The organism is Ruminococcus sp. FC2018, assembly GCF_000621805.1.
Classification (GTDB): Bacteria; Bacillota; Clostridia; order Oscillospirales; family Ruminococcaceae; genus Hominimerdicola.
On record NZ_JHXH01000011.1, the window covers coordinates 1 to 107,364 of the forward strand.

The 107,364-nt window shown below is 39.6% G+C and carries 94 protein-coding genes, 1 pseudogene and 1 riboswitch; of the genes and pseudogenes, 5 read left to right on the forward strand and 90 right to left on the reverse strand.

Annotation, left to right across the window (positions count from 1 at the left end):
- Positions 1-350: 350 nt before the first annotated feature.
- From istB to T494_RS0108495, 29 genes and pseudogenes are all read right to left on the reverse strand, one after another.
- Positions 351-1,100 carry an IS21-like element helper ATPase IstB gene (gene istB, locus T494_RS0108350; RefSeq protein ID WP_028504741.1) on the reverse strand — a complete coding sequence of 250 codons (750 nt, stop codon included), beginning with the start codon at positions 1,098-1,100 and terminating at the stop codon, positions 351-353.
- A pseudogene (gene istA / locus T494_RS12730) lies at positions 1,100-2,557 on the reverse strand (IS21 family transposase); the annotation flags it as partial. The gene istB and the pseudogene istA, both read right to left, overlap by 1 nt.
- Before the next feature lie 535 nt (positions 2,558-3,092).
- Positions 3,093-4,232 (reverse strand): nucleotidyltransferase family protein, encoded by a 1,140-nt coding sequence (locus tag T494_RS0108365; RefSeq protein ID WP_028505908.1) that lies wholly within the window; start codon positions 4,230-4,232, stop codon positions 3,093-3,095.
- Between the two features lies 1 nt (position 4,233).
- Complete coding sequence (locus T494_RS0108370) at positions 4,234-5,430, reverse strand: capsular polysaccharide biosynthesis protein CapF (RefSeq protein WP_028505909.1); 1,197 nt, start codon at positions 5,428-5,430, stop codon at positions 4,234-4,236.
- Between the two features lie 13 nt (positions 5,431-5,443).
- Positions 5,444-5,917, reverse strand: a complete 474-nt coding sequence (locus T494_RS0108375) for a hypothetical protein (protein ID WP_028505910.1) — start codon at positions 5,915-5,917, stop codon at positions 5,444-5,446.
- Positions 5,917-7,077: a UDP-N-acetylglucosamine 2-epimerase (non-hydrolyzing) gene (wecB, locus tag T494_RS0108380; RefSeq protein WP_037344400.1), complete on the reverse strand. Its 1,161-nt coding sequence runs from the start codon at positions 7,075-7,077 to the stop codon at positions 5,917-5,919. The genes T494_RS0108375 and wecB (T494_RS0108380) overlap by 1 nt, the downstream gene beginning before the upstream one ends.
- A 27-nt stretch (positions 7,078-7,104) precedes the next feature.
- A complete protein-coding gene (locus T494_RS0108385) occupies positions 7,105-7,305 on the reverse strand; it encodes a hypothetical protein (protein ID WP_028505912.1) in 201 nt (66 codons plus the stop codon).
- Positions 7,305-8,348 carry a polysaccharide biosynthesis protein gene (locus T494_RS0108390; protein WP_028505913.1) on the reverse strand — a complete coding sequence of 348 codons (1,044 nt, stop codon included), beginning with the start codon at positions 8,346-8,348 and terminating at the stop codon, positions 7,305-7,307. The genes T494_RS0108385 and T494_RS0108390 overlap by 1 nt, the downstream gene beginning before the upstream one ends.
- 18 nt (positions 8,349-8,366) lie before the next feature.
- Positions 8,367-8,975 carry a dTDP-4-dehydrorhamnose 3,5-epimerase gene (rfbC, locus tag T494_RS0108395; protein WP_028505914.1) on the reverse strand — a complete coding sequence of 203 codons (609 nt, stop codon included), beginning with the start codon at positions 8,973-8,975 and terminating at the stop codon, positions 8,367-8,369.
- Complete coding sequence (rfbD, locus tag T494_RS0108400; protein ID WP_028505915.1) at positions 8,975-9,859, reverse strand: dTDP-4-dehydrorhamnose reductase; 885 nt, start codon at positions 9,857-9,859, stop codon at positions 8,975-8,977. Before rfbD ends, rfbC begins: the two co-directional genes overlap by 1 nt.
- Before the next feature lie 2 nt (positions 9,860-9,861).
- Positions 9,862-10,884, reverse strand: a complete 1,023-nt coding sequence (rfbB, locus tag T494_RS0108405; protein WP_028505916.1) for a dTDP-glucose 4,6-dehydratase — start codon at positions 10,882-10,884, stop codon at positions 9,862-9,864.
- 1 nt (position 10,885) lies between these two features.
- The gene (rfbA, locus tag T494_RS0108410; protein WP_028505917.1) at positions 10,886-11,773 is read right to left on the reverse strand and encodes a glucose-1-phosphate thymidylyltransferase RfbA; all 888 of its coding nucleotides are present in this window, start codon (positions 11,771-11,773) and stop codon (positions 10,886-10,888) included.
- 13 nt (positions 11,774-11,786) lie between these two features.
- Positions 11,787-12,812, reverse strand: coding sequence for a sugar kinase (locus T494_RS0108415; protein ID WP_028505918.1), 1,026 nt, complete (start codon positions 12,810-12,812; stop codon positions 11,787-11,789).
- An 11-nt stretch (positions 12,813-12,823) separates the two neighbouring features.
- The gene (locus tag T494_RS0108420; protein WP_028505919.1) at positions 12,824-14,401 is read right to left on the reverse strand and encodes an aldolase catalytic domain-containing protein; all 1,578 of its coding nucleotides are present in this window, start codon (positions 14,399-14,401) and stop codon (positions 12,824-12,826) included.
- Complete coding sequence (kdsB, locus tag T494_RS0108425; protein ID WP_028505920.1) at positions 14,401-15,186, reverse strand: 3-deoxy-manno-octulosonate cytidylyltransferase; 786 nt, start codon at positions 15,184-15,186, stop codon at positions 14,401-14,403. Before kdsB ends, T494_RS0108420 begins: the two co-directional genes overlap by 1 nt.
- 88 nt (positions 15,187-15,274) lie before the next feature.
- The gene (gene aepY, locus T494_RS0108430; RefSeq protein ID WP_028505921.1) at positions 15,275-16,390 is read right to left on the reverse strand and encodes a phosphonopyruvate decarboxylase; all 1,116 of its coding nucleotides are present in this window, start codon (positions 16,388-16,390) and stop codon (positions 15,275-15,277) included.
- 23 nt (positions 16,391-16,413) lie between these two features.
- Positions 16,414-17,565 carry an RES domain-containing protein gene (locus T494_RS0108435; RefSeq protein ID WP_028505922.1) on the reverse strand — a complete coding sequence of 384 codons (1,152 nt, stop codon included), beginning with the start codon at positions 17,563-17,565 and terminating at the stop codon, positions 16,414-16,416.
- A 1-nt stretch (position 17,566) separates the two neighbouring features.
- Positions 17,567-18,679, reverse strand: coding sequence for a phosphonoacetaldehyde reductase (locus tag T494_RS0108440; RefSeq protein ID WP_037344403.1), 1,113 nt, complete (start codon positions 18,677-18,679; stop codon positions 17,567-17,569).
- Complete coding sequence (gene aepX, locus T494_RS0108445) at positions 18,679-20,697, reverse strand: phosphoenolpyruvate mutase (protein ID WP_028505924.1); 2,019 nt, start codon at positions 20,695-20,697, stop codon at positions 18,679-18,681. Before aepX ends, T494_RS0108440 begins: the two co-directional genes overlap by 1 nt.
- Before the next feature lie 14 nt (positions 20,698-20,711).
- The gene (locus T494_RS0108450; protein ID WP_242836416.1) at positions 20,712-21,923 is read right to left on the reverse strand and encodes a CDP-glycerol glycerophosphotransferase family protein; all 1,212 of its coding nucleotides are present in this window, start codon (positions 21,921-21,923) and stop codon (positions 20,712-20,714) included.
- Between the two features lie 49 nt (positions 21,924-21,972).
- Positions 21,973-23,439, reverse strand: a complete 1,467-nt coding sequence (locus T494_RS0108455; RefSeq protein ID WP_028505926.1) for an oligosaccharide flippase family protein — start codon at positions 23,437-23,439, stop codon at positions 21,973-21,975.
- A 236-nt stretch (positions 23,440-23,675) separates the two neighbouring features.
- Positions 23,676-24,401, reverse strand: coding sequence for a CatB-related O-acetyltransferase (locus T494_RS12735; protein WP_051540250.1), 726 nt, complete (start codon positions 24,399-24,401; stop codon positions 23,676-23,678).
- Between the two features lie 42 nt (positions 24,402-24,443).
- Entirely contained in the window at positions 24,444-25,925 is a 1,482-nt protein-coding gene (gene wzy / locus T494_RS0108465; protein WP_028505927.1) for an O-antigen polysaccharide polymerase Wzy, read from the reverse strand.
- Positions 25,922-27,007: a glycoside hydrolase family 99-like domain-containing protein gene (locus tag T494_RS0108470; protein ID WP_028505928.1), complete on the reverse strand. Its 1,086-nt coding sequence runs from the start codon at positions 27,005-27,007 to the stop codon at positions 25,922-25,924. The genes wzy and T494_RS0108470 overlap by 4 nt, the downstream gene beginning before the upstream one ends.
- A 334-nt stretch (positions 27,008-27,341) precedes the next feature.
- Positions 27,342-28,733, reverse strand: coding sequence for a hypothetical protein (locus T494_RS0108475; protein WP_028505929.1), 1,392 nt, complete (start codon positions 28,731-28,733; stop codon positions 27,342-27,344).
- Between the two features lie 129 nt (positions 28,734-28,862).
- Positions 28,863-30,080 carry a glycosyltransferase family 4 protein gene (locus T494_RS0108480; RefSeq protein WP_051540252.1) on the reverse strand — a complete coding sequence of 406 codons (1,218 nt, stop codon included), beginning with the start codon at positions 30,078-30,080 and terminating at the stop codon, positions 28,863-28,865.
- A 14-nt stretch (positions 30,081-30,094) separates the two neighbouring features.
- Positions 30,095-30,922 (reverse strand): NAD-dependent epimerase/dehydratase family protein, encoded by an 828-nt coding sequence (locus T494_RS0108485; RefSeq protein WP_028505931.1) that lies wholly within the window; start codon positions 30,920-30,922, stop codon positions 30,095-30,097.
- Complete coding sequence (locus T494_RS0108490; protein WP_081777271.1) at positions 30,919-31,806, reverse strand: sugar transferase; 888 nt, start codon at positions 31,804-31,806, stop codon at positions 30,919-30,921. Before T494_RS0108490 ends, T494_RS0108485 begins: the two co-directional genes overlap by 4 nt.
- Positions 31,807-31,829: 23 nt before the next feature.
- Entirely contained in the window at positions 31,830-32,327 is a 498-nt protein-coding gene (locus tag T494_RS0108495; RefSeq protein ID WP_028505933.1) for a hypothetical protein, read from the reverse strand.
- Between the two features lie 526 nt (positions 32,328-32,853).
- Between T494_RS0108495 and T494_RS0108500 the strand changes: the two genes are divergently transcribed.
- A complete protein-coding gene (locus T494_RS0108500) occupies positions 32,854-33,828 on the forward strand; it encodes an aldolase catalytic domain-containing protein (protein ID WP_028505934.1) in 975 nt (324 codons plus the stop codon).
- A gap of 196 nt (positions 33,829-34,024) precedes the next feature.
- Here T494_RS0108500 and T494_RS12740 read toward each other — a convergent pair whose 3' ends face one another.
- The 18 genes from T494_RS12740 to T494_RS0108590 all read right to left on the reverse strand — a co-directional run bounded on the left by T494_RS12740 (position 34,025) and on the right by T494_RS0108590 (position 57,680).
- Positions 34,025-34,813: a tyrosine-type recombinase/integrase gene (locus T494_RS12740; protein WP_037344425.1), complete on the reverse strand. Its 789-nt coding sequence runs from the start codon at positions 34,811-34,813 to the stop codon at positions 34,025-34,027.
- A 364-nt stretch (positions 34,814-35,177) separates the two neighbouring features.
- Positions 35,178-36,374, reverse strand: coding sequence for an ATP-binding protein (locus tag T494_RS0108510; protein ID WP_028505935.1), 1,197 nt, complete (start codon positions 36,372-36,374; stop codon positions 35,178-35,180).
- 319 nt (positions 36,375-36,693) lie between these two features.
- Positions 36,694-38,778 (reverse strand): alpha-amylase family glycosyl hydrolase, encoded by a 2,085-nt coding sequence (locus T494_RS0108515; protein WP_028505936.1) that lies wholly within the window; start codon positions 38,776-38,778, stop codon positions 36,694-36,696.
- 4 nt (positions 38,779-38,782) lie between these two features.
- The gene (locus T494_RS13460) at positions 38,783-40,396 is read right to left on the reverse strand and encodes a CAP domain-containing protein (RefSeq protein WP_197021143.1); all 1,614 of its coding nucleotides are present in this window, start codon (positions 40,394-40,396) and stop codon (positions 38,783-38,785) included.
- A gap of 256 nt (positions 40,397-40,652) precedes the next feature.
- Complete coding sequence (locus T494_RS0108525) at positions 40,653-41,762, reverse strand: glycosyltransferase (protein ID WP_028505938.1); 1,110 nt, start codon at positions 41,760-41,762, stop codon at positions 40,653-40,655.
- Positions 41,762-42,859 (reverse strand): glycosyltransferase, encoded by a 1,098-nt coding sequence (locus tag T494_RS0108530; protein WP_242836417.1) that lies wholly within the window; start codon positions 42,857-42,859, stop codon positions 41,762-41,764. Before T494_RS0108530 ends, T494_RS0108525 begins: the two co-directional genes overlap by 1 nt.
- A gap of 18 nt (positions 42,860-42,877) precedes the next feature.
- Positions 42,878-44,143, reverse strand: coding sequence for an oligosaccharide flippase family protein (locus T494_RS0108535; RefSeq protein WP_028505940.1), 1,266 nt, complete (start codon positions 44,141-44,143; stop codon positions 42,878-42,880).
- Positions 44,144-44,164: 21 nt separating this feature from the next.
- Entirely contained in the window at positions 44,165-45,559 is a 1,395-nt protein-coding gene (locus T494_RS0108540; RefSeq protein ID WP_028505941.1) for an O-antigen polymerase, read from the reverse strand.
- A gap of 93 nt (positions 45,560-45,652) precedes the next feature.
- The gene (locus T494_RS0108545) at positions 45,653-46,981 is read right to left on the reverse strand and encodes a nucleotide sugar dehydrogenase (RefSeq protein ID WP_028505942.1); all 1,329 of its coding nucleotides are present in this window, start codon (positions 46,979-46,981) and stop codon (positions 45,653-45,655) included.
- Between the two features lie 22 nt (positions 46,982-47,003).
- A complete protein-coding gene (locus T494_RS0108550) occupies positions 47,004-48,134 on the reverse strand; it encodes a DegT/DnrJ/EryC1/StrS family aminotransferase (protein ID WP_028505943.1) in 1,131 nt (376 codons plus the stop codon).
- Positions 48,135-48,701 carry an acyltransferase gene (locus T494_RS0108555; RefSeq protein WP_028505944.1) on the reverse strand — a complete coding sequence of 189 codons (567 nt, stop codon included), beginning with the start codon at positions 48,699-48,701 and terminating at the stop codon, positions 48,135-48,137.
- The gene (locus tag T494_RS0108560) at positions 48,694-49,779 is read right to left on the reverse strand and encodes a Gfo/Idh/MocA family oxidoreductase (protein WP_028505945.1); all 1,086 of its coding nucleotides are present in this window, start codon (positions 49,777-49,779) and stop codon (positions 48,694-48,696) included. The genes T494_RS0108555 and T494_RS0108560 overlap by 8 nt, the downstream gene beginning before the upstream one ends.
- 1 nt (position 49,780) lies before the next feature.
- Positions 49,781-50,866 (reverse strand): UDP-N-acetylglucosamine 2-epimerase (non-hydrolyzing), encoded by a 1,086-nt coding sequence (gene wecB, locus T494_RS0108565; protein WP_028505946.1) that lies wholly within the window; start codon positions 50,864-50,866, stop codon positions 49,781-49,783.
- A gap of 2 nt (positions 50,867-50,868) precedes the next feature.
- A complete protein-coding gene (locus tag T494_RS0108570; RefSeq protein ID WP_028505947.1) occupies positions 50,869-52,104 on the reverse strand; it encodes a glycosyltransferase family 4 protein in 1,236 nt (411 codons plus the stop codon).
- Entirely contained in the window at positions 52,101-52,799 is a 699-nt protein-coding gene (locus T494_RS0108575; RefSeq protein ID WP_028505948.1) for a sugar transferase, read from the reverse strand. The genes T494_RS0108570 and T494_RS0108575 overlap by 4 nt, the downstream gene beginning before the upstream one ends.
- A gap of 15 nt (positions 52,800-52,814) precedes the next feature.
- Positions 52,815-54,134 carry a DegT/DnrJ/EryC1/StrS family aminotransferase gene (locus T494_RS0108580; RefSeq protein WP_028505949.1) on the reverse strand — a complete coding sequence of 440 codons (1,320 nt, stop codon included), beginning with the start codon at positions 54,132-54,134 and terminating at the stop codon, positions 52,815-52,817.
- Between the two features lie 26 nt (positions 54,135-54,160).
- On the reverse strand, positions 54,161-56,191 hold the full coding sequence (locus tag T494_RS0108585) for a nucleoside-diphosphate sugar epimerase/dehydratase (RefSeq protein WP_028505950.1): 2,031 nt from the start codon (positions 56,189-56,191) through the stop codon (positions 54,161-54,163).
- A gap of 301 nt (positions 56,192-56,492) precedes the next feature.
- The gene (locus T494_RS0108590; protein WP_028505951.1) at positions 56,493-57,680 is read right to left on the reverse strand and encodes a hypothetical protein; all 1,188 of its coding nucleotides are present in this window, start codon (positions 57,678-57,680) and stop codon (positions 56,493-56,495) included.
- 239 nt (positions 57,681-57,919) lie between these two features.
- Between T494_RS0108590 and T494_RS12750 the strand changes: the two genes are divergently transcribed.
- Together T494_RS12750 and T494_RS0108600 are read left to right on the forward strand one after the other, a co-directional pair.
- Positions 57,920-59,818: a glycoside hydrolase family 3 protein gene (locus T494_RS12750; RefSeq protein WP_051540253.1), complete on the forward strand. Its 1,899-nt coding sequence runs from the start codon at positions 57,920-57,922 to the stop codon at positions 59,816-59,818.
- A 17-nt stretch (positions 59,819-59,835) separates the two neighbouring features.
- The gene (locus T494_RS0108600) at positions 59,836-60,033 is read left to right on the forward strand and encodes a hypothetical protein (protein ID WP_028505952.1); all 198 of its coding nucleotides are present in this window, start codon (positions 59,836-59,838) and stop codon (positions 60,031-60,033) included.
- A gap of 50 nt (positions 60,034-60,083) precedes the next feature.
- Here the strand turns inward: T494_RS0108600 and T494_RS0108605 are convergent, their stop codons facing one another.
- The 35 genes from T494_RS0108605 to T494_RS0108775 form a co-directional block, all read right to left on the reverse strand.
- Positions 60,084-60,692 carry an ECF transporter S component gene (locus tag T494_RS0108605; protein WP_051540255.1) on the reverse strand — a complete coding sequence of 203 codons (609 nt, stop codon included), beginning with the start codon at positions 60,690-60,692 and terminating at the stop codon, positions 60,084-60,086.
- A 93-nt stretch (positions 60,693-60,785) separates the two neighbouring features.
- A riboswitch (FMN riboswitch) is annotated at positions 60,786-60,916 on the reverse strand.
- A gap of 31 nt (positions 60,917-60,947) precedes the next feature.
- Positions 60,948-61,361 carry a CD1247 N-terminal domain-containing protein gene (locus T494_RS0108610; protein WP_028505954.1) on the reverse strand — a complete coding sequence of 138 codons (414 nt, stop codon included), beginning with the start codon at positions 61,359-61,361 and terminating at the stop codon, positions 60,948-60,950.
- Between the two features lie 34 nt (positions 61,362-61,395).
- Positions 61,396-61,953, reverse strand: coding sequence for an elongation factor P (efp, locus tag T494_RS0108615; protein WP_028505955.1), 558 nt, complete (start codon positions 61,951-61,953; stop codon positions 61,396-61,398).
- A gap of 149 nt (positions 61,954-62,102) precedes the next feature.
- The gene (locus T494_RS0108620; RefSeq protein WP_347490884.1) at positions 62,103-62,771 is read right to left on the reverse strand and encodes a suppressor of fused domain protein; all 669 of its coding nucleotides are present in this window, start codon (positions 62,769-62,771) and stop codon (positions 62,103-62,105) included.
- 22 nt (positions 62,772-62,793) lie between these two features.
- Positions 62,794-63,858, reverse strand: a complete 1,065-nt coding sequence (locus T494_RS0108625; RefSeq protein WP_028505957.1) for an aminopeptidase P family protein — start codon at positions 63,856-63,858, stop codon at positions 62,794-62,796.
- A complete protein-coding gene (gene aroQ, locus T494_RS0108630; protein ID WP_028505958.1) occupies positions 63,858-64,313 on the reverse strand; it encodes a type II 3-dehydroquinate dehydratase in 456 nt (151 codons plus the stop codon). The genes T494_RS0108625 and aroQ overlap by 1 nt, the downstream gene beginning before the upstream one ends.
- Before the next feature lie 12 nt (positions 64,314-64,325).
- Positions 64,326-65,180, reverse strand: a complete 855-nt coding sequence (locus T494_RS0108635; protein ID WP_028505959.1) for a TIM barrel protein — start codon at positions 65,178-65,180, stop codon at positions 64,326-64,328.
- A 4-nt stretch (positions 65,181-65,184) separates the two neighbouring features.
- Positions 65,185-65,685 (reverse strand): YqeG family HAD IIIA-type phosphatase, encoded by a 501-nt coding sequence (locus tag T494_RS12755; RefSeq protein ID WP_037344408.1) that lies wholly within the window; start codon positions 65,683-65,685, stop codon positions 65,185-65,187.
- Between the two features lie 211 nt (positions 65,686-65,896).
- The gene (locus T494_RS0108645) at positions 65,897-66,349 is read right to left on the reverse strand and encodes a DIP1984 family protein (RefSeq protein ID WP_028505960.1); all 453 of its coding nucleotides are present in this window, start codon (positions 66,347-66,349) and stop codon (positions 65,897-65,899) included.
- 64 nt (positions 66,350-66,413) lie between these two features.
- The gene (rpsU, locus tag T494_RS0108650; RefSeq protein WP_002847085.1) at positions 66,414-66,587 is read right to left on the reverse strand and encodes a 30S ribosomal protein S21; all 174 of its coding nucleotides are present in this window, start codon (positions 66,585-66,587) and stop codon (positions 66,414-66,416) included.
- A 283-nt stretch (positions 66,588-66,870) separates the two neighbouring features.
- On the reverse strand, positions 66,871-67,329 hold the full coding sequence (locus tag T494_RS0108655; RefSeq protein ID WP_028505961.1) for a GNAT family N-acetyltransferase: 459 nt from the start codon (positions 67,327-67,329) through the stop codon (positions 66,871-66,873).
- A 44-nt stretch (positions 67,330-67,373) separates the two neighbouring features.
- Positions 67,374-68,072, reverse strand: coding sequence for a hypothetical protein (locus tag T494_RS0108660; protein ID WP_028505962.1), 699 nt, complete (start codon positions 68,070-68,072; stop codon positions 67,374-67,376).
- Between the two features lie 23 nt (positions 68,073-68,095).
- Positions 68,096-68,662, reverse strand: a complete 567-nt coding sequence (locus tag T494_RS0108665) for an NAD(P)H-dependent oxidoreductase (protein WP_028505963.1) — start codon at positions 68,660-68,662, stop codon at positions 68,096-68,098.
- Positions 68,662-70,014, reverse strand: coding sequence for an MATE family efflux transporter (locus T494_RS0108670; protein WP_028505964.1), 1,353 nt, complete (start codon positions 70,012-70,014; stop codon positions 68,662-68,664). Before T494_RS0108670 ends, T494_RS0108665 begins: the two co-directional genes overlap by 1 nt.
- A gap of 61 nt (positions 70,015-70,075) precedes the next feature.
- Positions 70,076-72,514, reverse strand: coding sequence for a leucine--tRNA ligase (gene leuS, locus T494_RS0108675; protein ID WP_028505965.1), 2,439 nt, complete (start codon positions 72,512-72,514; stop codon positions 70,076-70,078).
- Positions 72,515-72,548: 34 nt separating this feature from the next.
- Entirely contained in the window at positions 72,549-72,917 is a 369-nt protein-coding gene (gene rsfS, locus T494_RS0108680; protein ID WP_028505966.1) for a ribosome silencing factor, read from the reverse strand.
- A 20-nt stretch (positions 72,918-72,937) separates the two neighbouring features.
- Complete coding sequence (yqeK, locus tag T494_RS0108685; RefSeq protein ID WP_028505967.1) at positions 72,938-73,522, reverse strand: bis(5'-nucleosyl)-tetraphosphatase (symmetrical) YqeK; 585 nt, start codon at positions 73,520-73,522, stop codon at positions 72,938-72,940.
- Positions 73,523-73,537: 15 nt separating this feature from the next.
- The gene (gene nadD, locus T494_RS0108690) at positions 73,538-74,152 is read right to left on the reverse strand and encodes a nicotinate (nicotinamide) nucleotide adenylyltransferase (RefSeq protein WP_028505968.1); all 615 of its coding nucleotides are present in this window, start codon (positions 74,150-74,152) and stop codon (positions 73,538-73,540) included.
- Positions 74,149-74,445: a YhbY family RNA-binding protein gene (locus T494_RS0108695; protein ID WP_028505969.1), complete on the reverse strand. Its 297-nt coding sequence runs from the start codon at positions 74,443-74,445 to the stop codon at positions 74,149-74,151. The genes nadD and T494_RS0108695 overlap by 4 nt, the downstream gene beginning before the upstream one ends.
- 3 nt (positions 74,446-74,448) lie before the next feature.
- Entirely contained in the window at positions 74,449-75,036 is a 588-nt protein-coding gene (rdgB, locus tag T494_RS0108700; protein ID WP_051540257.1) for an RdgB/HAM1 family non-canonical purine NTP pyrophosphatase, read from the reverse strand.
- Between the two features lie 9 nt (positions 75,037-75,045).
- Positions 75,046-75,954 (reverse strand): signal recognition particle-docking protein FtsY, encoded by a 909-nt coding sequence (gene ftsY, locus T494_RS0108705; RefSeq protein ID WP_028505971.1) that lies wholly within the window; start codon positions 75,952-75,954, stop codon positions 75,046-75,048.
- A 14-nt stretch (positions 75,955-75,968) separates the two neighbouring features.
- A complete protein-coding gene (gene smc, locus T494_RS0108710) occupies positions 75,969-79,535 on the reverse strand; it encodes a chromosome segregation protein SMC (protein ID WP_028505972.1) in 3,567 nt (1,188 codons plus the stop codon).
- Complete coding sequence (locus T494_RS0108715) at positions 79,526-80,563, reverse strand: radical SAM protein (RefSeq protein WP_028505973.1); 1,038 nt, start codon at positions 80,561-80,563, stop codon at positions 79,526-79,528. Before T494_RS0108715 ends, smc begins: the two co-directional genes overlap by 10 nt.
- Positions 80,553-81,251: a ribonuclease III gene (gene rnc, locus T494_RS0108720; RefSeq protein ID WP_081777273.1), complete on the reverse strand. Its 699-nt coding sequence runs from the start codon at positions 81,249-81,251 to the stop codon at positions 80,553-80,555. The genes T494_RS0108715 and rnc overlap by 11 nt, the downstream gene beginning before the upstream one ends.
- Before the next feature lie 44 nt (positions 81,252-81,295).
- A complete protein-coding gene (gene plsX / locus T494_RS0108725; protein WP_028505975.1) occupies positions 81,296-82,306 on the reverse strand; it encodes a phosphate acyltransferase PlsX in 1,011 nt (336 codons plus the stop codon).
- A 15-nt stretch (positions 82,307-82,321) separates the two neighbouring features.
- On the reverse strand, positions 82,322-83,644 hold the full coding sequence (gene trmFO, locus T494_RS0108730) for a methylenetetrahydrofolate--tRNA-(uracil(54)-C(5))-methyltransferase (FADH(2)-oxidizing) TrmFO (RefSeq protein ID WP_028505976.1): 1,323 nt from the start codon (positions 83,642-83,644) through the stop codon (positions 82,322-82,324).
- 40 nt (positions 83,645-83,684) lie between these two features.
- On the reverse strand, positions 83,685-85,784 hold the full coding sequence (gene topA / locus T494_RS0108735) for a type I DNA topoisomerase (RefSeq protein ID WP_028505977.1): 2,100 nt from the start codon (positions 85,782-85,784) through the stop codon (positions 83,685-83,687).
- Between the two features lie 22 nt (positions 85,785-85,806).
- A complete protein-coding gene (locus T494_RS0108740; RefSeq protein ID WP_028505978.1) occupies positions 85,807-87,039 on the reverse strand; it encodes a DNA processing protein DprA in 1,233 nt (410 codons plus the stop codon).
- Positions 87,032-87,847 carry an RNA methyltransferase gene (locus T494_RS0108745; RefSeq protein WP_028505979.1) on the reverse strand — a complete coding sequence of 272 codons (816 nt, stop codon included), beginning with the start codon at positions 87,845-87,847 and terminating at the stop codon, positions 87,032-87,034. Before T494_RS0108745 ends, T494_RS0108740 begins: the two co-directional genes overlap by 8 nt.
- Positions 87,848-87,932: 85 nt before the next feature.
- Entirely contained in the window at positions 87,933-88,286 is a 354-nt protein-coding gene (gene rplT, locus T494_RS0108750) for a 50S ribosomal protein L20 (protein ID WP_028505980.1), read from the reverse strand.
- Positions 88,287-88,334: 48 nt separating this feature from the next.
- A complete protein-coding gene (gene rpmI, locus T494_RS0108755; RefSeq protein WP_028505981.1) occupies positions 88,335-88,532 on the reverse strand; it encodes a 50S ribosomal protein L35 in 198 nt (65 codons plus the stop codon).
- Between the two features lie 23 nt (positions 88,533-88,555).
- The gene (gene infC, locus T494_RS0108760) at positions 88,556-89,119 is read right to left on the reverse strand and encodes a translation initiation factor IF-3 (protein ID WP_051540259.1); all 564 of its coding nucleotides are present in this window, start codon (positions 89,117-89,119) and stop codon (positions 88,556-88,558) included.
- 158 nt (positions 89,120-89,277) lie between these two features.
- Positions 89,278-93,186, reverse strand: a complete 3,909-nt coding sequence (locus T494_RS0108765) for a UvrD-helicase domain-containing protein (protein ID WP_028505983.1) — start codon at positions 93,184-93,186, stop codon at positions 89,278-89,280.
- Positions 93,186-96,620 (reverse strand): PD-(D/E)XK nuclease family protein, encoded by a 3,435-nt coding sequence (locus T494_RS0108770; protein ID WP_028505984.1) that lies wholly within the window; start codon positions 96,618-96,620, stop codon positions 93,186-93,188. The genes T494_RS0108765 and T494_RS0108770 overlap by 1 nt, the downstream gene beginning before the upstream one ends.
- Before the next feature lie 109 nt (positions 96,621-96,729).
- On the reverse strand, positions 96,730-96,957 hold the full coding sequence (locus tag T494_RS0108775) for a hypothetical protein (RefSeq protein ID WP_028505985.1): 228 nt from the start codon (positions 96,955-96,957) through the stop codon (positions 96,730-96,732).
- A 141-nt stretch (positions 96,958-97,098) separates the two neighbouring features.
- Between T494_RS0108775 and T494_RS12760 the strand changes: the two genes are divergently transcribed.
- A complete protein-coding gene (locus T494_RS12760) occupies positions 97,099-98,463 on the forward strand; it encodes a hypothetical protein (protein ID WP_051540261.1) in 1,365 nt (454 codons plus the stop codon).
- A 49-nt stretch (positions 98,464-98,512) separates the two neighbouring features.
- Here T494_RS12760 and T494_RS13465 read toward each other — a convergent pair whose 3' ends face one another.
- The 8 genes from T494_RS13465 to T494_RS12775 all read right to left on the reverse strand — a co-directional run bounded on the left by T494_RS13465 (position 98,513) and on the right by T494_RS12775 (position 106,934).
- Positions 98,513-100,666, reverse strand: a complete 2,154-nt coding sequence (locus tag T494_RS13465; protein ID WP_051540263.1) for a SpoIIE family protein phosphatase — start codon at positions 100,664-100,666, stop codon at positions 98,513-98,515.
- Positions 100,667-100,778: 112 nt separating this feature from the next.
- On the reverse strand, positions 100,779-102,152 hold the full coding sequence (gene scfB, locus T494_RS0108790; RefSeq protein WP_028505986.1) for a thioether cross-link-forming SCIFF peptide maturase: 1,374 nt from the start codon (positions 102,150-102,152) through the stop codon (positions 100,779-100,781).
- 84 nt (positions 102,153-102,236) lie between these two features.
- The gene (gene scfA / locus T494_RS13660) at positions 102,237-102,380 is read right to left on the reverse strand and encodes a six-cysteine ranthipeptide SCIFF (protein ID WP_081777275.1); all 144 of its coding nucleotides are present in this window, start codon (positions 102,378-102,380) and stop codon (positions 102,237-102,239) included.
- Positions 102,381-102,479: 99 nt separating this feature from the next.
- Positions 102,480-102,881, reverse strand: coding sequence for a TIGR04086 family membrane protein (locus tag T494_RS12770; protein ID WP_051540265.1), 402 nt, complete (start codon positions 102,879-102,881; stop codon positions 102,480-102,482).
- Between the two features lie 87 nt (positions 102,882-102,968).
- Positions 102,969-103,277 (reverse strand): preprotein translocase subunit YajC, encoded by a 309-nt coding sequence (yajC, locus tag T494_RS0108805; RefSeq protein WP_028505987.1) that lies wholly within the window; start codon positions 103,275-103,277, stop codon positions 102,969-102,971.
- An 83-nt stretch (positions 103,278-103,360) separates the two neighbouring features.
- Complete coding sequence (gene gltA, locus T494_RS0108810; RefSeq protein WP_028505988.1) at positions 103,361-104,752, reverse strand: NADPH-dependent glutamate synthase; 1,392 nt, start codon at positions 104,750-104,752, stop codon at positions 103,361-103,363.
- Entirely contained in the window at positions 104,745-105,584 is an 840-nt protein-coding gene (locus tag T494_RS0108815; protein WP_028505989.1) for a sulfide/dihydroorotate dehydrogenase-like FAD/NAD-binding protein, read from the reverse strand. Before T494_RS0108815 ends, gltA begins: the two co-directional genes overlap by 8 nt.
- A 102-nt stretch (positions 105,585-105,686) precedes the next feature.
- Positions 105,687-106,934 carry a family 10 glycosylhydrolase gene (locus T494_RS12775; protein WP_051540266.1) on the reverse strand — a complete coding sequence of 416 codons (1,248 nt, stop codon included), beginning with the start codon at positions 106,932-106,934 and terminating at the stop codon, positions 105,687-105,689.
- 156 nt (positions 106,935-107,090) lie between these two features.
- Between T494_RS12775 and T494_RS12780 the strand changes: the two genes are divergently transcribed.
- A partial coding sequence (locus T494_RS12780) for a transposase (RefSeq protein ID WP_037344418.1) occupies positions 107,091-107,364 on the forward strand: 274 nt, incomplete at its 3' end.

A 107,364-nucleotide genomic window follows, 5' to 3' on the forward strand; every position in this document is an offset into this window, starting at 1 on the left:
AAACTGCATATTCCGCTCCGTGAGTGCACATAAACCGTTCGTTTTGTGCATGGTTTCCGCTGAAACCGTGCACGGAGAACGCTTGAATTGTGCATGGATTCCGCGCGGTTGAGTATTGACAATATACATTGTGCCATGGTATCATTAGTATGCTTTTAGCCGTACAGGAGGATAAGGCAACGCAGGAGTGCGACCTGAGCGCCTGATACGGGGTTTAGCAAGGAGAGTGATGCCGGGTGCGTCACTCTTTTTTTATGCTTAAGCATAGACCCACTCTCCTTGGAAAACCTTAATGCGTTAAACTCATGACCGACGCAAGTCGGTCTGTTTGATGCAACGCAGGTGCCATATCAACCCTCTTCGTTCACACCTTTTCTCTTTCTCATCGATTCCTTGCAGTCGATAACTATCGTGTAAGAGTCGTGAACAATGCGGTCACATATCGCATCAGCCATTATTGGATCACCGATCTTTTCTCTCCAGCCCGGGATATCAAATTGAGAACAGAATATCGTAGATGCTTTCTTGTATCTGGTCTCAACTATCTCAAGGATATCTCTCGCCTCTGTTTCCCGAAGCGGATACAGTAGCCACTCGTCTATTATCAGAAGCGCCGGCTTTTTGAATTGCTGCATCGTTCTTGGAAAGGTTCCGTTGTTTCTTGCGATCGATAATTCCACGAGCAAGTCAGGCAGACGAATGTATCTCACACTCATAAAATTCCTTGCTGCCGCCATTCCCAATGCACATGCAAGATAAGTCTTGCCCGAACCTGTGGCGCCAAGGAGAATAACATTGTGATGCTGTGTAATGTAATTGCAGGCAGCCAGCCTTGTTATCTGGGCTTTATCGAGATTTCTGTCACTGTGATATTCAACATTCTCTATGCAAGCCTCTGTGTCAGAGAATCCGGCATTTTTGATCAGACGCTTCAAGTGATTGCTTTTCCTTGAAGTCCATTCACGGTCGACGATAAGTCCTATCCTGTCCTCAAAACTCAACGAGTTCATCTCTGGATCAGTTAGCTGCTCCCTTAGCGCCTTTGCCATCATTGTCATATGCATTTCCTGCAGCTTTGTGATCGTATTTCCTGTAAGCATCACTTTTTACCTCCATAATACTCGTTTCCTCTTGTAAATCCGTATTTTGAAGAGTTAGTGACCGCCTGTGGCTTGTCTTGCTTGTCCTGCCCGGAGGCCAGAATAGCCTGAACATTTTTAAGCGATGGCCTCGGCGTAAAAGTTAATGCCTTTCTGCAGGCATTTTCAAGCCTTTGAGGAGTATACTTGTCAGATAGCTTCAATAGTCCCATACAAGCCTTGTAGCCTTGCTGTTCGACCTTGTACCCGGATAAGATGGCACAAACAACAGTTCTGGTGTTCTGACCGATCTTGCCTGCCCAGCTGATAAATCTTTCTGAGTTCCACTGCAGATACTGCTGATGCTTTTCAGGCATATGACTCTCGGTAGTACTGTACTGATTCTTCCTGCCATACAAACGTATGTGTGAGCATATCCTGCTGCCATTGAAAAACACTTCAACAGCGCTGCGTGTGAGTCTGACATCGACCTTTTGCTTGATGTATTCATACGGGACAGAATAATTCATACCGTCAACTGAGATATGATAATTCGGACCAACTGTTGCGACCTTCCACACCGACAATTCATAGGGATGTGCAGGCAGCGGCAGTAAAAACGGCTTTTCCTGTTCATATTCGCTTGCTCTGCTGCCGTCTCTCTTCTGGAAAGGCTTATGATTGAACTCATAAAGCCTTTCATGGACAGCCTCATTCAATTCTGACAACGAAAGGAACTTTCGGTTTCTTAGTGCAGCCAATATGAATGTTGAAATGACGCCTACCGTGCCCTCTACCATAGCTTTATCCTTTGGAGCACGGACACGGGCCGGAAGAACAGCTGTACCATAATGCTCAGCCAGCTCCTGATAAGACTTGTTAAGTTCTATTTCATTTCGCCCATGATGCAGCACACCGGTTTTCAGGTTATCACACTGAATTATCCTTGCAACACCGCCGAAATACTTGTATGCATTCACATGTGCTGCTGTCCAGCTCTGCTGATCCATAGATAAAAAGCCTTCGACATAAGCATAACCGCTATATGGGAGTACAGCAACGAAAACGTACACCGGGATCAGTTCGCCTGTATCGGTATCAACAATAGATGCTGTATCTCCCGCCCAGTCTACCTGCATCATCTCACCGGGCTTATGGTTCAGATGCATAGACGGATTTGACTTTGCCAGATATTCTCTGTAATACTTGTTGAACTGTGTAGACTGATAAGGAACTTCACCTGATGACAGGCATTTTTCGCAGTATTCCAGCCACAGCAGGTTGAGTGTTACGCCGTCTTTCATCATTTCTTTTGCTACATACGCATAATCCGGCATTTTGTACACAGTCTTCATAGCTGCTGACGGGTACAAGGTTTGAGCAAGCATAACATCTGTCATTCCGGGTGGAAGCGGATATCTGAGCCCTTTTTCCTTTGCTCTGCGCAGCACTTCTGCAACTGTGTTCCTGGAACAGCCTACGCTTGCGGCTGTTTCCTATTTGTTCATCCCGAGTGATTGAAGCCTCAGGATCTCACGATAATTGGTCATTTCTATGACCTCCTTTTGTTGAATTCACGCAATTTGCGTGTATCAACATTTTACCGCAGGATCTTTTGCCGTTCAACTATATGCACAATGGTGCGGCGAGCATGCACGGTTTAAGCGTTTTGTATGCACAATTCGTGCGGTTTTAACGCTCGTTTTTATGCGGAATATTCAGCAAACGAACAAAACGATATAATAATTAAACAACTATATAAACAAAAACTACAAAACGAAGAAATAATACAACATCTAAGAACCATTACAAATAACAAAACAGAACAGCCTACCGAACTGCAAAACAATAATATATATGACTTTAGAAATGAAATAAACGGATTTCAAAACTACTATAATGACAACACACTATACAACGATCATATGCAACAATAGCCCTGTGAGATAGTCAGCTGGCTACCCTTCACAGGGCTATTGTTTTATAAGGGTTTGCACGATATGATTTGAATTATTATATCTTTCTTAATGCGCTAATCTCAGCTTTTGCACGGCTACGTTTGCTTGTAAATATAGATCCGATCCTGTAAAAGAACAGTAGCGGTAAGCGTGCTTTGCTCTTGTAAAACCACGGATAATAGCTTGCAAAGATTCTGTATTTTTCGTTCTTCTCTGAAACCGGCACCATTAAACGTTGGCAGATATACTTTATTTTCTCAAAGTGACCATTATTATTTTTTTTGATCGTATTGCTGACTATGTTATCGATTGTACCGTAAGTCCCTGAAAAAATGATGTAATCAAACATTTTGCACTCCCCTGCTGTGAGTTTCTTCCCACCGAGAAGATGTAAAGAAAGATCACGGGTTTGCTTTTCGTACTCTGCGATACCGAGTTTTTCACATTCATTTTCAATGTATTTCATATCAAGCTTACCAGCATAGTGATTCAAGTATACATATGTGTCAACAAGTGAACGAAGTCCTGTGCCGCCACTTGAATAATGCTTATAGTTATGGGCAGTTATGTAAATATAGAAATCCTCAACAGAAAGATGATATCCGTAGCCGTTTTCGCTGTCCTTTATTACCTTTTGAAATATATTGGAGAAATACGTATAAAACTCTTCCTGGTGCCAATCACCAAACAATTCTGTATGTATCTCAAAATTACATACGGGCGATTTATAATATATATCATGATTTCCAGAATCGAAATTCTTGGTTTTAAACCCGAAGGACTGCATGATCGTGCGCACATCTTCAGCGCGAATCTTATCAAAAAGTATATCATTATCTGCCATTTGACGCATACCAATTTGTGGATACAGATCTTTGATAAGTATGCCTTTAAGTGGCATATACCAGATGCAAGCCTTTTCAAGCTCTGCAAGGACGTTTTCACGCTCTGCATCAAGGATGATCGTTTTCCTAATCGCTTTGTTCTTCTCCTCTTCAAAGTCCTTGTCATAGATACCAGCGGACTCCAAAGCATACGCTGCAATAGCGGTCAGCGAATGCCCCTTTGCAACCACAAACAAGCCCGATAAGTCCATCTTATCGAGCTTTTCTTTTGCGGGTGTTTTTTTATTCAGTATACATCTGATAAGGTACATAAGATAGTATGCGTTTTGCTTGTAGTCGTGCTTGGTCATATTACACTATCTCCCCAAACGTATCCGGCCTCTGCGGATCAAACAATTCATTCGCCCACATCACCGTGACCAGATTCTCCGTCTCGGAAAGATTTATTATGTTGTGCGTATACCCTGGCAGCATATGTACCGTCTCAATCTTATCACCTGAAACCTCGAACTCAATGACCTCATCGGAGCCGATCTTCCTCTCCTGGATAAGCCCGTGACCGGCAACAACTATGAAGAATTCCCACTTTGAGTTATGCCAATGCTGGCCTTTGGTGATTCCCGGTTTCGAGATATTTACGCTGAACTGACCGCAGTTTGCGGTCTTAAGCATTTCAGTGAAGCTTCCTCTTTCATCGCAATTCATCTTCAGCGGGAAGCTGACCTTTTCCTTCGGAAGATAACTCAGATATGTTGAGTAAAGCTTTTTGGCAAAGCTGTTATTTGGTATCTGCGGCATTACGAGAGTATCAGGCTGTGCTTTGAAACTCTCAAGTAAATCAACGATCTCACCGAGTGTGACCTTGTGTGTTGTAGGTACAAAGCAGAACTTGCCGTCAGCATCTGCAGCGGGAACAAGTTCCTCATAATTGCAGCGGTTCGGCTTGCCCTCAAGGCAGTTGTACATCTCTTCAACGAGGTCATCTATGTACAGCAGCTCAAGCTGAGTGCTTCTGTCGTTGACTTGGATAGGCAGATCGTTTGCAATATTGTTGCAGAATGTCGCAACAGCACTGTTATAGTTAGGTCTGCACCACTTGCCGAACAGATTCGGGAAACGGTACACATACACCTTCGCACCCGTCTCTTTAGCGTAGTCGAAGAACAGGTTCTCCCCTGCCAGCTTGCTTCTGCCGTACTCACCGTCATACCTGCCAATAAGCGTCGCCTGCAAGGAACTTGACAGCATTATCGGGCACTTATTGTTGTGCTTTTTGAGTGTGTCGAGCAGCGTGCTTGCAAAGCCGAAATTGCCCTGCATAAACTCCGCTGTGTCCTTTGGACGATTGACCCCTGCAAGGTTAAACACAAAGTCAGCTCTCTCGCAGTATGTGTCAAGCAGCACAGGCTCGGTGTCGATATCGTACTCGTAGATCTCATCGATCTTGATGTTCGGACGAGTGCGATTCTTGTTTTCTTTTATGTTTTTGAGATTGGCAACAAGGTTCTTACCGACAAAACCTTTTGCACCTGTAACGAGTATGTTCATAACTAATAAACCCTTATTCTTCATTAATAACTAAACTACAGTTTTCAAATATCTCACATTTTACATTTTCATATATAATACTTTCATCAATAATCTTTGATATACAATCATCAATATGAAACACTATATTAGGAATTAATAAAGTAGCAACATAGATCAATTCATTCTTTGAAACTGTTGTTTGTAGTTCACAATTAAAGTTCGTATGGTGAATTGGCTTAGCACTTAAGCTCATTCCATTACTCGTCTTAATTAATGAAGTTTGACCAGCTGAAAACTCATCATTATCGACTTTGTTGATAGATAACTCATCAATATATAATGTTTGATTAGTACCTCTCATTCCATTTTTCAAAAGATCCCCTAATGTTTCCATTGATGCAGAATTAAAAATAAGATATTCAATTTCTATTTCTTTTCCACTGGTTTTTTTTATTGCCTTACCGTCAAACTGATTATTATCTAAATATGCATAATTATAATTCATCAATTCTTTCTCCAAACCATCTTATTGACAACGCCTGTGTACGACTGGATTATCTTAACGACCTTATCGGATACGTTCTCGTCAACATAATCGGGAACCGGGATTCCGAGGTCGCCGTTCTTGTTCATCTCAACAGCTGTGTCAACAGCCTGCAGCAGTGACTTTTCATCGATGCCTGCGAGCACAAAACAAGCCTTGTCAAGAGCCTCGGGGCGCTCGGTGCTTGTCCTGATGCAAATTGCAGGGAACGGATGACCAACGCTTGTGAAGAAACTGCTTTCCTCAGGCAGCGTACCGCTGTCGGAAACTACCGCAAACGCATTCATCTGCAGGCAGTTATAATCGTGGAAACCGAGAGGCTCGTGCTGGATAACTCTCTTATCCAGCTTGAAGCCGCTTGCTTCAAGACGTTTTTTAGAGCGGGGGTGACAGCTGTAAAGTATCGGCATATCGTATTTTTCAGCCATCTTATTTATCGCATTGAAAAGACTCATAAAGTTCTTCTCAGTGTCGATGTTCTCCTCACGGTGAGCAGAAAGCAGAATGTACTTTCCTTTCTCCAGACCGAGCTTTTTATGAACTTCGCTTGCTTCAATCTTAGCAAGATTACTGTGCAGAACTTCCGCCATTGGCGAGCCTGTAACGTATGTGCGCTCCTTTGGCAGACCACAGTCGGCAAGGTATCTTCTTGCGTGCTCGGAGTATGCCATATTCACATCGCTGATGATGTCAACGATTCGGCGGTTAGTTTCCTCAGGCAGGCACTCATCCTTGCATCTGTTGCCCGCTTCCATATGGAAAATGGGTATATGCAGACGCTTTGCACCGATGACCGACAGACAGCTGTTTGTGTCGCCGAGAACGAGCACAGCGTCAGGTTTTATCTCAGCCATAAGCTGATAACTCTTTGCTATGATGTTGCCCATTGTCTCGCCGAGGTTGTTGCCCACAGCGTTCATATAAACCTCAGGATCATCAAGCTCAAGGTCATGGAAGAACACGCCGTTAAGGTTGTAATCGTAATTCTGACCTGTGTGAGCAAGTATGGTATCAAAGTATTTGCGGCACTTCTTGATAACAGCCGCAAGACGGATTATTTCAGGTCGGGTGCCGACTATTATCATTAGTTTGAGTTTGCCGTTATCTTTCCAAATTGTCATAGAGCGTTTCACCTTTCAAAAGCAGCATTAATCAAATCCAAGAGACACATAATTTCCGCATTCATCGCATAGAATCTTTATTTCTTTTATTTTTGATTCTTTATCATATTCATCATCTGAAAAGCGGAATCGCTTTGTATCAAGATAATCCCTAAATTGTATATATTTCTTTTTGGGGGCGGACATTGTAACTTCATTTCCGCATTCGCATTTTATAGTTAGTGTCATTATTCTCCCCCCATCTTGGCAAGCTCGTCCTGTATGTATGGGAGTGAAGCTATTTTCGCCTTCGTTTCTTCTACATTCAAAATACGGGTATTATTGGAATTAAACTCCGAAAGCGTAACACGCTTTTCGTCTCCCTCCTTGAAATACTTATCGTAATTCAGTCCACGATTATCGGCAGGCACACGATAAAAATCACCCATATCGATTGCTTTTGCACATTCCTCGTTGGTAAGAAGTGTTTCATACATCTTTTCACCGTGACGGATGCCTATAACCTTGATATCCTCTTTCTTTCCGCCAAACAGCTCGCAGACTGCTTCTGCCTGTGTCTGAATCGTGCAGGCAGGTGCTTTCTGGATAAGCAGATCGCCGTTTTCTCCGTGTTCAAAAGCAAACAGAACAAGATCAACGGCCTCATCAAGAGACATTATGAAACGTGTCATTTTAGGCTCTGTAAGTGTAATAGGATTGCCGTTTCTTATCTGGTCGATCCAAAGCGGGATAACAGAACCACGGCTGCACATAACGTTGCCGTAACGGGTGCAACATATCTTTGTATTACCTGAGTATCTCGATTTTGCAACAGCAATTTTTTCCTCGATAGCTTTGGTGATTCCCATAGCATTTATCGGGTATGCTGCCTTGTCAGTCGAGAGACAAATGACGCTCTTTACGCCCGCCTCGATAGCGGCATTCAGCACGTTTTCTGTGCCAATGACATTGGTGCGAACAGCCTCCATCGGGAAAAACTCGCACGAAGGCACTTGCTTGAGCGCAGCTGCGTGGAATATGTAATCAACGCCGTGCATAGCAGTACGGCAGCTCTCCAGCGAACGAACATCGCCAATGTAGAACTTGATCTTATCAGCTACTTCGGGATACTTAGCCTGATACTCGTGGCGCATATCGTCCTGCTTTTTCTCATCACGGCTGAATATCCTTATTTCACCGATATCGGTCTTCAAAAAACGGTTAAGAACAGCATTACCAAAACTGCCTGTTCCACCGGTTATCATTAGGGTTGAATCTTTAAATAGACTCATTATTATTCCTCCAAGAAACTAAAATGAAAATGTATCTTTAATTCCCGACCACTTCTGATCCTTATCACTCAGATTGAGCTTTGTCCCATCAGTCAGCGTATACCCTTCAGCACTTGCTGTGCCGTTATATTCACCTTTTACTTCGGGCCATTCAATAGCTATTTGTGGATCATTCCAAGCCATTCCACCCTCATCGTTGGGATGATAGAAGTCGTCACATTTGTAGCAGAACTCAGCCACATCAGATAGTACAAGGAAACCGTGTGCAAAGCCCTTGGGTATAAGGAATTGCTTTTTGTTTTCCTCTGTCAGTTCAACTCCGTACCACTTGCCGTATGTATCACTGCCGCTTCGTAAGTCTACAGCTACATCAAATACCCTGCCCTTTATGACTCTTACAAGCTTTGTTTGCGGATACTGCTTCTGAAAATGCAGACCTCTGAGAACTCCCTTCGTTGAACAGCTCTGATTGTCTTGAACAAAGATAATGTCAATACCTGCCTCCTGCATATCTCGCTGGCTGTAGGTTTCCATAAAGTATCCCCTGTTATCACCATGAACAGCGGGAGTTATTACGCAGAGTCCTTCAATTCCTCCAACATTCTTTTCTACTTTTATCTGTCCCATCAGTACTCTATCTCCTTTAGATATCTTGAAAGTGCATCCTGCCAGGTAGGCAGGGTTTTAAAACCGTTATTTGTTAATTTTGACTTATCAAGTCTGCTGTTAAAAGGCCTTTTGGCTTTACTCAATCCATATTCAGCTGTTGTAACAGGAGTTACTTTTGTGGTATAGCCTGCTTGCCTGTAGATCTCGCAAGTGAAATCGTACCAGCTTATATATCCACCTTCGTTTGTAGCATGATAATAACCGTACTTATCCGTTTCTGCCATATCAACAAGCAGCCTTGCAAGGTCAAATGTATATGTTGGCGTGCCAATCTGGTCGTTTACTACACGAACCTCCGGGTGTTTCTTACCCACATTCAGCATAGTTTTGATAAAGTTCTTCCCGTTCTTGCCAAAGACCCAGGCAATACGAACAATGTAGTACTTGTCCAGTGTTTGTGAAACTGCAAGTTCACCGTCAAGTTTAGACTGACCGTAAACGCAAAGCGGTGCGTAGTCCTTGCAATCAGGCTGCCAGGGCTCTGTGCCTTCGCCGTTGAAAACATAGTCGGTAGAAATGTATATCATCTTGCAGTCTGCTGCTTTGCAAGCTTCTGCTATAAACTTTGTGCCATTTGCATTTATTGCAAAGACCTTGTCTTTGTTTTCAGCGTCCTCAGCTGCATCTACAGCTGTCCACGCAGCACAGTGGATGACTGCATCAGGCTTTGTTTCGGATATTACCTTTTCTACAGCCTGTTTATCTGTAATGTCAAGCTTTATGTAGTTGTCGTCATCTTTATCAATGATATCGCTGCCAATTGCCTGATGTCCACGATTTTTAAGCTCGTTTATCACATCAAAGCCAAGCTGACCTCCAACACCTGTTACTAATACTTTCATATCTATTTTCTGTCTCCATACATCTTCTCATAGTAATTCCGGTACTCGCCGCTGATGATAGTTTCCCACCAATCACGGTTGTCAAGGTACCATTTGATTGTTTTCTTTATGCCGTCTTCAAACTTTGTTTCAGGCAGCCAGCCAAGTTCGTTATGTATCTTGGTCGGGTCGATAGCATATCGCATATCGTGTCCTTTTCTGTCCGTAACGTGGGTGATAAGGCTCTCGGGCTTGCCAAGCTCCTTACAGATCAGCTTGACGATGTCGATATTGCGCATCTCGTTATGGCCGCCAATATTATAGACCTCGCCTACTCTGCCCTTATGGATAACAAGGTCTATCGCTTTGCAATGATCCTCAACGTACAGCCAATCCCTTACATTAAGTCCCTCGCCGTATACCGGAAGAGGTTTATCGTTAAGACAGTTTGCTATCATCAGTGGTATCAGTTTCTCGGGGAAATGATACGGACCGTAGTTGTTTGAACAGCGGCTGATCGTTACAGGCAGACCGTATGTCCTGTGATACGCAAGCACCAGAAGGTCTGCACCTGCTTTTGAACTGCTGTAAGGAGAACTTGTATGTATCGGAGTTTCCTCTGTAAAGAACAGATCCGGTCTGTCAATGGGCAGATCGCCGTACACCTCATCTGTCGATACCTGGTGATAACGCTGTATGCCATACTTTCGACAAGCGTCCATAAGCGTTTGCGTTCCGATGATATTAGTCTGCAAAAAGATACCCGGATCTTCGATCGACCTGTCAACATGGCTCTCCGCAGCGAAGTTCACCACGATATCTGGGTGCTCCTCCTCAAACAGCTTGTTGACCGCTTCCATGTCGCATATATCAGCCTTTACAAACCTGAAATTCGGATTATCCATTACAGGCGCAAGTGTACTCAGGTTCCCTGCGTATGTAAGCTTGTCCAGGCATATGATCCTGTAATCAGGATATTTTTTCAGCATATGAAATACAAAATTGCTTCCGATAAATCCGGCTCCGCCGGTAACTATTATTGTCATATCAATACCTCACCTTTCCCTCTGCAACAGCTTTAAGATGCGCACCGTACGGAGACTTGCCGTATCTCTGTGCAGACTCCATAAGCTTATCCTTATCGATCCACTTGTTTATGTAAGCAATCTCTTCGGGTGCAGAGATCGTGATGCCCTGTCTCTTGGATATCATCTGAACAAAGTCTGCAGCTTCAACAAGACTGTCCATCGTGCCGGTATCAAGCCATGCAAAACCACGACCAAGCAGCTGAACATCAAGCAGTTCATCGCCAAGGTACATATCATTGAGCGTCGTTATCTCAAGCTCACCTCGATCAGACGGCTTAACAGCGTTTGCTCTTGCAGATACTCCCTTGGGATAAAAATACAATCCCGTAACAGCATAATTAGACTTCGGCTGTGCAGGCTTTTCTTCAATGCTCAGAGCCTTGCCGTTCTCATCGAACTCAACAACACCGAAACGCTCGGGGTCGTTTACATAGTAGCCGAAGACAGTAGCACGATCATTCTCTTCCGCATTTTTCTTTGCAGCACGAAGTATCGTTCCAAAGCCGTTACCATAAAATATATTATCTCCAAGAACCATTGCACAAGCATCATCGCCGATGAATTCTTCACCAAGGATGAATGCCTGAGCAAGTCCGTCAGGAGACGGCTGGACCTTGTACTGCAAGCTGATACCAAACTGAGAACCGTCACCGAGAAGGTTCTCAAATCGTGGAGTATCCTCGCGTGTAGATATTATGAGAATGTCTTTGATCCCGGCAAGCATAAGCGTGCTCAAAGGGTAATATATCATTGGTTTGTCGTATACCGGCAACAACTGCTTGCTTGTTACCATTGTCAACGGATAAAGCCGTGTGCCGGCACCGCCGGCGAGAATTATGCCTTTCATAAATTTCCCCATTTCATCTTTGAACTCGTCCGTTTCCGCCACTCTCAAGCAATTTATTTACATCTTCTATAGTTGTTCTGTTGTAATCGCCCTCAATAGTTTGCTTCAAACAACTAGCTGCAGTGGCAAACTCTATAGTTTCTTGGCAATTAAACCCTGATACTAATGCATATATGAGACCAGCTGCAAAACTGTCTCCTCCTCCAACCCTGTCAACTATCTGTATGTCATATTCTTTTGAAAAATAACTTTGTGATGTATTTGAATCATATAGCATAGCTCTCCATCCGTTCAAGCTAGCCGAATAACTCTTCCTTAATGTGGTAGCTACATATTTACAACCGTAAATGGAATGAATCATTTTTGCATTATTAATATAATCTGTTTCGCTCAAACATCCACAATCGACATTTGATTGATATGATTCTATTCCTAACGCTTTTTCAGAATCTTCTTCATTACATATGCACACATCAACATATTTCATTAATGGTTTCATATACCTTTGAGCTTTTTCAGGCGTCCACAGCTTTGACCTATAATTCAGATCGCATGAAACAATCAAACCTTTTTCCTTTGCCTTTTTGCATGCATCTAAACAAACATCTGCGAGATTGTCTGACAATGCAGGATTAATGCCAGTCCAGTGAAACCAATTCGAAGATTCAAAGATTCCATCCCAATCGAACTCCTCTTTACTTGCTAATGAAATCGCAGAACCGACGCGATCATATATTACCCTTGATGGACGTTGTGCTGCACCTTTTTCCAAATAGTACAACCCCATCCGTCCTTCTCCATAACTAATCTCTGAAGTGTCTACTTTGAAATAGTCAAGAGAATGTGCGGCCGCATGTCCTATGTCAGAATTTGGAAGTTTAGTAACAAACATCGAGTCAATTCCAAAGATAGATAGTGAAACAGCAACATTAGCCTCTCCTCCACAAAATGTCGCTTCCAAACTATCCTTCTGAAAGAGCTTTGTATATCCTGGTGCTGCCAAACGAAGAAGGAGCTCACCAAATGTTACAACTTTCATATTATCGTCTCCTATATCACAACGTATTTTGGCGTAGTAATTAATTCTATATCAATCTCTTTGCCCAACTCTTTCAATACAGACACTATGCCGTTATTCTTTTTTTCAGCAAGTTCTTTTTCTGTATAATAATTCATTCTCTGATCCGCATAGTTTTCTTCTTGATTAACTGAATATCCATCCATACCAGCAATCAGGATTTTCTTCACTCCTAGTGTTAATAGCAGTTTTGCGAGCATGAGCCCAGCATTATCTTTTACTGCCTCAACAGTATTCAACAAATCCTTATATCTAACCTGCAAAAAAACATCTACAGTTGGTATATTAGATGTAACAATACTCTTAAACCTCTTCCCAGCTGGAAGATCACGAAAACGTCTCAAATTACTAACGAACAAATAATCCGTTATGTTTTCGTCATAATCATAATTTATGCTTATCACCACAACGTCGTCTTGATATGCATAACTAATAATCTTTTCTTTCTCAAATATTGAACTTTTTCCTGGCGCAATCATTAATACTCGTTTTCCTGCTAAGCGTTCCCTTAGTTCAGACAAATGCTCAACTTGAATGTGTTCTTTTGCTTGATATTTTAAATATAAATCTTCTATATATGACTTATCAAACGATGTTTTCTTTTCAACATCCATCATACCAAATATATCATTCATCTCTTCAAAAGTAAGTGTTTTTTTCGAATCAAGATACGCTGCATAATTTGGATGTGCATTGTATGATGCGGAAATATAATTGGGAAGAGAATATCCCCAATAATGCCTTTCATAGAATGGAGTTAGTATCTTATCAACAATAGACAACAAAGGATTAATAAAGTAGTCCTTTTCGGCATTTTCATTAAGATAACCTACAAATAATTCTGTATTTAGATTACCTGCACCGCGTCCCATACCCATTATTGAAGAATCAATTATGAGTCTACGATTGGTTTGTACCATAGTCAAGCTTTGAGCATTAGAAAATGCAAGTTGCATATTATTGTGGCAATGAAATCCAATACATATTTTATCATTCAAGTTATGTTCAACCATATAGAATAATCTTATCAAATCCTTTTTCTTCATCATTCCAAAACTATCTACAATATAAAATGCATAGGGGTCAAATTCATTTACACAACGAATAAGCGATAAAAACTCTTCATCAGAGTAGCTAAGCGAGACCATGGCCTGAACAAAAACAAGATAACCTTTTTCTTTAATCCGTTTGCACACTTCTAATGCATCACGTAAATCTTTTTTGTGAAATGCTACTCGAATACCGTCAACAGACGAACTATCATAATTTGGCAGATTATCAATATCATATTCACCATAATTCATCATTACAACGAATTTTTTACTTTCACGATTTTTAGGAATAATACTGGCTACCTCATTAAGACCATTGAATTTTGTTGAGTTTTGATCGTAAACCTCTTTACCAGAAATAAATCCACATTCGATAATCTCAACATTTGCTGTTACCAATCCGCTTACAATTTGTTTGGCATTCTCGAATCCAAAGTTCCAGTCATTACAATATCCTCCATCACGTAACGTACAATCTAAAACCTGTATTTTATTCATCAAGCATCACTTTTGGCGGTATTATTCACCGCTATTTCTCCTTTTTGAAGTTTTGAGGCAACAATTGTCCTGACTCTTTCCAAATCATTCGGTGTGTCTACGGCAACTGTCTCCGAATCCACCTCAACATACTGAACTTTATAGCCATTCTCAATGAACCGAAGGATTTCTATATCTTCAATAGCTTCTAATTTAGCCTTGCCATATTTAATACCATAATCGCAGTAGAAATTTAATGCTTCTGGTTTGAATCCATATACACAAACCTGCTTATAATATGAATAGTCAATACTACCTTTCGGATAAGGGGCAGTGGTACGAGTAAGGAAAACGCCTATCCCATCCTTATTTGTAAGAACCTTAGGAACTGTACAATTGACCAAATCCACAGGATCTTTAATCTTGGTCATCAGGTTAGAAACCTGAAGATGAGAATTATTATAAAATGGTTCAATAGCCGCTTTAATTGTAGATGATTCAAGAAGCGGTTCATCGCCTTGAATATTTACTATTAAATCTGCAGGAATTCTTCTAGCTACTTCACCTATACGGTCAGTTCCTGTTTTGTGCGATTCCGAAGTCATTATTACTTCTATATTCAATGACATACACACATCAAAGATTTCCTGACTATCAGTTGCCACATATACTTCATGAAAATCATCTACTTTTTTACACTGTTGATATACCCACCATATCATTGGTTTGCCACAAATATCAGCCAAAGGTTTACCCGGAAAGCGGGATGATTTATACCGTGCAGGGATAACGCCTATTATTTTCATAACTAACTCCTATCTATACTTAATCACAAGTATTGTCAAATTAAACAGTTTTATTATCTAAAAAAACTTTTGAAATCATCCAAACAATTTATAATATATTACTCATAAAATTCTGCTTATTCTCAATCGCCGTCGTCGTAGGTCTACCGAGGTCGTCCCTTGCACCTATCGAGCACTTGACCTCGATAAGCGAAAGCTCGTTTGCAGCCTTTGCCTTCTCAAGCTCCGCATCAAGCGCCTCGAAGCCATCTACGCTTACAGCGTTCGGATAACCGCAAGCCTTTGCCACACCAACCACGTCGATCTGACCTGCAACAGTTGGCATACCGCCAACCGTTTCGTGCGCAGCGTTGTTGATAACGATATGTACAAAGTTACTCGGTTTGTTTGCACCAAGAACAGCCATGCTTCCCATATGCATAAGCACAGCACCATCACCATCGATGCACCATATCTTTTTGTCAGGCTTGTTTATCGCAACACCCAGCGCAATCGACGAACTGTGTCCCATCGATCCTACAGTCAGGAAATCATACTTGTGGCTCTGCCCGTTTGCCTCTCTGATTTCAAAAAGCTCTCTGCTCGCCTTGCCGGTTGTGGATACTATCGGGTCTTCTCCACTCACCTTTACGATGTGCCTGATTATCTCCTCACGCACCATTGTGTTGTCATTTTTGTACTCAACCTTTGGTGCATCAGTCAGCGCACCCTTGCGGATTATAAAGGCGACCTGCTTGCCATTTGCAAGTATGGCTTTGAAATTCTCCATAGCCACCTTAACTTCATCATCTGTCGTTTCCTTGCCAATGATGAAAGTAGCTATGTCCATATCCTCGAGCAGTTTTACAGTTACCTCACCCTGATAGATGTGCTGTGGCTCGTCGTGTATACCAGGCTCGCCTCTCCAACCTACAATGAATATCATAGGAATAGCGTACACCTTGTCATTGAGCAGACTGGCAACAGGGTTTATGATGTTGCCCTCACCAGAGTTCTGCATATACACAACAGGTACTTTTCCAGTCGCAAGATGGTATCCCGCAGCAAGTGCAGTGCAATTACCCTCGTTTGCAGCTATGATGTGGTGTTTCTGGTCAATGCCATACGTCGCCATAAGATAGTTGCACAGCGCTTTGAGCTGGCTGTCCGGCACACCCGTGTAAAAATCCGCACCAATTATTTCAACAAGATTTTCTACTTTCATAATATCCTCTCCAGTAGTCATTATTATTCGCTCATGCCTAACAATTCGTAAAAATTCATATCCGATTCTTCCATGCATTCGTTTTTAAACAGTGCTTGTTCAATCAAACCACATAGGCTGCTATGATAAGAAAAAGGTGAACCATCACGGGTATATAATATCCTTTTATCAGCATTTGCAAGGGATTCTTCGCAAGCAGTATTCCACTTAAGAGATGATTCATCACGACGAATTGTTTCTGCAATCATATATAGTTCTTTACCTGATCTATTATTTGTCGTGGTAAAGCAATTTGATAAGAACTTACATTTTGTATCTCTAGTGCTATCAGAACGAGCAGGGAACACATAATTCACATATGTAGTCCAATCTTCTGCTAATTGCTTAGCATTTATGCTTGAAACTTTAATTGAAACATACTTTATTCCCATTAAGCTTCCTGCATTCTTTTTCCTCAAAATGTACTCCAAATATAACTGAGGGAAAATATATTCAGGTTTAAAACAATCATTTTCATGCCTAACTTTAATTGAACACAATGCCATTAATGGCCAATACAAAAGATACTCATCTTCATCGAACCATTCTTCATTACTCAGTTCATTGATCTTCTCAGGAATATGGCTCAGGTCAACAACTTTCATTTCCAAGGCTTTTTCTGTGGGCTTCAAAGCAACTAATTGCATTGAATCAATTGTTGGTCGATTCATTTCAACCCAAGATGTATATACTGATGCTCCAGCATATAAGCACGGCAGACCCGGTGAACTATATCTTTGCGTAGAGATAATAGTCCGCCTATTTAGTGGAATGTGAAACATCTGATCATCAGTGTAATCATCAAGCTCATTATTTATTCTTCCTCTAAACATGCATTTTTCATCTAACGAACTATACAAAAGCGGCGATTCATCAATATCTAAAGCATTCAAAGCTCTTTCAAAATTATTATGTGCATTATAGTGATTCCCACGGAAATAGTTTGAAAGTACAAACATGCAAGATCTTTTGAATCTTGTTATTCGTTCTACTACTGATTTATTAGCACCATACATTTTTAATGCGATTACATAAGAATTTAAAAGCCTATTGACCTCATGTTTAAAATCATCTGAATTAAATACAATTGGAAAATCTAGTATTCCTATGTCTTTTAAGTTTTCAATAATGCTCATATCAAGTTATAATTGTCAAATATAGTTTTTCTATTACATCATCACTTAATTTCACAGGGTTGTTCTTCAGTCTGTCGGGGTTTACCGACGTTTTCAGCACGTCTATGTCATTGGCGTCCTTGGCCTTTGGCGATTCTAGCTCAAGGCTGTCAACTATATGTGCAAGCTTTTCATCAGCCTTTTCAGCTGTCGGACAACCCATAGCAGCAGCTATTTCATTGAACGACTCTTTGAGATACTGCTCTCCACGCTTATCTATGCACTTATCCGTGTTTGCAATCATATAAGGGAAAAGCACCTTATCACAAAGGGCAGCAGCATGACCGTGGGCTATTCCATAAAGGCTCGTCAGCTTATAGCACATAGCATGACCTGCTGTGGTTTGCGTGATGTTGATCGCCTTGCCTGCAATATTTGCAGCTTTAAGCATTTTTGCGTTTGCATTTTCGTCATTTGATAGATAATCGTCCATATTAGCAAGAATAAGCTGTATAGCTTCCTTTGAATACTGTTTGCTCTCATCTGTACTGTTAACAGACCAGAAAGACTCTATTGCATGACAAAACGCATCCATCATAGTTGCTTTTTTCTGATATATCGGAAGTGTTTTCAGAACACTTGCATCAAAAAGCACAGTGCCTGGAATACAGCTATCGCTTGTTACGCTCTGCTTTTCTCCATTGTAATAAATAACTGCATAACGAGTCGCCTCGCTTCCGGTTCCGGCTGTTGTCGGAACTGCAAAGAGAACAATATCATTCGGAACTATCTCCTGTTTAAGATAATTCTCGCTGCTGTCCATATTAGAATACAGCTTGATGCATTTTGCAACATCTATAGCAGAACCGCCGCCAACAACAGCGATCATTTCACACGACTCTTTATGGAACAACTCAACACCCCTGACAACGCTTTCGTAATTGGGATTAGGCTCAAAGTCGCTGAAACGAACTACTTTAATGCCGGATCTGTTTTCAAGTGATTCAAAGTATTCATTAAGTCTTAGAAACCTTATTGAATTATCACATACAAGTAAGATCTTCTTTACTTTCTTTTCAGCAAAATACAAATCTAATTCTGCGTAATTCTCACTGGCATATAGTATGCTCTGCATTATACATCCTCCGGAATAAGTCTGATTATTTCCTTAAACGGCATACAGATATCATCGCATTCCTTGGCACGATGATGTTCAAGAATTATTTTAGCTGCGTTCTGCATTGCCGGGAAGCCGGTTCTTGTGAGTTGATTTGCATAAATAACAACGTTTACGCCACGCTCTTTGAACTCTTCTTCAGTAACAGTATTAAAAGAAGTTGGTACAACTACGATAGGTGTTGTTTTGTCTTTATTGCGGAACTTCTCAACAAACTCAAATATCTCTGCTGGATCTTTCTTTCGGCTATGAATCATGATCGCATCAGCGCCTGCATCCGTGAATGCAAACGCTCTTTCAAGAGCATCATCCATTCCCTGCTCAAGAATCAAGCTTTCTATTCTTGCACAGATCATAAATTCTTTGGTCTTCTGCGCTTTCTTACCGGCTTTTATCTTTTCACAGAAATCCGGGATAGAGGCTTGAGTCTGCTTTACCTCAGTTCCAAACAAACTATTCTTCTTTAATCCAGTCTTATCCTCAATAATGACCATTGACACGCCCATTCTTTCGAGTGTACGAACAGTATATACGAAGTGCTCAGTCAACCCGCCGGTATCGCCATCAAAAATGATCGGTTTTGTGGTAACTTCCATAATATCATCAATAGTACGGAAGCGGCTTGTCATATCTACAAGCTCTATATCAGGTTTACCTTTTGCAGTTGAATCACAAAGTGAGCTTACCCACATTGCGTCAAACTGTCTTGCACCGCCGTTTTCATTAACCACGGTGTTTTCAACGATAAGCCCAGTAAGACCGCTGTGTGCTTCCATTGCAGTTATTGTGCCTTTCATGGCAAGAACCTTACGGAGTCTTCCCCTTCTCATATCTGGTGTTGCAAGCTCTGAGCGAGAGCGGTTTTCAAGTTCCTTATACTTTTCATCTGCTGAATACGGATATTCCACAAGCTTTCCGCCATATTCAGCGAGAACAGATACTACCTCATCTCGTATAGGCTTTTGGAATCCGCTTACCCAGTCATCACCGTGTACAACTATATCCGGCTTATACTTTTCAAGATTATCTTTATAGCTGAGCGTCTTTTGCTCAACTACGTTATGCACGCCTACGATGTTCTCAAACATTGCCTTGCGTTCAGCATAAGGCAGCAGAGGAAAACGTTTATAGCTTACAACTGCCTCGTCTGAGAGAACACCTATTGTGAGCTTGCCAAGTCTAGCAGCTTTTTTGATAATAGCTATATGACCGCTATGGATCATATCGGTTGAAAAGCACATATATACTTTTCTGTTCTCGATTTCCTTGAGCTTTGCAGATACAACAGCAAGGTCTTCAGGATTGTCTATTTCTGCACAGAGTCTGTTTTCTACATCAAGAGGCTTGATCATACATTTATCTGACACTTCGTTGAATGCATTTTCAGCATAGACTTTGCGTTTTGCCTCGTCACCGCTTTCACAGAATGCCGAGATATTATCCAGCCATATCTTCCAGTCATCACGCTTGATCTTATACAAAGGCTGTGCTTCCATCGCATCATCAAAAATGTCGATGGAAACTTTAACTATATGATCATCCTTTATGACAGCTTTGAAATCTTTCTCAGGCAGTGGCAATGTTGAGCTTACCGTCATACAGCTTGTTTCACTTGAAACAACATCATCAAAAACAGTATTCTCAAATACAAGATCACCATGCATGAGTATGATATCATCATCAAGGTACTCTTTTGCACAGTAAATTGAGTATATGTAGTTGGTTTTATCATATACGGGGTTGTTCACAAATGTAAAATGCAATGGTAAATCGAGTGAGTTGCAGTAGTTAACAAGTACATCATCAAAGTATCCTGTAGTCATTACGACCTCGGTAATACCGGCTGATGAGATCAGTTTAAGCTGACGGCTGAGTATTGTTTCTGTTGCAGATACCTCGGTCATGCATTTCGGATGTTCTGAGGTCAACACACCCATACGGGTGCCAAGACCTGAGTTAAGGATTAGCGATTTCATTTCTTTCTCCCATATTAAAATTTTGCTTTTTCTTTTATTCGATTATATATCCAATTCATATCTTTCGGATTATCATTAAAAAGGAACCGTTTGCACTGATCATATTTTTTACCAAATCTAACAAAATAGGTTTCGTAATCAGAAGCATTTTTAATTTGCATCTTCAACTCATCTGTCGTGTAAGATTTTTCGCCAGGATAGTAAGAATCATACGGTGAAACCAATCCTCTCTCTTGAGTGTTATACTGATCATAATCAGGGATAAACGAAACAACTGGAATTGAAAAATAGACAGCCTCCGCAGCAGTTGATGAATAATCTGTAACTAAAATATCTATGTATCTATATATTAAGTTAATATCAAAATCACTATCAATATACATAACATTTGGACTATCTATTTTTTCTACAGAAAATGTATTTGCAGAATGCCTTTTATCTATCCAGATATAATTATTATTCTCTATGAATTGCATAAATCCTGGTTGTAGTATCGGATTGACAAATCTACTTTCCGTCTTATTCATCTCACGAAATGTAGGACAATATAGAATCAACTTATGCTTTTTCCTTAACGAGTCCAATTTCTCCAATAGTCTTTTTTCTTTCTTAGTAATAAAAGATGGATAGTTTAGCCTTGGGTAGCTTGCCTCAATTGCGTGATTACGCTTTACCCCGAAATCATAATAAGCTACTCTTGTTGATTCAGGTGCGGTAGTTAAATGGAATCTGTTTTTCCAACAGCCAGGAGAGAAAAATGCAGCAGAAAAAACTAAATTCAGAAAATTACGAACTGAATGTTTTAACGAGTGATTGTTATTAATATCTGCTCTCATTTTTCCGCATGCTTTAATACTTAAACCATGCCATAACAGTATTTTTATTGCGCCACAAGAAAGATGTCCAATTATATCACCATTATGACTTTTCGAACTTGAATAAGTGTTACTAACAATATGAACACCGGACTTAAAATGCCAATAAACGCCTTTGATTGTATTTTTTCTGTATGCCTCAAATCCGTTTTCGTTCAACATTTTAACTACCTTCGGATTATCAGTTACCCATATTACTTTTTTCAATCCGTAAGCTTTTTTGTTTTTTGACAAGAACTCATATAAGCATCTAGAATTATCAGCATATCTTCTTCCCATCCAAGAACCAAACAACAGAATCCTTTTATCTCTTCTTATGAATAGGCAAACAATAGAAGTAAGTATATTCATAAAGCAGTTGTATAAATATGACATTAATACACACCTTTCAATCATCATATTAACTATTGGTTATATCGTTTTTTCTTATTCTAACAATTGTAACCACGGCATACTTTATCTTTTTATGGAATATCGCAGATGTTAATACAACTAATAAAATAACTATATATCTAAGGAACGTATTTGTGTATAGGAACAAAAAGAAAAATCCAACTAGAATAAAGATAACACTGATAACTAAAACTATTCTTGTATCGTACGGATAATCCTTCTCACAATAATTCCGACAGACATATCTCATCAACAAATAATGAAACGAAGCAAAAATGATATAACAAATCAATGTTGTATATCCTGCTGCGATATATCCAAAAATACGAATGAACACAAGGTTTAAAACTATATTCATCATTGCTCCAATAATGCTTACAAGCATTATAATCTTGGTCTTTTCATAATAAAATGCATATTTAGCAAACAGGTCATACGAAAACAGGAAATAACAACTCATTGAAACTGGAGGAATAATCCAAACAGCCTCGTAATATTCTTTCGGAGCAAAAACTCTAATTACCTCTGGTGCAAAAACAATTAGCAAAAGATTTGCTATAGCTATTATTATTAAAGAAACATATGCAATTGGTGCTATTTCTTTATTCTTCTTTGCTTTTATTTTTTGATACATCCATGGTGTAACGGTTTGAGATAAAGCAGTACTAAATAGTGTCATAATTATAGCAACTGAATAAGCAAGATTATATATACCAGATTCACCTTCGCCTATCATTTCCTTAATCATAATACGATCAGCACTATTAAGTATTGTAGCAGATAAGTAATGAGGAATTAACGGGATACTAAAAAGCAATGCATATCTCCAATATTTCCTTGAAAAAAAAGTCTTTCCTTTAATCAAATGAAACAAATGCATCCATGAATATGCCGCAAAATCTACTATCATCCAACCGAGCACTCTTGCCGTAACTTTTTCATTTGACTGAACTACCAACAAAAACTCAAAAACGGGTTTAATTATCGATACCAATAACGTTACTATTACCAGCGCTTTATAAGTGTATTTTAATCTTTGCTCATTCGCCCAAAAATTAAATATAGCAGTGGACCATATGATTACAACCATTGCCAATACTTGTGGTGTTGTCATCGATAATAGTTCATTCCAAAAGTTACGAAACAAAACATATATAATCATCCACACAGAGGCAAGCATCGTTGTTAATCCTTCGATTGATGAAGTAAACTTCTCATGTTCATCAGAGAATTTCACAATACCTTGTGCATGAACACCAAGATACATATTTAAGCTTATAAGTATCGTTACTATTCCTAACCACGAACTAAAAGTACCATACTGTCCATATTCTTTCGTGGACATAATACGGGTAAAAACAGGGGTAGTAATCATTGAAACGCCTTTTTGCAAAAAAGAGCACAGCAAAAACCAAATTGAAGCTCTTAACTGAATTGGCATTGAACGATACTTCTGTACAAACACTTTTACCATAATCAATCCTTTATTCTATTTCCCTTTTTGCAACTAAAACCTATCTATGAAGACCACTATTTGCTATTTCAATCATATCCACAAGCTGCTAAAATTTGTACTATACATTTTACCTCGACCCTGTGAACTTCGGAACAACCAATATAAGCTAGTAATAGATAAGTTGACCTCAAGAAATCATTTATGCTTATGTATATTCCAATTTATAACAACCGTTTACAAAGCAAAAAAATACATTAAGGGTTGTTGCTTTTGGGCATCGATGATTTGCTGCTCAGTTTAGTTATTTTATTAACCTTATTGCAAAAATCATCAACAGATATGTAATTGTGTATTAAAGGCTGTAATTGATTAGGCGTAAGTTCATACCACCTTGACTCAATCAATCGTTTTCTTATACTTTCATCGAAACGATATCTTATTAATCGCGCAGGATTGCCAGCATAAACACCATATGGCTCAAGATCGTGCAATACAATTGAACCAGCACCAACTACCGCTCCATCACCAATCTTATGGCATTTATTGGTGATAATAGCATTTACACCAATCCAAACATCATTTCCAATAATAAGCTTTGATGTTTCAAATCTATTCTCGTCACAACATCCAAAATCTTTTAAATGAAAAATCGGATGAGTGCTAGCATAATCCATCGGATGATTAGCATATAGTCTTTCTATACCAGTAGCGAAAGAACAATAATTTCCAACTTTCACATGCGGTCTCCACCCGCCTTGAAAAATACCGCCATACGAGCCTATTCCAACATCTATATCATATAACTCACGAAAAATCTTACGTAGAGTTAATGAATAATACTGACCACCTTCAAAGCGATTAATATACGAGAAGAAAAAGTGCCTAGTTATTTTATTCTTTGAATACATTTTTTTGGCAAGCGCGTATAGTAGTCTGCTTCTAACACATGGTGCATTAGAATACTTTGAACGATACTTCAAAACTCCATCCCCTTAAAAATTTTTAATTTAAAGCAACCAACACTACAATCTTGCTTTTCGTTTGGTATAATCGTAGTGTAGCTTTATCATAAAATGGAAAAGTAAAACGTAATACACATAATATCTTAGGAATGAAACTAAATCTGTTCTGATAGCAAAACATAATAACGAACTAATGTATACATATTTATATAAATAGAAATTATTATGCTTATTCTTAATATAAGACATCATAAGCTTTCCGACGCCGAATCCGATGAAAAGCATATATATAATAGAAAAATAGCCAAAGTTATGGTACGATTCAGCAATAAAAGATGAACCCATTCCGATTTTTATTTCTTGTGTATATTGAGGAGAATACAATAAACTTGTACTGAGAGAATTAATATCAATTACATTTCGCAAAAACGATGGCAAAACCATGACAACTGCACCAATTATAGAAAAACCATATGAATATGGAACTATGTCAGGTGTTTTATACAATACAACATCCACTACCTCAAATGTCGAACCAGTTTCAATTAAAACATTCGTCAAAAGGCCTTCATCGCTAATCTTGTCCCATGTTTTCGAGGCCATTTCACTAACGCTACCAGAATTAGCAATAGCTTCTCTTGAATCTCTGACAATTGAAAAAACTGCCAGTATCGCCACTCCAATTATTATTAGTTTTATTAAATCTCGTCCTTTAATCTGCTTTATCTTATCATTATATATCAAAACGATAGCTATTACAGACTCAAAGACTCTAAATCTCGAACCTGTCATTAGATATAAAACAACATAAACCAAATAGATAAGAATTATCAGTGTCTTTTTCTTGCTATTAGAGTAGCTGATCAACAATAGATATATGCTTGGCAAAAAGAAGTAAGATAAAAAGTAGCAGATTTTCAACAGTGTAGAACCTGTTGTCATTCCCAAAGCTTCCGAATAACCATATTTGAATGTATTTACAACATCATTATAATACTTATACAATGTGGGAACTACAACAATAGCTAATACAATCCAGGCAACTCTTTTAATTGATTCGCTGTAATAGTTATTCTGAGAAAAATTAAGTTCTTTTGAATCAATTTGTTTTGATTTTGAGTCGCATCCAAATAAAACACCAATATTAATTACTAGCATACATATCAAAACAAAGAAACTAGCTCCGATCCTACTTGTATCTGGAATCCTACCATCAAGAATAGATCTGTAGTATGTTTTAAGAACCCTCGCCTTTCCAAATAGAACAACAAGATGTTGCCCGAAGTAGAACAAAAAACTCATAAGGAGCATACAGCTGTATACATTAATCAATCCATTCTTTAATACTGAACAACAGTAGAACAGAAATACATAAACACCAATTGCAATCATTACACAAATTGATAAAGCAAACTCAAGATTTCCATTGTAAAGTCGTTCAAACACAATCCGCAAAACAACAAGAGCCATAATTAGTATTAATGATACAACTATACATAAAAACCTATTTTTATCGATGCGAAATCTATTTGCCACTTTCATTTTGATACCACTCGTTTTATAGCTTCTAAATAACTATATGAATCTGTTGTAGTCGGTTCAAGCATACATCCTTCTCCCCACTCGTTCCAAGCATTGATATATATAAATGATTCATCTTCCGACATATCATATATGTGTTTTAATGAATTGTAAAACTTTTTCACCGTCGCTCCCTTGTAATATGAGCCCTTATATCCTCTTCTTGGTGTATTATCCCATTTAGGAAATGTACCTAAATATGTTTTCCTTTTATAAACACCTCCATTATTTATCGCTTTGTAAACACTGTCAATATTCTCGATTCTCTCCAGTCGCTTGTTATTTAATGCCTTATTACACAATACATTTTTCAATATAGATATTTTTCGTTTTACAGATTGAAATTGTGTGCTATTGTATTTCAGACTAAATCCAGGCTCAAAATTATAAAATGCATCTATGTTATCTATTCTCGTTTCTACACCCATAATCGTATTCCCAGAAACAACATAAATCCCTGGAAACCCATGTTTAATCGCTAATTTTTTCCAGCAAAGAAGCATTTCATCCAAATGATGAATATATTTTGTTTTATATATATTGATTACTGGCTTTCCATCAATCTTAATATACCGTTCATCTTCAAAGAACTTTGACATATAATTAAAATGATCAGTCCAGTCTTGTTCATCCCCATAGGTCTGCTCTATCAATACCGTCGACTCAAGATTGTACCAAGTCTTGGTCCACGTTTCATTTGCCCATACAATACAATACTTTATATCGATTTCCTTGTGTTTCAAGAGAATCTCCATCGGTTTTTCTAAAAGCATTTTGCTATTACCAAACCAATAATGATATATAGCAAAACCATAAACACCATATTTTTTAGCCAGTTCACTCTGCCATTTCCACGTCGCTGCATCTTCTTCAGATAAATCATAATAATTGTGATTTAATGGTATAACAGGTTGTTTATGTCCCTTAAATAACGGCTTGGCTTTACGTACAGCTGTCCACTCTGTATATCCTTCACCCCACCACTTGTCATTTTCAGGGATAGAGTGAAACTGAGGCAAGTATAGACATAAAATCTTTTTCATAGTAATCTCCAAAGCGGGCGGTACCGCACAAATTGAAATAAAAAAACGAATGCCGCAATATTTTATTCGTTTTAGAGTGAATTATCTTGCGAGTCAAACAACCTCATTACAACACTAGCATATAAACGTATTATAATAATCAAAAAAACTGGCCATAATTACACGTTGAAGATAGATTCTACATTTTCCGTTTTGTTATATCAAAAGAAGTCTTAAGATAAGAATCAAATCGTCTACTTATTTGGCTATTTTCATTTTGCTATTTCAAGGCCATAATTAATGTGCTTTTTCGACATCATATTTTCTACTATTAACTCCAAGCCTAACATATGGTTTAAACTGTTTTCTCCCCGACTACTCGAAACAATTCTTCTAAACCTGCAGAGAGGCTCTCAACAGAATCATATCTATTAATTCTTGCATCTGATAGAGAAGGAAATGATTCAAATATCTCTCTGTCTTTATTGTTTTCCAAAATAGCTATCGAATCAGAATCATTATACAATGCCTCAATCAGTACTGTAGATTTTCTAGCAATACAATAAGAATTCGATATAGCCTCAATAAAGTCATTAACAACAACAACGTCATCAATAATTGCGCTATAGTTTTTCAAATCATCTGCAGGATGAAACTTTAAATATAATGTCACAGTGTGCTTTTTAAAAACCGGCAAAATGGCTTGAATAATCCTAACATTAATATATGGCTCTCTCGACTCAGTAAAAAAAACAAATTTCTTGCCAGGAATAAGACTATGCGAGACATAAAACATTTTTTTTGCTATACTATTGTCAAACAAAAACTTGTTACAATTGTATTTTTTATTCAAATAAACTGCGGAGTACTCACTGGTTGTATAGAAAATGTCACCAGTAAAACAATGAGGAAGCATGAAGCCATACTCAATCCCATGAGGTATACATACCAATGTGTTATTATGCTTTTTGGCAATCCGTTCCTGAATTAGAGCAAATCTATCTAGATTTTCTGCAGTATAATAACGCTTCCCCTTAAATTCAGCAGCAATTCTATCAACAAAGAGCTCGTACGCAGATGTCTGAACTACTCTTATAGAATAATATCGCCTTGCATCATTTGAGCAATTTGCACCATACTTTTGCTTAATATGGTCGCAATAACCATTCAAGATCGAATTTGCACTCACTAGTGCTTTACACAGTATTTTAAATCTTTCCAGTTTGCTAAAACACAAATAAAACGAGCCCTTATCATTATAAGTGTCAAACAACTGGAGCACTGGTTGCTCCGACAAAACATTAATCATTTTTCTTCCTGCTTTTGTCCTACATACGAAAAAGCCCTCATATTGATCAGCTTTTCTTTCGACTTTTTTGCCACGCAATACTTTAAATGTTAGAAACAAAAATGTTCCTAAAACCATAAACCTTTGATAAATGAAGCTAAACAGTCTCTTGATAATTGGACATTTTCTTCTATCAATTGCATCAGCAACACAGGATAATAGAACCCTATTTCCTTTTTTTGACGCAACAGATTTAACACCGTTCTCTTTAACCAAGTATTCAGATGCTTTAAGTAAATGAGCATATTTAATAAAAGCTTCATTAACTATTGGAGAATCATCCATATAGCTCTTAATATTTTTTGCAAAGAAGTCCTCTATTTCTTTAGTATCCATAGTCTCTATTGAGTATTCAGACTGTCCTATAACAAGTGTTTGTTCTAGGATTCTTGCTTTCATTATCAATATCACCCTAACATGATTTTGTTTTATTTGTTTATTCAATGATTGAAATCTTAATAGCAAGTAAGATGAACTCATAATCATAATAGTCTTTTCAAAATGAAAATTTCTGCCAATCATCTCTATTCATTTGCAACTATGACAAAGAATTCTCTCAAGCTTATCCATTACAATCCCAACTTCAAAATGATCCTTATAATACGCTTTTGCTTTCTTACCAAGTTCATTTCTATTAGAATCATTTATAAATAAACTAATCTTATCTACCAAATCTTTTTCATCATTAGCTTTCGCACAGTAACCACAATTACTATCTTTTAGTACGTTAGGTATTTCACCGTTTGCGGATGCTATGATTGGCTTGCCTGCTGCCATATAACTCTGAACCTTTGCAGGGAGAGTTAGTGAGATCAAAGGATCAGGAGTCAAGGTGACTATCATCGCATCTGCTAATGAATAGTATCTTGGCATTTCTTCTGTAGGCTTTCTGCCGTGAAAAACAACATTGTTAATCTTTTGCTGATTGGCAAAAGCCTTCAGATTATCAAGCTCTTGTCCGTCACCAATGATGTTAAAAATGATTTTTTTCCCTTTATCTGTAAGATTATCTCTTTGAATAATCTCTGCAGCTCGCAAAATCACTCCAATATTTTGGGCAGTTCCTATATTACCAGCAAATACAAAATCAGTCGTATCTTTATCTTGGGATTGTGGAGTCTCCTCAAATTCTGAAAGAGCATACTGCGGAAGATATTCAATCCTTGCCGGACTGATTCCAAATTCATTGACAAAATACTCTTTAAACATTCTTGAAGTAACCAATATGATGTCAACGCTTCTGTATATTTTTTTTGAGATATGATAATAGAATTTGTAGATTGATGAATCTTTTTTTACTCCGCCGACACATAGACTTGCCGGCCAAAGGTCCATGCAATACATAACTACTCTTTTATGGTATTTCCTTGCATATGCAATTGCAGGCTCTACCATCATAACAGGAGAAGATTGATTAGCAAAAACTACATCATAATCGTTACTAAGTTCAAGGATTCTTTTCTTTGCTGTTATCGGATAACTGTGATAATTCAATAACCGATGAACGCTGTCCTGCTTTCTTGCGATAACAGGAACGTGTGTAATGTGAATACCATTGTGCGTTTCTTCCATGATTTTATTATGTTCGTATCCTTTGAAGACCGTTCCCATAGGATAATTTGGAGTACCTGTTATGGCATGAACATAATGACCACGTTTTGCCATTTCTTCCATAGGATATAAGGAAGGATAAGGTTCAGGCCAGCCATATTGACAGGTTGCAAGAATATGCATTTTTTTTGTCATGAATCATCCCTCGATTACTTTTCGGTCAACTCCATACTTTCATAGAAGTTGTATTTATTTATTATATCTGTACCGTCGTAGGTTAAATTGCCAAAAACTTTCTTGATGATCGATATCCTGAAAAGATAAATAAACGGATTAAATATATGGGGCATAAACAGCTTTCTACCCTTAAAACTTGCAACAGTTCTTATCATCTCTGAACTGTTTACATAAGCTGAATTCTGAGGGAAGTACAGCCCGTGCCTTTCATCATCAATAACATTCTTCACAAACTCACAAAGATTTCCGATATACACCATTGACCTCTGATTAGGATAATTAGGGAAGATAGGTGACTTTAACGCAAAGCTTCTGAGCCTCTGATAATTACCCTTACAGTCCTTACCGTAAACCATCGGCGGTCTGAGGATAGCGACCTTGAATGAATCACAATCAAGTTTAACTATCTTTTCGTCAGCCTGAAGCTTTGATTTGCCGTAATGACTCTTCGGATGCGGAACCGTTTTCTTGGTTATCACACCGGTTTCCACCCCATAAACATTCATAGAGCTAAGCAGAATAAACTGCTTAACTCCATCTCGTTTAGCCTTTTTGGCTGTTGCTATTGCAAGATTGCGGTTCACCTCATAGTAAAGATGCGCATTTTCAAGCGTTTCCTTCTGATGCGCAATTCCTGCGACATGAAAAACACAGTCATAGCCGGAAAAGCTTTTGCTCTTCCAGCTATCACCGATCATATCAACTGTATCAACAGAGTAGTCATTTCCGAACTGCTCCATATAATTTTCAAACGAGGTGCCTATGTAGCTGTTTGCACCCGTGATGAGTATTTTTTTCATAACATCTTCGCCTTTTCAAATTCTTTAGCCATCTGACCTGTGCCGCCCTCAACTACGCCCTGACTTCTAAGTACAGCGTATACAGAGCCAAGCAAAATCTTTGTATCCATCTGGAGGCCTGATATGCTGGATGCCTTAATTGCATTAGCATAAAGTCCATCAAGCTTTGCCTTTTCGGGGATCTCAAGCTCATCTCTACCCTTGATCTGTGCGAGACCTGTAAGTCCGGGCTTGATATCGTTTGCACCGTACTTGTCTCTTTCAGCGGTCAGGAAATCCTGATTCCACAGAGCCGGTCTTGGTCCGATAATGCTCATATTGCCTATGAAGATGTTCCACAGCTGCGGGAGCTCATCTATTGACAGCTTTCTGATTATCTTTCCGCTCTTGAGTATGTACTGGTCGGGGTTATCGAGCATATGTGTCGGCACATTCTTCGGTGTGTCAAGTCTCATAGATCTGAACTTGAACAGTTTGAAGTACCTCTTATCCTCGCCGACTCTCTTCTGGCAGAAGATCGCCGGGCCGGGATCGTCCTTCTTGATGCAGAGTGCTGTCACCGCATAAACAGGAGCTAGACAAACCATACCGAAGAACGAAAGCACCACATCAAATCCACGCTTTATGAACTTCTCATAGAAGGTCGGATAGTGATTTGTGTTACCTGTTGATTCGAGGTGACCCTGCTTACCGTCTGCATTGACCTCGTCGTCCTCGTCTTCAACAAAAACAACGCTCTTGCCCTGCATATCGTTCTGCTCAAGCGGCTCGTCTTCATAGTATGTAGCTGCTTTCTGCTTTTTTGCGATCATCCTCATGATGAAGAATGCAACTCCGAGAATTATTGCGGAGACTTTGATAAATTTTCTGAACTTCTTACCCATAACAAAGATCCTCGTGCTTTAAGTTATTTATTTCTGAATACTACGCCGTAGTCCACCTTTGTCCTCGGCGGAACAGTTGTGTTTGAACAAACCGTTGAATTGCAGTCGAGATGACAGCCCTCACCGACAAACGAGTTGTGGTTGACGACAGCACCGCTGGAAACTATCGTGCATTTGCCGACCTCAACGGCAGTACCGATGACTGACATCGGCTCAATAACACAGCCCTCAGCAATTTTCGCCGACTGGCTGACATAAGCTCTGCGGCTGATGAACGAAACTATCTCATAGCCTGCCTCTTTGAGTTTTTCTGTGGTTTCAACACGAACGTCAGCGTTACCGATAGCAACTATCGCACACCTATATGTGTCCGTGAATTTCTTATACTCGTCTATCTTTCCGACAGCAAGCTCACTGTTGTCGTCAAGAAAATCTATTTTGTCATACAGATTGAGCGCTCTGGCAGATTCTTTTATCATTGCGCCGTACTGCCCTGCGCCGATTATCAATAGGTTGTTCATAACCGACCTGCTTTCAATTTTTTTGCTACCTTCCCTGACTTGTCCATCATACCTTACTTTTCGCAAAACATAGCATTTTGTTAAAAGCTTTAAAATTTATATATAGTTTTATTGCATAATTTCACACATTCTATTATAACAAACAAAATGGTAGATGTCAACGAAAACATTTGAAATTTGGCAAAATGGCAATTATTTGCAATGCTTAACGACAAAAACTGAATATTTCAACGAAGGAAAGTTGATTATGGCATATACTGGTGTTTACAGGCGCAAGGACGGTAGAAGAAAAGCAAAGTTAATACTCGATTGTTATGATAGATAAAAGTGCGTCAACAGGTCATTCATTGGCAAGACTGCCGATAATGCATGATATTTGGCGCTTTTCTTTTATTTTGATTAGTATTATATTCTGACAACACCACATCAATATTCTGAAAAACAATAAATAGTTGACTATTGCTATATGTTGTGATATACTGTCTAATATGACAATAATCAATAGTGACTAAGGAGAAATGACGCTATGAAAGAAATATCCAAGCTTATGTCATACAGAGAAAGCATCAGGGTCGTTGAAGCAACACTTCGCGACGGAGGACTTGTAAACGACTTTTTCTTTGAAGATGATTTTGTAAAAAGCCTTTATCTTACGAACATCAAGTCGGGCGTTGACTATATGGAATTCGGCTACAGGGGTGACAAGGAGATGTTTGACCCCGAAAAGTTCGGCAAATGGAAATTCTGCGATGATGACGATATAAGAGCTATCGTTGGCGATAATGAATCTGATCTCAAGATCGCTATTATGGCTGACGTGGGAAGATGCAACTACAAGCAGGACATCAGACCAAAGAGCGAAAGCCCTGTTGACCTTATTCGCGTTGCGACATACATCAACCAGATACCGACGGCGGTTGATATGATAGAGCACGCAAAGAACAACGGATACGAGGTCAGCTGCAACATTATGGCGATATCTTCCGCACAGGAGGGCGATGTACGTGCAGCGCTTGATATTCTCGGTCAGACGGCTGTTGATGTTATTTACATAGTTGACAGCTTTGGTGCGCTGTATCCCGAGCAGCTTCAACGTGTTGCTGCGCTGTATATGGAATACGGTGAGAAGTACAACAAAAAGATAGGCATTCACGCTCACAACAATCAGCAGCTTGCATTTGCTAACACTATTGAAGCTGTCGGTGATGGTGTTGACTGGCTCGATGCGACATATTCCGCAATAGACAGAGGTGCTGGCAACTGCGCTATGGAGCTTCTTCTTGGTTTCCTTAAAAACCCGAAATACAAGGTCTTCCCTGTTATCAAGTTTATTGATGAACATATGAACAAGCTCCGTGAAAACGGTGTAAAATGGGGATATGATCTTCAGTATCTTATGACAGGTCTGCTCAATCAGCATCCGAGAACGGCGATAGAGTTTACAAAGAAAGACCGCAAGGACTACGCAGAATTCTACAAAGAGATAGTTGCACTTGACTGATAATTACTGCTTATAAACGAAAATGAGCCGTCACAAAGACGACTCATTTTTTTATCCAGCACTGCAACAGACCATTGTCTATCATATATCTGTTGCGTAATTATTTGCGAAGGGTGAGTTCTCACAGGCTTTTTTAAGTCTTGGGTTTGATACGTGAGTATAAATCTGCGTTCATTAAAGTAGTGGCAGTGTGTCTTTATTTGTGCGTTGTGATATCCAGATTACCAAGCCCGGCTCTTTCAAGGGTCTCGTCTACTATTTGCTGCACTCTCCTTTTATGTATGCGGTTTCCTGTATTTGAAAGGAATAACGCTCTTGAACTATCTTTTCTGCTGTCGATGTATTTTTTTAAGACATATTCGCAAGAATCGTTCAGATAGACTATGCGTTCCTTATTCCCCTTTCCAAGAAGTCTTAAATACCTTTCTTCCTCGTTGTAGTCGTTTATATCAAGCCCGACAAGCTCACTCAATCTCATACCACAGCTTAAAAAGAGCAACAATATGCACAAATCTCTTAATCTGTGCTTTGAATCTATGCTGTTTAACAGCTTTATACTTTGCTGCTTCGTAAGGTGTTTTGGAACAGTAGGTCGGTACTTTGGAACTTCAAGATTTATAACAGTCTTATTATTAAAATTATCATAGTTAAGGGTGAGATAGAGGTATAATTGCTTTAAAGAACATATTATTCTTGCTCTCGTTCTTGGGCTATTTCCTCTACTATTTGAAGTGAAGTTGAGAAATCTGCACATTTCTCCAGTTTTAACCTCGTTGAGCCATTCCAGCGGTACATCAGTTATTGATATTTTATCAAAGCTATCCTCTGATGTCTGCTGGTGGTTCATCTTTAAGTATCTCAAAAAAACTCTGATGTCATTGAAATATCCGTCAATAGTTGTGTCGCTTCTTGCCTTGACGACACTCAAATAGTCAAAGTATTCTTTGAGATACTTCGGACTTTGCTTGTAGTACCTCTCGTTCATTTTAATGAACCTCCTTATATTTTTTTCCTTTCCGAAAAGGTAAGGTAATTTATTTATGTGATATTTTAAGAAAAAACACAAGAAAAAATCGCTCTTTGGAGAGCGATTCTGAAAAAAATGTAGGAATATATAATTCAACAAAATATCAAGAGCTGAATAATGTGCAAATGTTACAATTTGTTAATTGGCAAAACTATAGATAAATAACTGCTGATATTTCCACAGGCAAAGATATATTAAGTCCGTTATACGGTACAGGGTTGTTTGGAATCCCATACTGTTTCCCATTATATCCATATCCGGACACCTTGTCAATGCTCGGGGCTGATTTTGTTAAGTATAAGGTGACATAAGTCGGGGAATATCACCATTTCTCCCTTAGCAGAAAATCTATGATGTTAACGATCTCTATCCCGTTATCATTTCCGCCTGCAAGGCTGTCATAGCATACAACATACTTGTGATAATGATCCTTTATCTCCATAAGGTTTGCAGTCTCTCTGTCAGAATCCTCAGGGATCTTTACACACACCTGAACATAGATCCTCTCCTCACGCCTTTTGGCAATAAAGTCGATCTCCTTATCCTTGTTTTTGCCGATATAGACATCATAGCCTCTGCGTTTCATTTCGAGAAATACAATGTTTTCAAGCATAGCTGATAACATTTTGCTGTCAAATCCCATCTGGCTGTATTTGAGAGAAATATCGGAAAGATAGTATTTTTCAAATGTTTTCAGCACAGCTTTGCCTTGAATATCATAACGCTGACAGGGATAAATAATGAATGCCTCTTCAAGCCATTTGATATAGTTATAAACCGTCTCAACAGACAATTCACGCTTTTCGTTTTTCAGAAACTTAACAACGGTATTGGCAGAAAAAGTCTTGCCGACATTCTCTATAATATATTTTACGACCCTGTCAAAAAGCTCCTTGTTTCTGATTTTATGACGCTTTGAAATATCCCTTGTGATGACAGAAGAATAAATACCATCGACCACCTGGTATGCAGTCCTGGGTTCAAAGCTGCTTATTGCAATAACCGGGAAACCGCCGTATTTGATGTACTCATCAAACATATCCTTTCCGGCATAGACATCCTTTCCCTTGAAATCAAGATACTCCCGCAGTGAAAGAGTGTAGGCAGGTATTGAAACATAACGCCCTGTCAGATATGTTGAGATCTCACCGGACATAAGCTTTGAATTTGAGCCTGTCACATAAATGTCAACATCAGCATTTTCGAGAAGATCATTGAGCACCTTTTCCCAGCCCTTGATCTCCTGCACCTCGTCGAGTATCAGATAGCATCTGCCCTTGCCTGATATTGCAGCCTTGATATCACTATACATATCCTTTGCCGACATATCATCATATTCCATTTCGCTGTACCTGCGGACAATGATATTGTCACTTGCAATACCTCTGGTGAGCAGCTCATCTCTGAACATTTCAAGTATAGTCGATTTTCCGCAGCGGCGCACACCCGAAACGATCTTTACAAGCGGTGTGTCGATGTACTTGAGTATTTCATTTACATAATCCGGACGAAGTATCATATTATCACCCACCAAAAGTTTTTCTCCATTATACCAAATAAGTTTCTCAAAGTCAAGAGTTTTTTCGATATGGAAGAAAAAATTATTATTCGGAACATTTTATAGGTTTAGAATTATTGTTATGATGCAGGAACAACAAAATTCAACTCAGACCACATATAAAGAACCGCAGAAACCGCCTTTCCCGTATTATTATTTACCGGGAGGGGCGGTTCTTATCTTTGTGTCATTTGATAGTGGACTTAAGCCGGAACTGCTTCGTTAAGGCAACACCGCACATCCACCGCTTGATAGATTTTTTCATTTTCTGCTTGCTTTTTTATTTGTTGATCTTAAGCGATGCTACAACAACGCTCCTTGGTGCAAGAGTTATCTTATTCAGCTGGCGGTCGACCATTTTATTGTAGTCAGTTGCTTTTTTATGCGGAACATCAGTATAAAAATCAATATTCCAGCTGTATCCCGACGGCAGATCTGGCATCTGCACGGGGCATTTCTCCCAGTATGCATTTATCCCAATAAAAACAGTGTCTTCCCTGCCCTTTTTGTCCGTCCCGGCAAACATAACACCGATAACATGATCGTGGTCGTTGAATTCATTGTTCCATGCCCAGGTATTATGTACGCTTATATCCGGAAAACCAATTGACGACGGGTTTGTTGCATGACGAACACAGGCGTGTTTTTTTCTGAAAGCTATCAGATCGCTTACAAAGTCATGGACTTCCTTGTATTTTTTCAGCCTTGTCCAATCAAGCCAGGATATCTCATTGTCCTGACAGTAGGCGTTGTTATTGCCGAACTGGGTGTTGCAAAACTCATCGCCTGCGTAGAACATTGCTGCTCCCCTGCTGCATAATAGAGTTGCAAATGCATTTTTAACCATTCTGATACGAAGATCGTTGACCGATTTGTTATCAGTCTCACCTTCCACACCACAATTCCAGCTTGTATTGCTGTTATCGCCGTCGGTGTTGTTCCAGCCGTTCTCAAGATTATGCTTTACATTGTAAGAATAAAGATCATACATTGTAAATCCGTCGTGACAGGTGAGAAAGTTTACCGAAGCGTTGTGCCACCGTTCATAAGGATAAAGATCGGAGGAACCTGTGATCCTTTGAACAGCCGCCCAAGCCATACCGTTGTCGCCTTTAAGAAAACAGCGGAGATCATCCCTGAAACGACCATTCCATTCCGCCCAGCGGTTCCATGATGGAAAGCTTCCTACCTGGTAAAGACCGCCTGCGTCCCAGGCTTCGGCTATAAGCTTTACACCGCTCAGAATAGGGTCAAAAGCAATCATTTTTAACAGCGGCGGATTTTCCAGCGGCGTTCCGTCCTCGCTGCGTCCAAGTATTGAAGCAAGGTCAAATCTGAAGCCGTCCACACGGTACTCTATGACCCAGTATCTCAGACAATCAATAATAAACTGCTGTACAACAGGATGATTGCAGTTCATTGTGTTTCCGCAACCGCTGAAATTAACATACTTTCCTTCAGGAGTAAGCATATAATAAACGTTGTTGTCCAGTCCCTTGAATGAAAAAATCGAGCCGTCCTCATTGCCCTCGGATGTGTGATTAAAGACTACATCAAGGAAAACCAGGATACCATTTTCATTGCAGGTCTTTATCAGATTTTTAAGCTCATCGCCCTCATGGTTGTATTCTATTCCAGACGTATAGCTTGTATTTGGGGCAAAAAAGCAGGTGGTATTATATCCCCAGTAGTTCAATAGCTTTTTGCCGTTATATTCACGCTCTTCATACAATTCATCAAACTCAAATATAGGCATAAGCTCTATCGCATTTACACCAAGTTTTTTCAGGTAAGGGATCTTTTCAACTACACCGTTAAATGTTCCGGGGTTTTTAACACCCGAGGTCAAACTTTTGGTAAATCCACGCACATGGAGCTCGTAAATTATCAGGTCACTGAAATTTATATTGATCTTCTCAAAGTTGCCCCAGTCAAACAGATTGGTACAGATTCTGCCGTGATAACAGTCCTGTGCGCCTGAACGTTTGCCCCAGACGCTTTGACCGGTCACGGCACGTGCATAGGGATCGAGAATATTTGTTTCGCTATTGAAAAGCATTCCCTTTTCCGGAGCATACTCACCTGACAGCCTGAAACAATACTCTACCTCATAAATATCAATATCAAAAACGATAATGGACCAGGTGTCCCCTATTCTGTAGCTGTCCGGGATAGGTATTTCCACAAAAGGTTCGGTCTCTCCCCTTTTGAAAAGCACAACAGAGCAAGCCGTTGCATTTGAGGAATGAACGGTGAAGTTAACGCCATGAGAGCCTGCCGATGCGCCGTTCATACTGTATACTCCCGGACGGCATTTATAGCCTGATATTACGTCTGTTGCTTTGTATATATCATAGTTTTTCAAAAAATCACCTTGACTTTGATTTCTTAACAGCGTACACTATCGCAGCAACAGCCAGCAATCCTCCTGCTGAACCGGCTGCTACGGGTATTACGGGGAATTTGTTGTCTTTGTCTTCTTTGTCATCTGCATTGCTGTTATTATCACTTGTGCCTTCCCGGTCTTGTTCCTCTTCAGCTTCCGAGACAGTATCCTCAGTGACTTTGTCCGCCCTGTCATCGTCTTTGTCTTTTTCAGCAATCATATCGTCGCTTTCCTTATCAGTGACATCATTTTCATTTGAAAGCTTTTCATTGCTTATTTCTCCGCCGTTAACAGAGGAAGAATCTGTCTTGCTATCGGAATTATCCTTGTTGTCGGAGCTGTTCTTGCTGTCAGTTGACTTGTTATCCGAAGCCGACTTACTGCTGTCACTTTTCTTATCAGCGGTGCTGACTGTACTGCTGTCGGACTTTTGTGTCTGCTGTGCAGCAGTTTGGGGCTTTGGTGTGATCTTAAAGGTAAGGACCTTTGAATTTTTATAGCTTCCCTTTCCTGTTATTGTGACAGTTGCCGTGCCTGCATTCACATTTGATGAATAAGAAACAGTGTAATCAGTGCCGTTTGAAAGGGTTTTTGAACTGTCCTTAACAGTTACAGCAGGAGTTTTAGCCTGACCGTCATAAACGTAGGAAGCTGTGCTCAGAGATGCTGTACATTTTGAAATGTCCTTGTAAGGAACACTTATTGTTACCGTTTTGGAAAGACTGCCAAGACTTGCAGTTATAACAGCACTTCCCGGAGCTTTTGCTGTGACTTTTCCGTACTTATCAACAGATGCAACAGCTGCATTTGACGATTTCCATGATGCTTCATACAGCAAAACAGGAGAAGCGGTGTATGCGGTATCACATTTTACATTTGCCCACATTTCATATGATACTGTGCCGCCAACAGAAAGATTCTGACTTCCAGAAATATTCACAATTTTAAATTCACCATCATTTTTATCTATAGCTGCCACATGAGTAATTGAAGGTCTGCTAAGCTGGGACAGCTTAACCTGAACCGGAACATAGCAGTTGTTTATAGCGGCGGAAGCAGCACTTCCGGAGCTTCCCTGTGATGAGCTGAAACGTCCGCAAAGGGCACTTTTATAGGATACAGTTACATCAGCGTAAAAACAGCCAAGTCCCATATATTTGTTGGAAGGGTTTATCATTGAGGTGTAGTGACCTGTTACGCCGCGGGTCTTATTCACCCAATCAGATTTTTCATCGTAAAACTGGTTTATTCCGCTAACCATATTTTTGTTCCAGTTCCAGGCAAGGACCTCGCTGTTACCTGTGGTCTTGATACCGGGGAAAGTAACGGTAAAACAGCTCTTTCCGTTTGGTCTTGTATGGCTTACATTTAAGGCAGCCTCGGCTGCACGAAGTCTTGCCACTTCCTCAAGGTCGTGTGACCATTGGATCGGCACATAATCGCTTGGAGTAAGCTTTCTGCTGCTGTTTCTTGGGTCCGGAACACCTTGATCGCATGCTTCTTTTCTGATCGCATTAACTCTGTTTATTGCGTTCTGGACATCGTTGATATAGCTTCCGTGCAAACCCACATTTACTACATCTGATGATTTGGTCATCTCATAATTTCTGATAATGTTTGTTGACGAATCATAAGCATATACACAAACAGAAAGAGATAATGAGAATAAAACAGTGATAATAAAGCTCAATGACAACTTTATACTTTTGTTTTTCAAGAGTTTCATTGTACAACACCTTATCTCCGGATTTATTTATAGTATTTTATCATATTCTTGTCGAAATTTCAATAGAAATTGTGTAAATTTACATGAGATGGCAAAAAAATGATCCCGAACGAGTCGGGACCTTAAATTACTGTTTTAGATCATTTACAACTTTTTGTGCTCTGCATATCCAGAGATTCTCTTTTTTGGCATCTATACATTTTCTATTTTTTTCAGCCAATAGTGTGGGATCGCTTATAATTCTGTTCAAAAGATCACAGATCTCGTTCTCATCGTATGAAACTACCCAACCGTTTTGGTTTTGTTCGGTAAATCGTCCGATTGCAGTACCTTTTGTAGCAATAACAGGTTTCTCGTGGCCAAGATATTCAAAAGCCTTATACGGCATAGCCATCTCTCTATATTTATCCGATTTGAAAACAAGAGAGCATATATCTGTTTCTTGATAGTAAGGCTCTAACTCATCGCCATTTTTGTGAATGATATGTATTCTATCATTCAGCCATTTTTCATAGTTATGTTTTTCATTGTTCCACTCAGTATCACGGCAGCATAAAGTAAGTATACAGTTTTTTGTTTTAGAAACAGCTTCAACAAGCACTGCTATCTGATAATGATTTCCGATTCCTCCAACATAGAAAATTTGAAGCGGATTTTTACTGAAATCCCTGTCCGACGATGATTTAACTGTTACTTCTATATTCTCTGCGCCCGGCGGAAGTATCTCAGCGATACTTCTTAATTTTTGGGATTTTAAATAATCAAGCATCTTTAAATCGGGAACATAAAATTTATCAAGAAGCTGCTTGTACTTTTGGATATCATATTCATAGTTTTTTAGAGCGACCAAACGCTTTGGCGTTGAAAGCTCCTGTCCGTAAGTGTCAAATTTCCAATAGATATCACAGTAAAACAAGCCTATCTTGATCCCTTGTTTTTTAATATACTTAAAGAACCCAAAGTCAAGAAAAGGATGTGTAGGCAGATGATTTGGATTAGTAAGCAACGTAGGCTCTGTACTGCTTTCGGTATACATAAAATCGTATTTTTCCCCACGCTTTATGCTTTCTTTTAGCTTACGTATCAGTTTTCTTCGTTCACCGGAGTAACCCTGTATCACAAATACATTATATCCAATTTTTTCAAATGCCTCTATCATTTTTTTTGGGCGCATCATTCTTGCACCTGTTCCGTGCTCAAGCAGTTCATAAGGCAAATAAAAAATACACTTCTTCATTATTTTCTCTCCAATATCTTTTCATAGTAGTTTTCTATCTTTTTAAAACATCTGTTAAGCTCATAATTGTGTATAGCAAATCGTCTTCCGTAAGCACCCATTTCAAGTCGTTTTTCATTGTTGTAATACATATCTTTAATAGCTTCTGCTATCTGATGATGATCTTTTCTATTAACGACTATGGAAGATTTGCCCGGATCAGTAGCTTCCATCAGTCCGGGAATATCTGAAATAATGACCGGAGTCCCACAGGCTTGTGCCTCAACAGCTGAAACACCAAATGATTCATTTATTGACGGGATGACGGCTAAATCCATGTTTGCCCACTCTATCGCAGCTTGTTCCTGGGAAATATAACCCAGCCAATTTGTAATATCGTCAATACCAAGTTCTTTTGCAAGATCACGATATTCCTGTTCTTTATCTCCTTTTCCGGCAATTCTTAGCTTAAGATTGATTTGAGTATTGTTTACTACTTCGGATGCAGCCATAAGTATATATTTTATTCCATAATTGTCATTCAATCCTTTTACTGTACCAATTATAAAGGTGTCGTCACTATTTGAACGTGTTCTTTTAATTGGTGAAAAAAGATCCATATCAACGCCAAAGGGAGTAATATAAAACTTTCTATTAACATATTTTCTTGCTTCATCAGACATAGCCCGGCTTGTAGAGAAAAGATATGGAGCATTTTTAAGACTGAACTTTAAAAGTGCCTTGTGTAAAGGACTTTTTTGAGGAAACTCAAATATATCCGATCCCCATATGGAAAGAACATAATTCTTAACACCTGAAAGAGCCATTGCAACACCATAACTTGTAGCATAGTGTGCATTTATTACATCAGGTTTAATCTCTTCAACTATTTTTTTTATTTTCTTGCCGGTCAGCATATATTTTATTTTCTGGAGCTCATTTCCATTAGGATCAACACCTATATTGATCGTATGTACATTAGCTGAATCAATTTTGTGATTTGTAAAAGAAATAACGTGTACTTCATGCCCTTGGTTATTAAACCAATCGCACCATTTAATAATGTGTGAGCTTTCTGAAGGACCTACAAAACAAATTCGCATATTAAAAAACTCCAATTCTAAATATAATAGAAACTATTGTACATTTTCACTATCGGTTCTTATAACATGAATAACAAATGGGAATGACATGGCTGCAGCAAGAATTGTAACGATAAGCGTGGCGTACGCTGCACCGATTGAACCAAATTTAATTGTTAGGATCACATCAAGTATGATGTTTGAAACACCCGTAACGATACTTACTATCAGCGTATAACCGGCTCTCTTTAAGCCAAGAAGAATATTTGTACTGGTTACTCTGAAAGTGGACAGGACTATAAAACTAACAGATAGTATACGCATACACGGAACAGAATCCAAATATTGTTCACCCCAAAGTATCTTAACGATCAGCGGGGCAAAAATAATAATTATCGCTCCAATCGTTACACTTATTGCGCCAACTAATAAGTAGATTTGTTTAACCTTATTTTTAAGCCATGCTTTATCAGAAGCATTTTGGATCAATATCGGCAAAAAGTATATCATCACACACTGGGGAATAAAATTCAGGTTTTCAGGGAGCGTAGTTCCTGTTTTATATGAGGCAAGTACTGAAGCATCAACAACGACTATTGCAATTATAGCAACATCAAGTCTATAGAGAATTACATTCAGTGCACTTGTAATTCCGGCTTTAAATGAATAAAAAGTAAGATCTTTTTTCTTATCTTTAGATAGTATTTCTTTTGTACTTGCAATGAACGGTTTACAGTAGTACCATCCGATAATACCTGTAATGATATATGCAGCATAACGTCCGATAATAGTTCCGGCGATGCCTCCAACAAAAGCTCCGGCTGAACCAAATGCAAGATACAGCAACGAATTTATATTCATTAGTTTTGAATACTTTATATTGCTTTTTTCAGCTCTTAAAATTATAGAAAAATAATCAAATACAAATGCAATAAAAGGCATTCCTGCAAGAGATATAATATATGGTCTGGTTTCTTCAATTCCGACATTCCCGAATAAGCCATATAAAACAAGTGCTAATGATAGTATAATTTCAGATATAAGACCGAATTTAAAGGAGTAATGATAGTATATGGATTTTTCGTCTTTACTTATGTCCTTAGAGCAAAAATAAAGAATACCGCTTGTAATTCCCATCCCCGAAAAAAGGAATATAATGAAAAAGGCATTAAAAGCACCTGTAAAAACTCCAAAATCATTTTTTGAAAGAATTCTTACTAAGATTATGTTGGTTATGAATGCGATACACTTATTGATAAACGATGAGCCTAAAATATGGAAAAACCCATCTTTAAATAAGTGTTTGATCCGTTCACCCATTATAATCCCCTTCCGTGAGTATCATTTTTTTGTGGTTACTCTTTTACGATAAAAAAATCTTAGTTTAGATAGCTTTGTATTATACTTTTGATCTGACATACCGGTAATAAAGTATATAAAAAATGTAATAGCAATAACAAACACTGATGAAGCAGTATAGAATATATCTACAAATCCACCTTCAACTATTGTGACAAATAGCAAAGTAAACTGTGCATATAGTAGTATTGATGCAGGAGTTTTTTTCAGATTTGGAAGCAAATATGCAAATAATCCTATGATAATTCCAAATATAACCGGTGCGATCAAAGCACCTATTGTTCCGAAATTTGCATATGATTCACCAATGAAAATAGTATTCATTACACCGGCTGTACCATCCTGAACGCCTCTTGAATTGTAGATGGTCATGACAACTCTTCCGGATCTGGTTCCATCTGCTAAAGGGATAAAGAATGACATCCACGAATTAAAACTTGCACCATCTAAAAAAGCATGGTTTGCCGGGAAAGCATCAATGTGTAAGAAAAGTGTAGCGATCTGAGTAAACAGTATTCTACCTACCGGACCTGTATAAATTGAAAATATTGAACTGCCTGTATTCATCATTACTAAATAGAAGAAAAGGATCAGAACGGCAGCTGCAATTACAAGTCTGCTGAACCATTTATTGGAATTTATGTTTCCAATCATTACTTCAAGTAAATACAAACCAAGTAAATAAGTAATGATGGGTGATTTAGAGAAATCATATGTTAAAACAACAACGCTCAAAAGAGCCATGTATATAAACATCAACGCCCATTTTTTTGAATGTGTAAATCTGAAGTAAATGTAAGTCAGATATGAAACAAAAGGTGTAAGCGTTGTCATAAACAGATTTTTTATATATTGATTTCCCTGAAAAAATCTGCTTCCGCTCTGACGAAGTACGTTTAAATCATCGCCCTTAATAATGGAGAGAAACGGAATATATCCTAAGTTCATAAATACATAAGCTGTTGCGAGAGTACAGACCGCCATAAGTATAACAACAAAGCCCTGAATCTGTACCATGTTGCTGTTATAGTTTATACCTCCTGATATATAATCTCCCATACTTTTGGGCTGAAAAAACTTGTTTATTATTTTTTTCATGATTATCAAAACAAGCGGAAAAACTATAACACAGTATGCAAGAAAAAAGTAGGTTTTATTGATGGTTGATTGCTGAGTTATTTTTTGAATAAGGTAATGCTTTCGCAATCCTATAAAAACTAATGAACCACCGATAAGACTAAAAACAAGGATAAAGTAGTATATAGTGCTTATCATATTTAGTCTTTTAATTTTAAGACTATCCGCTGCAAAATGGAAAAGTACCGTAGATACGATCAATACAATAATAGCAATTAAAGAACGTATTATAATTCCCATCTGATACACTCCCATTCATATATTTAAAATACAGGTCTGATGTTTTCGACCTGTATTTTAAAATAATTATTATAATAACTAAATGGATAAAAATTAAAGTCTCCAGAATCTCATCTTGCTTGCTTTTAGCTCGTCCATTCTGTAAAGGCTCTTAACATCAATCAGAACTTTTTCCTCATCCGGAAGATCTGATTTAAACAGTTCCTTTATCTGCATCATTGACAGTGAACGATATTCGTTATGACCTACTGCAATTATAACACAGTCTGCCTTGGGGATATCCTCCCACGCAGTCAATTCTACACCATACTCCTGCTTTGCAACTTCTGCATCTGCCCAAGAATCGGTTACAACAGGCTGGATATCAAATTCCTTTAATCTGTTAATTATATCAACAACTTTACTGTTTCTTGTATCGGGACAATTCTCTTTGAAGGTCAGACCCATTATTACAACCGTAGCCTTCTTAGGTGCCATTCCGGCTTCGATCATCTCTTTGATTGCAGCATCAGCAACAAATGCACCCATACTATCGTTGACCTGTCTTCCGTTAAGAATGATCTGGCTATGATATCCAAGCTTTTCCGATACATTTGTAAGGTAGTACGGGTCAACTCCAATGCAGTGTCCGCCAACAAGACCGGGTTTGAAACCGAGGGCGTTCCATTTGGTATTCATACCCTGAAGTACCTCGTCTGTATCTATCTTCAATTTGTCGCAGATTATAGCGATCTCATTCATAAATGCGATGTTAATATCACGCTGGCTGTTTTCAACGACCTTAACAGCCTCAGCAGTTTTAATATTGGAAACAGGGAATGTACCTGCCTTTATAACGATATCATAAACCTTTTTGATTTCCTTTGCAGACTCATCGTCCATTCCGGAAACGACTTTACGGATAGATGTAAGAGTATGAACTCTGTCACCCGGATTGATTCTTTCAGGGCTATAGCCGATTTTCCAGTCAACTCCGCACTTAAGTCCAGATTCTTTCTCGATGATAGGAATACAAATATCTTCTGTAACTCCCGGATAAACAGTAGATTCAAATACAACTATTGTTCCGGGTGCAAGATTCTGACCAACAGTGCGTGAAGCTCCCTCAACCGGTCTGAGGTCAGGACTATTATCATCATTTACAGGTGTGGGAACAGCAACAACAATGAATCTTGCTTCTTTCAAACGAGTGGGATCGGCGGTAAAATCTACAGTTGTATCCTTTATTGCCTCGCCAACTTCATTTGTTGAGTCGATTCCGTTTGCATATTCGTTTACCCTTTTCTCGTTTATATCAAAGCCTATAACTTTAATATGCTTTGCAAACTCAACTGCAATAGGCATACCTACGTATCCAAGTCCTACGAGTGCGAGTTTTTCAGTTCCGTTAATGAGTCCCTGATAAATGTTGTTGAATTCCATTTTAGTATTCCTCGATTCTTATTTATATATTTATTTTTAAAGCCTCAGCTACCGCGTTTATATCCTCTTTAGTAATATAAGGATGCATAGGTAAGCTAAGAACTGCTTTACACAGTTTTTCTGTAACAGGACAATCAGCATTAACGCTGTCTGTACCTGCAAATGCACCTTGAATATGCATTGGTTTCATATAGTAAACCATTGAGGGTATTCCCTGCTCTTTTAACTTAGTCTGCAAAGCATTTCTGTCAACACTAGTCGGAAGCTGTACAGTATACTGCGCCCAGCTGCTCACAAAGTTTTCCTTTACAAGCGGAAGAACAAGGTTGGTATCCTTAAGAGCTTCGTTATACATCTGAGCTGCCTTGTTTACATCATTAAGCTCATACTCTCTGAATGCTTTAAGTTTAACTTCAAGTATAGCCGCTTGAATGGTATCAAGTCTGCTGTTCATACCAAGTCGGATGTTATCGTACTTGTTCTCAGCATTTTTACCATGTACTGCAAGGCTTCTTAGCATAGCAGCCCACTCATCGTTATTGGTAAAAATTGCACCACCGTCACCGTAGCAACCAAGAGGTTTTGCAGGAAAAAAGCTGGTTGTGGAGATATCTCCGAAGCTGCATGCCATTTTGCCGTTTATTGAACCGCCGAAGCCTTGTGCTCCGTCTTCAAGAAGAAGCAGGTCATGTTTCTTGCATATCTCTTTTATCCTTGGATAATCAGCAGGCTGACCAAACAAATCAACTGCTGCAACCACTTTTGGGGTGTACTTACCCTCACTCTTGACCTTAATTATTGCCAGCTCCAGCTTATCGGGATCAATGTTAAATGTGCGTTCATCAACATCAACAAAAATAGGTGTAGCACCCTCTGCTGCCGGACATTCACCTGTTGAGAAGAACGTGAAATCGGGAACGAATACAGCATCGTCCTTACCGATCCCCCACGCTTTGAGCGCAAGGGTCAGCGCATCGGTACCGTTGGCACAGGTAACACAGTGTTTAACGCCCACATATTCTGCAAGCTGCTGTTCAAGCTCCTTGACTTGCGGTCCGGATATGTAACGAGCTGATGAGCAGACTTCTGATATATTTTTGTCGATTTCTTCTTTTAGTACAGCGTACTGATGTTTTAGATCACGAAATTCCATTTATTTCACCTCTGAAAGCTTGTCATCTTTCATTTCATATTTCCTATTACAATCGGGGCAGCAAAGTTCTTTATCAAGGACCTGCCCGCACTCGCAAACCCAACCGATCTGTCTTGCAGGAACACCAGCCATAAGTGCATGTGCAGGAACATTTTTTGTTACAACTGCGCCGGCTGCGATCGTACAGTATTCACCCAGTTCATGACCGCAGACGATAGTAGCATTAGCACCGATAGTCGCATTGCTTCTGACTATAGTTTTCTTGTACCCGGCATGACCCTTAGGATACTGAGCCCTTGGTGTAAGATCATTGGTGAATACACACGATGGACCACAGAAAACATAGTCCTCCAGCTCCAAGCCCTCATAAAGAGACACATTATTCTGAACTTTTACACCATTGCCGATCTTTACATTGTTAGATACATTTACGTTTTGACCAAAAGAACAGTTTTCTCCAATAACAGCACCGGTCTGAATATGACAAAAATGCCATATCTTTGTACCTTTGCCAATCTCAACACCGTCATCTATGTAGCTACTTTCATGAACAAAGTAATCAGCCATTGTTAAACTCTCCAATCATGTCAACGCTTGCAAAATCCTCAAGTGGCAGTTTCACAGGCTGTCCTGTTTTCACACTCTTATATATCGAAAGGATCATTTCAAGTGCATTTCTGCCTGCAACTGCATCAACATAGGGCTTTCTGTTATTCTTTATTGCATCCATAACATCTGCATAAAGGCTGGTATGACCGTTTCCATATACATTGCTGGTTGCTTCTTCAAGCCCTTTGTTCTTCTGATCTGCGTCTGTTTCATCAGCAAAATCCCAGACATCAATGTTGTTTGTAGATTTGCCGCCCAGCTTTACTGTTCCATTCTCGCCAAAGAGATAGAGAGTTTCCTCAAGGTTCTTGGGGTAAACATTAGTCGTACCTTCGATCGTTGCAACCGCACCGTTCTTGAATGTAACCACAGCCATTCCAATGTCCTCAGCTTCAAGATAAGGATGTTGTTGCTGCCGGGTTACGCCGTAAACGCTGTCCACCTCATTTCCCATCATCCATCTGAGCAGATCAATACCATGAATGCACTGATTCATAAGACATCCGCCGTCTTCAGCCCAAGTTCCTCTCCACGGTGCCTGATCATAATAGTCTTTGTTCCTATTCCAGCGAACATGAATGCTTCCGTGAGATAACTTACCAAAACGTCCTGCTTCAAGTGCCTTCCTCATCTGCTGAACAGCAATATTAAATCTGTTCTGATGGCAGGCAGAAACCTTAACACCTTTTGCTTCGCTTCTCTTGATAATCTCTTCGGCATCAGCCATACTCATTGCCATAGGCTTCTCAATAATTACGTTGATGCCATGGTCAATGCAGTAAAGTGCGATCTTTGCATGGTCACCACTTGAAGTTGCAATAGCTACAAGCTCCAACTCAGGATGCTCGTCCACCATTGTTTTATAGTCTGTGTAACGCTCAACTTTATCTCTGTCAGCGTAGTTTGTCTTGTCAAATAAAATATCAATATTCTCCGGTACAAGATCACAAGCTGCGATAAATTCAAGTTTATTATTTACAACTGCTTTTACATGGTTAACGGCTATACGACCGCATCCGATAAGTGCGTATTTCATTTTAAACCCTCCGCAAAAATCTGTTTTCTAAAGCAGAAACTATTTTTTCTGCCGAATGTCCATCACCAAACGGCTTATATGCCGAATCTATCTTTTGTTTGTTATTAAGCTTTTCTATGATATCCGAAGCTTTAGGCTTGGCAAGTTCATTTCGATTATCGACCATCGTTTCAGGCCACACCACAAAATCTAATATTGTTACACATTTTATACCTGCGAAAAAAGCTTCTCTTTGTAATCCACCTGAGTCAGTAACTATTTTCTTTGCATTATTTACAAGGCAAACACTATCAAGGTAGCCAACAGGCTCGCAAAGAATAATGTTGTTGAAATTGTATCTCTCTTGTAATCTTTTGGCTCTGGCTTTATTTCTTGGATGAACAGAATATACTGTAGGCGCATCAAGCTGTTGCATTGCATTAAATATCTCCAGCAGATCTTTATCGTCGTTTGTATTTTCCTCTCTGTGACATGTAAGATAATAAAAAACAGCTGGCAAACTTCTCTTTTCACCGTTCAACAGTAAAAGTTCAACATCTTCTTTTTTGCGGATCTTACTGTATTCAAGGAAAGCGTCATACATAGGATCTCCTACTAAAACTCCCCTTTCAGCGAGACCTTCCTTGGACATTGAATCAATACCACTTTGTGTACTTGCAAGAAGCAGCGTGGAAACATGATCCGTACATATACGGTTTATTTCCTCAGGATTGGTCATACAATGAGTCCTTGCTCCGGCTTCAACATGACATATCGGAATATGTAATTTTGCTGCAGCCAACGCCGCAGCCAATGTTGAATTAGTATCTCCGTAAACAAGCAAACAATCAGGTTCTTCTTTCATAAGAACTTCCTCAATAGAAACCATCATTTTTGCTGTCATTTGGGCATGTGAGCCTCCGGATATACCAAGATTATAGTCAGGTGCCGGAATGTTCAATTCATTAAAGAACTGTTCAGACATATTATAATCATAATGCTGACCGGTGTGAACAAGTATTTCAGTGTGTTCCTTTCTTATGATATGTGAAACGACCGCTGCTTTTATAAACTGCGGACGGGCACCGACAACAGTAACGACTTTCATATTTAGTACTCCTTAAAAAGCCTTTGAAATTTTTGCGCTAATTTATCGTATGTGTAATAGCGTAATATCGCTCTTTTTCCTCGATCACCAAGGTCCTTTCTTTGTTCTTCAGACATGCTTTGTAAAACTATTAATGCTTTGACAGCCGAATCCATATCTGTCGGACTGAATTGAAAACCACAATTATATTTTTTTACAAGCGAATCAGGAGCATCAAAAGAAAGCAGCACAGGCAAGCCCGCCATCATAGAATCATACATTTTATTAAGACATAATCCAAACCGATACAGCGGAGAATTTAATCCTGTCATATACGAACAATCAAAATGATTTAATAAATCGGGTATTGACTCTTTCGGAACAGGCGGCAAAAAATATACATTTGTAATATTTTCATTCTGCGTTCTTTGGATAAGTTTATTCTTTTCAACACCATCGCCTACAAAAACAAATACTGTTCTTTTGTCCTGAGGTTCTGACATTATTCGTTTCGCAAGATCAAGTCCATTGTCAAGTGCATTTGACAATGCGTGACCTCCAAAATAACCAACAATAAAATCGTTATTATGTTCCTCAAAAAAAGCCCGGTGTTCCTCAGGGATCTTATAATTATTTGACCATTCATCCAGTTGAACGCCGTTTTGAATATTGCAAAATTTGCTTGGTTTCAATCCGTGCTTGACCATATAATCCTTTGAATAAGGAAGGAGAGAAACACATTTATCGCAATGCTTATATGCTGAATTTTCAGCTAATTGCATCATAATAACAAACGGATTATATTTAGACATTCCACCAACTTCATATAAAGTAGACGGCCACATATCATGAACTTCGTGAATATATTTAGCTTTAGAAAGCTTTGCTATCCTTTGTGCAGCATATGTGTCAAGCGGATATGTTGACGAGGCTATCACAACATCCGGTTTCCATTTTTTTGATATTGCTTTTGCTTGGGAAAAGAGCTTCCCAACGAATTTAAACATCGTTAATGCTCTTTTAATACCATTGCCCTCATATTCTCCGGTTTTCAAGAATGTATACTTAATACCATCTATTGTTTTGGTTTGAAAATCTTTTTTTACCTTTGGATTCTTGGTTCTTAAATGTGAAAAATCACCTGCCAGAATCCTTACATTATGACCCTGTTTTACCCACTCACGAGACAAATAATATGGACGGAATTCCATTCCCATTTGTGGGGAACCGGCATAGTGATTAATATAGAGAATGTTCATACTTCTTCTTTCCCGGCAACTGCAAAAACCGTTTTTATCATTGTTTTAATATCATTAAAAAAACTATAGTTTTTTATTGAAGAAAGATTGTACTTCATTTTTTCAGGAAGAACTTTATTAACATAAACTGAGTCAGCATCAGATGCAGAACTCAATAGTTTGTCTTCGTCCTTATATTTGATCGATGCTTCCGATGTGATACCGGCAGGCATAAGCAGCGTTGCAAACATTTCGTCCGAATAGCGTTTAACATATTTTGTGGATTCAGGTCTGGTACCGACAAAACTCATATCTCCGGACAACACATCAATGAGCTGCGGAAGTTCGTCAATTCTAAGCCTTCTAAGCTTTTTACCGACATTTGTTATTCTTGCATCATCATTGACCGTAACACCGGTTCCAATTTTATCTGCATGGTTGACCATAGTACGGAATTTATGGATATAAAACTTCCTTCCGTACATTGTAACTCTTTCCTGCCTGAAAAACACAGGTCCCTTTGAATCGAGTTTTATCATTATGGCAATTATAAGCATCGGAACAAAAAGTAAAACAAGCATTATAAGTGCCACGACAAAGTCAAATGCTCTTTTAAGCTTTAGTGAGAATGTTTTTTTACTTAGGCAGTCATAATAAGGTCGAACTTTTTCGTTTTTCATAAAGCGAGGAAGCTCATTCCATTTTTTTAAATACATAAATTCATCCCTTAATTATTTATACTGAGAGATAATCGTTTTAAAGTTATCGATAATATAATCCACGTCTTCGTCGGTCAAAAGTGTATGAAGCGGAAGTGTTATCAGATTTTCATAGTATTTGTATGAATTCGGGAAATCCGCAATATTATTGCCCAGCTGTTTATATGCAGTCATCATCGGCAAAGGCTTATAATGCACATTTGTGGCGATACCTTGTTGCGCAAACTTAGTTATAATATCTCTTCTTTTCTCATCATCGATGCCCGGGATTCTCACAATATAAAGATGACCATTTGAATAAAAATGTTCGGAAGAATGATAAAGGTGGAAAACGCCCAATTCATAACACATTTTATCATATTTTTCAATGATTTTATGCCTTCTGCTCAAAAGGTCAGGATACCTGTTCAACTGACACAATCCCAAAGCAGCCATAATATCAGTCATATTGCACTTGTAATATGGTGCAATAATATCATATTCCCACGATCCGATCTTTGTTTTTGCAAGTGCATCTTTGTTTTGACCATGCAGTGAAAGCAACTGGAACGCTTTATAAATATCAGCATCATCCACACCGCTGATCTTCTTCCACGTAGATGCACCGCCCTCGGCAGTAGTGAAATTCTTAACTGCGTGAAAGCTGAAACTTGAAAAATCTCCCATCCTACCACAGTATTGCTTCTCACCATTTTGTATCACATAAGCCCCAAGGCTATGTGCACAATCCGAAATAACGGCTATGCGACCGATTGACTTTTGGATAGCCGATGAGAGGTCGCCAAGAAAAGTGCCGTCACTTTCTTTGGGTTTGAATAGATGTCGTTTTTGGTTGATGATGTTATATATTTTTTCATAATCACATGGGATACCATATATATCCACAGGAATGATGGCTTTAGTCTTCTCTGATATAAGGGTTTCAAGCATATCATAATCCATCTCGGGAGAATGATTGGTACTATTCCCATTTCTTATAATATCCACGAATTTAACGGTTGCACCACAATGGATCGCAGAAGAAGCAGTTGCGGAATAGGTAAAAGCCGGGACTATAACTTCGTCCCCACATCCTATCCCTAATACTCGTAAATTCAATTCCTCCGCAGCTGTTCCGGAATTAAGACATACAACACGATTACTCCATCGATCAGAATCTTCGTTAACATCAATATCGTTTTTCCCGGTTTCAATATATGCTGCTAATCTTTTTTCCAGCAATTTGGTTCGTGGACCGGTAGTTATCCATCCGGAACGAAGTGCCTCGGATACTTCCTGTATTTCTGCCTCGGATATGTCCGGAGGACTGAATTTTATCATTCTTTTATCCATATATTTCACCGTATTTCTTTTCTTATTCAATCAACGATACTTGCCACCAACTGCTTGTAGGTCTCGCTTTTCTTGCCCTCAACACCGTCCTGGTGATAGGTAGTAACGATCTTTGCGACAATTTCACGAATATTCTTATCGTTAGCATATGCTGCATCCATTAAAGGACCAAGCTGCTGCAGGAATTCATCCGTGTCAAACGGAATAGGACAACCTATATGGATCTTGTCGTTTTCCGTTTTTCTTAATCCTTCTTCTGCCATAAGCTTTTCTTCGTAAAGCTTCTCTCCGGGTCTTAATCCTGTGTACTCGATCTTTATATCAATATCAGGTTTAAATCCGGAAAGCCTGATAAGGTTTCTTGCGAGAGTATCTATCTTTACAGGTGAACCCATATCAAGAACAAAGATCTCTCCGCCTTTAGCATAAGTTCCTGCCAGAAGGACAAGGCTTACAGCCTCGGGGATAGTCATAAAATAACGGATTATATCAGGATGAGTTACCGTTACCGGACCGCCCTTTTCAATTTGTTTTTTGAATATCGGGATCACACTTCCGTTTGAGCCGAGAACATTGCCAAATCTTAAAGCAACAAATTCAGTGTTAATGTTTTCAAATAATTCCCTGTTCGTTTTTAAGTTTGCTTTTTCAAGACCTGTTTCGGTATGATGCGTAAAAAGCTGAGGTATCTCGTAAGCTTTACCTGCTTTGATCTTAGCATCAAAGCTCTGTATTATCATCTCACACAGCCTTTTGCTCGCACCCATTATATTTGTTGGATTAACAGCTTTGTCTGTGGAGATAAGCACAAATCTTTTGCATCCGTGAAGCATTGCCGCATAGGCAGTTTTATAGGTACCTATTGCATTATTCTTTATCGCTTCACAGGGACTGTCTTCCATGAGAGGAACATGCTTGTGGGCAGCTGCATGATAAACAATATCAGGTCTGTATCTGTCAAACACCTGGAACATCTTTCTTGAATCTCTTACTGATCCTATCAGAGTGACAAGATCAAGCTCGGGATGTTTTTCTCTTAATTCCAGCTGAATATCGTATGCATTATTCTCATATACATCAAAGATAATGAGTCTTTTGGGATTGTGACTTGCTACCTGTCTGCATAGTTCAGAGCCAATCGAACCGCCGCCGCCTGTTACAAGGACTGTTTTTCCGTGAATGAAATCGAAAACCTCATTCATTTCAACTTTTATTGGTTCTCTGCCTAAAAGATCTTCGATAGAAACATTTTTAAGATTTGATACGGTCACTTCGCCGTTAACAAGCTGATACATTCCCGGCAGATTTTTCAGCTGACAAGAAGTTTCTTTACATATACTCAGTATATCTCTGCGTTCTTCCATAGATGCTGAAGGAAGAGCAACGTATATCTTCTGTATATTAAATTTTTCCACATTTTCAAGGATAGTATCTCTGCCGCCAACTATAGGAATGCCATCAATGAATCTATTCCACTTATTCTCGCTGTCATCGATTATACATACTACCCTATCGTTAAGCTCTTTAGCTCTGTTGACATCACGAAGTATCATCTGACCTGCATTGCCAGCACCGATAAGCATAACGTTATTGCTGCTCTTGCCTGTATGGCTTGCATTTTTAACAAATAATACAAAACGATAAGAAAAACGCACCGTGAAAACAGCACAAAACTGTATGATAGATCCGATAATATAATATGATATCGGCATACGAATTACGAATACCGTAATAAAAACGGCATGGAAAACACCTGTAATTATCGAAGCGAGAGTTATTCGTAACAACTCACTATAGCTTGCGAATCTCCACATACTTCTGTACAATCTCATAAAATAAAAGCATGCAATCGAGAATAAGGCATAGTACGGAGAAAACTTAAGCCAGCCGTTTAAATATTCAGCCGGGATCAAAGAATACTTACAGTCAAACCTCAGCCACAATGCAACAAAATATGACATAAATACAACTATGATATCAAATATCCCGATCAGTAAAGCGATAACCTTCCATTGCTCAAAATGGAAAAATCGAGTTGTTTTTTGTTTCGATTTCATTTATTTTAAAGCTGTTGCTTATATAAAATAGCAACTTTTCCTTTCTCATAGAAATTTTCACACAATTATAATGTGCAATATTTGCGCAAAAACAATGGCATAAACCAACATTTTATATTATACCAAAAACACACCATAATGTCAACTATTTGACCGCTTTTTCAGCAAATATGCAACTATTTGAAATAATTTGTTTAAAAATAATAAATTATTGCCAAAAACTTAAATCGCATTATAGATTAAGTAGTAAAAATAATAAAAAACCATTGAAAACAATGGTTTTTTATTATCTATAACACGACTAATTATGTTTGGAGTTAATGATGATCGCTCCTAAAATATCCTTACCTGACTTGAGCATCTCATTTAATGAAAAATCAAATTCTTTGATCGTGGTAGAACCGTATTTAACAACAAGTACGATTCCATCTGTTTTTTGTGCATTAATTACAGCTTCCGGGGTTGACTTAACACAATCCGATTTGATAAATTCACTGTTGTTATTATTGTCTTTTAATATAGCTGAAACATTATCAACTATTGAATCAATTTTTGTTTTCTCATCAGCAGGAATCAAGAATATCTTTTTACTCTCGTTTTTAGCAATAAGATTATAAGCTATTCTTTTGTACTCATTATCACGCTGCTTAGACTTACATGGAATAACACCATAAGTATCAACACCGAAATACTCAAGATCTTTAATGGTCCAGATCCTATCCGTAAGTATAAAGAGAAGGAAATACAGACCAAATATAAAGATAATACCCAGTACGAAACCGACAACAGAATACTTTATGATTGTTGAATAGCTGGTTTTATACTCAATATTTGTATTATCTATAAAGATACTTGGTTCATTCAGAGACTTAACTGAATTGAAAGCTTCATAACTATTGTTTTCTTTAATAAAAATTTCGTTAAGTGCTTTTGCAATATCAAGTGCTCTGTCTGGATCTATATCTGTAACAGAGTAATGTAAAATATTTGCACCGCTAAAATTGATATTGATAAGCCAACGAAGTTCATCGGCTGAAATTGATTTTTTTATATTCTTGTAACTGGATGAATTGACATTATCAGCAATTTTATAAATCGTAGTATCTCTTATAAAAAGAGAGATTGCATCTGACTGAAATCTATTTACCATTGAACTGTAGTCCAGATTAGAATTACCCTCAATGCTTTTAAAATCAAAATCAATAAAGATATCGCCCCTAATGTTGCAGCTGCCTGGGACTTCTTCTTTTTCTGTGTTTCTAACAACTTGTCCTGCATTTGGATAGTAGGCAGATTTGTTTCTTGTGATTATTTCTTTTAGTGTCTTCTCAGAATTATTATTATTCTTTTGATTTGTATAGCTATAACATGAAAGCAGACAAGCAAAGATGACACCAACGATGATCGCTACAATGCAATGATCTAAAACAAAAAATAAGCATTGTTTAAAATCAAGTTCCCTGCGCTTTTTTTCGGTCAATTCATCCATTTATGGTTACTCCCTTCAAAATTGATCTAGACAGACTAATTATATCAAAAACCGTCGTTTTTGTCAAGTAAAATAATAAGTAATGAAAGAACATGTCTTTGAGCGATTATGCCTTTGATTGCTTTCAATTTATTTGATTTAGATCAATTAATCTGTAGGACTCAAAATATGAAACAATGTAATTGACGGAATAAATAATATGTGATATAATCTTTGCAAGATATTAAGGGGGGGGTAATATGAAAAGGAAACTTCTGGCACTTGTTGTCAGCCTGTCAATAGTCTTATCAACATCATCCTGTGCAGACAGTTCATCTCAAAGTGATGAAAGCTCTTCGTCTTCATCTGTATCAGAACAGCCGTCCTCATCACAAAGCGGCACCTGGGGTTCTGAAAGCAGCTCGTCTGAACCGGTATATAACTACAAGAAATATGATGGTTTAACAGCTGATCAGATAGTAGAAAAAATGACTTTGGAACAAAAGGTCAGTCAGATGGTACTTCCCGAGCTCAAAGAGATAGACAGCGAAAAATTGAAGCAGAACTGCTATGGCGGTGTACTTTCAAAGACTCAGCCTTTAACATCCGCTCAGTGGAGGCAGACTGTTGACGATCTGCAAAAGGGTGCAATATCCTCTGAATGCGGTATCCCGATAATATACGGTCAGGACGATGTTCACGGTGTATATGCCTGCCTTAACGCAGTAATTTTCCCGCATAATATTGGTCTTGCAGCTGCGAACGACAAGGATCTTATGTATAAAATGGGGCAGATCACAGCAGACGAAGCAAAGCTTTGTCATATGCTTTGGAACTACTCCCCTGTTATTGCACAATCCGTTGATCCACGCTGGGGACGCACATATGAATGCCTCGGAAGCGATCTTGGCACTATAACCGAGCTTAGCACCGCCTATTCAAAGGGTCTGCTTGACGGTGGTCTGATCGTTTGCGCCAAGCATTTCTTTGGTGACGGAAATGTAGGCTATGGCACAGGTGAACAGGGCAATGTTAAAATGCTTATTGACAGAGGCGATGCCAAGCTTACAGATGAACAGATCAACGACCTTCTGAAAGTATACAAAGCTCAGATAGATGCCGGAGTCCAGACGATCATGATATCCCATTCTGCTGTGAACGGCGTAAAAATGCATGAAAATAAGAAATACATAGATAAGCTTAAAAACGAGATGGGCTTTAAAGGGTTCATAGTAAGCGACTGGAATTCTGTTCAGAACACATCACCCAGCACTTACGAGGAGCAGATCATTACCTCGGTGAATGCAGGAATAGATATGTTCATGGAAGTTGATACTTTTGAGCAGGTAAAAAATATCATTGTAAGTTCTGTAAATATCGGTAAAATATCACAGGAGCGTATTGATGATGCGGCAAAGCGTATTGTCAAAGTCAAGCTTGATGCAGGAGTTTTCAGCGATCCGCTTTTTGAAAGCACAAAGACAAAACAATCCGAAACAGGCTCGGAGGAATACAGGAAAGTTGCTCAGCAGCTTGTTGAAAAAAGCCTTGTGCTTGTGAAAAACGATAACAAGGTACTGCCTCTCAAAAAAGGAACTTCGGTATATATCACCGGTCCTGCGGCAGACAATGCTCAGGCACAATGCGGTGGCTGGACCCTTGACTGGAACAGCAGTCCTGAAAAGAACATTGACGGTGTTACGACTATTCTTGCAGGATTTAAACAGATCGCCGAGAAAAACGGAATAAAGGTAATTACAGATAAAAACGAGGCTTCAAAGGCAGACGTTGTCCTGCTTTGCGTAGGCGAACAGTCATACGCGGAATGGAACGGCGACACGGAGGATCTTGCGCTGTGCGGAAAACTGGGACTTGAGGGCAACACAGAGGCAATAAACGAAGTAAAATCCCTTGGCAAACCAACTGTTGCGTGTATTGTAGCCGGAAGAAATGTTATTTTAGATGAACAAAGCATAAAGAACTGGGACAGTATTGTAATGTGCTATCTGCCGGGCTCTGAAGGACAGGGCGTTGCTAATGTGCTCTGCGGAAACAGCGGATTTTCCGGCAAGCTGCCAAGCCCGTGGTATAGCGATCTGAAGCAGATAGGGACTAATGAATGCTGGCTTAAACGGGGCTTTGGTCTTAATTATCAATAATTTTGCAAGGTGATACAATGAAATTGGACAAACTTGATGTTGTATGGTTTATATGCCTTATAATTATCGGACTCGGTGTACTAATAGTTTCTATAAACAATGTTTTTGATATGGGCTTCCCTGCCACAATGATAAAGCCGATCGGGATAGTTGATCTTATCACACTTCCTGTACTGGCGTTTACATCGGTGAAAAAACTGAAAAGCAAACAATAGCAAAAAGCCTGACCTGCAACTTGAACAGGTCAGGCTTTTTTATGCGTACACTATGATTTGCTGCTCTTTATAATGGGTGAAAGAGGTTTATATACAAAAATTGTAATTAGTGAACACAACAGTCCCTTTACAAATGTAAACGGCAGATTAAACAGGCAAAGCGCCATAAACGTGTTGTCAACACCCGGCATTATGGCCTGATAAGCTTTTAGGACAGTTTCTTCTCCACCGAAAGCTTTGAAGTATATAGGATAAACGATAAAATAATTCAAAGGCAAGCTTATAAATGTAAAGCCTAACATACCCACAAAAGTAGCAAAGATGGCTCCTTTTTTGGTCTTTTTTCTGCGATAGATCGTTGCTGAAACAAGAACAAAGAAAGCACTTGTAACAAAATCAAAAATATCACCTATACCCATAGTTGTTCCAAAGCCTTTTATCAGCAAATGGATAAGATTTTTCAGCAGACAGACAATAACACCTTCCACAGGTCCCATTGCAAAACCGGCAAGAAGGGATATGACATTGGAAAAATCAAGCTTTATAAACGACGGCATTATGCCCGGTATAGGAAAATCAAGGTAGTAAACAACAGATGCAACTGCTGTCATCATACCGATAATAACGATCTTTCTTGTTGTGAAATTTTTTTGAGTCATAATAATTCCTCCAATAATCAATTATTGGGAGAAACAGCGCAAGGACAAATAAAAAAGCCCTGAAAACGTGATCAGGGCTTGAAAAATCTTCTTGTGTCATTTCTTCCATCCGGACTTTACCGTTGGTATCGGGATCTCACCGATTCAGCGCCGTTAAGCGGTCGTGGACTAAAGCAAAAGCTTATTACCACCAGTGTGGAATTTCACCACCCCTGAAATACATAATAAATATTAAGTTGTATAGTTTTATACGAATTATTCCTCTGTCTGGTCGTCAAAGTCAAATTCAAGCTTTTCGCCGCAATTAGGGCAATCCATAGAGCCGTCTGCAAGAATGTTCTCGCCAAGCATTATCTTATCTCCACAGTTGGGACACACACATTCATACATGGTCTCGTCGTCATCACAGAAGTCACAGTCACATTCGTCATCGTCGTCGTCATCTTCTAGACCGTAGTAATCCTCTTCCAATGCGCCGAGATCTTCATCGATAACGTCAACAAGCTCAACTGTCTCGTCAACTTCAACAGCCATATCCTCAATGGTATCAGCCATCTCTTCAAGGACTTCTGACATGAGCTTGAGTATTTTGCCTTCGTTAGTGGAGTCGTCTATTTTCAGACCGTCCATAAGACCTTTAAGGTAAGCTACCTTTTTTGTCAATTCCATAGCTATCCCTCCGTTACAATAATTATTTTATGTTTTACGCTCTTTCCATGTACTCACAGGTACGGGTATCGATCCTGATCTTGTCACCTGTATTGATAAACAAAGGAACTCTGATCTCTGCACCGGTCTCAACAGTAGCAGGCTTTGTTGCGTTAGTTGCAGTATCGCCCTTGATGCCCGGTTCAGTTTCGGTCACTTCAAGATCTACAAAGTAAGGAGGCTCTACACCAAATACCTGTCCCTTGTAGGAGAGGACCTTACAGATCATATTTTCCTTAACAAACTTGAAGTTGTCGGAAAGCTCTTTGCTGTTTACAGGGATAAGCTCATAGGACTCAGGATCCATGAAATAATAAAGATCTCCGTCGTTATAAGAATACTCCATATCCTTTCTCTCAACATAAGCTGTAGGGAACTTAGCTGTAGGATTGTAAGTTTTTTCAATTACAGATCCGGTAATAACATTCTTGACCTTTGCTCTTACAAATGCAGCACCCTTGCCAGGCTTAACGTGCTGGAACTCAACGATCTGCATTACATTTCCTTCTTCTTCAAAAGTCATACCATTTCTGAAATCGCCTGCTGTTACCATATTTAAAACCTCCAAATATTGATCTTATCCACACGCATGCCACAATATAGGCACACATTTACACAATAATATTATCACATTTCATTCTTTTTTGCAAGTCTTTTAGCAATATTTATCTCATTTTAATACTTTTTTAACAAGATAGGCGCTTAAATATAGTTCTTTGTTCTTTCCATATCTGTTTCGAGGTCTGGATAATCTGCTCTAAGGTTTTCAAGCAGTACAGGTACAAGGTCCCTATTTTCCTTGACTTTCAAAAATTCTTCGGTAGTGATACCTACAAGCTGGACAAAATCAAGCTTTCCGTAAATAGTATCTCTTCCCTTTATCTCTGTATCTTGTGCAATGAGCAATGATGTGATCTTGGAATCTGGTTTGCTCAGGTTGATAGACTCGGGATTGTTAGCACTTCCCACATACTGCCCGGGCTCAAACCATCTTTCGCTCTGGAATGTGTATCTTGCAAGGTTGCTCATCATATTCATTGCCCAAACACAGCTTTTAGGGTCTGTATCCTTGAGTTTTATAGTCATTTCGTAGCCCCATTTGCTGAATTCTCCGCCGAAGCTTTCCTCATCGTAATACAGCTCGCTCATACCAAAAGTAACGATATGTGAATAACCTTTTGGAGAGGGATAAGCGCTGAAACCGTCAAGGTATTCGTTGCCGCCAAACATTGCACGGCTGGTGATAGTTGTTCCGTAATGCTCGGGTTTGGTGTTTCCATATACCTCAGAAAAAGCAGCTTCGATCTCATCCCATCCCGGTGCAAATTCATCATCGTCTTTTTTTGCTTTGAACTCTTCAAGTGTCATCATAATATCTCCCACTTTTGATCGGTCAAACTATTATCAGTTTCTTTTCAGCCAGTGTCATATTCTCACAGCCGTTATTCTTAACAACAACAAAGTCTTCTATTCTTACCCCGAACTCATTTTCAATATAGATACCGGGTTCTATTGTTACTATTGAGTTATGTTCAAGAATGTCATCTTTGTTTGGAGATGCGTACGGTGATTCATGTATCTCCATGCCAACTCCATGTCCCAGAGAATGTCCGAACTCATTGCCGTGACCTGCGCTTTCTATTATATCACGGGCGATCTTGTCAAGCTCTTTGCCTGACATCCCGGCTTTTACGGCATTAAGAGCAGCAAGCTGGGCATCAAGTACAGTTTCATAGACAGACCGCATCTTATCTGTTGGCTCTCCCACACAGAAAGTTCTTGTCATGTCACTGTGGTAGCCTTTGACGACTGCACCAAAATCCAGAAGCACAAATTCTCCCTTTTCAACGGGTTTGTCAGAAGGGACACCGTGTGGAAGCGAGGTGTTTTTACCGCTTAAAGCAATTGTATCAAAGGAAAGATCTTCGGCGCCGTTTTTAAGCATAAAAAAGTCAAGCTCAAGCTGAACTTCCTTTTCGGTCATGCCGGGTCTGATAAAATCAAGTATATGATCATAGCCCTTTTCCGCAATCCGCTGGGCTTGGATCATAAGACCGATCTCATCCTGAGTCTTTATCATTCTTATCTTTCTTATGAGTTTTGAAAATGTATTGTCTGATGACAGCTGCACTTTGAGAGCACTTTTCATCAGGCTGAACTGCTCCAATGTACAGCTTTCTGTATTCACAGCGGCTGTTTTAGCATCATGCTTTTTGATAAGCTCATTTATCTGGTGATATAGTCTGCCCTGCAAAATAACTTCACAATCGAAAACGGTTTTTCTTGCTTTTTCGATATATCTGAAATCAATTATAAGATAAGCCTTATCCTTAAATACAACAAGGGTCCCGTCACTGGATTTCATGCCTGTAAAGTATCTTCGGTTGACATCGTCATTTATTATACCGCAGTCGCAGATACCTTCAATTCCGCTCATCAGCTGTTCCAAGCGAGTCATTATGCTTCGGCTGCCTCCTCGTTTTCCCAGCGGTAATAAAGTGCATCAACAGCAAGAATATAAGAATCCTTGCCAAATCCGCAGATAGAACCTACACATACCGGTGCAATGACCGATCTGGAGCGAAATTCATCTCTTGCATTTATATTGCTGATATGTACTTCGATAACAGGTATTTTTATTGCGGCGATAGCGTCTCTTATGGCATAGCTGTAATGAGTGTAAGCACCTGCATTGATTACGACACCGTCAAATGATTTTCTTGCAAGATGAAGTGTGTCTATTATTTCTCCTTCATGGTTTGACTGGAAAACCTCACAATGGAATTGTCTGTTTATAGCGTGCTCTATGATCTCATTATTGATACTGTCATAAGTATCTGTGCCATACACTCCCGGTTCACGCTCACCGAGAAGATTAAGATTTGGTCCATGGATAACAAGTATTTTTTTCATATCATCAGCTCCTTATCTGACCGAAAGGTAATAGTTTTTCATTGTCAAAGCATCTTTATCCTGTGTCCCTGCGCTTTCACAAACAAAGATCGGAGACATATTTTTTTTTGCAACGATCTCCATAAGCGGCTCAAAATCGGGACCAAAGCCCTGATTATCATCAAAAGTCAGATGCTTTTTTTCGCCACCGGGCTGTGTGAACATTATTTTGGAAAAATGGCTGTGAAACACCTTTGTTCTGTCTGTTCCAATGGCGTTTTCCATGTCGTTGATTATCTTTTCGTACTCAGCCTTGCCCTTTATGTATCCGAATTCACGGGCGTTAAGGTGTCCAAAATCAACGCACGGCAAAAAAGTCTCATCAAGTTTACACAGCTCAAGCACCTCATAAAGGTTGCCCAGCTGGTTTACTTTGCCCATTGTCTCAGGACAGAAAATAACATTTTCAAAACCTTGTTCAATGGCAGATTTTCGTGCCCTTGTAATGGTGTCCTTTGCAAGTTCAAGAGCATCTTCCCTGGATATTTTAGCACAAGAGCCCGAATGTATCACTATTCTTTGTGCGCCGAGTCTCTGTGCGGCGTCGCATGACTGGAGAATATAGTTTATGCTGTTGTCACGCTTTTCGGCTTCCGTGCTTGATAATGAAATAAAGTACGGCGCATGAAGGGACAGGGAGATATTATGCTCTTTTGCTTTATCTCTGAGCGCAAATGCGGTTTTATCGGTTACTTTAACTCCTCTTCCGCACTGATATTCGTAATGGTCAAGTCCCAATTCTTCAAGATAACCGGGAGCTTGTATCGTAGATTTATATTTGGCTGAAAAGCTGTCGCTGTTTCCTGCCGGGCCAAATCTTGCGGGCATGATATCACTCCTTAATAATTCTGTTTCTGCCGGGCAGTAAAGGCTTTTCCAGCGTTCTTTTTATTCTGAACGGCAAACTTGTTTCCGGCTGCATGGGAAACACGAAACAGGATCTTATCCCGGAAAGATTGGCGCCGATTATATCGGTGAAAATCTGATCCCCTATCGCAGCAACATACTTTTTCTCTAAACCAAGTTTTTTTACAGCTTTGTTAATGCCTGTTGTAAGTGGCTTTTTACCGTTGGCAACAAATTCAAGATCCAGCAGCTCAGCAAAAGGGACTACCCTTTCAGGCTTGTTGTTGGAAACAATTATCACCTTTATACCTGCCTTTTTCACATTCTCAAGCCACTTCATACTTGAATCGGGCGGTATTGGATTGTTATGAGTTGTAAGTGTATTATCAATATCCAGAACAATGCCCTTAATGCGCTTTTTCTCTAAAAATCTGACGGTTATTCCGGTTATATCGTTAAATACATAGGTAGGTTCAAAAAATAACATTTTACGCTCCTGTATAAAATAAGTCCCCTGTCCTCTCCCTCACCAAAACAGTCAGTGCAGCGGTAATAAGCTTAAAAATGAATAACATTGCGCTTGTATCGTTGATGAGGCTAACTTTGAGTTAACATACCTCCGATATGTCCGAATAGCACTTATTCTCACTCAGTGCCGGAGATCAGCACTCGCCCTGTTTTGGCTACACACAAAAAAATCATAAAAGCTCTGTAGTCCAGTTAAGCTCCTGGATCTTGGTATCGGTCTCACGATACTCCTTAGACATATCGTCGATCTGCTTTTGAAGTTCTTTTACATCTACCGATGGCAGAATTTTGATCTCAGTCTTTGTCATTCTGTTTACGACTGCGCTTGCGTTATTAAGAAAATCCCTGTAAATGCCGAGTTTCAATGACAGTGTATCTTTGTGTGCAATAAGCTCGGTGATCGTTTTATCACCATATAAAACACAGCTGTTGGTTTTATTTATTCTCGCCATAAGCTCTTCAAGTCTTTGTGTGCAGGCGGTAAGTTCATTGAGAAGGTCGCCGGGATCCTCGGCAGTCTTTTCCCCTTCCTGCCTCTTTGAGTTGTTGATAAGCCTTGATCTCAACTGTGCTATCCGTCTCTGGATATCAGCTCTTTCATTAAGTGCTTGTGCAAGTTTCATTTTATAACCTCCCCTTTTCTCAAACAAAAAGCGGACATAAAAATGCCCGCCTTTGGTTTTAATATCAATATTTACGCTTACGAGCAGCTTCAGACTTCTTCTTACGCTTTACTGAAGGCTTTTCGTAGTGTTCTCTTTTACGAACCTCAGCAATAACGCCATCTCTTGCACAAGATCTCTTAAAGCGCTTGAGAGCGGTATCCAAAGTTTCGTTCTTTCCAACACGAATTTCTGCCAAAATTGTTCCCTCCCTTTGCCACCTATGACAGAGGTAATATATAAAGGTCTAACTGTGATTTTAGGTGATAGTGAAGGCGTTTGCTCCTGTAAACAGAAACGAACATCGTTATGATAGCCGTATTTTACGACCGCTCTGTCTTAAAAGATCACAGATATGTATGACCGATACGATTACAAAGTAATTATACAACATATTGCATATAAAGTCAAGTGTTTTTGTAATGTTTTTTTCACAAATTTTAGAACGCAATATTAACTGCATTTTAACGCAATAATAAGAGCTAAATGCTTTTACGCATTACATCATAGCAAAGATAGTCCCCATTTTCGGCGATAACAGTGCAATAATCCGTTTCCACATATCCTCTTTTTCTATATAGTTTTTTTGCAGGAAATGAAGCGTCCAGCACTATCTCGTTATAATCCTGCGCGATCACTATTTCCGCATGGTCCATAAGTTCCCTGCCAAAGCCCTGATGCTGGTACTGTGGAAGGACAAAAAGCCTTTTAATTTCGTTGCCGTTTACAGTAACTGTGCCGATATATTCTCCGTTATCGTGCTGCAATATATAAACTTTCCCCTGCTTTATATCATTTATAATATCTTCATCCTTGTGATGATCCAAAAAGAAATCTACTGCTCCGACAGGATAGTATTTTGGATAAACCGCATTTATAGTGTCCTTTGTTATCTTTTTAACATAGCTGAATTCGTTAAGTTCTGCCTTTGAGATCCTCATTCTTATACCTCCTGCTAAATGCTTTTTATTATCATCTACAATATTTAATCAGACTTTTTACTTCCGCACTCGTGACAGAATGCAGAGCCTTTTACCTGTGCTCCGCACTTGTGACATACCCATGTCTGCGGCTCTTCTTCGGTGTCGGGGATGTCCGCAACGGCTCCTGGATTTCTTGTGCCGCAGGTAAAGCAATAAAGTCCGCCTTTGACCTCGCTGTTACATTTTGGACATATCCATGGTGAATCGTCACAGCTATATCCGGACGGTTTATAGCCGTCAACGCATTCTTTCTTTATATAGTACTTGTTTAGTTTATCAAGCACCGACAAATCCACACTATCATATGCGGCATCTCCCACAATGGTCGGACTATTGCAGTAAGGACAGACAGCATATTTTTCATCCACCCACTGAGTTATTTCTTTGGGATCAAATATGTTGCAGCAGGTATAGCAGCCGCAGTTGCAGCGGCTCTTAATAAGATATTTATTATCTTTACGTGTTTTATATAACGTCATAAAGTAAGGCTCGCTCATCATGCCAAAGGCAGGCATCTGAGGTGTTCCTGCAAATAAATGATCTATAATATTATCAGACAAGAAGTTGTTGTTTACTGATGGTTCCGGTGGTATGCTTATATCAGCATTTTCCGGCTTTTTTACGCCGCATTCACAGCAGAAATCCCCTGTGTTTTCATTACCGCAAACCTGACATAACCATTTCAGATCACTGTCTGACATAGAGCTTACCTCCTTTCAGAATATCAATCAAACAATTTGTCTATATTTTTCTTTGCTTCATCCATAATAGATTCAACGTCTGCTCCTATAATATCCAGACCTTGCGCACTTATAAACTCCACCTGCGGTATACCGTAGAATGATCTGCATAGCTCTCTTATATATCCATATCCGAAATCTTTATTGAAGATCTGCCCCCCTGCGGTAGTTACGTAATACAGTTTTTTCGCTTTGCACATACCAAACGGGATACCGTTTTTATCATAATCAAATGTTACGCCAACAGCAGTTACATTCTCAAAATAAACCTTTATCAATGAAGAAAACGAAAGGTCCCAAAAAGGTGATGCAACAACAATAATATCCGCATTGGAAAACTGTACAGCATATTTTAATATCTTGTGTTTGGTGTCTTTATTTAGAAGAGCACTGTCCCGTTCGGAAAGCCTTTGTGCATCAAGCGGGGCAATATTCTCGTTTTGAAGGTCGACACGTATGACCTCACCGTCAAGTTTTGAAATTAAATAGTCAGCAAGAGCTTTGGTACGTGATTTTTCTCTTACACATCCGTTTATAAATAATACACTCATTATGATCCTCCCATTTTCTTTAGTTCTGAATAAGCAAAAGGTATTGCCATCAGCAGTGAACAAAGATCTGCCGCTGACTGTGCACATTCAACACCGGTCAATCCGAACTGATATGAAAAAACTAATAATATTGGTATAAAGAATATACCGCTGCGTGCAGAAGATGCTATTGATGCTTTTAGTCCCGCACCAATACTTTGAAGCATCATATTTGTCATAACGATACCGCTCATAAATGGCAGTGATACTGACTGAAAACGCAGTGCTTTTGCTCCTATCTCAACAACTTTGGGGTCATCTCTGAAAAAGGATATTATCTGCGGAGCAAAAATAAAGCAGCCTGTTGCAACAACGATCAGAAAGGAAGTACCGTATTTAACGCAGAAGAAATATCCGTCCTTAACACGTTTTTTCAGATCAGCACCGTAATTAAAGGAGCATACAGGCTGATAACCCTGACCAAAGCCTATCAAAGCTGAAGAAACCAGCATCAGTACCTTTGTAGCAACAGACATTCCTGCGATAGCTTCATCACCGCCGTAATTCCCTGCTGTAGTGTTAAGCAGAATTGTTGCAAGTGCAGCAAGTCCCTGACGGAAAAGCGATGGTACGCCGCCATTTATAATTTCAAAGATATAATGTTTGTTGATCCTGATGTTTTTTAGTCTTATATGTATATTACCGCCTTTACGGCTTCCTATCAAAAGGACTATGAAACTCATTATCTGACCGCAGACTGTTGCGAGGGCTGCTCCGGAGATCCCAAGATCAAATACAAATATAAATATGGGGTCAAGGATAATGTTTGCAGCTGCTCCGGCTAAAAGCCCGAACATGGCGTATATTGCACTGCCCTGAAATCTAAGCTGATTGTTTACAACGAACTGACCTGTCATGAACGGAGAGCCGATAAGGATAATACTCATATATCTTTTAGTATCATCAAGTGTTGCATCGGTGGCACCAAGCATATCGGCTATAGGTTCAACAAAGATGATACCTAAAGCAGCGATAACAACACCCAATAGCAAGGATAATGCAAAGCCTGTTGCCGCAGCTTCATTAGCTTGCTTTACGTCATTAGCACCAAGCTTTCTTGCAAGAAAGCTTCCTGATCCCTGACCGCACATAAAGCCCACTGCCTGGATCATTGCCATTACAGAGAATACAATTCCAACCGCAGCAGTTGCCTGTGTGGATATTTTTCCCACAAAGAATGTATCTGCGGAATTATAAAGCCCTGTAACCAGCATACTGATTATGGTGGGCACACAGAGCTTTAATATAAGCCTTTTCACAGGGGTCCGGGTCATAAAGTCATATTTATTCTGTCTTTCTTCTGACTCGCTCATTGGTTGACCTCTATCTTTATAGCATAAATGTCACCCTTGTCAAAGAGTGACATTTTGCTGATCATTTAACTACAATATTTACCAGTTTGTTAGGAACATAGATCTCCTTGACCACAGTCTTTCCGTCCATAAGGGCAGAAATGGCAGGCTCAGCCTTAGCCTTTGAAAGAACTGAATCCTTATCCGAATCAACTGCAATTGTAAGCTTTGCCTTGATCTTGCCGTTGATCTGGACAACGATCTCAATACTATCTTCAACCAGCTGCTGAGGATCATATGTTGGCCACGGTTCATATGCGATGGTGTCACTATGTCCGAGGATACTCCATATTTCCTCGCCTATATGAGGCGAAACGCATGAAAGCATCTTTATAAAGCCCTCTGCATACTCTTTAGGACAGCTGCCGTTTTTATATATAGCGTTTACAAAGATCATCATCTGGCTGATCGCTGTATTGAAAGCAAGGCTCTCATAGTCATCGGTGACCTTTTTAACTGTCTGATTATATACCTTTGCAAGTGAACCGTCATTGTTATCTGTAAGATTGCTCAGATCGGTAAAGAATGTCCATACTCTGTTAAGGAACTTTCTTGCGCCCTCGACACCATTTTTGCTCCATGGCTTACTTACCTCAAGAGGTCCCATGAACATTTCATACAGACGCAGAGTATCTGCACCGTAATCTCTTACGATATCCGAAGGATTGACAACAAATTCAGGGAATCTTTTGCCCATTTTGATCCCGTTCTCACCAAGTATCATTCCCTGGTGAACCAGCTTTTTAAACGGTTCTTTAGTAGGGGCAAGACCTTTATCGTAAAGGTATCTGTTCCAAATTCGTGAATAGATAAGATGTCCCACTGCGTGCTCGGGACCGCCGATATACAGATCCACAGGCATCCAGTGCTTTAAAAGCTCCTGATTTGCAAATTCCTTATCATTATGAGGATCGATATATCTGAAGAAATACCAGCTTGAACCTGCACTTCCGGGCATAGTGGATGTTTCACGGGTGCCCTTAATCCCGTTATTATCATACTTTTTCCATTCAACGGCGTTTTCAAGCGGTGCTTTTCCGTTCTTTCCCTTGTAATCATCAAGCTCGGGAAGAATAAGGGGAAGCTCGGAATCGTCCAGAACGTAGATCTTTCCGTCATCTCCGTGTACAACAGGTACAGGTTCGCCCCAGTATCTCTGGCGGGCAAATATCCACTCACGGAAGTGATAGTTTACAGTTCTCTTTGCTCTGCCCATTTTTTCAAGCTTCTGAGTAATAGCTTCTTTGGCTTCTTCAACTGTCATCCCGGTAAATTCTTCGGAATTTATCAGTTTATATCCTTTACCCAGGTAATCCTGCTTTTCAAGTGCAGCACCTGAAACATCGATATGACCGTCCTTATCATTTCCGTCTATGACCTGGAGCATATCAATATTATGAGCAACAGCATACTCAAAGTCACGCTGGTCATGGCTTGGAACCGCCATAACCGCACCTGTGCCATAGCTTGCAAGTACAAAATCGCCTATAAACATACGTACTTCTCTTCCATTTACAGGGTTGATACATGTTATTCCCTTGAGCTCACAGCCTGACTTGGTCTTATTAAGCTCGGTACGGTCCATATCGTTCTTTTTCTTTGTTTCATCAATATAAGCCTGTACCTCTTCCCTGTTCTGTACCCTGTCAAGGAGACTTTCGGTTATTGCTCCGTCGGGAGCGAGCACCATAAAGGTAATACCGTAGATCGTTTCAATACAGGTAGTGAAGATCGAGAATTTTCCGCCGCCTACTATATCAAACTCTACCTCAACACCGGTGGACTTACCTATCCAGTTGCGCTGAATAGCCTTTGTTGATTCAGGCCAGTCTATCTCATCAAGGCCCTCAAGGAGCTTTTCGGCAAATGCAGGCTGGTCGATTACCCACTGCTTCATATTTTTACGTACAACAGGGAAACCGCCACGCTCCGATTTTCCATCGATAACCTCATCGTTTGACAGAACTGTACCAAGTTCCTCACACCAGTTCACAGGCATATCTATGTACTTTGCATAGCCGTCGTTATAAAGCTGTTTGAAGATCCACTGTGTCCATTTGTAAAACTCAGGATCAGAGGTTGCGACCATCTTGGACCAGTCATAGTCAAATCCAAGCTCTTTCAGCTGCTTGGAAAAAGTTTCAATATTCTGCTGAGTAAAACCGTTAGGGTGATTACCTGTATTCACGGCGTACTGTTCTGCGGGCAGTCCGAAAGAATCATAACCCATTGGGTGAAGAACATTGTATCCCTGCATACGCTTCATTCTGGATACTATATCCGTGGCAGTATAGCCCTCGGGATGTCCTGCGTGAAGACCGACTCCGGAAGGATATGGGAACATATCCAGGGCGTAAAATTTAGGCTTGCTGAAATCCCAGACATCAGTTTTGAAAGTTTCGTGCTCTTCCCAGTATTTCTGCCACTTTTTCTCAATAGCAGCGTAATCATAATTTGCCATTGTAATCAATCCTTTATTGTGAAATTATAGTTTTTTATTCCTTGACAATGTATTGTGAAATATCAACACTTGTACCGTCGGACCAAAGTCTTTCAAGGTTATACTGATCCCTTGTCTCCTTATAGAAAACATGGACAACAACATCGCCGTAATCAAGAACGATCCAGTTCTGTCCCTGATAGCCTTCTGTTCTCAGAGGTTCAATGCCCAGCTGAGTCATTTTAAACTCAACCTCCTCGGCAAGAGATTTAGTATGAATGTTAGACGTTCCGTTTGCGATTATGAAATAGTCGGCAATGATCGTCAGATCGCCGATCTTTATCGTCTGTATATCCTCAGCTCTTTTTGAATCCAGAGCCTTAACAATTACCTCTATTTTCTGCTGTGCAGTAAGTTCTGCCATAAACATCGTCCTTTCGTTTGTTATGTATTTTTCATTATACGTACAAAATCGTTGTATGCTTCAAGTGTACACTCAGGTATAGCATTGCCCTTTGATACACTGTCTGTAATGGAAAATTTAAGTGCCTCATACATTGCCTTTTCAAGGCTCTGATCGGCATACTTGCGCATTTTCTTAACATCTTTATAATCACGGTCCTCTGAGATAAGATCAGCAAGATAAACTATCTGGCTCAGCTTTGGCATATTTCCGCAGGCAACGGTATGATATCTTATGGCATGGATTATCTCTTTATCGGTTATTCCAAATTCAGTCTTTACAAGTTCCGATCCGGCTATGGCGTGATAAAGAGGAGTTGCGTTCTTTTCTATATCACTGACATCAAGCGGCGAGGTCAAAGCGATCTCAAGCTGTTTTGTAATATCAAGTTCCTTTGCGCAGTCATGCAGCAGACCTGCTATATACGCCTTATCAGCGTCCGCCCCATACTTCCTTGCAAGTTCAAGTGCTGCGCCTGCAACATTAATGGAGTGATTATATCTTTTCTTTGAAAGATTATCCTTCAGATATGCCTTATATTTTCCGATCTGTTTTTTATCAAGCACTAATAAGACCTCATTCTATTTACTATTCTTATACAATTTCTTATCATAAATATATTTTACAACATTTTTATCCAAATAGCAAGTACAATCCTCTGAAAAAGAGATCATTTGCCTTATTTGTGTTGATGAAACCTCTAAAGGACGGGTTTTTATCACAATTATCTCTCCACCGCATTCATCAGTCAGTTCTTTAGCATAAGCCCGGAGCATTTCATCTGTATTGCTGTTTTCTCTTGAAACGCACAAAAGAGCTGCCAGCTTTAGTATTTCATCATATTTATACCATTTTTCAAAACTCAGCAGCATATCACTGCCCATTATAAAGTATAGTTTACAGTCGGGATAAACTTTATGGAAATGCCGCAGCGTCTTTACAGAATAGCTTTTCCCGGTTTGTCTGAGCTCCCAGTCATCAACCTGTGCATTTTCAAATCCTCTGAAAGCAATTTTACACATATTAAACCTGTCCTCACCGCTGACAAGCTCGCTGGATGATTTGTGGGGAGGGATCCTGTCAGGCAGGATGATCACTTTATCAAGATCGATCTCATTGAGCACAGACCTAAGACAATTTATATGTCCCTTATGGACAGGGTTGAATGTACCGCCGTATATTCCTATCTTTTTCATTTGTTTTTTAGTTTTATTACCGGATCCTTCGGGTTCGGTTTATAAAGTACTGCCTTTGACCCGATCACCTGGACAACATCTGCGTTTATCTTTTCTGCAATTTCTTCGGCTGCTTCCCTTGCCGAATACAAAGAATTATCAAGCACCCCAAGCTTTACAAGCTCATGTACTCTGAGGTAATCATCTATCTGTGCGATCTGGTTATCATTCAGTCCACCTTTACCCACCTGAAATGCACAGGGCAGGCTGTTTGCGTAACCCTTTAATTCAGCTCTTTGTTTTGGTGTTATCATCTTCTACACCTGCTTTCTCTCGTTTAGCTTTTCAATAAGCGCTTTCAGCGCATTTGCTCGGTGTGAGACCCCATTCTTTTCCTCTGCGCCAAGCTGCGCAAAGCTCTTTCCTTCATACATAAATACCGGGTCATATCCAAAACCGTTTTCACCGATAGGCTCATATCCTATTTTACCATAGACTCTGCCTTCAACAGGGATCTCCGATCCGTCAGTATCTATGAAATGAATAGTGCAAACAAAATGAGCTGTTCTGTTTTCTTCGCTGACATTTTTCATTTTTTCAAGTACAAGAGAAACTCTGTCAGCATCGTTTTCACAGCCGCCATACCTTGCAGAATATATTCCCGGCTCGCCGCCAAGTGCATCAACAACAAGTCCACTGTCATCTGCAAGCACTGCACAATGCTTTAAAGCGTAGATAGCACGTGCTTTCAGCGCAGAATTTTCAGCAAATGTGGTGCCTGTTTCTTCAACCTCGATGTTTATACCTGCTTCACTCTGTGAAACCACATCGTATCCAAATGGCTGAAGCAGCTGTTTATACTCTCTTATCTTTCCCTTATTATTACTTGCTATAATAAGCTGCATTATCTCACCTTATTCCTCAAACAAAGCATCGACAAAATCTTTTGCAACAAAGTTCTGAAGATCGTCTATCTGCTCACCGACAGTAACAAGCTTTACAGGTATTTTAAGATCATCGGTAATACTGATGATTATACCACCCTTTGCAGTTCCGTCAAGCTTGGTAAGAATGATACCTGTAATATCAGCAACCTCATTGAACTGTCTTGCCTGGTTAACAGCATTCTGTCCTGTGGTAGCATCAAGAGCAAGAAGCACCTCAAGGGCACAGCCCTCTGCCTGCTGATGAACTATCCTTGCGATCTTTTTAAGCTCGTCCATAAGGTTCTTTTTATTGTGCAGTCTTCCTGCGGTATCGCATATAACAACATCTGCTTTCCTTGATTTTGCAGCAGTAAGAGCATCAAATACAACCGCAGCAGGATCCGAGCCTTCATTATGCTTTATAATATCCACCCCTGCACGCTGTGTCCAGACCTCGAGCTGGTCAATAGCAGCTGCTCTGAATGTATCCGCAGCGGCAACGATAACTTTTTTTCCCTGATTGCTCAGTGAATACGAGAGTTTGCCTATTGTTGTGGTTTTTCCCACACCGTTTACGCCGATAACGAGTATAACAGACGGTGTTGTTGAAAGATCAAGAGGCTGATCCTCGCCAAGCATATCGGTGATAACATCCTTTAGCATATCTCTTATCTGCTCAGGTTCTTTTACATTTTCTTTCTTAACTCTGTCTCTGAGTTCATCACAGATCTTTACCGATGTGTTCACACCGATATCGCACATGATAAGGGTTTCTTCAAGCTCCTCAAAAAGCTCTTCGTCGATCTTTGAGAATTTCTTTAACAATCCCTCGATCTTACCCATCATTGAGTTCTTTGTTTTCCTCAGACCGTTTCTAAGTTTTTCAAATAATCCCATATTTTCCTCCCGGATCAATCAAGTTTCATTTGTTTGACGTCGCTCCCGGACATTGCAAGCAGTCTGGAAACGCCTTTATCCTGCATGGTTACGCCATAAAGCATATCTGCTTCTTCCATTGTTCCTCGTCTGTGTGTTATGGCGATAAACTGTGTCTTATCGGTCAGTCTATGCAGGTATTGAGCATATTTTACAACATTTGTATCATCAAGTGCCGCTTCGATCTCGTCAAGCAGACAGAAAGGAGACGGCGAATGCTTGAGTATTGCAAAATAAATAGATATTGCGACAAGTGACTGCTCTCCGCCGGAAAGGGACAACAGATTGGTTATTACCTTACCCGGAGGCTGTGCATTGATATCTATGCCGCATTCAAGGACATTTTCGGGGTCGGTAAGAATAAGCTCTGCTGTTCCTCCTCCGAAAAGCTCGGCAAATATCTTTTTGAAGTTAGTGTTTATAACGTCAAATGTCTGTATAAACATACTCTTCATATTATCAGTCAGCTGTTCTATCATATCCTCCAGTTCTTTTTTAGAGCTGTTGACATCTTCAAGCTGATGTGACATGAATTCATATCTTTCCGATACCTCAGCATATTCCTCGATAGCACCCAGATTAACATTGCCCAGATTTTTGATCTTGTTCCTTAATTCCGTCAGATGCTTATTCGCTTCATCAAGATCATCTATAGGCACTGCCATCTGAGCAGCATCGGTCCTTGTAAGCTCATAGTCGTCCCAGAGCTGTGAAACAAGCTTATCGAAATTCTCCTTAATGGAATCGCATCTTTCCTCTGTACGTGTGATCTGAGTGGAGAGATTCTCTTTTTCGTCCATTTTGTTCTTAAACTTATTTCGCAGCATATTTGCAGATGCATCAAATTCAAGGTGCCTTTTCTGACACTGAGATATCTCTGAATTCAGCTTTTCTATCTCGCTTACAGAATTGGCAATATAGTCCTTATGGGAATTGATTTCATCCTTTTTACTTTGGATCTGATCCTTACACTCGGAAACCGAAAGCTCCAGTTTGCTGTTTTCATCAGAGCTGTTTTCTATAACGCCCCGTATCTGCTGGATGGAAAGTTTGCAGGCTTCAGCATCTTTTGCAACCCCGGCTGCCTTAATGCGTAATTCTGACAGCTCGGCAGTAAGGTCTTCCCTCTTTTTCTTCAGCTCCACCTGTTCACTCTGTGATACTGTCAGCTTTGCTTCCCAGTCAATTATATCTTTATCAACTGTGGTTATGTCATCAGAAGCCTTTTCAATTTCCTTTTGTGATGCAGATATCTTTGCTTTTAACTGTTCTATAGTCAGATCAATGTCATCAAGCTGTTTTTCATACTGCTGTACAAATTCGCCGACCCTCTTTATCTCCGATTCAAATCTGACGCAGTCATTATTATATCCACCAAGCTGTTCTTTGAGCCCTTCAATATCTGCCGAATACTTGGCAGTTTCCTGGGACATCATCTCGACTTGCTTTTCAAGATCCTTCAGATTTTTAGATAGCTCGTCCTTATCCCTGTTGATCTGCTCGATCTCATTCTTTCTGGAAAGAATACCTGTGCTTTTGGACACGCTTCCTCCTGTATACGAACCTCCGGCATTGATTATCTGACCATCGAGAGTAACGATCTTAAACTTGTAGTTGAACTTTTTAGCTATCACAGATGCAAGATCAATGTTTTCACAAACACAAACATTGCCCAGAAGACTTTTGATGACCTCGCTATACTTATTATCGGTTTTTACAAGTTCATTAGCCATTGAAACATATCCGTCCATTTCAGACAGACCGCTGTTTTCAAATGATTTGGATCTGACTGACGTGATGGGCAAAAATGTTGCCCTGCCAGCTTTATTCTCTTTCAAAAGACCAATGCAGCGCTTTGCAACGCTTTCATCGTTAACAATAATGTTTTGCAGAGCACCGCCAAGGGCAGTCTCAATAGCAATTGTATATTCGTTCTTAACATCTATCAGCTGAGCAACGGAACCGCATACGCCTTTGATCCTTCCCTGCTTGCCGGCTGTAAGAACGTGCTTAACGCTGTAAGAAAAACCTTCCATAGATTTTTCCAGATCGTTGAGAATAGAAAGCTTTGAATCAAGCTCTCCAAGTCTCAGTCTTAACTGAGAAAGCTCCTCACGACCTGATTCGAGTTTTGCCGCTTTGTTTTCATATAATTTGGTGAGCCCGGCAAGCTTATTTTCACATTCCTGTTTCTTATCATCGGCGTTGTTCTTTGCGTTGCGAAGCTCACTAAGCTCTTTGTTTGCCAGCTTTTCTGTCTTTTCAAGCTCGTTTTTGCTTTGTACAGCAGAGCTTATCTGCTCGTTATAATCCGAGATATTGTTCTTTTCATTTTCAAGTTTGAAATTAAGCTGATTTTTGTCAAGATAATATTTATTTATACGGGAATTAACTTCGCTTATACTCTTATCGGAATCCTCGGATTTAAGAATAAGCTTTTGTATACGGTCCTCTTTTTCAAGTATCTCGTTTTCGATCTCATCCTTCTTGGCACTTAACGAATCCAGATCTTTCTCTCTTTTTTCAAGCTCTGTGGTATTAAAATACCTCATGCTCTTAGTTTCTTCGATCTGTTCGTTAAGCTGAAGGATCTTATCCTCGAGGTGGGATATGTCGTTTTCTATAACTGCCATATCGGTCCTGAACTGAGAATTTTTCTCTTCGATACTATGTATCCGGTCTCTGATATTATCTATATTCTCAAGCTCAAGTGCGCTTTTCTGAGAGTATTCAAGTATAGCATTATCAGCATCGGAAAGCTCATCATTAAGGCTTTCATACTGCTGCCTCAAAGAAACGAGTTTTTCTTCATGCCCCTTTATCTGAGACATATAACTGTCAAGCCTGTGGTTCCAGACCGAAACTTCAAGTTCTCTCTTTTCGTCGTCAAGTACACGAAATTTTTTGGCTTTTTCAGACTGTGTTTTCAAAGGTCCGATCCTTGATTCCAATTCTGTTATGATATCGTTGAGCCTTGAAATATTATCCTGTGCTGCAACAAGCTTTTTCTGCGCTTCTTCTTTTTTTAATCTGAGCTTTGATATTCCGGCGGCTTCCTCAAATATCTCTCGTCTGTCCGAAGAACGGCCCTTTACTATATCTGCTATCCTGCCTTGTCCGATAACTGAATAACCGTCTCTGCCAAGACCTGTGTCAAGGAACAGTTCTACAACGTCTTTGAGTCTTACGGCGTTACCGTTTATCATATACTCGCTGTCGCCGTTCTGATAGAGCTTTCTTGAAACGGATACAAGATCGGAATCAAAATCAAGCGTATGATCTTCATTGGATATATTTATTGTGACCTGCGCAAATTGTGATTTAGGGCGAGACTGCGTGCCGTGGAAGATAACTCCGGACATTTTTTCATCACGCATTGCCTTAGTGGATTGTTCACCCATTACCCAGCGCATTGCATCACTTATATTGCTCTTGCCGGAGCCGTTTGGTCCCACAACAGCAGTTATACCTTTATTAAATTTCAGTTCGGTCTTATCAGGAAATGACTTAAATCCCTGTATTTCCAGACTTTTCAGATACAAACTCTCACATCCCTGACTTCTACTTCGTATTTGGACAATTTTTCATCGCCCACCACTTTTATGTTTATCCCATTTTTTAAAAAATGTTCACTATTTGCTTTTTTATGTCCTATTGCTGCACTGATACATCGTGGGGAAACAGCACAGGTAACATGATATCTTTGTCCCTGCGCATTTTCGGCAATGGGTATACCGGATTTGCGAAAAGCATTACTCATATTCTCACGAATAATTCTGCTTTCACATAATTCTCTGAATGCGGGATGGTAATACCCTGCCACCATATCACGCTCAACGAACTCACTTGCATGAAGTCCGCATTTGAGCACCTTTATCCCTGCATTTTCAAATTCATAAAGCATTTTTGAGCACAAATCTATAACATCGTCCATGCTAATAAGATGATATTTCCCGGCTTTAAACAGCTGTGCAAGCTTGGTGCCTTTCAAAACCACAACCGGATAAATTCTGACTGTATCAGGCTTTATTTCAAGCACTTTTTCCATGTTTTCAAGCTCAATATCCATGTCAGATCTGTATAGTCCGACCATAAGCTGAAGTCCAAGCTCAAAGTTATGCTCTTTGATAAGCTTGCAAGCGTTGACAATATCAAGGGTACTGTGACCTCTTTCGTTGGCGTCAAGGACTTTGTCATTTAAAGACTGCGCTCCGATCTCGATAGATGTTACGCCGTATCTTTTCAATATATCAAGCACTTCATCATCTATATAATCTGGGCGTGTAGATATCCTTATACCGCTAAATTTTCCTTCTCCCAAATAAGCATTTGCAGCTTCAAGAAGTTCGATCATATATTCCCTTGGAACAGCTGTAAAGCTGCCTCCGAAAAAAGCGATTTCAGTATTTTCAGGATCCTTTATCTGTTCAAGTGCCTTTGAGCATATACGTCTTACATCCTGTGCATGGGGGATCTGTGAATTTCCCGTGATAGTATGCTGGTTACAAAACGCACACATATGAGGACAGCCCACATGGGTAACAAATATAGATATATTATTATGCTTCATAGCCCATAAGCGATAGCGCTTCCTTTGCAGCATTCTGTTCTGCGGATTTCTTTGACTTGCCTATACCCGTACCAATAACATTGCTGTTTAGCATTACATTGACAGTAAACTTTTTGTCGTGATCCGGACCGGATTCATCTGTAAGGACATATTCAACTTTTTCCTCGGGATTTTTCTGGATTATCTCCTGAAGTGCTGTTTTGTAATCAACAAAGCTGACGACACTATGTGGCTTAATATCTTCAGGAATAAACGACAAAACATATTTTGTTGCCACATCAAGACCGCCGTCAAGATAGATAGCGGCAATAACAGCTTCAAACGCATCAGAAACTATTGACGGTCTTTCCCGTCCGCCGGTTATTTCCTCACCTTTACCAAGAAAGATATATTCACCAAGATCTATCTTTTTGGAAAAGTCAAACAAAGCCTGTTCGCACACTAAAGATGCTCTCAGCTTTGTAAGCTCACCTTCGGGCAGGTGCTTAAAATGCTCAAAAATATAATCCGAAACGATAACAGATAAAACGGAATCGCCTAAGAACTCCAGTCTTTCGTTATTTTTACGCTGTTTTTTGCATTCGTTGGCATAAGAAGAATGAGAAAGAGCCTCGATAATAAGCTTTTCATTTTTGAATTTGTAACCTATTTTTTCTTGAAATTCTTTTATTGTCTCGTTTTCATTCATATTAAAAACTCCCAAATAATAATAACAACTATAAAATCGAAAAGTTACTTATCGGCTGATTCTGCTTTCATCTGGGCAAGTGCCTGAGTTATGGTATCTATTACCTTAGTTTCCGTAAATTGCTTAGCCTGTCTTATGGCGTTATAGAAAGCCTTAGCGTCAGAGCTTCCATGTGCTTTGATAACAGGCTTTGCTGTTCCAAGCAGCGGAGCTCCGCCGTACTCGGAATAATCAACCTTTTTCTTGAAATCTTTGATATTCTTCATAACCATTGCCGCAGCAAGTTTTGTCTTCAGATTCTTTTTGAAGATACCTTTAAGCTCGTTTGAGAAGAATTTTCCCATTCCTTCATAAAGCTTCAGCATAAGGTTGCCGCAGAATCCGTCTGCAACGCATACGTCACAGTCGCCGAGCGGAAGCTGCCTTGCCTCAATATTGCCGGTAAAGTTGACGGGAGCATTTTTCATTAGTTTATATGTTTCAAGTTCAAGCTCTCTGCCCTTGGATTCTTCAGCACCGATATTAGCAAGTGCTACACGTGGATTCTTTACTTTCATTATCCTATTCATATAAGCTGAGCCCATTATACCGAAATGGACAAGCATCTCCGGGCGGCAGTCAGCATTCGCACCACTGTCAAGAAGCATTGTTGGCTTGCCTGCCGTTGGAAGTATAGTTGCAAGAGCAGGTCTTTTTACGCCTTTTATTCTCTTTACAATAAAAGTAGCACCAACAACAAGCGCTCCTGTTGAGCCGGCAGAAACAAAAGCATCGCCCTCTCCGTCAGCAAGCATTTTCATGCCCACTGCCATAGAGCAATCCTTTTTACCCTTTATAACTTCGGTAGGTTCTTCGCAAATATCTATAACCGAATCTGCGTGTTTGATTTTAAGAGATGATATATCAAGCTGATTTTTCTTTGCACAGGCTTTTATTCTCTTTTCATCACCCACAAGTGTTACATCTACCTTAAAATCATTATGTGCTTTTAATGACCCTTTTATAACTTCCAGCGGTGCATTATCTCCGCCGAATGCGTCAATAACAATATTCATGCTGTGACCTCCTGTTTAAAGCTGTGAAATGAATCTGTCAAGGTCATCAAGACCTCTGTTTGAGATTTGTGCGTATTTAAGCTTTTTATCCCTTATTTTTTCGGGCAGCTCCGGTAAGATTCCCATATTGCATCCCATAGGCTGAAACTTCTCTACAGATTCGTCTGAGATATATTTTGAAAGTGCTCCGAGCATTGTCGTTTCAGGCAGGCTGACTTTACCCAGACCTCTGAGCTTTCTGCTCAAACATAGACCGGCAAAGATACCGCTGGCAGCAGATTCAATATATCCCTCAACTCCCGTTATCTGCCCTGCAAAATAAATATTTTCATTGTTTCTCATGCAAAACTGCTGTGTAAGAAGTTTTGGAGAGTTGATAAATGTATTTCTGTGCATTACTCCGTATCGCAGAAACTCTGCATTTTCAAGTCCCGGGATCAAAGAAAAGACTCTTTTTTGTTCTCCGAATTTCAGATTTGTCTGGAAGCCTACCATGTTATACATGGTTCCCTTTGAGTTTTCGGCTCGAAGCTGAACGACCGCATACGGTCTTCTGCCTGTTCTTGGATCCGTAAGTCCTACCGGCTTCAGCGGACCGAAACGCATTGTATCCTCTCCACGCTTTGCCAGCACTTCAATGGGCATACAGCCTTCATAGACCTTGAAGCCGTCTTTTGAAAAGTGTTCTTTTTCAAATTGCTTTAACTCCGCACTTTCCGCATTTATAAGTTCATTGTAAAAACGCAGATATTCATCCTTGTCCATAGGGCAATTTATATAATCAGCTTCACCCTTACCGTATCGGGAAGCAAAAAACACTTTTTCATTATCAAGGCTGTCAAACGAGACTATCGGTGCTGCTGCGTCGTGAAAATATAGATAATCACCGCATAGCTTTGATATTTCATCGGCAAGTGTATCACTTGTAAGCGGACCTGTTGCGATTATAACATTTCCGTCCGGAATACTGGTTACCTCATCCTCAAAAACTTTGATTTTCTCATGAGCTTTGATCTTATCTGTAATTATGTCCGAAAACAGAGTTCTGTCAACTGCAAGTGCCCCGCCTGCACTTACTCTTGAAGCTTGGGCAGCCTGCATTGTAAGTGAACCCAGTCTGCGCATTTCCTCTTTGAGCATACCGGCAGCAGATTCGATCCTGTCAGCTTTAAGGGAATTTGAACATACAAGTTCAGCAAAACCCTTATATTTATGCGCAGGTGAAAATTTCACGGGTTTCATTTCGTAAAGCTCAACTTCTATACCGAAATTTGCAAGCTGCCATGCAGCTTCAACTCCCGCAAGACCTGCACCGATTACTTTTGCTTTATTATTCATGTTTGATTATCCTTTAAATCGAGCCGTACTTTGCGATCGATCAATCTTCTTTAGGAGAAGCGGACAGATCACGCCTGTAATCACATTCCGGCTTATGACACAAAAGCAATCCATGCTTTCCGCCCTTTTGGAAAAGCGTTGAGCCACACTTAGGACAAACCTCTTCCGTAGGCAGGTCCCAAGTCATAAACTCACAATTAGGATTGTCTTCGCATCCATAATACTTTTTGCCCTTCTTTGTCTTTTTGAGCAGTATCTTTTTGCCGCAATAAGGACATTTACCGCTCATTTCCTGAACTATTCTCTTTGTGTTTGTACACTCAGGGAAACCGGAGCAAGCAAGAAACTTTCCGTATCTTCCTATTTTTATTACCATAGGTTTTCCGCAAACTTCGCAGATCTGGTCCGATTCTTCGCTTGGTATCTTAACTCTCTTACCGTCCATTGACTTCTCTGCTTCGGTAAGCTCATTATCAAATTCTCCGTAAAAATCATGGAGAGTTTTGATCCAGCTTTTTTTGCCGTTTTCCACCTGGTCAAGGCTGTTTTCCATATTTGCTGTAAACTTAACATCAACGATCTTTTTAAAATGCTCACTCATAAGGTCATTAGTGACCTCGCCAAGTGTTGTGGGCTTGAGCTGTTTACCGTCACGTTCAACATAGTTTCTCGCAAGAATAGTTGTGATCGTGGGAACATACGTTGAAGGTCTGCCGATACCTGTTTCTTCAAACGCTTTAACAAGGGTCGCTTCTGTGTATCTTGGAGGCGGCTGAGTAAAGTGCTGATTGCCTTCAAGAGATTTAACGTTCACCTTATCGCCTTTTTTGATTGGCGGCAAAACGTTCTTTTTCTCTGTATCATCATCCTTGCTTTCTTCGTAAAGGACTGTAAAACCGTCAAATTTAATTGAAAAACCGGTCGATTTAAAGCAGCAATTATCCGCCACTATATCAACAGATACTGTGTCCATAAGACAATTTGCCATTTGAGATGCAATAAATCTTTCCCAGATAAGCTTATAAAGCTTGTATTGGTCATTGGTCACGCCGCTTGCCTTTACTTCATCGGGAGTTAATTCCGGATGTGTAGGTCTTATAGCTTCGTGTGCATCCTGAGAATTGCCCTTGCTCTTAAATTTTCTTGGAGTATCAGGGACATAGTTATCGCCGTATTTTTTTCTTATAAACTCCGTAGCAGCAGCACGTGCTTCATCGGATATCCTCAGACTGTCTGTTCTCATGTAGGTTATAAGACCTGTTTGTCCCATGGACTTGATCTCAACACCCTCGTAAAGCTCCTGGGCAGTTTTCATTGTTCTTCTGCCCTGGAATCCGAGCTTTCTTGAAGCTTCCTGCTGTAAAGTTGACGTTGTAAACGGTGCAGCCGGGGATTTTCTATGGATGCTCTTTTTTACATTTTCTATAACAAAGCTTTTATCTTTAAGGCGATCAAGGATCTTATCCGTCTGTTCTTTATTCTCAAGCTCGATCTTTTCACCGTCGACGGTATTAAGCTTGGCAGAAAATGCTCTTCTGCTTCCCGAAGCTGTAAACTTACCGTCAATAGACCAGTATTCCTGTGAAACAAAAGATCTAATTTCATTTTCACGGTCACATATCATCTTAACCGCCACAGACTGAACTCTGCCAGCAGACAGACCACGCCTTATCTTTCTCCACAAAAACGGTGACAGTTTATATCCCACGATCCTATCAAGGATACGTCTTGCCTGCTGTGCATTAACAAGATTAAGGTCGATCGTCCTGGGATTAGCCATTCCGGCTTTTATTCCGCTTTCGGTGATCTCATTGAACGTTACTCTGTTTTTTTGTTCAAGATCAAGGCCCAGTATCTGTGCAAGATGCCACGAAATTGCCTCTCCTTCCCGGTCAGGGTCTCCTGCCAGATAAACATGATCACACTTTTTAGCTTTTTTCTTTATATCTTTTATAAGGTTTTCTTTTTCCTTGATGTTGACATACAGAGGCTCAAAATTATGCTCAATATCAACAGCAAGCTTAGATTTAGGCAGATCACGAAGATGTCCCATAGAAGCAACAACTTCATAATCTCCGTTAAGATATCTTTTTATTGTCTTCACCTTTGTAGGTGACTCAACTATAATAAGATCAGACAAATTCCATTCTCCGTTCTATATGTTAATCTGCCAGTTCAAACTGATTACCCGGCAAGCTGTTTACTATACCCTCAAGTTCCAGCAATGTTAGTGTAGAAAGTACAGTTGAAATATCAATCCCTGTTTGTGTACATATATTATCCGCAAGCGTCCTTCCCTTTTCAAGAACCTTGCATACCGCTGACTCCGTCTCGTTCAGCTGTCCATAATCTATCTCAGGCTTGGATTTTTCTTCATCCGATCCGGTACCGCTATCTTCCGAATGTGCATGATCTTTTGCAGACTTTTTATTAGTTTTGTTTTCCTTTTCTTTGCTGAAAAAGCTTGAATCATCCACGGGAAGACTGAAATCTCCGAACTGATTTGTATATGAAAAGCTTTCAAAGTTATCATAGGAAAGAAGTCCCACTACATCCTGAGCATTGAAAATAGGAATACACCCGTTTCGTATCAGATATCTCTGACCGAAAAATCTCTTGTCCGTAATATCTCTTGGCGGAAGGACAAACACAGGTTTTCCCTGAGCAGTGGCATGAATATAATTATCAAGCCCATGGCTCTGCATACTTGCCTCAATAAAAATAACACCCTTTGAGATACCAACGAGTATTCGGTTCCTTAACTTGAATGCGTTGCTTATGGGCTTGCTGCCAGGGATAAGCTCGGATATAACCACACCGTTCTCAGCGATTTTCCTTTTCAGATCAAGAGTATTCTCCGGATAGTCATGACCTAAAGCAGTACCGCACACAGCAACAGTAGGTACATTGTTGTTCAGAGATACAGTATTTGCGATCTGGTCGATACCAGTTGCAAAACCGGAAGCAAGCGTTATATTGCATTTTATCAATTCCGAGGAAAGAACCCTTGCTGTATATATCGAATACTCACACGGCATCCTTGTCCCCACAAATGCGATAATATTGACATTGTCTATCAGCCTTATATCTCCATAGCTGAAAAGGACAGCAGGCGGATTAGCGATATACGCCAATGACTTAGGATATTCATCGCTGTCATAACAGCAGATGCTTATTTCCTTTTCGTTACAGTAATCAACTATCTTCTGAGCATCATCCTGTGAGAATTTATCAACAGCATCATACTCTTTTTCGGTTACAGCGCTTATTTCATGTGCTTTAAGGCTTGCATAGAACTCCCGGACATTATCAAAATTAGCGGACAGATCCCAGATACGAACATTGCCGGGACCAAATATCTTTACAAGCAATAACCAGATCAAGCGATTATCCATTTTTCTGTCCACCTCTGCACATTTCCCATAGTAAGATAGCACCTGCTGATGCAACATTAAGAGAATTGGTATTGCCAAGCATAGTAATAGTTACCTTTTTATCGCATAGTTCAATATCATCATCCGCAATACCGTTGCCCTCATTTCCAAGTACCATTGCACTTTTGCAGCCAAAATCAACATCTGTTATACTTTCAGCATTTTCATCTATAACAGATGCAAACACAGTGATAGAATTGCCTTTCAAGAGCTTTATAACTTCCGAGAAGCTTTTAGTGTGAATTATCCTCATTCTGAATACCGTACCCATTGCAGAACGGATAACCTTGGGATTATAAAGGTCGCAGCATCCGCACATGAAAACAGCATCAACACCTACAGCTTCAGCTGTTCTGAGCAGCGTGCCAACATTACCCGGATCCTGCAGATCATCAAGGATCAGATATTTTCCGTTTTCATCTTCAGTATCCCCCTCAAATGCTGTACGTATCATTTTGGCTTCGATAAACACGCCCTGAGGATATTCGGAATCTGACATTTTCTGTGCCACATCATCGCTGATAAAATGGAACTGCTCGTATTTATCAAACCATGTGGGATCAATATAATCGGTGTACTTTTCGACAGCCTTTTGAGTCGCAAAACATGAAGTTATAATAAGCTTCCCGTTTTGCCACTGCTCAAATGCATCACGGCAGACTCTTGCTCCCTCGATCACAAACGAGCCCTCTTCATATCTGAATTTTCTGTTTGTTGAGAGCTTAATATAGTGCTTGATCCTGGGGTTGTCTTTGCTTGAAATAAACATAAAGCACACCGTTCTTTCGCTTATTTTTGCACCTTAATATATAACAAAACACGCATATCCGTTAAAACATGCGTGTCAGTATTTATTAAAGTGCAGCCTTAGCTTTCTCAACGATCGCAGTAAATCCTGCAGGATCATTGATTGCTATTTCAGACAACATTTTTCTGTTCAAATTGATATCAGCCTTCTTAAGACCGTTCATCAATGTGGAATAATTCATTCCGTTGAGCTTTGCAGCAGCAGAGATTCTTGTGATCCAGAGCTTTCTGAAATCTCTCTTCTTAGCCTTTCTGCCGATGTATGCATACTGTCCTGACTTCATTACGGCTTCTTTAGCCATCTTGAAGTGTTTGCTCTTTGCTCCGAAATAGCCCTTAGCAAGCTTCAGAGTTTTATTTCTTCTCTTACGAGTCATCATTGCTCCCTTAACACGAGCCATAGTTATTACCTCCTAAAATTTCTTAGATCGTTTCCCTACAACCCGTTATTACTTGTAAGGTACAAGAATCTTAATGTTATCCAGATTTGACTTATCTGCAACTGCAGCACCACGAAGAATTCTCTTACGCTTGTGATCCTTCTGTGTAAGTCTGTGTCTCTTGTTTACGTGCTGGAATTTTACCTTGCCGCTGCCTGTAACTTTAAAACGCTTCTTGGCACCGGAATGTGTTTTGATCTTTGGCATTGATTTATCCTCCCTTGAATTTATTACTTAGATTGTTTCGGAGAAACGAACATCACAAGACTGCGTCCCTCCATCTTAGATGGCTTGTCAACAACACCAGCTTCAGAAATCTCATCCTTGAATTTTGCAAGTATCTCCTCGCCAAACTGAGGGTGAGCAACCGTACGCTTACGAAACCTTACGGAAACCTTAAGCTTATCTCCTCCATTAAGGAACTTTATTGCCTGATTGACCTTGGTATTGAAATCATGAGTATCAATGGTAGATGACATCCTGATCTCTTTTACCTCAATGACCTTCTGATTTTTCTTTGCTTCTTTTTCACGCTTGGACTGTTCAAAACAGAATTTGCCGTAATCCATTATCCTGCACACAGGCGGTTGCGCCTGCGGAGCGATCTTTACAAGGTCAAGATCCTGCTGAAAAGCAAGTTCCAATGCCTCACTCGCACTTACGATACCAAGCTGATCTCCGTCAACGCCGATCAAACGCACTTCTTTGTCCTTAATTTCTTCGTTGATCTGATGTTCTCTGTTGCTAATGACACAGCACCTCCAATATACAAAATATAAAACGGGTACAGACATAGATCCGTACCCGCATAGAAAGCATAAATAATAATGCGATCAGATGTTGACCTTTTCGCCTTGGCTAAAGGTGAGAACGAATCAAGTCCTACTTTGTTTACTCAAGTATTATACAACATTGCCCATACTTTGTCAAGTCGTTAACACTTTTTTTACAATTAAAATTTATACTCCTTTCCCATGCCAAGCTTAAAAGAATAAATATAACAGCTTTTTATCGTTGCTTTATCTATAGTTCCGTCACTATTGTTGTTTCCAAGGACCACCTCAAGCGCTGCCTTGTAAAGCTCCAGCTGTAATGTATATTTATCCATGTCATTTATGCTTTGGAAATTGTCTGTTTTATAATCGACGATAACGTATCCGTCATCCTCCTTGAAAACGCAGTCAGCTATACCCTGGAGCATACCTTCATCACCGGTAATATCGGAATATTTTTTTCCAAGGCTTGTATCTTTCATTGCTACAAGGAACTTTTTTTCTCTGTGCACCTCATCCGATTGATCTATTCTTCTGTAAAAATCAGAATTAAAAAACGCTTCAAGCCTGTTTACATATACACCGCTTGCTTCAGTCGGAGTAAAATAACCGTTATCAACAAGTCTTTGGAGCTCGTTTTTTACGCTGATCTGTGCGTTGGTATAATTCGCAACCTCCATAAATTTATGTGTAAAAGTTCCCTTTTCTGCCGGCGTAAGTTTTGAACCGTCATCAAGCTTAGGAAGACTTGGGAAAAAATCAGGATCAATCTGTATAGCAAAATCCGGATCGTCTGATTTATGGGCATTTTCAATGGCTTTTTTCTCGTTTTCTTCTCTCACTATCTCGGTCACAGTAAGCTTTGAAGGAAGCATAGCTTGTCCGGAGGAACTCTTTTTCAGCATCTTGTCATTTTCATAGATTTCTGTCAGCTTATCAACCAAGGCTTCATCTTCGGTCTCTTCCGTTTTTTCATCAATGACCAATGTATCCTCATCATCTGTTGTCAGAAATTCCATAACGGCGTTTATCTTTGGCTTGCGGGGGTCACAAACCAGAAATTCAAATGTCTCAGCTTCATCTGCCAATTTATCATTTTCAAGATCATAATCACCATTGAGCCATTGAGCAAACTCCTTTCCCATATTGAAGCCTGAAAGTCCGCACATGAGCCAATAAAGCATATTATCGCACTCTGCCACCAGCTTTTCCATTTGGATAGCATCAGCGCAATTACACGCCTGTCTGTAAACATTCTTGACAGTGTTTCGGCCTGTTTGCGCCTTTATATTGCCATTGCACTTTGGCGACATTGACAAAAACAGCTTCTCCTTTGCACGTGTGCATCCGACGTAAAAAAGTCTTAATTTTTCGCTTCTGTCCTCAAGAACACTTTTATCATGCATATCCTTGAAAAGAATATTGGTTTTTATTATATCCCTTATCGTATCTGAGGTCTCAAAAGCAAAACTGTCAACGTCTTGGGGATCTTCGGATACCTTATGATGCATATAAATATTCTCACTGCTTGAGTTTTTGGAATACACAAGATCACAGAGAAAAACATATGGAAATTCAAGACCTTTTGATGCGTGATAAGTCATAACATTGACCGAATCTCCGGATGAAGTTATTTTACCCGACTGTTTAAATGCGCTGTCATTGTTGTATACTGAATCAATAAATCTTAAAAATCCTGCAACGCCATCTCCGCCGGACTGCTCGTAATCTCTTGCATACTGAAGAAACAACAGAAGATTTGCCCGTTTCTTTTCGCTGTCCAGATAAACCGAAGTAACTGACAAAAGCTCTGTAGAATCATATATGTATCTTATCAGCCGCTCAAGATCCGAGCTCATCGAGCGGAAAATAAAGCGTTCTATCGCTTCATACGTCTTTGAACACTTTTTCTGAAGTTTCGGGTTATCATTGAAGATTGGTTCGTATTCAAAGTCCTCTGTTTTTTTGCCTATATAAGTAAGGTGTGCGGTGGATAAAACGGTATATATGCCATTTATTGTCTTGCCTTGATTTTTACACCGCTTTTGATGTATCAAAAGCATATCTGATGCGCTGAATCCGAACACCGGTGACATAAGCATCGATGCCATTGCAATGTCATTAAGCGGATTGTCAATTACTCTGAGAATACTCAGTATAAGAGTTATCTCGCTGGATTTAAGATATCCTTCCGTATCCTGTGAACGGGTTTTCAGACCAAACGATTCAAGTGCTTTTGACATCTGAGTTATGCTCTTATTTTTCATCATAAGGATACAGATATCCCCTGCCCGGCAAGGTCTCATGGACTTCATATCCTTGTCCCAGACTAAATATCCCGATTCCGGAGCAAGGATTTTTCTGATCTTCCGGGCTATTAAATAGTATTCTTCGCTGAACCCGGATCTATCAAATGTATCATGCCTGTCAACAAGCAGCATTTCTACACAATTTGCCCCGTCAAATTCAGGCTGCTGCGGATATTGTTCTGCACCAAACTTAAGTTTCTGGCTGTCGTTATAGTCTACTCCGCCCATTTTTTTAGACATTATAGGCGTAAAAACGTTATTTACAAAATCAATTATACCCTGTCTGCTTCTGAAATTTTCCTGCAATATGACAGGCATAAGATCTTCGTAACCTTTGTTTGCATCAACAACAGTCTTGCTGAACAATTCAGGATTAGTCTGTCTGAAACGGTATATAGCTTGTTTTATATCTCCTACAACAAATACATTATCCCCCATATGGCTGAGGTCTTTTCCGTTTGAAAGAGCACGAAAGATTATTTCCTGAAGATTGTTTACATCCTGGAACTCATCAATAGTAATTATCTTATATATCCCGCTCTGTCTGATGTCTTCACATAACGCTGTGCGTACGATATCCCCGTCTTTGAACTCAACAAGAAGATCCTTTGTCATCATTTCAACATCCGAAAAGTCAACGGCGTTTTTTTCCACCTTCACCTCGTGCATGATCTCTTCGATCCTTGATACAAGACCTGCAAGGATATCAAAAACTTCAAGCACATCATTGATATTATCTCTTATCTGCTTGTCGGTAAGAACACCGTCGGTTTTCAGTTCTTTTATTGTACTGTTTATCTCGGCAATTATACTTGCTGACTGTGCCGCCATATCCTCCAGCTGGCTGCGCTCGCCGATTTCCATTGCATCAAGCATCTTGTTGCTTTTCAGTGAAGGCTTTCTGACCTGTGGTGAGGCAAGAGAAAGGAATCGGTCAAAATCCTGTTCATCAAAGCTTTTGACAAGTTCGTTGATCTGATTGCGGATAATATCCAGATCAGATGACAATGTTTTTGAAAATGATGCTGCCTGTGGATATACGCTTATTTTCATAGCAAGCGGTTCAAGAGCATTTATCAACGACAGTATATAGTCAAGCTTATCTTTGATCCCGCTTCTGAAATCCTCAATGTGCTTGCTGATAAAATCATCGTTTGAATACAAACCTTTTGCGTTGCTTATCCATTCTTCTCTGAAAGGTATAGTCCTTAAAAAGACATAGAGAGATCTTATTATGGTGTTCAGCTTGATAGAATGAGCACCGAAGGAATTACACAGTCTGCCGTATGCGTCTTTATTTTTCTTGCAAAGCTCCTCTGTTGCCTGATCCCTGGCATTTTCAAACATCATTTTCTCGTTTGCCTCGTCGAGAATTTTAAGTCCGCTTTGAAAATCGAAACGTTCTATATTGTCTTTTACAAAATCAAGGCAAAACGAATTTATTGTTGATACTCTTGCAAATTGAAGATTATCCTTCTGTTCAAGAAGCCATCGGCTTTTTTCAGAAACTCTCTCTTCCGGTGAAGCAAAGCAACGTGCGATCTCTTTATCAATAGCCTTATTAAGCTTTTCCCGCATCTGTGCAGCTGCTTTGTTGGTAAATGTAACAGCAAGAAGCTTCTCGGCAGGTATCTTTTTGTTTTCATCCAGAAGAAGCTGTGAAAGCCGCTCAATAAGAACTGTCGTCTTACCGCTTCCTGCAGCAGCTGATACAACGATCCCTTTATCCCTTGTTTCAATAGCTTTTTGCTGCGCCGCGGTCCATTCTATGCTGTTCATCACTTATCACCGCCATTCTCTGATCCTGAAAGCTCTGCAATAGTTTCCTTGAATTTATCTTCCAGTTCTTTTTTATTGGTCGTAAGACCTGAATTGTCCTCGAATCTGTCCTTATTACATATCGTTCTGTAATCGCAACAGCTGCATACATTTCCAGTAGCTCTCATTGGAAAATCGCCTTTTTCCAGCGCATTTCCGAACTCTATTACCTTTGAACCAGCATATTTTCTTATCGCATTAAAAGTCTGTTCGTCGACAGTATCCTTCTTGTTTTTGTCAAAGGGGGCATACATATAATTTGCATCGGTGTTATCCTTGTTGAATGTGCCTATTACATCGCTGTTTCCGACGATAATGCCCTTGGGCTTGAACGCCTTTAAAATACGGTCGTTATGTTCGCTGCTATACATGGATTCTGTGATGCTGCTGTCACGGATAGGCTTTATGCTCTCGCCAAAGGTCATATATTCTATGCCTGCAGGCTTAATATCGGATCCAGAGCCGTTTATCTGCATATACGCATCAAGATAAATAAGCATCTGAAGATTCAGACCGCACTGCAGATGGGAATAATCAATAGCTATGGAACCCGTTTTATAATCTATTATCCTTACAAGTTCCGACCCCCCCGGATCAGAAAGATCGACACGGTCTATAAAGCCTTTAAGCTTCAGTGTGTTACCCTTGGCAGTGCTGTATTCTACAATTCGGCTGTTATCCTTTATACCAAAATCGTATTCGGTTTCCACAAAATTGTATCTTGATCTGTTAAATTCCTGCTGAACATATTTTACTATCCTGAAAGTAATATTTTTTAGCAGATCATAATCATACTTGTATGTCTCTGTCTTTCCGAAATCGCTGTTAAGGCTGTTGTTATAATAGTCGTCAAAACATTCATCAATAAGATATTTTACACGATCGTCCGTTTGCTCAGAATCATCCATAACAATATATTGGCCCTCTTTATCAGTATCTGAAAAAACTTTTTGAAGTACAAGATGCACAAGAGTTCCCTTATGATCGGGACTCATTTCCATTATTTCGATCGGTCTTAATCTTAATCCGTACCTACAGAAATATGAAAAAGGACATTTATAATATGAATCGACCTGAGATGCGGATACCTCAGCCATGTTGTTGTTAAAAAACGTCTGATGACTCAGTTCGCTGTCCGGCTGAGTCTTTGCACTGTTAAGACGGTCCCCGGCAGCATTTTCCATAGCATAAAGCTTTGGACCGTATTCGGTATTTTTCAGCGAAGCTTTGACTGATGTCTCAAATGAACTCTTTTGGTTAAAATGCTCGATTGCAATATGATACGCTGTTTTTTCCGATGTACAGAAAAACTCCAAAGGAATATCTGTCAGCTTTTCTGCCTGTTTATTTTTAAAGCATTTGAGTATATCATTTACCAGAACAGAAGGTCTCTTTTCCTCGCCGGTCAGATCAGCGTTTATATATGAAACAAAAAGTTTTTCCGATGCCATGGATACTGCATTGTAACAAGAAAGCTCCTCATTCATAATAGAATATCTGACATCGCCGGAAAAATCACGTCTGAACTCACCGGAAAAGCTTTCCAGTGATTTTTGCAGCACAGACATATCTGTTCTTGAAAGCAGGCTGTTGTTGGAGATCACTTTGGGGAACACTCCGTCATTGACCTGGCATACAAAAGCAATTTTAACATTGGTAAGTCTTGAATGTGATGAATCGGCAATTCTTACACAGTCTATTTTCTGCGGCGGATTTGAAACGCTCATCTGAGATACCATTACCCTGAACAATTCGTAGAACTGTCTGAGAGAAATCGATTCCTCACCCAGACAGTCATATATAGACTTTATGCCTGACAGAATCGAGTTCCATAGCTGCCTTAGTCCCCTTGAAAGCTCTGTCTGAGTCTGATTTTCATTAAGAACCGCATTTTTTACAACAGAATAAACACGCTTTGAAACATTCAGCTCGTCAAGCAGCGCAAAAAATCTTTGACATATCTCGGAAGCAGGCAGATCACCTTTGCCGCAAACTTTCCTGAACTTTTCAAGTGGTGAAATTATGGATTTCCTAAGCTCTTCAACCGAATTGATATGCTTTAATTCAGTTTCACTTTTTACAAGTGATGTGTCAAGCCCAAAATAAACCTTTGTCCACATATCACCGTTGATGTTCCATTTTAAACAATATCGTTCAATAATATTGGCATTGTGCTTATTTGCCGAGTAAAACGGCGATTTTACCAGCTTTATAATCTTCTCGGTCTTATACTTTCCGGATATAAGGCAGTTAAAAAGCGAAGTAAAATACTGAATGATAGATGAAGCGGAGATCTTCTCTGAAAGATCAATAAAATACGGTATTTCATATCTTTCCATCGTGCTTTCAAAAACACCTGATATTTCCTGGACATTGCGCACTATCACGGCAATATCCGAATATCTGTAACCCTTAGAAACAAGATGTTTTATCTGGGCGCAGACAAACATTGCCTCAGAGTATACATCGTCAGCACTTATTATCCTGACATTCTCGCCGTTATCTTTTAAAGCCGTCTTTGTTATATTAAACAGATTTTTTGAGACATAGGCTATGTCAGTGCTGTACAGACCCATTTCAACAGCATAAACTGTCTCGCTCTGCCTGCTGCCTGCAAGAATACGCAGTGTGCCCAGTGTCCTTTCGGTTATTTTAAAGGGATGGATTGCGTTTTTGCAGCTGTCATTATCGATACAAAGGGAGATGTTCACATTGTCAGCCTGGGAAAAACACAGTTCTATCATTTTAAGTTCGTCATACGAAAAACTTGAAAATGAATCAATATAAATATCTGTGCAGGCAAAATATAAATTATCTCTTGCCGCACTGACCGCAGCACTGATGCTTGAAACCGCATCATGAAGCCCCGAAGCGGACAGCTGCTGCATATACTCATTATATATCAGCGCAATATCGTGTATTTTTAGAGAAAAGCTCCCCTTGGCGTTATCGGATATAATAGAAAGCAGTTCATATGTAATTCCGCTTTCTCTCATCTGCTGCACCAGATCAATAAGCTGGGAAATGAAATTACCCTTTTCAAGCCCCTTTTTATCCATATTTCGTACATAGTATTTCAGCTCATTCCGGGATCTTAATGCTTGAATAGCTTTGTACATCAGAATTATCTTTGCATTTTCGCCGGCAACAGTCTGACCGATGTTGCCTCCATACTTGTTTAAAAGCAATTCAGAGATCCTGTTAAAACCGGCAGTTGTAATTCTGTTAAAATCCACTGCTCCGAGTTTATTATAAAGCTTTTTATCGTATTCAAAGGAAAACTGATCCGGGATCATAACAACGACATTTTTCCCGTCACTAACAGAGCTTTTTATAGAATCAATAAACCGCTCTTCACGATCACTGGTTGCACCGCCGATAAAAAATCTTATCATATAGACCGACCTACTTCCCTTTTTTGATACATTTTCTGCTGAAATTATACCATAATAATAACATAATGTCAATCAGAAAGCAGGTTTAACTGTACAAAAGAACGTACAGTCAAGAGAATAAGTCCACAATAAAATCAAAGAACCCGAAACCAAATTCAACTTCTGTATCACTATCGTTTATAACAGTAAGCTCTTTACCATTTTCTTCAAGTATAGATCCTGTAATGAACCAGCTTTCAGTTGAGGTGCTATTATCCGCAGCAGGAAAAGCTGTGAATAAAGCAGCTGCAATAACGCCTATCATAAGCGATTTTTTAAAGTTAGTTATTTTTTTCATTCTCTGTACCTCCAAATTAAATATGCTATGATTATTGGAGATGCTATGTCAATTATTCACATTAAAATAATTTTTCTGTATTTTAAATAAAATTAAAGTTACCTGCCTATAATTAAATCAAAATATAAAGGAGATGATAATATGAAAGAGAAAAATTCAAGAAAAGGCGCATATATTGCTATCGCAGTTCTTTCTGTAATATCGATCCTTGTTGCCTGCACAAGCAATAATGAAAGCGCAGAGTCGTCAAAAACGGAAAGATCATCAGTTGTAACCAAGGTATCCGAAAACTCACAGCAGTCAGTTCAAATATCTTCCGAGAGCGATTCTGACAGCTCGGTTGAGTCAGTATCCACCTATACTTCAGGTAATGCAGTCGCAGGAGTAAGCGATATAAATATTGTCCAAGCAAGCTCATCAAACACTTCTCTTTCCTCAAAAAGCGTTTTAGTCACTATAGGCAACAAAAAGGTGGATCTGAGCGGTGCATATGTTGTTGACGGAATAACAGCAGAGATAATCGGAGGAACTTACCGCTCTGATACAGCAGACCAGAATGTATTTCTTGTAATAAACGGCGGAAAGCTTAAACTGTCAAATGCGGAAATAATAAAAACCGGAAACGCTTCCCAAAATGACTCAAAGCGCAGTTCCGATGTTTCGGATGATTACAATTTTTACGGAATCAACTCTATTATACTTGTGGTCGGTGAAGAAAGCTCTGCTGAAATATCCAACTGTAAGCTGACCTCAGATTGCAGCGGTGCAAATGCAGTATTCTCCACTTCGGGTGCAAAAGTAAACGTAAATAACGTTCTTGTGTCCACAACAGGAAATTCTTCAAGAGGAGTATATGCTACCTATAACGGTACTATAAATGCCGACCATGTTGACATTACTACGACCGGAGCGCATTGTGCTCCCATAGCAACAGACAGAGGCGGCGGTAATGTTAACGTTACAAACAGTGTAGTAAAATGCTCAGGCGACGGAAGCCCGTGCATTTACTCTACAGGCAACATTAAAGTAGACAACCTCATCGGCACATCCACAGGTTCGCAGGCAGCTGTTATTGAGGGTAAAAATTCAATCACAATGCTTAACTCAAAACTAACAGCAAGCGGTGGAAACAACGGAGTAATGCTTTATCAGAGTATGTCAGGAGACGCATCTGATAAAGATGCAAAAGCCAGCGTTTCTACTCTTGAAATGACCAATTCAACCATTACAAACAATTCAAAAGGACCTATGTTCTATATAACAAATACAACCTCTGTCATAAATCTAAATGGCGGCAATACATTGACTTCGGAAAACGGCGAACTTGTAAATGCTGCAACAGGAAGATGGGGCAAAGACGGGTCCAACGGCGGAAAGCTGACTATAAACATCGCAAAGGATACACTGAGCGACAGCATTTCAGCCGACGATATAAGCTCGGTAACAGTACAAACATCAGATAACGGAAGATTTAACGGAAAAACCTCAGGCAACGTAACGACCTGAAAAACAGCAACGCCTCTTGTGTCACAAATCCACAGGAGGCGTTTTCATATTATTGTATCTTTAATCCAAGCATTGTAAGATCATCAAACTGTGAAGCATCACCAACAAATTCATCCACTTTTCTCTTAACACCCGAAAGAAGCTGCTGAGGGGACGGATCGTAGTGTTCATTCAAGGCTTTCAGCATACGCTCTGTACCGAACAGTTCGTTTTCAGCGTTTGTAGCCTCTACAACTCCATCAGTATACAGGAACATCATATCACCCTTTTCAAGCTTTATTTTATATTCGCTGTACTTCTGATTTTCGAAACCGCCAATAACAAAACCGTGCTTATCAATATGCAAGGCAAACTTGCCGTTATTACGTCTTATGGCCGGGTATTCGTGACCGGCATTTGCCGCCGTGATCGTACCGGTAGAGATCTCAAGGATACCAAGCCAGAGGGTAACAAACATTCCTTCTTCGTTATTCATGCAAACTGCATTATTAGTCATTTCAAGGATCTTTGCCGGAGAGCTGCATATGGATGCATAATTATTAACAAGGATTTTTGACATCATCATGAACAGTGCCGCAGGAACGCCTTTTCCGGATACGTCAGCCATAACGATAGCAAGATGATCGTTATCGATAAGGAAGAAATCATAGAAATCTCCGCCCACTTCTTTTGCAGGGTTCATTGTAGCATAAATGTCAAATTCCGGTCTGTCCGGGAAAGCCGGGAACAGATTTGGCAGCATATCTGCTTGTATCTTTGTTGCAAGTTCCAGCTCTGTCTTTATTCTTTCCTTTTCTTTGGTTATATTAGTAATAGTATTGATATATTTTCTTGTTCTTGCAGACAGTGTTTCAAACGCCTGGGCAAGAATTTCTATTTCATCTTTTGTCTTGTATATTTTTTCCATCTTAAACTCAAGATCGTCGCCGCCTATCTCTGTGATGCGCTTTGTCATATGCTCCACAGGCTTAACGATCCTGTTTGCAAGAAACAGCGCAGAACCGCTGCCCAGCAAAAAGATAACTATGATCATCACAAGTGTGGTCTTTTCAGATTTTTTGGCAGCGTCGTTAAAGACGTCCTGAGCATTTTTATTTACTTTATCATATTCATCCACCATTACTTTGGCGGGCTGTTTAGTGATCTGCTTTTCCACCACCGAGATAATTGACCAGCCAACCGAGTTTATAGGTGCAGCTGACATATATAATTCTTTGTCATCAACAGTAATAGTTTTCAGATCTGTCTTGTCTTTAAAAGAACTGTTGACAAAGTCCGCAAGTTCTTTATTTCCGATATTTCTTATATCTTGTGCCTTATCAGAAGTTTCAGCCTTGAATGTACCTTCCTTCTGAGGCGAGAAAATTACATGACCTTTTTCATTAACAACACAAATGTAACCTCCGCCCTCAACTGATGATTCCACATATTGTGCCATTGTATCCAGAAAAAGATCCACTCCGACAACAGCAACAAGTTTACCGTTATGGTAAACAGGCGCAGAACATACTATTCCGATTTTACCGGTAAAAGCGTCTTTTTCAATATCAGTAAAGAAAACATCACCTTTACTTACAGCTCCGGTATACCATGGTCTTTGTCTGATAGGAACGTCAACAAGATTTCCACTGCTGTCATATTTATCTGCCGGTCTGTCATCAACCATCAAACAGGTACCGTCAGGCAAAGCCACAAAACATGAATTAAGCATTTTAGAATTTGAATACAAAGATTCCATCATTCCGCTCATATTACCTATAAGACCGATATATTCCGAGTTTTTAGGATCAACAGAGCTTTCATGCAGCAGCTGTTCACAAACTGTACCGTTTTTTGATTTATCGGGAAGAGGAATATCACGCTTTGAAAAGCTTGCGCTGTTATCAAACAGTCCTGCCGCAAGATTCTGAAGGGTCTTGACATCCTTTATGGCATCGGAAAACATATCATTTGCTATATAAGCTTGCTCCGCAGTAGATTTTATAAGAGTCTTATTTACTACCTGTTCCATTGTACTTTCAGATATGGAATTGATCTTATCCTGCTGTTCAGAGGAAGCATCCCCGACAATTTTTTTCAGCTGCCTGCCCTGATATACAGAAACTGCTCCGAAAACCGCAAGAACAGCAATGATCGTAACTATAACAAGATTTATGATTTTTTGCTGCAATCCGCCAAATTTAAATTTCCATATCTTTTTCATATCCGTCACTCCCAAAAAGATAATTAACACTTTCTGATGTTTATTATAGCATTTTTTAAGCAATTCGTCAAATAAAAAAGAGACGTATTTTTACTACATCTCTTTTCAAAAATCATTCTGCCGTGTCCATCATGGAGAGTGCCTTCATCAGAATTGCACATTCAAGGCGTTTTTTCTGTATCTCACAGCTTAATTTATAAGCATTATGAATATCACCGGCGTATATATAGTTGTTTGCATTACATCCGCCGCTGCAATAGAACTTCGCCCAGCATTTTTTGCATTCAGGCTTGGAGTAGACGTGAGCCGAAGCAAAAACCTTTTTCATTTCCATGTCAAAAGTGTTGTCGTTAAGGCTTCCCATTTTGTACTCCTCATTACCTACAAACTGGTGACAAGGATATATATCGCCGTTTGGAGCAATGGCAACATACTCGTTGCCGCAGCCACAGCCACGCAAACGTTTTATTGCGCATGGACCCTGGTCAAGGTCAAGCATAAAATGGAAGAAATTTATAAAACCGCCGTTTTCTCTTACTTTTGTGATCTTCTCCATCAACGCATCATATTCGTCAAATATTCTTGGCAGATCCTCCTGAGTTATAGCATAAGGCATTTCAGGGTCAGCCATTACAGGCTCAACAGATATCTGGTCAAAGCCTTGCTCATAAAGATGCATTACGTCATTTGAAAAATCAAGGTTGTACTTTGTATATGTACCCCTGACATACCAGTCTTTATCGTTACCACGGGCATCTACAAGCTTTTTAAAGTTAGGAAGGATCCTGTCATAGCTGCCTGAACCGTCAACACGGACTCTCAGTCTGTCGTTGACTTCTTTTCTTCCGTCTATGGAAAGTACAACATTGTTCATCTCTTTGTTAATAAACTCAATCATATCATCATCAAGAAGAACGCCGTTTGTGGTTATGGTAAATCTGAACTTTTTATTCGCCTCGGCTTCTCTTGACCGCCCATATTCAACGATCTTTTTCACAACATCAAAGTTCAGCGTGGGCTCTCCGCCGAAGAAATCAAGCTCAAGGAACTTCCTGTCTGCTGAATGCTCAATAAGAAAATCAATAGCCTTTTTTCCAGTTTCAAGGCTCATAAGCATTCTTCCCTCTTTATAATCTCCGGTTGAGGCAAAGCAATACTTACATCTCAGATTGCAGTCATGAGAAACGTGCAGGCACATTGCCTTCACAGGTGAAGCTACAGAGGTCAATGCAAACTTTTCATAATCGTCCTCGGAAAACAGTATCTTGTCATTATAAAGAGATACTATTTCTTCGTAACATTCAACAATCTCATCTTTATCATACTTGCCGCTTAATTTGTCAATTACATCTGCCGGGCACTTTTCTTCAAAAGGCGGCTGTACAATATCCAGCAGGTCAAAGGTCAGGTCATCGACAATATGAACTCCACCGCTGTTGACATCCAGCACAATATTGTGACCGGAAAGTTTATACTTGTGTATCATTTTACATCCTCCGATAACAGATCATATAAAACAGCAAAAATTAAAGGGACATAAAAATGCCCCTTTAGTAAGTTGCTCTGATTATCAAGCTTCTCTCTCGCACTTCTGGTTAGCTACTGTGCAGGAAGTTTTGCAAGCTGACTGGCATGAAGCCTGGCACTTACCGCAGCCGCCCTTTTCAGCGCTCTTTTTAAGATTAGCCTTATTTATAGTTTTAATGTGTTTCATACAAATTACCTCCAAAACTTATTTTTATAATTATATCATATACACAGAATACATTTATAAATTTTTTGTTAACTAAAAACGAATATTCGGTGATAAGCATTATAATTTACCATTTTTCGCATTAACTCCCAGTATTCCTCCAAGTCCGGAACACATAAGGGTAAGGATAAGTTTGGATGGAAGCGAGATGCTCTGGGTTGCTTTAGCAAAAAAGTGGCTTACCAGAATTATTATCAAAAACACGAAAACTCCGCATAGTATTCCCATTATAAGCCCGTTTCTTCGATGCTTTTTGCCGCTAACATAACCGCCCGAGAATGCGCCGACGCAAAGAGCAAAGGTTGACATAGCTGAAAGGATCATGTCAGTAGCGTCGATTTTAGCAACAAAAAAGCCTAATAACATTATTACTGCAACGGTAACAGCGCAGGATAGCAACGCAGAACCGAATGCTGTTGAGGCAGCCACTTTTTTATTTCCGAATAATCTGCTGTTACGCATAGTTATATCCCCTCACAGATAAGATATAACATTTTATTCACTGCGCAGCAAAAAAAGAACTGCATCAAGTGCAGTTCTCAGATAATATCAGCTGTCGTGTTCTGTCTCGTTTTTAGCAATCGCCCACTTTTTAACACGTATCTTACTTCTGTCTCCGCCGGTCTCAATAACAACAGTATCCTCTTTTATCGAGAAAACGATACCAACGATACCACCGTTTGTTACAACTTCATCGCCGACCTCAAGATTATCTCTCATCTGCTGGTCCTTCTTTTCCTGCTTTTTCTGAGGTCTTAAAATAAGAAGATAGAAAAAAGCAAAAATAGCTACCAACGGAAGAAATGTCAGAAGCAGAGATCCAACAGATGCTTGCTGCTCTGCAAGTACACTGAACATAATTATTTTACCTCCATACTAAAACTAAAAAGATTATATCAGATATTTACAATAAAATCAATAGAAAATCAAAAATTTTACTTTTATTTCGCATTTTTATTTTTTATGAACTTATCGATCTGGGCAGCTGCGCTCTTTCCTGCGCCCATAGCCAGAATAACAGTAGCTGCACCTGTAACCGCATCTCCACCGGCATAAACGCCCTCTTTAGTCGTCGAATGTGCCTCATCTACAACAAGGCAGCCTCGCTTATTGACCTCAAGCCCAGGTGTAGTTTTCTTGATAAGCGGGTTTGGTGATGTACCTATCGCCATGATAACAGTATCTACTTTTATGGTGTGCTCCGATCCTTTGATCTCAATAGGTGATCTTCTTCCGCTTTCATCAGGCTCACCAAGCTCCATGCTTACTACTTCAAGTTCGCTTACACGGTCATTTTCGTCTCCTATTATTCTTACAGGATTGTTAAGAACATGGAACTCTATGCCCTCTTCAATAGCGTGGTGAACTTCCTCTTTACGTGCAGGGAGCTCGTCCATTGAACGTCTGTAAACAACATATACGTTTTCAGCACCCATACGCTTTGCAGATCTTGCGGAGTCCATTGCAACGTTTCCTCCGCCTACGACCGCAACGCTTTTAGATTTTAACAGTGGCGTATCATAGCCGTCTTTATAGGCTTTCATCAGGTTTATCCTTGTAAGATATTCATTTGCGGAATATACGCCGATAAGGCTTTCGCCCTCAATGCCCATAAACCTGGGAAGACCTGCACCGGAACCGATAAATACCGCCTCATTGCCCATCTCAATAAGCTCGTCCACCGAAAGGACCTTGCCAATAACCATATTGGTCATTATCTTAACGCCTATATCTTCAAGGGCTTTAATCTCTTTTTTTACAATTTCCTTTGGCAGCCTGAACTCGGGAATGCCATACATAAGCACTCCTCCGGCAGTGTGGAAAGCCTCGTATATGGTCACCTCATAACCCTGCTTTGCCAGATCACCTGCTGCTGTAAGGCTTGAAGGACCGGCACCAACGACAGCGACCTTGTGTCCGTTTGGTTCAGGACGCTCAGCCGATTTCTGCTTGTCCATCATATAATCCGCACAGAATCTTTCAAGTCTGCCGATACCCACAGGTTCGCCCTTTATTCCACGTACACACTTGCCTTCACACTGGTTTTCCTGTGGGCAGACCCGTCCGCAGACAGCAGGCAAAGCATTTGTGCTTTTTATAATATCGTATGCTTCTTCAAACTTGCCCTCAGCCACTTTAGCGATGAACTCAGGGATCCTTACGTTTACCGGACAGCCTGTAGTACAAGGCTTATTCTTGCAGTTAAGGCACCTTGCTGCCTCTTTCATAGCTTCCTGAGCTGTATATCCCAGGGTCACCTCTTTGAAATTACGTATACGCTCCTGTGGCTTTTGCTCTGCAATGGGAGTTTTTGTCAAAGTCATATCAGCCATTTCTCTTTCCTCCCGTTAATCTGCAAATATGCTCTGCTTCTTGCTCTTTATAAGTGGAATTTCTCTTCATAAGCTCATCAAAATCCACCTGATGACCGTCAAAGTCAGGTCCGTCTACACAAGCATATCTGATCTTTCCGCCCACAGTAACACGGCAGCCGCCGCACATACCGGTTCCGTCTATCATAATAGGATTGAGCGAAACAAGGGTTTTTATACCATATGGTTCTGTGGTGCGTGAAACAAATTTCATCATAACTACCGGACCGATCGCAACAACCTCATCATATTTGTTGCCGGACTCGATAAGCTCTTTAAGTTTATCGGTAACAAAACCTTTTGAGCCGTAGCTTCCGTCATCTGTACAAATATACAGGTTATTCGACACCGCCTTCATCTCATCCTCAAGAATAACAATATCCTTGTTTCGGAAACCTGCAATAATATCTACATCAACGCCCATATTGAACAGCTTTTTGGCCTGAGGATAGGCAATAGCGCAGCCAACACCGCCGCCTACGACCGCAACTTTCTTAATGCCATCTTCATACTCGGTTGCAACGCCAAGAGGACCGGCAACATCACTTATACAGTCACCTACACCAAGTTTTACAAGTTTCAACGTACTTGCCCCAACGGTCTGAACAACAATAGTGATCGTACCGGCTTGTCTGTCATAATCAGAAATGGTAAGCGGTATACGCTCACCGAACTCATCTACCCTGAAGATAATAAACTGTCCCGCTTCAGCTTTTGCTGCGATAAAAGGAGCCTGTATTTCAAACAGAACAACATTTTCATTAAGCTGCTTTTTCTTTAAGATCTTAAACATCAACAGATCCTCCTGACATAAGAAAATAACTTGTCATTGTGTATTATAATACATTTTTGTAAAAAATACAATAGTTTTTTCTAAAAACAGCTTTTTTATGTGTTATTGTAACTGCTTGATTATCAGATCCAGCTCTGTTTTTGAGCGTTGATTGTCGTTAAACATATCCAGATATTTGTAAAGCACAAATCCTTTACATTCATCAAGTGCCGCAATATCGCTGATCTGCTTTGCAATTATGCCTGTGGTCCTGACAAATTCGCTGTCATTTCCAATGGTTTTATACACGGCAAGTCCAACGTAAAGCTTTACATCTTTACACGTCACAACGTTTGTCCAGTCCTTTAAAGTTTTGAGAAACGGCTTAACCGAATTATTGTACCCATAATATATCTGTGGACATATGTAATCTATATACCCTGTCTCGCTGCTCCATTTCTTGACATCGGCAAACATATAGTTATAATTGTTCTCAAGATTTCCCTGTGGGGATACACCTACAACAATGTTTTTGTTTACGGATTTTACGGCATTATATATCATTTTCACCATAGATGAAATATTTTCCATGCGCCAAACGGATAGTTCCTTCCCCTTTGATAAAGCTGAAAAACATTTAACGTCAAATTTCTCTTGTGTGGTCGGGTAAAAATAATCGTCATAATGTATGCCGTCAACATCATATTTACGGGCAATTTCTTGTGCCCCATCAGCAATCAGCTTCCTTACCTCCTCATAACCGGGATTAAGCCATAGATGCTTGTCTGCGTCAACACTGCATACATAATCGTTTTTAGCATTATACCATTGTTTTATTTTAAATTTATCGTCTATCTGTTTTAAGTGCTCCTCGCTTTCAAGGCGCAGCGGATTTATCCAGGCATGGATTGAAATATTGTTTTTATGCGCTATTTCAGTCATAATACTTAAAGGATCAAATTCGGCGATCGTTTCATACTTTCCGGTCAGATAATATGAAATAGGATAAATATCTGACCTGTATATTGCATCCCCGAACGGTCTTACGTGTACAAAAACAGTATTGCACTTTGCTTTTAATACATTTTTACAAGCTGTTTCAAAATTGTCTCTGAACTGCTGCTCCGTCTTGCCTGTCAACATAGGTGCAAGATCTATATATGATATCCAGATCGCCTTCAGATAATCATAATTCAATCTTTCATTGCTTTCATCGGATCTAAAGCTGATATCATGCGGAATAACAGAGTTTTTAACCATGTATTTCCCTTTTGGGACGAATGTGTTATTCTCACTTTCATTCAGATTATGTGCGCATCCTGTAAATAAAAATGCAATTACGAAAATAAGTATTTTTAGAACATTCTTCATTATTTGACCCTCCGTTTTTTTAATATATATTAGCCTTAAACGGAAGTTATGAAAATAAAAAATGGACCGCATATCAATGAAATGCTCCCCTTTTGTTAGACAATGTGGTATAATAGAAATATACCAATTAGAAATCTAACGGAAGGGGGCATTTTTATGCCTAAAGGAATACCAAATAAGAGATACACACCGGAATTCAAAATCAAGGTTGTTGAAACGATGCACAAAGAAAAGTTGAGCCACAGGGAAGCAGCACGGGAATTCGATGTGAGTAATCATAATAGAGTCTCAGACTGGGAGCGCATCTATCTTGAAGAAGGCAAAGAAGGTTTTTATGTTGAACGCCGAGGACGCAAGTCGACAGGCCGTCCTACAAAGCTAAAAAAGGAAGTCCAAGAAGATCTCATAGCCGAGGTCCAGCGTCTTCGTG

Coding starts and splice junctions, on each gene's coding strand:
- T494_RS0108570 (WP_028505947.1), bottom strand. CDS start 52,104: ATGAACATTCTCTATATTAATCACTATGCCGGTTCCCCACAAATGGGA.
- T494_RS0108655 (WP_028505961.1), bottom strand. CDS start 67,329: ATGAGGATCTCAAAGGCAGAACTTAACGAATTCAGCTATGTTAAAAAG.
- T494_RS0108450 (WP_242836416.1), bottom strand. CDS start 21,923: ATGAATATACTTACTTCTATTGTTTGCCTATTCATAAGAAGAGATAAA.
- T494_RS0108660 (WP_028505962.1), bottom strand. CDS start 68,072: ATGTCAGACAGTGATCTGAAATGGTTATGTCAGGTTTGCGGTAATGAA.
- T494_RS0108770 (WP_028505984.1), bottom strand. CDS start 96,620: ATGATAAGATTTTTTATCGGCGGTGCAACCAGTGATCGTGAAGAGCGG.
- leuS (WP_028505965.1), bottom strand. CDS start 72,514: ATGGCAAATTATGATTACGCTGCTATTGAGAAAAAGTGGCAGAAATAC.
- T494_RS0108645 (WP_028505960.1), bottom strand. CDS start 66,349: ATGAAACTTGCACAAGCACTTAATGAAAGAGCTGATATCCAGAGACGG.
- T494_RS0108635 (WP_028505959.1), bottom strand. CDS start 65,180: ATGCCCGCAAGATTTGGCCCGGCAGGAAACAGCGACAGCTTTTCAGCC.
- T494_RS0108815 (WP_028505989.1), bottom strand. CDS start 105,584: ATGTTTAAGATCTTAAAGAAAAAGCAGCTTAATGAAAATGTTGTTCTG.
- T494_RS0108470 (WP_028505928.1), bottom strand. CDS start 27,007: ATGAAAAAGATTTTATGTCTATACTTGCCTCAGTTTCACTCTATCCCT.
- T494_RS12755 (WP_037344408.1), bottom strand. CDS start 65,685: ATGTTATTTTTTGAACCTACCTATGTATTTAACGATATAACCGGAATA.
- T494_RS0108585 (WP_028505950.1), bottom strand. CDS start 56,191: ATGAAATCGAAACAAAAAACAACTCGATTTTTCCATTTTGAGCAATGG.
- wecB (WP_028505946.1), bottom strand. CDS start 50,866: ATGAAAGTCGTTACTGTTGTCGGTGCCCGTCCGCAGTTTATAAAAGCA.
- T494_RS13460 (WP_197021143.1), bottom strand. CDS start 40,396: ATGACCAAATCATCAGATGTAGTAAATGTGGGTTTGCACGGAAGCTAT.
- rfbC (WP_028505914.1), bottom strand. CDS start 8,975: ATGGGACAGATAAAAGTAGAAAAGAATGTTGGAGGAATTGAAGGACTC.
- T494_RS0108420 (WP_028505919.1), bottom strand. CDS start 14,401: ATGAATAAAATACAGGTTTTAGATTGTACGTTACGTGATGGAGGATAT.
- aepX (WP_028505924.1), bottom strand. CDS start 20,697: ATGAAATCGCTAATCCTTAACTCAGGTCTTGGCACCCGTATGGGTGTG.
- T494_RS0108740 (WP_028505978.1), bottom strand. CDS start 87,039: ATGGATAATCGCTTGATCTGGTTATTGCTTGTAAAGATATTTGGTCCC.
- T494_RS0108745 (WP_028505979.1), bottom strand. CDS start 87,847: ATGTTTATTTCAAGCAAAGACAACCCCAGGATCAAGCACTATATTAAG.
- T494_RS0108775 (WP_028505985.1), bottom strand. CDS start 96,957: ATGAAAAAAATAACTAACTTTAAAAAATCGCTTATGATAGGCGTTATT.
- T494_RS0108665 (WP_028505963.1), bottom strand. CDS start 68,662: ATGAGTGTATTATTTATAAACGGATGTGTAAGAGAAAAATCACGTACC.
- wzy (WP_028505927.1), bottom strand. CDS start 25,925: ATGAAAGTGGCAAATAGATTTCGCATCGATAAAAATAGGTTTTTATGT.
- aroQ (WP_028505958.1), bottom strand. CDS start 64,313: ATGAAAAAAATACTTGTTATCCATGGACCAAATCTTAATCTTCTCGGT.
- T494_RS0108440 (WP_037344403.1), bottom strand. CDS start 18,679: ATGCAGAGCATACTATATGCCAGTGAGAATTACGCAGAATTAGATTTG.
- nadD (WP_028505968.1), bottom strand. CDS start 74,152: ATGAAAAAGATAGGAATATACGGCGGTACATTCAACCCTGTCCATAAG.
- scfA (WP_081777275.1), bottom strand. CDS start 102,380: ATGAAACACATTAAAACTATAAATAAGGCTAATCTTAAAAAGAGCGCT.
- scfB (WP_028505986.1), bottom strand. CDS start 102,152: ATGATACACAAGTATAAACTTTCCGGTCACAATATTGTGCTGGATGTC.
- T494_RS0108620 (WP_347490884.1), bottom strand. CDS start 62,771: ATGATGACACTTGAAGAGTTCAAAGCAAAAAAAGACGATGATGAATTT.
- ftsY (WP_028505971.1), bottom strand. CDS start 75,954: ATGGGATTATTTGAAAAACTTAGAAACGGTCTGAGGAAAACAAAGAAC.
- rplT (WP_028505980.1), bottom strand. CDS start 88,286: ATGGCTCGTGTTAAGGGAGCAATGATGACTCGTAAGAGAAGAAATAAA.
- T494_RS0108455 (WP_028505926.1), bottom strand. CDS start 23,439: ATGGTAAAAGTGTTTGTACAGAAGTATCGTTCAATGCCAATTCAGTTA.
- T494_RS0108590 (WP_028505951.1), bottom strand. CDS start 57,680: ATGGATGAATTGACCGAAAAAAAGCGCAGGGAACTTGATTTTAAACAA.
- T494_RS0108365 (WP_028505908.1), bottom strand. CDS start 4,232: ATGACCAAGCACGACTACAAGCAAAACGCATACTATCTTATGTACCTT.
- T494_RS0108560 (WP_028505945.1), bottom strand. CDS start 49,779: ATGAAATACGCACTTATCGGATGCGGTCGTATAGCCGTTAACCATGTA.
- T494_RS12760 (WP_051540261.1), top strand. CDS start 97,099: ATGAAAGAGAAAAATTCAAGAAAAGGCGCATATATTGCTATCGCAGTT.
- rpmI (WP_028505981.1), bottom strand. CDS start 88,532: ATGCCAAAGATCAAAACACATTCCGGTGCCAAGAAGCGTTTTAAAGTT.
- T494_RS0108545 (WP_028505942.1), bottom strand. CDS start 46,981: ATGGAATTCAACAACATTTATCAGGGACTCATTAACGGAACTGAAAAA.
- rdgB (WP_051540257.1), bottom strand. CDS start 75,036: ATGCAGCTTATTATAGCAAGTAATAATAAGGGAAAGATAAGAGAGTAT.
- T494_RS0108580 (WP_028505949.1), bottom strand. CDS start 54,134: ATGGATAAAAGAATGATAAAATTCAGTCCTCCGGACATATCCGAGGCA.
- gltA (WP_028505988.1), bottom strand. CDS start 104,752: ATGGCTGATATGACTTTGACAAAAACTCCCATTGCAGAGCAAAAGCCA.
- T494_RS12775 (WP_051540266.1), bottom strand. CDS start 106,934: ATGAAGAATGTTCTAAAAATACTTATTTTCGTAATTGCATTTTTATTT.
- rfbA (WP_028505917.1), bottom strand. CDS start 11,773: ATGAAAGGCATAATTCTCGCCGGCGGTGCCGGCACACGGCTTTATCCG.
- rfbD (WP_028505915.1), bottom strand. CDS start 9,859: ATGAAAGTATTAGTAACAGGTGTTGGAGGTCAGCTTGGCTTTGATGTG.
- wecB (WP_037344400.1), bottom strand. CDS start 7,077: ATGACAATTTGGAAAGATAACGGCAAACTCAAACTAATGATAATAGTC.
- T494_RS0108490 (WP_081777271.1), bottom strand. CDS start 31,806: ATGGGTAAGAAGTTCAGAAAATTTATCAAAGTCTCCGCAATAATTCTC.
- T494_RS13465 (WP_051540263.1), bottom strand. CDS start 100,666: ATGAAAAAGATATGGAAATTTAAATTTGGCGGATTGCAGCAAAAAATC.
- yajC (WP_028505987.1), bottom strand. CDS start 103,277: ATGTTCAGTGTACTTGCAGAGCAGCAAGCATCTGTTGGATCTCTGCTT.
- efp (WP_028505955.1), bottom strand. CDS start 61,953: ATGGTAACAGCAGGCGATTTCAGAAATGGTATGACTTTTGAAGAAGAA.
- T494_RS0108625 (WP_028505957.1), bottom strand. CDS start 63,858: ATGACTCGCTTGGAACAGCTGATGAGCGGAATTGAAGGTATCTGCGAC.
- infC (WP_051540259.1), bottom strand. CDS start 89,119: ATGTCTGTACCCGTTTTATATTTTGTATATTGGAGGTGCTGTGTCATT.
- T494_RS0108375 (WP_028505910.1), bottom strand. CDS start 5,917: ATGAATTATAATTATGCATATTTAGATAATAATCAGTTTGACGGTAAG.
- T494_RS12740 (WP_037344425.1), bottom strand. CDS start 34,813: ATGAACGAGAGGTACTACAAGCAAAGTCCGAAGTATCTCAAAGAATAC.
- T494_RS0108715 (WP_028505973.1), bottom strand. CDS start 80,563: ATGAAGCATAATAATATATCTATATTTGTTACCCATGTGGGCTGTCCT.
- T494_RS0108510 (WP_028505935.1), bottom strand. CDS start 36,374: ATGATACTTCGTCCGGATTATGTAAATGAAATACTCAAGTACATCGAC.
- T494_RS0108435 (WP_028505922.1), bottom strand. CDS start 17,565: ATGAGCATTATTGAAAACTTAAAAGACATAGGAATACTAGATTTTCCA.
- T494_RS0108485 (WP_028505931.1), bottom strand. CDS start 30,922: ATGAAAAAAATACTCATCACGGGTGCAAACAGCTACATAGGCACCTCG.
- T494_RS0108500 (WP_028505934.1), top strand. CDS start 32,854: ATGAAAGAAATATCCAAGCTTATGTCATACAGAGAAAGCATCAGGGTC.
- T494_RS0108600 (WP_028505952.1), top strand. CDS start 59,836: ATGAAATTGGACAAACTTGATGTTGTATGGTTTATATGCCTTATAATT.
- T494_RS0108605 (WP_051540255.1), bottom strand. CDS start 60,692: ATGACTCAAAAAAATTTCACAACAAGAAAGATCGTTATTATCGGTATG.
- T494_RS0108525 (WP_028505938.1), bottom strand. CDS start 41,762: ATGAAGAAGTGTATTTTTTATTTGCCTTATGAACTGCTTGAGCACGGA.
- T494_RS0108540 (WP_028505941.1), bottom strand. CDS start 45,559: ATGGGAATTATAATACGTTCTTTAATTGCTATTATTGTATTGATCGTA.
- T494_RS12770 (WP_051540265.1), bottom strand. CDS start 102,881: ATGCGTAACAGCAGATTATTCGGAAATAAAAAAGTGGCTGCCTCAACA.
- T494_RS0108695 (WP_028505969.1), bottom strand. CDS start 74,445: ATGATAACACCAAAACAAAGAGCTGAATTAAAGGGTTACGCAAACAGC.
- T494_RS0108385 (WP_028505912.1), bottom strand. CDS start 7,305: ATGACACTAACTATAAAATGCGAATGCGGAAATGAAGTTACAATGTCC.
- T494_RS0108610 (WP_028505954.1), bottom strand. CDS start 61,361: ATGGAATTGACAAAAAAGGTAGCTTACCTTAAAGGTCTTATGGACGGT.
- plsX (WP_028505975.1), bottom strand. CDS start 82,306: ATGAATATTGTTATTGACGCATTCGGCGGAGATAATGCACCGCTGGAA.
- T494_RS0108475 (WP_028505929.1), bottom strand. CDS start 28,733: ATGAAAGCAAGAATCCTAGAACAAACACTTGTTATAGGACAGTCTGAA.
- T494_RS0108550 (WP_028505943.1), bottom strand. CDS start 48,134: ATGGAATTTCGTGATCTAAAACATCAGTACGCTGTACTAAAAGAAGAA.
- T494_RS0108415 (WP_028505918.1), bottom strand. CDS start 12,812: ATGAAAGTTGTAACATTTGGTGAGCTCCTTCTTCGTTTGGCAGCACCA.
- istB (WP_028504741.1), bottom strand. CDS start 1,100: ATGCTTACAGGAAATACGATCACAAAGCTGCAGGAAATGCATATGACA.
- T494_RS0108555 (WP_028505944.1), bottom strand. CDS start 48,701: ATGGCTGATTACTTTGTTCATGAAAGTAGCTACATAGATGACGGTGTT.
- rsfS (WP_028505966.1), bottom strand. CDS start 72,917: ATGGCAGAACTTACTGCACAGCAGAAAATAGAGGTAATTGTTAAGGCT.
- T494_RS0108765 (WP_028505983.1), bottom strand. CDS start 93,186: ATGAACAGCATAGAATGGACCGCGGCGCAGCAAAAAGCTATTGAAACA.
- kdsB (WP_028505920.1), bottom strand. CDS start 15,186: ATGAAAATAATAGGCGTTATCCCTGCACGGTATAAATCATCCCGCTTT.
- T494_RS0108495 (WP_028505933.1), bottom strand. CDS start 32,327: ATGAACAACCTATTGATAATCGGCGCAGGGCAGTACGGCGCAATGATA.
- T494_RS0108480 (WP_051540252.1), bottom strand. CDS start 30,080: ATGACAAAAAAAATGCATATTCTTGCAACCTGTCAATATGGCTGGCCT.
- rnc (WP_081777273.1), bottom strand. CDS start 81,251: ATGAATGAAAACGAGACAATAAAAGAATTTCAAGAAAAAATAGGTTAC.
- T494_RS0108535 (WP_028505940.1), bottom strand. CDS start 44,143: ATGGGTGAACGGATCAAACACTTATTTAAAGATGGGTTTTTCCATATT.
- T494_RS0108670 (WP_028505964.1), bottom strand. CDS start 70,014: ATGAGCGAGTCAGAAGAAAGACAGAATAAATATGACTTTATGACCCGG.
- T494_RS12750 (WP_051540253.1), top strand. CDS start 57,920: ATGAAAAGGAAACTTCTGGCACTTGTTGTCAGCCTGTCAATAGTCTTA.
- aepY (WP_028505921.1), bottom strand. CDS start 16,390: ATGAAAGTAGAAAATCTTGTTGAAATAATTGGTGCGGATTTTTACACG.
- T494_RS0108370 (WP_028505909.1), bottom strand. CDS start 5,430: ATGAACATACTCGTTACAGGTGCAAAAGGTTTTGTCGGTAAGAACCTT.
- rfbB (WP_028505916.1), bottom strand. CDS start 10,884: ATGACAATAATAGTTACCGGCGGAGCCGGATTTATCGGAAGCAATTTT.
- trmFO (WP_028505976.1), bottom strand. CDS start 83,644: ATGAATAATAAAGCAAAAGTAATCGGTGCAGGTCTTGCGGGAGTTGAA.
- T494_RS0108390 (WP_028505913.1), bottom strand. CDS start 8,348: ATGAGTCTATTTAAAGATTCAACCCTAATGATAACCGGTGGAACAGGC.
- T494_RS0108575 (WP_028505948.1), bottom strand. CDS start 52,799: ATGTATTTAAAAAAATGGAATGAGCTTCCTCGCTTTATGAAAAACGAA.